This is a genomic window from Micromonospora sp. CA-249363 (assembly GCF_050950185.1).
GTDB lineage: Bacteria > Actinomycetota > Actinomycetes > Mycobacteriales > Micromonosporaceae > Micromonospora.
The window spans coordinates 1,933,609-2,048,951 of record NZ_CP192020.1 but is presented as its reverse complement, the minus strand read 5'-3'; the positions used below and the strand labels follow the sequence as shown (position 1 = coordinate 2,048,951).

Below are 115,343 nucleotides of genomic sequence, written 5' to 3'. Positions count from 1 at the left end.
TTCGGCAGTTCCAACTGCACGTACCGCCACAGGTCCTCGGGGGTGATCCGGCCCCGGCCGGTCAGGTCGGCGGCACCGGTGCTGAGGCCCTCGATGATCGTCTCGGTGAAGGCGGAGCGTTGCCGGGGCGTGGCGGCCGTTGCCGGCTGCCCGTCGACGGCACGCTCGACGGCGTTGGTAGCGGTGATGACGTAACGGCCGTCGCCGGTCTTCAGCTCCCCGTCGAGGTCGAGGTCCGCGGGGGACTTGGCCTGGTCGAAGGCGCCGCTGTAGCAGCAGTCGAGCAGGATGACCGAGCTGGCCGCCTCGGACTCGTCGAGCAACTCGTGCACGAAGGACGCGGAGATCGACGTCGACGACAGGCAGTCGACCTCGGTGTTGGCGACCGCCAGGTAGAGCCGACCCCGCTTGCCGCGGCGGATCCCGTGCCCGGAGAAATAGATCAGGATCAGGTCTTCCGGCCCGGCGCTGCGCAGCATCGTCTCCATCGTGCGCTCCACCGAGCTCTTCGACTCGTTCTCCAGCAGCACGTACCGGTCGAAGGCCCCGATGTTGGGATCCGCGAGAAGACTCTGCAGGTCACGGGCCTCCTCGCGGGGCGCGTAGAGATCGGCCAACGAGTCGTCGATGTAGCGGTCGTTGGCGATCAGCAGAGCGAGGCGCTGTCCCACCGCCTACCCCCGGTCGCCGCCCGGGCGCTCGCCCGGGGCGAGGGCGGCCTGTTGCGGCGCCTGGGCGAGCCGCGTCAGCTCGGCGACGAGACGCGGGTCGTCGATCCGGGTGCTTCCCGTGATCACCACCTCGGTGGCCCCACTGCGTACGGTGATCGACCGCGCCCTGGTCCGTTCGGTGTAGGCGATCGCGATCTGAACGATCGCGCGCATGGTGGTGGCCGAGAAGAGGCCGCCCACCACCAGCATCCCCAGCTCCCACGCCTCGGGTGACTTGGTCCCCGGCCCGGGCGCGGGACCGGACGCCGGGTTGACCCGCAGTCGGGGAACCGCGCGCAGGTCCTCGGCGAACCCCTGGGTGAGGGTGTCGAGGCGTTCGGCGGTCATCGGATGCTCCGGTTCCACGACCATCGTCAGCTCCACCGTCGCCACCCCTTCCGGCACCCGTCCGCTCACCCTCCACATTCAACACCAGGCGGGCACCTCGCTCGCCCCCTGAACAGGGGCGGCGTCGCGGACGACCGACCGACGGCCGCATAGACCACCGACGGCCGTCTATGGACAGGGCCGCCTGTTAACGCTAACGTAACGACGGCCGTCGATAACTGACCGTCACCGGAGCCTTCCAGCTGCTGGCCCCGGCCGCGGTCGACGTCGTTCACGGCGCGGGCGGGTGGAGCGTGGCCGACACGGGACGGCCCGAGCTCACCACCGGGCGACCCGTGCCGAGGGCCGGACGACGGATGCCCGACCACCGGCGCCGCAGGTCGGCATCACCTCGATCGGCCGGAGCCGTGGCCGTCGATCGGCCTCTCCACGACCGCTCCAGACCACAGCCACCGTCACCGCGACCCCGGGCCGGGTCGCGGGCGGCGACCGCACCGCCGCATACCCGTCGCGCGTGGTCCGCCGACCACACCGTCCGCCCGGTCGATCCCGCGCCGGACGGCTCCGGCGACGCCGTACGCGCCCGCGGACCGGGCCCCGTCCCGTCGTCCCCCTGCTCAGAGTCCGGGCCCGAGCAGGGTGAACGGGGCGGGGCCCGCACACCGTCAACTCCCACCCATGAGGAGAGCACGTGCGATCCCAACACCTCCGCCATCGGCGGCCGGCGCTCGTCGCCGCGGCCGCCGCCCTCGTGCTCGTCGGCGCCGCCACCCAGACGGTTGCCTCGGCGGCCGCCGCCGGCTGCCAGGTCACCTACGCGGTCAGTTCCCAGTGGCAGGGCGGCTTCGGCGCGAACGTCACCATCACGAACCTGGGGGACGCCGTCAACGGGTGGCGGCTCACCTGGAACTTCGCCGCCGGCCAGACCGTCACCCAGCTCTGGAACGGCAGCTTCACCCAGGCCGGCGCCCAGGTCACCGTCACCAACGCCGCCTACAACGCCAGCATCGGAACCAACGGCAGCACCAGCTTCGGCTTCAACGGCAGTTGGACCGGCAGCAACCCGACGCCGACCTCCTTCGCCCTCAACGGCACGACCTGCAACGGTGTGGTGGACCCGACGACGCCACCGCCCACCACGCCCCCGCCCACGACCCCGCCGCCCACGACGCCGCCACCCACCACACCACCGCCCACCACTCCCCCACCGAGCACGACGCTGCCCTGCGACATCTACGCGGCCGGCGGCACGCCCTGCGTCGCGGCGCACAGCACGACCCGCGCCCTGTACGCCTCCTACAGCGGCTCGCTCTACCAGGTACGCCGATCCTCGGACAACACCACTCGCGCCATCGGCGTGCTCAGCGCGGGCGGACGGGCCAACTCCGCCAACCAGGACAGCTTCTGCGCGAACACCACGTGTGTCATCACGGTGATCTACGACCAGTCGGGGCGTGGCAATCACCTCGGCTACCAGGGGGCCGGCGGCATCGGTGGCGCCGTCCAACCGGCCGTCGCGACCAGGGAGTCGTTGACCGTCGGCGGAAACAAGGTCTACTCGCTCTACATCAACGGCAACAGCAGCTACTGGCGGGACGGCCACCTGACCGGCATCCCGACCGGCGCCGCGCCCGAGGGCATGTACATGGTGACCAGCGGCACCCACGTCAACAGCGGCTGCTGCTTCGACTACGGCAACAGCGAGACCACCCGCCGCGCCGACGGCCGGGGCACGATGGACGCCATCTACTTCGGCACGAGCTGCTGGTTCGGCGGCTGCTCCGGCAGCGGCCCCTGGGTGCAGGCCGACCTGGAGTGGGGCCTCTACCCGGGCGGCAGCAGCTCGTGGAACCCGAATCAGCGGGCGTTCACCAGCAAGTTCGTCACGGCGACGCTGAAGAACAACGGCACGTCCCGCTTCGCCATCAAGGGCAGCAACGCGCAGTCCGGCAGCCTGTACACGCTGTGGGACGGTTCGCTGCCCTCCGGCTACAGCCCGATGAAGAAGCAGGGCGCGATCATCCTGGGCAGCGGCGGCGACTGCTGCATCGACAACTCCAACCAGAGCGTCGGCACCTTCTACGAGGGCGCGATGGTGGCGGGCTACCCGTCCGACGCGACCGAGAACGCGGTGCAGGCGAACATCGTCGCCGCCGGCTACCGCTGAGAGCGCGTGACCGCCGCCCCGCGACGCGGCGGCGGCGGTCACGAAGGTCGCACACGCGCCGGCCCGGCCCGGGGCATCTCCCGGGCCGGGCCAGACCGTGCCGGAAGACGCCGACAGGGCTCGTACCGCAGAGCTCCGGGCCGGGTCCGAGCCCGCGCGGCGACGTTGATCGGCAGCAGGCATCATGTCGGCGTGAACTCAACCCTGGCCGCTCTGCTCGGCTCCGCGATCACCGCCTGCGCCTCACTCCTCGTCGTGTGGACGCACAGCCGGGTCAAGCGACGCCAGCGCGAGCGGGCCGAGCTTCAGCGGGCGTACGTCCTGGTCCTGTCCGGCGCGCTACGCCTGGCCCACAAGGCCGAGGCGTTGCGACAGACCAGGTACTGGCGGTCGGGGCTGCCGGAGGCGGGCAACGACCTGCTCGGCGGGCACAAGCCGCTGGGGCCGATGGGGCTGCACGACTGGCTGGCCCGGGACATGGTCACGGTGGAGGCCGCCTGGTCGGAGATCTGGACGCGTGCGGACCAGGACGGCATCGCGCTCGCCAACGGGCTCATGACGGCGTACCACGCCGTGCTGGCTGCCGCCCTGCAGGCCAGCGGGAGTGAGCCGTTCGAGGCGTCCGACGAGATGACGGTCGCCAGCCGCCGTCTCGGCGAGGCGCGTCGGCAACTCGCCCTGCACGCCCGCCGGGTCGCCAAGCTGGGTCCGCGGGACGTCGACCTGTTCACCGAGCGGGAGTACGGAGTGCCGGTGGGCTGAGGTCGGGCCCGGCGTCAGCGGGGGACGCCGACGCGGGCAGGGCACGGTGGACGACGCCGAGCATCAGCGCCGCCACCACTCCGTCGAGCCAGTAGTGGTTGCCGGTCGCCACGACGACGAACAGGGTGACCAGCGGGTGGGCCAGCCACAGCCACCGTAGGCGTCCACGGGTCACCGCGACGAGCGCGACGGCGACGGCCAGCGCCCACCCGACGTGCAGGGAGGGCATGGCCGCGTACTGGTTGCTGAGCGCGTCGGTGTCGGGCGGCCCGTAGACCGAGGGCCCGTACCGGCTGCCGGTGTCCACCAGGGCCGTCAGGGCGGTCAGTCGGGGCGGCGCCAGCGGCACCACGACGTGCAGTGCCAACGCCGCCGCGGTGAGTACGGCGAGCGTACGGCGCGTGCGCAGGTAGCGCGCCGGGTGCCGCACGTAGAGCCAGACCAGGGTGAGCGCCGTGGCCGGGAAGTGCACGTACGCGTAGTAGCCGTTGGCCAGGTGCGCCAGCAGGGTGTGCGAGAGCACGGGGTGCTGGACGACGGTCTCGTCGGGCAGGCGCAGCAGCCGCTCCAGACGCCAGACCGACTCGCCGTTGGCCAGCGCGGTCGACACCCGACCGGCCACCACCATCCGCGCCCCCTTGTAGAGGAGGAACAGGGTGACGACGAGCAGCAGCTCCCGCATCGCCCGGCGCACCGGAGCGGCCCGCCGGTCGGGCATGGCCGGTGGCGACGCCGTCAGCTCGGCGATTCCCACGGGCGTCTCGATTCAGTCGTAGGGCCGGTTCCACAAGAGCCGGCCCTCGGGCCAGGGGCCGCCACCGTCCGTGACGATGGCGGCCCCTGGTTCTGTGCTCTGGAGAGGTCAGCGCCGCTCGGGCGCCCCCTTCGCCGTGGCATCGGCGGCAACCTGGTCGAACGCGGGTGCCCCGTCGACCGCGTCGGCGGCCACCGCCGTCGACGTGGCGGCGTCCGGCAGGTCGAGGCTGGTCCGCAGGGTGACCGGCCGGAGCAGGAGCGCGGCGATGACGCCGACCACCCCGATGGCCGCGGAGATGAGGAAGATGTGGCCGGTGGCGTCGCCGTACGCGGCCCGCACGATGTGCTGGACCCCGTCGGGCAGCGCGGTGATGTTGAGGTTGCTGTCGCCACCGCTGCCGGAGGTGGGGATCCCGGCGGCGGTGAGGTCGCGCGTGATCTGGTCGGTGACCCGGTGGGCCAGCACGGCGCCGAGCACCGAGACGCCGACGGCGCCGCCGAGCGACCGGAAGAACGCGACGCTGGAGCTGGCGGCGCCGATGTCCTTCAGAGCCACTGTGTTCTGGACGGCCAGGACGAGGTTCTGCATGGTCATGCCGACGCCGGTGCCGACGATGAACATGCCGACGCCGACGAGCACCAGGGACGTCTCGTGGTCGATGGTGCCGAGCAGGCCGAACCCGGCGACCAGGATGATCGAGCCGGCGACGATGTACGGCTTGATCCGGCCGGTACGGGTGATCAGCCGGCCGGCGACGATCGAGGAGCCGAGGACTCCGGCCATCATCGGGATGGTGAGCAGGCCGGCCTCCGTGGGGCTGTAACCCCGACCGATCTGGAAGTACTGGCCGAGGAACACCGCGCCACCGAACATGGCCATGCCGACCGCGAGGCTGCCCAGGATGGCCAGGGCGGTGGTGTGCTCACGCACGATGGCGAGTGGAACGACCGGCTCGGCAGCCCGCGACTCGACCCAGACCGCCAGGGCGAGCAGGACGAGCGAGCCGGCCACCATGGCCGCGCTCTGCCACGAGACCCACGCGAACGAGCTGTCGACGAAGGAGATCCAGATCAGCAGCACGCTCACGCCCGCGGCGATCAGGCTCGCGCCCAGATAGTCGATCTTGACGTTGTCCCGTCGGAACGTCGGCAGGTGCAGGGTCACCTGGAGCAGGATCAGCGCGAGGACGGCGACCGGCACGCCCACGAAGAAGCACCAGCGCCAGCCGAGCCAGGAAGTGTCGACGATGAGACCGCCGAGCAGCGGGCCACCGACGGTCGCCACCGCCATGACGCCGCCGAGGTAGCCGTTGTAGCGGCCCCGCTCGCGCGGCGGGATCATGGCGGCGATCGCCACCTGGACGAGAGCCTGCAGGCCCCCGACCCCGACGCCCTGGAACGCGCGGGCCGCGATGAGCTGGCCGGCGCTCTGCGAGAAGCCGGCGATGACGGAGCCCAACAGGAACACCACGATGGCGACCTGGATGAGGAGCTTCTTGCTGAACAGGTCGGCGAGCTTGCCCCAGATCGGGGTGGTGGCCGTCGCCGTGAGCAGGGTCGCGGTGACCACCCAGGTGTACTGGGTCTGGGAGCCGTTCAACGAACCAATGATCTTGGGAAGCGCGGTCGAGACGACCGTACTGCTCAGCATCGCGACGAAGAGCACCAGCAGCAGGCCGCTGAGCGCCTCGAGGGTCTGCCGATGGCTCATCGGCTCGGCGCCGGGCGTGGTGGTGGGTGCGCTCATCGCGCGGCCTCCCGCTTGTCGTGGGTTCCAGGACGACAACCAGGCGTACGCGGCGTGTTCCGGGTACGAACGCCCGCCCGCCCGAGTTGGTTGCCTCACGCAAGCATCTACCGATCTTGCCCAGTCGGCAAGTTTGCCCATTGAGAAGCCGGTCACTCGACGTACGCTGACGGCGATGGACGAGATCACCGGCCTGCGCGAGCGCAAGAAGGCGGCCACCCGCCTGGCCCTGCACGAGTCAGCCCTGCGCCTCGCGGCCGAGCAGGGCCCCGACAGCGTGACCGTCGAGGCGATCGCCGACGCCGCCAACGTCTCCCGGCGGACGTTCTCGAACTACTTCTCGAACAAGGAGGAGGCGCTCTTCCACGGCGACACCGTGCGCCTGCGCCGACTGTTGCAGTTGGTGCGCGAACGGCCGGGCGGCGAGCCGCCGTGGACCGTGCTGGGCCGGGCGGCCGAACAGCTCACGGCGGAGTCGTCGCGCGAGCGGGACCACGACTGGCTGACCCGACGCCGGCAGTTGCGCGGACACCCGGGCCTGGCCGCCCACCAGGTCGCGGCGTACACCGCGATCGAGCGCGAGTTGGCGGCCGAGCTCGCGCACCGCCTCACCGGCGCCGAGGTGGCGCTGCGCGCCCGCCTGCTGACCGCGACCTTCCTGGCGGCCCTGCGCGTCGCCATGCAGCACTGGATCGACCACCCGGGCCACGACCTGCTGGAGATCGTACGAACCGCGCTGAACGAGGTCGGTCCCCCGCCGGCCGAGCGGCCGGCGGAGGACTCGACGCCCTGATCGCCGTCAGCGGTAACCGGCGCTCACCACGTTGGCCTGGACCGCGTTCTCCGTCGCGTCGGACGGGTAGCCCGCCACCATCGCGCCCTCGTAGAACGTGCCGGCGCTCAGGTTCGCGCCGCCGTCGGGCTTGCAGCAGTCGCCGCCGCTGCCCAGGATGATCGCGCCCTGCTTCTTCATCGGGCTGTAGCCGGGCGGCAGCGAACCGTCCCACAGCGTGTACAGGCTGCCGGACTGCGCGTCACTGCCCTTGATGGCGAAGCGGGACGTGCCGTTGTTCTTCAGCGTCGCCGTGACGAACTTGCTGGTGAACGCCCGCTGATTCGGGTTCCACGAGCTGCTCCCACCCGGGAACAGACCCCACTCCAGGTCGGCCTGCACCCACGGGCCCGTACCGGAGCAACCGCCGAACCAGCACTGCTTGCCGAAGTTGATGGCGTCCATCGCCCCGGCGGCGTCGGCCTTGCGCGTCGTCTCGCTGTTGCCGTAGTCGAAGCAGCAGCCGCTGTTGACGTGGGTGCCGCTGGTCACCATGTACATGCCCTCGGGCGCGGCGCCGGTCGGCACACCGGTCAGGTGCCCGTCCCGCCAGTAGCTGTTGCCCGGGTTGATGTAGAGCGAGTACGCCTTGGCTCCGCCCACCGTCAGCGACTCCGTCGTCGCGGTGGCCGGCCTGCTCTGCGGCGAACCCGGAACCACGCTGGACCCCTGGTACCAGAGGTCGTTGCCACGCCCGGACTGGTCGAAGATCACCGTGATCACGCATGTGGTGCCGGCGCAGAACGAGTCCTGCGTCGCCGCGTTGGCGGTGCCGCCCGTCCCCGTCAGCCCGATGTTCCGCGTCGTGTTGTCCGACGAGCGCCGGACCTGGTAGAGGTTGCCGGCGTACGTGCCGAAGAGGGCCCGGGTCGTGCTGTGGGCCGCCACGCACGGCGTGCCGCCGGAGGCGTAGATGTCGCACGGGCGGTCGCCACCCGGCGGCGGGGTGGTCGGCGGCGGGCCGGTGGTCGGCGGGGTGGTGGTCGGCGGCGTGCTCGGCGAGGCCCACTGCTGGTTGCCTCCGCCGTTGCAGGCCCAGAGGATGGCCTTGGTGCCGTTCGCGGTGCCGGCCGCGTTGGCGTCGAGACACAGCCCGGACTGCACTCCGGTGATGGTGCCGTTGCTGTTGACGTTCCACTGTTGGTTGGTCTGACCGTTGCAGTCCCAGATGATCGCCTGCGTGCCGTTCGTGGTGCCGCGGCCGGACGCGTCCAGGCACTTGTTGCCGTACACCGTGAGCTGCTTGCTCGACGTCCAGGTCCAGGTCTGACCGGCCGCGCCGTTGCAGTCCCAGAGCTGGGTCTGGGTGCCGTTGGCGGTGCTGGAGTTCGGAACCTCCAGGCACCGACCCGAGGCCGCGCCGACGATGGTGGTGCTCTGCCCCGGGACGATGGCCGCCGCCATCGCCGCGGCCTCCGCGGCGGACGACGAGGCGCCGGCCGTGGCGCCGACGGTGACGAGGACGAGGGCGCCGGCCAACGCGCCGGCCAGCAAGGCCAGGCGTCCGGGGCGACGTCTCGGGATGGGATCGCGGGCCAGGCCGGGCCCGGCGGGGGACGGGGTACGCACGGGGTGGCTCCTGAAGAGTCGTGGCAGCGCACGGGGTGTGCCGACGCGCCGCAGGGATGGTGGCGGGGCGGGCGAATCGATTCGTAGCGATCGTAGGAGCGGATTTTGATCAGTGTCAATGAATGCCCGGTCGGCGGGAATCCGGCGATGGCCACCCGTGCCGGCGGCCATCGCCGGGGTTCACGCGCGTCGCCTACCGGCCCCAGAGACGCCAGGTCTGGTTCAGCGGGCTGCCCTGACCGACCGCGTTGCAGGGCCACTGGATGACCGACGCCCGAGCCGCCGTGGACACGCCGTTGACGTCGACACACTTGCCGCTGTGCCGGGCCACGAGCTGGTAGTCGTGCGAGTCGTTGCCGGAGTAGGTCACCTTCCGGAGAGTGAACTGCTGGTTCTGCCCGTTCTGGCAGGTCCACTGGGTGACCGCGGCGCCGTTGGCGGTGGAAGCGCCGCTGACGTCGAGGCACTTGCCGCTCTGCTGGTTGACCACCGTGTACGTGTTGGCCACACCGGCGACCGGCCGGAAGTTCCAGAGCTGCTGGTCACCGCCCTCGCAGTAGAACTGCTGCTGGGCGTTGCCGTCGGCGGTGCCCAGGCCGGTGTTGTCCAGGCACTGCTGGGAGTGCTGGGCCACCGCCACCGACTGGAAACCCGCCTCGGAGGGCGGCAGGAGGGTCACCGTGTACGTGTCGTTCTGGTTGCCGTACGGCAGGTTGACCGTGGCGTTGTTGTTGGAGACGGTGACCACGGCGTTCGAGACCGTGACCGGCCCCTGCACCGCGCCACCGTTGTTGTACAGAATGCGCTGCGTGAGCACCCGCACCTGGTTGTTCTGCACCAGGCCGCTCGTCGCGTCGAGGCGTTGCAGGTTGACGGCCAGGTTGCCGGTCGTACGACCACCACCGACCAGGACCTTCGCCACCCCGCTCGCCTTCGTGGCGTACGCGTCGTAGGACTGACTGCCGGTCACCGACACGATCTCGCCGGTCTGCGAGGCGTAGTAGCGGTAGACCCACCACTCGCCCTTGGGCTGATGCTGGCCGGCCGAGTTGCGGACCAGCAGGTTGCCGAGGTCGTTGTGCAGGTTGCCGGCGCTGGCCCAGTTGGCCCGCAGACCGTCCGCGCCGGCCCGCTCCAGACGCGAGATGTACCAGGCGCCGTCGGCCGGGTTCTGCTCGTTGGTCGCTCCGTACTCGTTGATCTGGTACGGGCGTGGATGCGGGATGCCGCGCGGGTCGAGGGTGGCGTTGGCGGCCGCGACGTTGGCGACCGGGTCACCCGGCAGGGAGTGCCAGCTGACGATGTCCGGCACCGTGTTGGTCGAGCGTACGAAGTCCAGGTACTGGTTCCAGAACGCGTGGTTGGTCGACGGCACACAGGCGCAGCTCGGCCCGACGATGAGCTGGTTGGGGAACTCGGCGCGCAGCCGCTGGTACGTACGTCGCCAGAGCTCGAGGTACTGGGAGATCGGCCGGTTCCAGAAGATGGTGATGTTGGGTTCGTTCCAGATGTCCCACTGCACCGACAGCCCGGACGCCCGGACGTCGCCGATGAGCCGGGTCAGGAAGTTGTCGTAGTCGGTCCAGTTGCCGTTGTCGCCGGGGAACCGGGAGATGCCGGCGCCGTCGGCGCCCCACAGGTCGTGCGGCAGCAGGATGAACTGCCCGCCGAGGGCGACGGTCCGGCGCGCCTGGGCCAGTGTGGAGTTCCAGCGACGGTCGTAGTTCCCACCGACCCAGCCGCTGCCCGGTAGCTGCGCGCCGCCGGCGCGCATGTAACGGAAGTTGACGTCGCGGTAGAAGTGGTCGGGCGGGCCGCTGGCGTTCTCGGTCATGCCGTAGATCCAGCCGGACGCGCGGTAGGTCGGTGTTCCGGTGGTCGTGGAGAAGTTCACGCTTATCGACTCGTCGGCGGCCTGGGCGGGGGACGCGGCGACGGTGACGGCCGTGGTGGCGGCGAGCAGGCCGACGGCGAGTCGGGCGACGAGCGCGGTCGCTCGGCCGGGCCTGCTGCGGGACGGGGTTTTCACGGGCGGCTCCTTGGTGGGGCGCGGGGGACGCTCTCCGGAGGGCTGCGCTTGCGAATCGATTCGCAGGGATCGTAGGTCGGGGAATCATCCGTGTCAATGAAGTGACAGTTCGGTGAACCGGATGTTTCCCAGCGCTCGTCAGTCGGCCTGCCGCCCGGCTCTTGACCGCCGAACACGGACAGTCCTATCTTCGTGCGAACCGGTTCGTCGAATCGGTTCGCCTCATGGTCGGACGCGGTCCGGCCCGCGACGGTCACCACACGACCCCACCACACGATCGAGTTGAAGTGAGGCAGCACATGACACGACCCCACCGACGGCGGCGACTGGCCGCCGTCGCCGCGATAGCTCTCGCCGCCGCCATGACGACGGGCGCCTGCTCGTCGTCGTCCGGGGACTCCGGTGACGCGGGCGGCGCCTACCTCGTCTGGGACCCGTACCCCCAGTTCGCCGACGACTCCGACTGGGTCGCCCTGCTCAAGAAGTGCGGAACCTCGGCGGGCGTGACGGTCGAACGCACCGGCTACGACACCACCGACCTGACCAACAAGGCGCTGCTCGCCGCCCAGCAGGGCAACTCGCCGGACGTGTTGATCGTCGACAACCCGGTCATCTCGACCCTGGCCGAGGCGGGCGCGCTCACCACGACCGAGGAGAACAAGCTGGACATCTCGAGCATGGAGAAGAACCTGCTCGGTGCCGGCCAGAGCGCGGGCAAGACGTACGGCGTGCCGATCGGCGCGAACACGCTGGCGCTCTACTACAACAAGGACGTGCTCACCGCCGCCGGCGTCGACCCGGCCTCGGTGACCGACTGGGCGTCGCTGACCACGGCGCTCACGAAGGTCAAGGCCAAGGGCAAGAAGGGCATCACCTTCTCCGCGATCGGCACCGAGGAGGGCAGCTTCCAGTTCCTGCCCTGGTTCTGGGGGTCGGGGGCGCAGTTGACCAGCCTGGACTCGCCTCAGGCGGTCTCCGCGCTGACGCTCTGGACCGACTGGCTGAAGCAGGGTCTCGCGCCGAACTCCGTCATCAACAACACCCAGACGACGAGCTGGCAGGAGTTCGCCAGCGGCGACTTCGCGTTCGCCGAGAACGGCACCTGGCAGCTCGCGAACGCCGAGAAGCTGGGCTTCTCGTACGGCACCATCGCGATCCCGGCCAGCGCGGGCGGGCCGGCCCCGGCACCGACCGGTGGCGAGTTCGTCTCCATCCCGGTGCAGCGCAAGACCGACCGGTACGCGACGTCGCAGAAGCTCGTCACCTGTCTGACCAGCGCCGACAACCTCCTGACCACCGACACCACGCTCTCCTACGTCGCGCCGGTGGCCGCCGTGCAGGACCGGCAGGCCGCCGAGAACCCCAAGCTCAAGGTCTGGGTCGAGGCGGTCCGGGCGGCGAAGGGCCGCACCGGCGACAACCTCGGCACGAAGTACCCGAAGATCTCCGAACCCCTGTGGAGCGCCGTACAGGCGGCCCTGAGCGGTGGGAAGTCACCGCAGGAGGCGCTGACCGCCGCACAGGCCACGGCCGCGAACAAGTAAGAGCGCCGACCCGACGACATGACCTTCACGAAAGAGACCTCCACCACCACGCGGGACCACGGTGGGGCGGCCGACGCCGCCCCACCCGGGCCCACCTCGCCTCGTACCCGCCGGCCCGGCCGCTGGCTGGCATGGGGCTTCCTGGCGCCGACGGTCGTCTACCTGCTGGCCTTCTACGCCTACCCGCTCTACCGCAACGTCGAGCTGAGCCTGCGCGAGTACAACGTCCGGTCCTTCGTGCAGGGCGGCGCGCCCTTCGCCGGCCTGGACAACTACCGCACCGTCCTGACCGACCCGACGTTCTGGCCGACGTTGACCCACACCCTGGTGTTCACCGGCGCGTCGCTCGTCTTCCAGTTCGGCATCGGCATGGCCCTGGCGCTCTTCTTCCGCCAGCACTTCCCGCTGTCGGGCACCCTGCGGGCGCTGATCCTCGTACCGTGGCTGCTGCCGTTGATCGTGTCCGCCTCGACCTGGTCGTGGCTGCTCAACAGCGACTCGGGCCTGGTCAACGCCGCGCTCGGCGTCGTGGGGATCGACCCGGTCAACTGGCTCACGTCACCGACCTGGTCGCTCACCTCGGTGATCATCGCCAACATCTGGATCGGCATCCCCTTCAACCTGGTCGTGCTCTACAGCGGCCTGCAGGCCATCCCGGTCGAGGTGTACGAGGCGTCCGCGCTCGACGGCGCAACCGGCTGGCAACGGTTCTGGTCGATCACGTTTCCGCTGCTGCGCCCGGTCTCCGCGATCACGCTGCTGCTCGGGCTGATCTACACGCTGAAGGTCTTCGACATCATCTGGATCATGACCAAGGGCGGCCCGAGCGGCTCCTCCGCCACGCTCGCCACCTGGTCCTACCGTCTCGGCTTCGGCAACCTGCTGCCCGAGTTCGGGCCGGGCGCGGCGGTCGGCAACCTCCTCATCGTGCTGGCGCTGGTCGCCGGGCTCATCTACATCCGGTTCCAACGGAGGCAGCACCTACGATGACCACGTCACCGCCTCGCGTCTGGTGGAAGACCCTCGTCGGCCTGGCGCTGACCGGGCTGATGCTCTTCCCCGTCTACTGGATGATCAACGTGTCGTTCACCCGGGACCAGGACATGCGGGCCAGTCCGCCCCACCTGTTCCCGACGAACGGCACACTGGACGGCTACCGGGCCGTCTTCGACCAGCAACTCCCCTACCTGGGCACCAGTTTCGTGGTCGGGCTCGGGACGGTGGCGCTGACGGTGGCGCTCGCCGCCCCCGCCGGGTACGCGCTCGCGAAGCTGCGCCCACCCGGAGGATCGGTGTTGAGCTTCCTGCTGCTGATCGCCCAGATGATCCCCGGGATCATCATGGCGATGGGCTTCTACGCCATCTACCTCACGCTCGGCGTCCTCAACACGCTGCCCGGCCTGATCCTTGCCGACACCACGCTCGCGGTGCCGTTCGCCGTACTGATCTTCACCGCCTTCATGTCGGGCATCCCCGACGAGCTGCTCCAGGCCGCGGTGGTCGACGGCGCGGGTCGGCTGCGCACCTTCTGGTCGATCGTGCTGCCGGTCAGCCGCAACTCGATCGTCACGGTGTCGCTGTTCGCGTTCCTCTGGTCCTGGTCGGACTTCATCTTCGCCTCGACCCTCGCCGGCGGCGGCGACCACCAACCGATCACCCTCGGCATCTACCACTACATCGGCAACAACAACCAGCAGTGGAACGCCATCATGGCCACCGCTGTGGTCGCCTCCGTGCCCGCAGCCGTCCTGCTGATCCTGGCTCAGCGGTACGTCTCGATGGGCGTGACCGCCGGCGCCGTCAAGGACTGACCATCCGCACCACAGAAAGGCAGCCGCCACCCATGACTGTCGCCCCGTCCGGTCCGGAGTTCGCCATCCAGGACATCCCGTTCAGCTACCGGGGGTCCTGGCTCAACATCTCCCCCGTGGTCGCCGAGAAGACGTACGCCGACGACCTGCACCTGGTGTCGCACCAGACCGGGCTGCACCCGGTGCTCCGCCTCTCCCCCGCGGCCCCGGACGCCACCGTCGTCGCCACGCCCGCGCTGCTGACCTGGCGTGCCGGCTCCGGCCAGATCGAGGCCGTCTTCGACGGACCGGACACCCTGCGGATCCGGGGTCGGCAGCTCGGCCTGCGGATCTGCGCCGCGGCGGGCACGCTCACCCCGTTCAGCGGCAGCTACCTGTACCGCGACCCGGTCGACGGCTCGCACGTGTTCACCTCGTACGAGACCGGGCGTCGCTACCGGGTCACGGTGCTGGCCGGCGTGCTGCACCGTACCGACGGCGTCGAGGCGCTCGGCACCGCCGACCGGTCTCTTGCCCTCGCCGCCGACGAGCCCTGGGAGATCGCCGTCGAGGAGTACGCGACCGCGCGGCGGCCCTACACCACGGCCGTCGCGTTCGACCAGGTGTACGGCGACCGCAGCGCCGAGTTCGCCGCGTTCGTCGACGCGGTCGCGCCGTGGCGCGACGAGGACACTCCGGCCGCCGAGCTGGCCGCGTACGTGCTGTGGTCCGCCACCGTAGACCCGGCGGGCTTCGTCACCCGGCCCGCCGTCCTGATGTCCAAGCACTGGATGGACAAGGTGTGGAGCTGGGACCACTGCTTCAACGCGATCGCCCTGGCCGCCGGCGAGCCGGAGCTGGCCTGGCACCAGTTCCACCTGCCCTTCGACCACCAGGACGCCGCCGGCGCCCTCCCCGACTCGGTCACCCACTCCGAGGTCCTGCACAACTACGTCAAACCCCCCATCCACGGCTGGGCGCTGCGGCACCTGCGCCGACGCCTTCCCCACCCACCGGACCGGACGGCGCTCGCGCAGACGTACGACCGGCTGGCCCGGTGGACCGGATTCTGGCTGGACGCGCGCCGCGCACCCGGTGCGGATCTGCCGCACTACCAGCACGGCAACGACAGCGGCTGGGACAACGCCACCACGTTCGACGAGCACCGGGTCCTGCAGACCGCCGACCTGGCCGCGTTCCTCGTCTCGCAGTTGGACTGCCTGGCCGACCTCGCCGCCGAGCTGGGCGAGCCGTCCGACCGGTGGTCCCGGGAAGCCGACCGGATCCGCACGGCGATGCTCCGGGAGTTGTGGGACGGTGAGCGTTTCGCCGCCCGAAGCCCGCACACCGGGCAGCGGCGGACCAGCCGTAGCCTGCTCGACCTGATGCCCGTCGCGCTCGGCGCCGACCTGCCCACCCCGATCGCCGACGCGCTGGCTCGGGGTATCGAGGCCCACCTCACCACTCACGGGCTGGCGACCGAGCCGACGGACTCGGCCCACTACCTCGCCGACGGCTACTGGCGGGGCCCGATCTGGGCGCCCTCCACCGTGCTGGTCGAGGACGGCCTCCGGCGGGCCGGGCACACCGGGATCGCCGACGACATCAGCCAACGCTTCCTCGCGCTGTGCGAGAAGTCGGGTTTCGCGGAGAACTTCGACGCCGAGACCGGCACGGGGCTGCGTGACCGCGCGTACACCTGGACCGCCAGCAGCTACCTCATCCTCGCCGCCGCCCATCAGGAGCGCCGGGCCGCGCGGCGGTGACCGGACCGGCGTCGTCGCGCGGCCACGCGCGGCCGACGTGGTCGCGCGGTCGGCGTAGTCGCGCGGCCGACGTGGTCGCGCGGTCGCCGTAGTCGCGCGGTCGCCGTAGTCGCGCGGTCGCCGTAGTCGCGCGGTCGCCGTAGTCGCGCGGCCGGCATGGTCGGTCGCTCGGCGTAGTCGCGGGCGCTCGGCGCGGTCGCGGGCGCTCGGCGCGGTCGCGGGCGGCCGGCAGGGTCGCGGGCGGCCGGCGCAGCGGACCGGATCAGCCGGTCCGGACCGGGCCCGTGCTGGACCGCAGCGAGATGGGCGGGCTGTACAGGCGGTGCCGCGGCACGCTGCCGGGCGCCGCGATGATCTCCAGCAGCAGCGACACCGCCTCGGCACCCATCTCCCGCATGGGTACGTCCGCGGCGGTCAGCGGCGGCCGGAAGTCCTCCGCCCAGTGCTGGGCGGCGACGCCGGTGACGGAGAAGTCCGCCGGCACGGCCAGCCCGGCGCCGGTCAGCGCACGCTGCATTCCGGGCAGCGCCGCCTCGTTGATGGTGGCCACCGCCGTGACCTCCGGATGCGTGACGAGCAACTGCTCCACGCAGGCCTCGCCGGAGGCGGTGTCGTCACCGCAGCAGACGTCGATGCCGGTGAGGCCCCGCTCGGCCACCGCCGCCTGAAAACCGGCCAGGGCGCGGTGGCTGGGGCCGTAACCCGCCGCCACCAGCTCGGCGGAGCGGTTCACCAGGGCCACGTGGCGGTGCCCCAGGTCGGCCAGGTGATGCACGCAGCGTGCGATCAACCCGGCGTAGTCGATGTCGACCCAGCTCATGCCGTGCGCCTCGGCCGTGCGACCGATCGTGACGAACGGCAGACCCGTGCGGGCCAGCCGGGTCACCCGGTCGTCCTCCAACCGGATCTCCATCAGCACGACGCCGTCGACGCGACGCCCGCTGACGATCCGCTCGAACGAGCGGTCATGGTCGCCGCCCGACGGGGACAGCAGCACGTCGAGGTCGTGTCGGGCGGCGGCCTCGACGACGCTGGCGACGAAGCCCAACTGCATGTCGGTCAGCCGTTGGCTGGCCGGTGGAATCACCAGCCCGAGGGTGCGCGTACGCCCCTCCTTCAGCGCGCGGGCGCTGGCGTTCGGCCGGTAGTCCAGCTCGTCGATGACCGCCTGGATCCGCTGCCGGGTCGCCTCCGACACCGTCCGCTTGCCGCTGAGCACGTACGAGACCGTGCTGCGGGACACCCCCGCCCGTCGGGCGATCTCCCCGATGTTCATCCGCCGCCCTCGAATCGACTGCTGCCCCGACGGGGACGCGCCCTGCTCCGGTTTCCGAGCATAAGCGCTCGGCGAGCGGACCCGGACGCCCCGCCCCGGCGTATCCGGTCCGAGCCGGTCAGGAATCAAGAAGCTCGCCCGTACCGTCCGGGCCTAGCCTTTTCGCAGGTGGCCGGCACGATGCCGAACCACGACGAGCCAGAGGGAGCCCATAATGTCCGCGAAGTCCTCCACGACCGATTCCGACGGCTTCAGCGCCGAGGAGCGTGCCGCGATGAAGGAGCGCGCGGCCGAGCTGCGCGCCGAGGGCAGGAAGGGTGCCAAGAAGGCCGACGGGTTGCAGGCGGTCCTCGACCGGATCGCGCAGATGGCGCCGGACGACCGCGCGCTCGCCGAGCGGGTGCACGTGGCGGTCACCACCGCCGCGCCCGAGCTGTCGCCGAAGACGTGGTACGGAATGCCCGCGTACGCGAACGCCGCCGACAAGATCGTCGTCTTCTTCCAGGACTCCGGCAAGTTCAACTACCGGTACTCGACGCTGGGCTTCCAGGACCCGGCCAACCTCGACGACGGCGACCTCTGGCCGGTGGCGTACGCCCTGCGCGCGTGGAGCCCCGAGGTGGAGAAGCGGGTCGTCGAGCTGGTGCGCGCGGCGGTCTCCTGAACACGCTCTGGTGGGCCGTGCGCCCACCAGCGATCATCGGGACGTGTCGTTCTGGGAGTTCGTCACGGACGTCGGCGTACCGCTGGTCCTCGTCGGCGGCGCCGCGATCATCGCGGTCGGCGCGTTCACCGACCCGCCCGAGGAGTTCTCTCGGCCCCGCGGCTGGGAGTGGGCGTGGGTGGGCGTGTGGGTCATGGCGAGCGGCGAGGCGGCGTTCGGCACCGACCGACCGTGGTCGGAGCGCGCATGGAAGGGCGCCGCGGCCCTGCTCCTCGCGGTGGCCTTCGTGGTCGCCGTTTGGCGGCGGTGGCGGTGGCGCAGGCGGGCCCGGAGCGCGGACGGCAGCGCGGCGGGGTAGCGGCGGGTGGGCGGCACGCCCCGGCCCGCCGCCGATGCTCAGCCGGCGGCGGGCGGGAACGCGCCGGCTCAGGTGGTCGTGCAGGTGATGTCGGTCGGCGGGTTGTTGGTTCCCGTCGCGGAGGCGAGGAAGCCGAACGTGGTGGAGCCACCGGCCGGCAACGACCCGTTGTAGTCGACGTTCGTCACGCGCACGCTGGCACCGCTCTGGGTGTGCGTACCGCCCCAGATCTGGGTGATCGCCTGCCCGTTGGGGAACGTCCAGGAGACCGTCCAGCCCTGGATCGCCGTCGTGCCGGCGGTTACCGTGACCGACCCCTGGAAACCACCCGACCACGCGTTCGTCACCGTGTACGTGGCCCGCGCGCCGGACGGCGAGGGCGTGCTCGACACGGTCGGCGTCGGGGTCGGGGACGAGGTCGGCGTCGGGCTCAGGGTCGGGGAGACGGTGGGCGACGGCGTCGCGCTCAGCGTCGGTGACGGTGTCACGCCGGGCCGCGCCGCCCGGTACGTGTGACCGGCGCGGACCGCGAGTTGGACGACGTCCGTCTCGGGTCGGGTGGTGCTGGGCGTACTGCCGTCGGTCACGTCGACCAGGGTGAACGATCCGGTGAAGAGGCGGGCGCGCAGGCGTACGGTGCCGTCCCGGTCGGCGCGGACGCTGATCTCGTCGGCCTGCCCACTGGTCCAGGCCACGCCGACGGTGTACCCGCCCCGCCCGCGCAGACCCGCGACCTGGCCGGTGGGCCAGGCGCTCGGCAGGGCGGGGAGCAGGTGCAGCTCGCCGTTGTGGCTGTGCAGCACCATCTCGGCGATGCCGGACGTCGCGCCGAAGTTGCCGTCGATCTGGAACGGTGGGTGCAGGTCGAACATGTTCGGCGCGAGCCGGTCGGTGCGTACCAGGTCCTTCAGGAGCTTGTGGGCGCGGGCGCCGTCCTCCAGACGGGCCCAGTAATTGATCTTCCAAGCGAGGGACCAGCCGGTCCCGTCGTCGCCGCGCAGTTCCAGCGTCCGGCGGGCGGCCTCGTAGAGCTGCGGCGTGCCGCGCTTGGTGATCTGGTTGCTGGGATGCAGGCCGTACAGGTGGGAGACGTGCCGGTGGTACCGCTCGGTCTCGACCCAGTCGGCGAGCCACTCCTGCACGTTGCCACGGGAGCCGACGCGGTTCGGGGCCAGTCGGTCCCGCGCCGTCCGCACCTGGGAGCGGAACGTGGTGTCGACACCCAGTACCTCGCTCGCCCGGGCCACGGCGTCGAACAGGTCCCGCAGGATCTGGTTGTCCATCGTGGGGCCCGCGCAGACGCTGGCGTTCGAGTGGTGCGGCAGCTCCGGCGAGTTCGACGGGTTGGTGACCAGGTAACCGAGCGTCGGGTGGGCGACCAGGGTGTCGAGGAAGAACTGGGCGGCGCCCTTGAGCGCCGAATAGTTGGCCTGGAGGAAACCGGTGTCGCCGGTGAACAGGTAGTGCTCCCAGATCAGCGTGGCCAGCCAGGCGCCGCCGGTCTGCCACATTCCCCACAGTGCCCCGTCGACGACCGAGGCGCCCCGCCACGCGTCGGTGTTGTGGTGGGTGACCCAGCCGCCCGCGCCGTACTGCGCCTGGGCGACGCGCGCGCCGGTCGCCGTCAGATCCTTGATCATGTCGAAGACGGGCAGGAAACACTCGGCCAGGTTCGTGGTGTCGGCGGGCCAGTAGTTCATCGGCAGGTTGGCGTTGATCGTGTACTTCGAGTCCCACGGCGGCGTCATCGAGTCGTTCCAGATGCCCTGGAGGTTCGCCGGTTGGGTGCCCGGGCGCGAGGAGGAGATCAGCAGGTACCGGCCGAACTGGAACAGCAGAGCCGAGAACTGCGGATCGTTGGTGCTCGCATGCTGGGCGATCCGCACGTCCGTCGGCTGGTCGGCCGCTGCCGTCCGCCCGAGGTCGATGCTCACCCGGTTGAACAGGGCCTGGTAGTCGGCGAGATGGCGGCTGCGCAGCTGGTCGAAGCTCACCCCCCGCGCCGCGCTGAGGCGGGTGCGCGCGATGCCCTGGTAGTCGCCGTTGACCGTTCGGTAGTTGAGGTAACTGGACCCGATCGAGATCAGCACGGTCACGCTCGTGGCCCCGGAGACGCGCAGGGTGCCACCCGAGCTGCTGACCGTGCCGCCCGTCGCCACGGCGTTGGCCAGCGCGAGGAAACGCACCGAGCCGTTGACGCCCTCCATGGCCCCGGAGATGCCGTCGGCCGCGATCGTGGCGGCGTCGGGGCTCGACATCGTCGTCCGTTGTGGGCTGTCGAAGGTGGCGTTGAACGTGATCGAGTTGGCCCGGTCGGCGGTCAGTCGCAGCACGATCACCCCGTCGGGCGCGCTGGCGAACACCTCACGCTGGTACCGGACACCGTTGAGCACGTACGTGGTCGTGACGGTGGCGGTGGTCAGGTCGAGCGTCCGGTTGTACTGTGCCGCGCCGCTGGCCGAGCCGAAGGCGAGACGGAGGTTGCCCACCGGCTGGTACGCGAGTTGGCCGCCCGGGTTCCCCATCATCGTCTGGTTGATCAGGTCCTGCGCCGACGTCCACTGGTCGGCGAAGACGCGTCGCCGGATCTCGGCGAGGTTGGACGCGCCACGGGTGTTGGCGGAGTCGTACGGACCGCCCGCCCAGACGGTGTCCTCGTTGAGTTGGAGCCGTTCGGTGTCGACGTTGCCGAACACCATGGCGCCGAGACGCCCGTTGCCGATCGGCAGCGCGCGGAGCCAGTCGGTGCCCGCCGGCTCGTCGTACCAGAGAGCCATGTCGTTGGCGGCGAGCACCTGCGGTGGCGCGACCGAGCCGGCGCGGGCGACGGCGGACCACGCGACCGGTAGCAGCGCGGCGCCGGCGCCGGCGGCACCGGCGCGCAGCACGTTTCTTCGTGTCACTTCAGACATGGTTTCTCCAATCTGCGCAGGCCAGATGCCTCGCGCAGGTGGGGACGGCGCCGCTGGAGGCGCCGCCGAAATTTGGTGCGATGGCGGGACGTGCCCACGGCCGTACTGCCGATCGAGTCCTGGCGGGGACGGTCGGCGGCGGCCGGGGACGCGTGGTGGGCGCTCGCTGTTAGCGTTAACAGGCGCGGCCCGCGCGCACCCTCTGGCAACGTTCACAGTCGAGACCCGGCGCACCGGGCTCCCGGCGGCGCGCCATGCATCCTCCATAGACCTTCGTAGATGAAGACGCTGCTCGTCAATAGGTGTCGGTCATGTTTCGGATCGGTACGCAGAGGCATGCCCACGGCGCGCCCCCGGACACCTTGCCATCGACGCGGCTCGTTCGTAGCATCCAGGGGCACGAGATGTTATCGCAAACAAACCACGACATCTTGGCGCCGACCGCCCGGAGGTGGCAGCCCGTGTCCCCAGGGTCGTCGGCCGAGACGGGCTACCGCAACCCGGTCGTACCCGGCTTCTACCCCGACCCGAGCGTCTGCCGGGTCGGCGAGGACTACTACCTCGTCTGCTCAAGCTTCGAGTACTTCCCCGGGGTGCCGCTCCTGCACAGCCGGGACCTGGTCCACTGGCGACAGATCGGTAACGTCCTCGACCGTGCCAGCCAGTTGGAGATCCCGCCCGACGCCGACGCGTCCGGCGGCATCTTCGCGCCGACCATCCGCCACCACGACGGCCGCTTCTGGGTGATCACCACAAACGTCAGCCTCGGCCGGCATCTCATCGTCACCGCGGCGGATCCCACCGGTCCATGGTCGGAGCCGGTCTACCTCGACCTGCCGCACGTCGACCCGTCCCTGGCCTGGGACGATGACGGCACCTGCTGGCTGACGACCTCGGGAGTGGACGGCTACCGGATCGACCCGGACACGGGCCGGGTGCGGGAGGGTCCGATCGCGCTGTGGTCCGGCACCGGAGGGCAGTACCCGGAGGCTCCGCACCTGTACCGGATCGGCGAATGGTGGTACCTGCTGCTCTCCGAGGGTGGGACGCACACCGGTCACGCCGTCTCGATCGCCCGGTCCCGCAGCCCTCGGGGACCGTTCGAGCCCGCGCCGACCAACCCGATCCTCACCCACCGGGGCACCGACCTCCCCGTCCAGGCGGCCGGGCACGCCGACCTGGTGCAGGCCCCGGACGGCAGTTGGTGGATGGTCCTGCTGGGGATCCGGCCGAAGGGCCAGTGGCCGCCCTTCCACGTGCTCGGACGCGAGACGTTCCTCGTGCCGGTCCGCTGGGTCGACGGTTGGCCCGTTGTCGACCCCGTCCGAGAGGTCACCGCCGCGCCCGCCGGCACCCCACCGGCCCTGGCCGAGCCACCCGATCCGGGCGCGCACCGCGACGACTTCGACACGACCAGCCTCGCACCCGGGTGGGTCTCGCCCCGCTCCCGTCCCGACGCGGCATGGTCGTTGACCGAGCGGCCCGGATGGCTCACGCTGCACGCCAGCGGTACGACGCTGGACCGCGCCGGCGCGACGATCGTGGCGGCCCGTCAACGCCACCATGACTGCCGCGCCAGCGTGCGGGTCGATCCGGGCGCCGGCACGGGCGGACTCACCCTGCGCATCGACGAGGCGCACCACTACGACCTCGAGGTCCAGGACGCCGTCGTCCGCGTGCTCGGCCGGGTGGGACCGTTCCGGCAGGTCTTCGCGACGCTCGACGTACCCCGTGGTCCGCTCATCCTGACGATCGCCACCCGGACCCACGACCTCTACCCGCCGACGGTGACGTCCACCGCCGGTCTCGCCGCCACCGACGAACCCTTCGGGGTACGCGCCGCCACCAGCGACATGATCACGTTCGAGGTGGAGAGCACGGACGGCCAGGTGCTGCTGGCCGAACTCGACGGACGGTACCTCTCCACCGAGGTCGCCGGCGGCTTCACCGGTCGGGTCATCGGCATGTACGTGACCGACGGCGTGGCGGCCTTCGACTGGTTCGACTACCGCCCAATGGCGCGTCCGCCCACCTGAACGACCGGTACCGCGACCGTAGACTCGCCGTGTGAGCGACGAGAGCCGGCGGCGCCCCCGCAGACCGCTGAGGGGTGACCTGCCCGTCGCCACGATCGCCGAGCTCGCCGGAGTGTCGCCTCCCACGGTGTCCAAGGTCCTCAACGGCCGCGCCGGGGTGGGTGAGCAGACCCGGCAGCGGGTGGAGGCGCTGTTGCGCGACCACGGCTACCGCCGGCCGGAGGACGCGGCGCGAACCCGCTGCGTCGAGGTTCTCTTCCACCACATGCTGCCCTCGATCGCACTGGAGATCCTGCGTGGCATCCAGGAGGTCGCGGACGCGCGCGACTGCACCGTCGGGTTCGTCGACCTCCGGCACCGCGTGACGGCGGGGCTGCCCTGGATGGAGCCCCTGCTGCTGCGGCATCCGACGGCTGTCATCGCGGTCTGTTCTCTCGTCACCGCCGAGCACGGCCGACAGTTGGCCGCCATGGGCATACCGCTGGTCGCCATCGACCCGGGTGGAGAACTCTTCCCCACCCCCGCCGTCGGATCGAACAACTGGAGTGGCGCTCTCGCCGCCACCCGGCACCTTCTCGATCTCGGCCACCGGCGGATCGGGGTGCTCACCGGGCCGGTGCAGGATCTGGCGGCGCGGGCTCGCCTGGACGGCTTCCGGGCCGCGCTGGATCATGCCGGCATCGGATTCGACGACAGCCTCGAACGGCAGGGGGTGTTCAGCTTCGTGGCCGGCCGGGACCTCGGCCGCGAGCTGCTGACCCTGCCCGAACCACCCACCGCTGTCGTCTGCGGCAACGACCTCCAGGCGCTCGGCGTCTACGCGGCGGCCCACGACGTCGGCCGGCGGATCCCCGAAGACCTGAGCGTCGTCGGGTTCGACGACGTGGACCAGGCGGCCTGGACGTCACCACCACTGACCACGGTGCGACAACCGTTCACCGAGATCGGGGCCACCGCCGCCCGCCTCGCGCTGACGCTGGCGGACGGCCACACTCTGCCCCAGGAGCGGTACGAGCTCAGTACGGCGCTCGTCGTCCGGGGCAGCACCGCGCCACCCGCCCACCGCTAGCCGCGCCCGGACGGCGCGCCCCGAGCCCGCAGAAGTTTTTTCGGCGACCATGTCGAGAACGCACACGCCGCACCGTCCCCGGTGTGAACGTGACCAGAACGGGTCGCGCCAGCGAGAGGAACACGACGATGAAGTACCTGCTGCTGAAGCACTACCGCGGCGGTCCGGTCGGCGTGAACGACGTGCCGATGGACCGGTGGACGCCGGAGGAGATCTCGGCGCACATGCAGTACATGCACGACTTCGCCGCCCGGCTGGAAAAGAGTGGTGAGTTCATCGAAGGTCAGGCGCTCGCACCGGAGGGGGCCTGGGTCCGCTACGACGGAGAGGGACGCCCGCCGATCACCGACGGTCCGTTCGCCGAGACCAAGGACCTCATCGCCGGCTGGATGGTGATCGACGTCGACAGTTACGAGCGCGCCGTCGAACTGGCGGGCGAGCTGTCGGCCGCGCCGGGAGCGGGCGGGAAGCCGATCCACGAGTGGCTCGAGCTGCGCCCGTTCCTCACCGAGCCGCCCACCATCACGGAGTGACGTCCGCGATGGACCCGGCACTGCTCCGGAGCCTCACGCCGAGCGTGCTCGCCGTTCTCGTCCGCCGCGGAGCTGACTTCGCGGCGGGCGAGGACGCCGTGCAGGACGCGCTGGTGGAGGCCGTCCGCGTCTGGCCGGCCGATCCGCCGCGCGACCCGAAGGGTTGGCTGATCACCGTGGCGTGGCGTCGGTTCCTCGACACCGCCCGCGCGGACGCTGCCCGTCGCCGTCGTGAAGACGTCGTCGACACCGAGCCGACGCCCGGGCCCACGAGCGGGGTGGACGACACCCTCGCGCTCTACTTCCTCTGCGCCCACCCGTCGCTGACGCCGTCGTCGGCCGTCGCGCTCACGCTGCGGGCCGTCGGCGGGCTGACCACCCGGCAGATCGCCCAGGCCTACCTGGTGCCCGAGGCGACCATGGCGCAGCGCATCAGCCGGGCCAAACGGACCGTCTCCACCGTACGGTTCGACCAGCCCGGTGACGTGACCACCGTGCTGCGCGTGCTCTACCTGGTCTTCAACGAGGGCTACACCGGCGACGTCGACCTCGCCGCCGAGGCCATCCGGCTCACCCGGCAGCTCGCAGTCGTCATCGACCATCCCGAGGTGGCGGGACTGCTCGCCCTCATGCTGCTGCACCACGCCCGTCGGGCCAGCCGGACCGCGCCCGACGGCAGCCTGGTGCCGCTCGCGGAGCAGGACCGCAGCCGTTGGGACACGGCCGCCATCGCCGAGGGCGTCGGTGTCCTCCAGGCGGCCCTCGCTCAGGACCGGCTCGGCGAGTTCCAGGCCCAGGCCGCCATCGCGGCGCTGCACGCCGACGCTCCCACCGCCGAGGAGACCGACTGGGTGCAGATCGTCGAGTGGTACGACGAGCTCGCCCGGCTGACCGACAACCCGGTCGTCCGGCTCAACCGCGCCGTGGCGGTCGGCGCGGCCGACGGCGCCCGGGCCGGGTTGGCGGCCCTCGCGGGGCTCGACGACTCGCTGCCCCGGTACACGGCGGTGGCCGCGTACCTGCACGAGCGCGACGGTGACCTGGCGACGGCGGCGCGGCTCTACGCCGAGGCGGCCCGTAAGGCGGCCAACCTCGCCGAACGGGACCACCTGACCCGCCAGGCCGCCCGTCTCAACGACCGGCGGTGACGGCTCGCGCCCTGCCTCAGACGCTCGGCAACGGCGCGTACCACTGCGCGCCGGTCACCCGGACCCGCTGCGACTGCTTGCGGTTCCACTCCACCCGCATGCCGTGCCGGCGGAGCACCGGGAAGGCGACCTCGTCGAGTAGGCGTTCCAGGTCGGCCTGGTAGCGGGCCTGCTGCTCGGCCTCCGGCAGGGCCGAGTAGGCGGCCTCGTCGAAATCCGCAGTCGGGTAGACGCCGTAGCCGAGGTAGACCTCGCCGTCCTCGCTGGCGAGCAGCGACTCCGTGTCCTGCTGGTGGTACCACAGGTAGCCCTGCCAGTGCCGGGAGTCGTCGCGCTCGTCGTGGATCTCGGCGGACGCGCAGGTGCCGCAGCAGCTGAAGTTCTCCCTGGCCACCACGCCGAGCTCGGTGAGCTCGGCGAACGCGCGGGTCAGGTTGCCGCGCACCGCGCCCCACCGCTGCTGCTGCTCGCGCCGGGCGTTCAGCGCTCGCTCGTACGCCGACCTCAGGTCGTCGTCGGTGGCGCCGTGTCGGTCGTCGTCCTCGTCCAGGTAGTCCAGGAAGTCGTCGGGGTCGTCGTAGCCACGCACGACCCAGTCCCAGATCTCGGCCTCGATCTCGGCGCGACCCGGCTCGGCGACCCGGTCGGTCAGGAAGCGAACGCCCTCGGGTCGATCGTTGTACATCCATCCGTCCACGGCGAGGATCCTGACACGGGCCTCCGACAGTCTCCGGCGGTGGCCGTACGGACGGTCCGGCCCCGCCGTCGTACGGCGGGGCCGGCCTGAAGCGATCGCCCGGTCAGCTCAGGATGGTGAGCAGCGCGGTGGCCATGCCCTGCTCACCACGCGCGTTCGGGTGGAAGGGCGCGGCGGAGTTCTGCGGCACCAGGCCCTCGACCCAACGGGTGCCGCTGCTCTTGCACGCGTCCCGGCCGATCGACGGCGTGTAGACGTCGGCGTAGGTGGCGCCGTTCGCGCCCGCAGCGCTGGCCAGCATGGCGTTGAGCGACTTCTCGATGCCGCGCAGGTACGGCACGTCCTGGTAGGCGATCGGGACCACCGGCCAGCAGCCGTACCCGCTGTCGGGCAGGATCGCCGGGTAGCCGAGGACGACGACCCGCGCGTTGGGCGCGGCCCGACGGATCCCCTGGAGCACGGTGGTCACCTTCGGCACCGTCGCCGCGATCCGGGCCTGCAACTGGTCGGTGCCACCGGCCGTGTACCGGTTCTTGCAGGGCGAGCCGAGGGGACTGCTGAGGCTCGCCTCCGCGCACTCGCTGATGATGCCGGAGAAGCCGATGTCGTTGCCGCCGATCTGCACCGTCACCAGCGACGTGCTCGACGTGACCGCGTTGAGCTGCGGTGGCAGGTTGATGCCCAGTTGCCCACTGCCGCCGTAGAGGATGTCGTCGGTCGTGGCCCCGGAGCAGCTCACGTCGGCGAACGACGTCGAGCCGGCGGCCGCGGCCACCAGGGAGGGATAGTTGCGGTTCGACCGCAGACAGTTGAGGTCCACCTGGGTCGGGATCAGGGGACCTGCGGTGTACGAGTCCCCCAGCGCGACGTAGCGGCCGGAGGGGACCGCGGCGCTGGCGGGTGTGGTGACGGCGAGCAGGAGTCCGACGGTGGCCGTGGCGAGTGCGGCCAGTCGGGCGGTTGCCCGCAGGAGCGGCAGGCGGGGACGGGGCATGACGCCTCCCAAGGGAGATCGCGGCGATGGTGGTGGTGGTGGTGGTGGTGGTGCCGAGATCCTGTCCCTGAACGATGGCTAACGTCAATATAGATGGCCCTCACTAAATGACACCCTGGAATGTGGATCCCGCCGTTACCGCACACCCCTGCGACACGCGATGATCCCCCGGCGCATAGCATGGCGACAGTTCGGGACGGCTCTGCTGAAACGAGGCGACATGCGTTGGCTCCAGCGGCTGCTGGGCGGCGGGCGGATCCAGCTCGACCCGGAGCGGCAGCAGGCGCTGCTGCGAGACCTCCAGCACGGTTACGGCCCTCGTGCGCGAGCCCCGTTCCCCGCGCAGGTCGAGGCGGCGACCGGGATGCTGAGCGGGGACGACGGCCTGGTGGTCGCGGCCCGGGTCCTGCACCAGGTCGCCGACGAGGCACACCTGGATCTTCGGGCGCAGGCTCAGGACATCCACCGTCGGACGGGCCGACGACTCCTCGTGCACCGGCGCAACTACCGGCAGCTGTGGTCGGAGGCCGGCCCCGGACTGCGCTGGCCGCTGTTCGCGCTGCCCTGCGGCTTCCACCCGTACGCCCAGGTGGCCGCCGCCGTCGCGGTGGTCGGCGACCGGGCGTCCCGGCTCGATCGGGTCACCGATCCGGCACCGCTGGTGACTCACATGTTCGAGGTGCTCGACCTCACCACCGCCGGTTGGGAGTACGGCCGGGTGCGGGTGGACACCGACGCGGCGGCCCTTGTCGATCGGCTGATCGCGAGCGCCGCGCAGATCCTCGCGGCCATGGACGACCCACCGCGACTGCCGCCGCCGGTCCGCGCGTTGATGCGCCGCAACAACAGCCTCGACGTCCACGATCCGCAGGCCGGGTACCCGGTGGGACGGATCAACCTGGGCGCGCGGATGCGGGAGCAACTGCTGGCCTGAGCGCCGGTCAGGCCCGGGCGTGCGTGCGCAGGAAGTCGAGCAGCAGGGTCACCACCTCGTCGGGGTACTGCGCGTGCGGGTAGTGACCCGCGCCCTCGACCATCTCGAGCCGACCCAGCCCGGCCGGTAGCGCGGCCACGATCGCTTCCCCCTCGGCGCGCGGGTCGGCCCAGTCCGGGTCGAGCGTGCCCTCGACGATCAGGACCGGGCAGCGGACGTTGCCCAGTTGCGCTCCGGCGTCGGTCGGCGCCGACCGGCCCATCCCACGCATCGCCGCCATCCGGCCGGGCTCGCGCATCATGGCGTCGATCCGGGCGGTACGGGCGGACCAGTCGGCCGGCTTCCGGCCCGGGTAGGCGACGTCGAGATAGCTGCGCCAGAGCCGAACGCTGCCGAACAGGCCGGTGCCGAGCAGCCGGGTGATGCCCCTGCGGTAACGGGAGACCCGTAGGTCACCCAGCTTGATCGACTGCTTGCGCGTGAAGGGGGCCAGCTCGACCACTCCGCTGACCGACTCGGGCGCCCGGGCGGCGGCGATGGTGGCGGCCCCGCCGGAGATCGAGTGGCCGACCAGCACGGCCGGGCCGCCGAGGTGGCGGATGATCGCGAGCAGGTCGCCCGCGATGTCGGTGCGACTGTAGGAGCGCCACCGGGCACTCGACTCGCCGCAACCGCGCAGGTCGACCGCGGCCACCCGGTAGCCGGCGGCGGCCAGGCGCGGCACGACGAAACGGTACGCCTCGCGGCTGTCGCCCATGCCGTGGGCGAGTACGACGAGCGGGCCGGACTGGCCGGTCACCTCGTACGCCAGGGTGCCGTCGTCGACCTTCAGGTACTCGGTCATCGAACCCTCCAAGCTAATTGTGTTAGCCCAAGGCTAATACTATTAGCCTACGCCGTCAAAGTGACGTCCGACGCAGCCCTGACGACCGCGCCTGGCGTGGTGCGGTCAGCGCGGGGGCGCGACGTTTCGGGTGATCACCTGCGCCACCTCGACGAGGTCGTCGTCGAGTTGGTGGTCGCGCCCGGGGAGCAGGTACCGGAGCGCCTGCGGCAGCACCTGCGCGTACCGGTCGGCGTGCGACGGTGGCACCGTTTCGTCCCCGAGACCGTGGAACACCCGTACCGGCACGCCGCGCGGCAGCCTGGCACCGAGGTCGCCGGGCAGCTCGAACTCGTCGCCGGGCCAGCCACCCGCTCCGACGAAGGGGGCGGCGACCAGGACGATCAGCGCCAGCTCACGTTCCGGTGGCTGCTCGGCGAGCGCGTGGACGAGGACCGCCCCGCCGACCGAATGGCCGACCACGACAGCGCCGTCGTCCAGGGCCGCGATCTCCCGGTGAATGGCGGCGCTCCACGCGACGGAGCTCGGATCGCTCTCGTCGGGCAGGCGCGGATAGCGGACGTCGAACGAGTCACCGAGTTCGCGTCGCAGGCTGTCGACCATCCGGCTGTCCCACTCGTCGTACGTGCCGGGCCCGGCGCCCTGGACGAAGAGAACCTGCGTGGCCGCTGTCACGGCAGCTCCCTCTCGCGCTCGGTCAGCGGGGATCGCGCCGCGTTTCGCGATTGTCATTCGTGGCCGGAAAACGCCACCGGTAACCGCTCCCACTTTAACGTATATCGCGACCGGGGCCTTGCCGCAAGACCCCGGTCGGGGCGCAGAATCGTCGGCCGGAGACGGGAACCAACGAAGAATCGGGGAACCACGTGCGGGTGTTGTTCAAGGCGCTGGTGTTCACGCGCGCCGTCGGGGTCGAGGTGACACGATGAGCGACCGGTACGTACGGGATCTCGATGAGGTGGACGAGACACAGGTCGCGATCGTCGGCGGCAAGGGCGCCCGGCTGGGGGCGCTGATGCGGCTCGACGGCGTCCGCGTACCGCCCGGCTTCTGTGTGACGACCGACGCCTTCCGACGGGTGGTGGCCGAGGGGCCGGCGATGGCGGACCACCTCGACCACCTGTCGCGCCTCGCGGCGGACGACCGGGAGACGATCCGCGACCGCAGCTCGGAGATCCGCCGACTGATCGAGGGGATCGTCCTGCCCGACGACCTGGTGACGGCGATCGGCGCGGCCCTGCGCCGGCACGGCGTGGACGCGGCCTACGCCGTCCGGTCCAGCGCCACCGCGGAGGACCTGGCGACGGCCTCCTTCGCGGGCCAGCAGGACACCTACCTGAACGTCCGCGGCGCGGCGGCCGTCCTCGCGCATGTCAGCCGGTGCTGGGCCTCCCTCTTCACCGAGCGGGCCGTCACCTACCGGCAGCGCAACGGCATCGACCACCGGACGGTCCACCTCGCCGTCGTCGTGCAGAAGATGGTGTTCCCGCAGGCGGCCGGCGTGCTGTTCACGGCCGATCCCGTCACGTCCAACCGGAAGGTCGCCTCCGTGGAGGCCAGCTTCGGCCTCGGCGAGGCGCTGGTCTCCGGGCTCGTGAACCCGGACGCCTGGCGGGTGCGCGACGACGCGATCATCGACAGGTCGATCGCGGTCAAGCGCCTCGCCGTCGACGCCCTCCCGGGCGGTGGCACCGCCCGGCAGGCGATCAGCGCCGAGCGGCAGGACCGGCCGGCGCTGACGGACGACCAGGTCCTGCGACTGGTACGGGTGGGGCGGCACATCGAAGCGGCCTTCGGCTGTCCGCAGGACATCGAGTGGTGCCTGGCCGACGACGACGTGCAGATCGTCCAGAGCCGGCCGATCACCACGCTGTTCCCCGTCCCCGCCTCCGCCCGGGACGGGGAGAACCACGTCTACCTGTCGGTGGGGCATCAGCAGATGATGACCGACGCCATGAAGCCGCTGGGTCTGTCCATGTGGCAGCTCACGGCGATGGCGCCGATGCAGGAAGCCGGTGGGCGACTCTTCGTCGACGCCACCCGCATCCTGGCGTCGCCCGCGAGCCGCGTCGGCTTCCTCGACATGGTGGAGAAGTCCGATCCGTTGACCCGGGACGCGCTGGAGACAGTTCTCAACCGCCCCGACTTCGTACCGACGCTCACCGACGACGCTCCCCGGGTTCCGCGGCTCGGCGGCACGCCGACCACGATCGAGAACGACCCGGCCATCGTCACCGAGCTGGTCGAGCGCAGCCGGACGTCCCTCGCCGCGCTGCGGCGCGACATCGCGACGGTGAGCGGACCGGCGCTGTTCGACTTCCTGCTCGCGGCCTTCGAGGAGCACAAGCGGCTGCTCGCCGATCCGTTGAGCATGCAGGCGATCATGGCCGGGATGGAGGCCACCTGGTGGCTCAACGAGCAGTTGGCCGAATGGCTGGGTGAGAAGAACGCGGCCGACAGCCTCACCCTGTCGGCCCCCGGCAACGTCACGTCGGAGATGGGGCTGGCGCTGCTCGACGTCGCGGACGCGATCCGCCCGTACCCCGAGGTGGTGACCTTCCTGCGGGACGTCGACGACGACGGCTTCCTCGACGAGCTGCCGAGGCTGGCGGGCGGCGCCCAGGCGCGCGATGCCATCCGGGGCTATCTCGACCGGTACGGGATGCGCTGCGTCGGCGAGATCGACATCACGAGGCCGCGCTGGGCCGAGCGCCCCACCACGCTCGTACCCCTGATCCTCGACAACATCGGGCTCCACGAGGCCGGGGCCGCCGGCCGGCGCTTCGCGCAGGGCCACGCCCAGGCGCAGCGCAAACGCGAGGAGCTGCTGGAACGCCTACGCGCCCGGCCGGACGGGGAGCGTAAGGCCGAGGAGACGGCACGGATGATCGACCGGGTTCGCACCTTCATCGGCTACCGGGAGTACCCGAAGTACGCGATCATCAGCCGCTACCTCGTCTACAAGCAGGCCCTGCTGGGGGAGGCGGATCGCCTCGTGCAGGCCGGCGTGCTGCGCGAGCGGGACGACATCTTTCACCTCACCTTCGCCGAGCTGCACGACGTCGTACGCACGCACCGGATCGACGATCGCCTCGTCGAGCGGCGCAGGGAGGCGTTCCGGACGTACCAGACGCTCACCCCGCCCCGGGTGCTGACCTCGGAGGGAGAGGGCATCTCCGGCGCGTACCGACGCGACGACGTGCCGGCCGACGCGCTTGTCGGTCTCGGCGTCTCCGCCGGGATCGTCGAGGGTCGCGCCCGTGTCCTTCTCGACCTGGCCGAGGCGGACCTGGAACCGGGCGACATCCTGGTGACCGCCTACACCGATCCGAGCTGGTCGCCGCTGTTCGTGGCGGTCGCCGGGCTGGTCACCGAGGTTGGTGGACTCATGACCCACGGGGCGGTCATCGCCCGGGAGTACGGCCTGCCCGCCGTCGTCGGCGTGCCGGACGCGACCAGGATCATCCGCGACGGGCAGCGGATCCGCGTGCACGGCGCCGACGGGTACGTCGAGATCCTGTCGGACGAGGGCACTCAGGTGTAGGGGACGCCGTAGCCCGATTCGCCGCCAAATCGAGGAATGAACTTCTCGGAACGGCTGTCGATCTACCGCCCGCGCGAGCCGTCGTACGGTAGGGGCCTACCACCGAGGGGGCCGGCACACGGACAGGATTCGAGCCATGGTTAAGTACATGATTCTGATCTACGGCGACGCCCAGCAGTGGGACGCGATGACCGACGAGCAGTGGAAGGCGCACGACGCCGCGCACGAGGCGTTCGCCGAGAGGGCCGGGAAGCAGATCCTCGACGGGCAGCAGTTGGAGCTGGCGCCCACGGCCACCTCGCTGCGAACGGACTCGACGGGCCAGATCACCACGACCGATGGCCCGTTCCTGGAGACCAAGGAGGCGCTCGGCGGCTACTACCTCGTCGAGGCGACCGACCTGGACGAGGTGCTGTCGTTGGCGAAACTGCTCCCCGAGGTGCGCGCGTCGCACAGCGGCGTGGAGATCCGCCCGGTGGTCGACCACGGTTGACGTGACCGACCCACGTACGAAGGACGAGGTTGTCGCGGCGGTCGCCCAGGCGCACCGCCGCGACTGGGCCCAGGTGTTCAGCACCACGGCCCACCTGACCCGCGACCTCGACCTGGCCGAGGAGTGCACACAGGACGCGTTCGCGCAGGCCCTGGAGACCTGGACGCAGGCCGGCATCCCGGATCGACCGGGCGCCTGGTTGACCACCACTGCGCGCAACCGGGCCCGCGACATCATGCGCCGCGAGTCGGTGTTCCGTCGCAAGATGCCCCTGCTCGTGGCCGACGAGACCACGCCAGGGCCGGAGGACGGCCTCGTCGACGACCGGCTGCGTCTCATCTTCACCTGCTCGCACCCGGCTCTGGCCCGGGAAGCCCAGGTCGCCCTGACGCTGCGCCTGGTGTGCGGGCTGTCCACGCCGGAGGTGGCCCGCGCGTTCCTGGTGCAGCCGGCCACCATGGCAGCCCGCATCACCAGGGCCAAGAAGAAGATCGCGGCGGCCCGCATCCCGTACCGGGTGCCGGACCCGGACCAGCTCGAGGAGCGGGTGAGCGCCGTCCTGGAGGTCGTCCACCTGATCTTCACCACCGGCCACACGGCGCCGCTCGGCGCCCACCTGGTCCGCCAGGATCTGGTGGACAGCGCGATCGGGCTGGCCCGCATGCTGCACCTACTGATGCCGACCAACGCCGAGATCAGCGCACTGCTCGCGTTGTTGCTGCTCAACGTCGCGCGCCAGGACACCCGCAGATCCGCCGACGGGCGTCTGGTGCTGCTGTCCGAGCAGGACCGCTCGCGCTGGGACCGGCAGCTCATCGCCGAGGGCCAGGCTCTGGTCGCCGACGCGCTGCGTCGTCGGCCCCCGACACGGTACGCGCTGGAGGCGGCGATAGCCGCCCTGCACGCCGAGGCGCCGAGCTGGATGGACACCGACTGGGCCCAGATCGTCGCGCTCTACGACACCCTGTTCCGGATCTGGCCCTCCCCCGTGGTCGATCTCAACCGGGCCGTCGCGATCGGATTGCGCGACGGCCCCGCAGCCGGCCTCGACGCGCTGAACCCTCTGCTCGACGATCCGGCCCTCGCCACGTACGGATACCTCAGTGCCGCCCGGGCCGACTTCCTGCGCCAGTTGGGGCGGTGGCGACAGGCGCGGACGGCCTACGAGGAGGCGTTGACCCTCACCGACAACGACGTCGAACGGGCTTTCCTCAGCGAGCGCTTGACCGAAGTGGAGCGGAACCTGTGAGCGTCAGCGCCACGGGAACGGCGGCCGGTCAGACGTCGGCCTCGATGGCGAACGTGTTGCCGTCCGGGTCCTGGAACCAGGCGATCCGCCCTCCGCCGGCCCGCGCGGTGATCCCCTTAGGGTCGTGCTCGAACTGCTCGTACCGCACGAGGTCGACGCCGGCGGCGGTGAGTTCGTCGACGATCTCGTCGAGGTCGTCGACGTACCACGTCGCCAGCGTCGCCTCGGTCGTCCCGGCGGTGACCGACTGGTACACGTTCAGGGCCGGTCCGCCGCCGGAGGCGTAGATGCGACTGCCGTCGGGGATGTGGGCGCTGGGCGCGGACCGCAGCGCCGGCAGGCCCAGCTTGCCTTCGTAGAAGGCGACCGCCCGCGCGATGTCGGACACGGCGACGGATGTTCTGAGGTGGTGTGCGCTCAAGGGCATGACCCAGCCTGGCAGAGGCGGCGGCCTGTGGACGTGACGTGGGGCGGGCTCGGCGTGGTGCCGGGCCCGCCCCGTGGTCGTGCGTCAGGTCAGCGTTGCAGGGTGAGCAGGCCGGGTCGGTAGGGCAGGAGGCCGTAGTCGACGCCGTTGGAGGAGGGGGATCGGCCTTGGTAGAGCAGTTGGAGGTTGCAGGGGTCGACGGTGAAGGTCTGGTCGGCGCTGGTGCGGATCAACTCGCCGTGGCTGATGTCGTTGGTCCAGGTGGCGCCGCTGTTGGCTTTGCCGGCGAAGGGGTTGCTCTCGGTGGCGGCCTGGGGGGTCCAGGTGCCGTTGAGGCTGGTGGCGGTGAAGGAGCGGAAGTAGCGGCCCTGGCTGCCGATGGCTTCGACGATCATGAGGTAGCGGTTCTGGCCGCGGAGTTTGTACACCTGGGGTGCTTCGAAGAGGTTGTTGGTGGTGTCGCTCATGATGGTGGTGTAGCTGGAGCCGAAGCTGGCGGGGAAGTTCCCGATGGGCATGCTGGCGCGGTAGATCTTGCCGTTGTCGCCGGCGAAGAAGAGGTACATGTTCTGGTCGTCGGCGATGAGGGTCTGGTCGATGGGGCCGGTGCCGGAGCCGGTGATGCTGCCGGTGAACAGGGTTTGGGCGGCGGACCAGCCGTTGGGGTTGGTGGGGTTGGTGGAGGTGCGGTAGGAGAAGGCGGGGCCGCCCCACTGGTAGGCCAGGACCCAGATGTTCTTGGGCGCGAAGTAGAACAGGGTGGGTGCGACGGTGCCGCTGTTCATGGTGTTCTGGCTGGCCGAGGCCATCTGGGACCAGTTGGTGAACAGGCCGAAGTTCATCGAGCCCCACGACGAACCGAAGTCGTGGGTCGTGGCGTAGACCAGTTGCTGGCCGTTGTAGGGGGCGACGGTGAAGTCCTTGAGTGACACCCAGCCCGACTTCGGCTGCGCCAGCGCGCCGGTGGACGACCACCGGTACGACGACGGCAGGTCACAGGTGCCACCCGGGGGCGGCGTGGTGGGTGGCGGCGTCGTCGGGTTGCCCCCGCCGTCGACGCGGACGAGCTGCCACTGCTGGTTGGCGCCGTTCCAGTCGTCGTACTGCACGATGTTGCCACCGTCGGCGGTCGAGGCGCCCTGCACCTCCATGACCCGGTTGCTGTTGCGGTTGATCAACCGCACATAGCCACTGTCCGAGTCGGCGAGGCGGAACTGCTGGTTGGTCCCGTTGTTGTCCGACCACTGCACGATCGCCGCACCGTTCGCGGTCGACCGGTTGTACACATCCAGCACCTTGCCCGACAACCGCGACTTGAGCCGGTAGTAGCCGCTGCCGGAGTCCACGAACTGCCACTGCTGCTGGTTACCGTTGTTACGCGTCCACTGGGTGATCCGCGCGCCGTCGTTCGTGGCCAGGTTGTAGACGTCCAACGCCTTGCCACTGTTGCGGTTCACCAGGACGTACCACGCGCTCGTGTCGACGGTCGCCGCGGCCGCGGGCGACGACACCGCCATCGCGGCGGCGCCAGCGACCACCACCGCCGCCACACTGGCGGCTGCCGCTCGTAGGAACCACCCTCGTCGACGCGAGGGCGGCGCTATCGCCGGGGACGTACCAATGGCGGACATGTTCCTCCTCAATCACAGGGAGCCGAGCGGCTACCCGAAGCGGGGCGCACCACGACACGCGACCGGACGCGCACGGCGGGATGTTCGCGTTAACACGATCCCGGCGTGCTGCGGACACCTGTCGGATTCACGGTCGACGAAGTCGGCCGGCGGAACATCGCATCCGACGTCGTCCTTGACCATCGACTGTGAGCGATAACATGCTGTTCGTCAAGACGTAACATCCGCGTAAAGCAGGGCCGTCGCGGTGGGCCGAACCATTGACGCCGGTCGCACGGCTGCTGCCTGGCCACGCTTTTGTGCCGCGGGCCGGCCCGGCGCGGTCGGCACGGTGGAATGACTGACGCTAACATCGACATTCGCGCATAAAGCACCCCCGCGATGCCGCGGACCCGCCCGCGACGATCCGTCGACGGACCGCCGGCCGGGGCGAGGCCGCACCGGCCCCGACACCCGGACCCGGAGTCGACGCCTCCGGGCCCGGGCATCCGTGCTCAGGGGCTGGTGCAGGTGACGTTGCTGGGCGGCGTGGCGCCGTCTCCGGTGGCGGTGAAGCCGAAGGTCGTCGAGGCGTTCGGCGCGAGCGTGCCGTTGTAGGCGGCATTTCGAACGGTGACGTTGCCGGTGGTACCCGAATTGGTGCCGCTCCAGAGGCTGCTGATGGCCTGGCCGCTGGCCAGGGTCAGACCCACCGTCCAGCCGTTGATCGTGCCAGCCGTCCCGTTGGTGACGGTGACCTCGCCCTGGAAGCCGCCCGGCCAACTGTTGACCGCCCGGTAGGTGGCTGCGCAGGTGCCCGGCTCACCGGTCGGCGGCGGGGTGGTCGGCGGAGGCGTCGTCGGCGGGGGCGTGGTGGGCGGGGGCGTCGTCGGCGGGGGCGTCGTCGGCGGCGGCGTGGTGGGCGGAGTGGTGGACTGGAACTGGCTGAAGAACCGCCAGATCTCACCCGAGGTCCAGGTCCGCGAGTCGTTGGGGCTGCCCGACCCGTCGACCGGGCTCGGGGTGTGGTCGCCGTCGAACGCGGCCCACTGCACCGGGTACCCGGCGCGGCAGCCGGAGTAGGTGGTGGTGATGTGGGTCAGGCTGCCCCGGCTGGGCTCGCGCGGGCTCTGCGCCGTACAGCCGTTGTTCCTGACGAACGTGTCGCGTATCGCCCGACCCTGGGAGATGTTCAGCACGCTGTCGTAGATGCCGTGGATGCCGAAGTACGGGACCGGTTGGGTGCCACCGCTACAGCCGCTGAGATTCGCGCCGGACAGCACCGCGACCGCGCGGATGACGTTCGGTCGGGCACAGGCCACCGCGTAACTCATGGCCCCGCCGTAGCTCCAGCCCAGGGCGAAGCGCTGCGTCGTGTCGACGCAGAGGTCGTTCTCGACCTGGCGGGAGATGTCGTCGAACAGGGTCAGGTCCCGACCGTTGGTGTTGGCCCAACCGGCGTTGATGCCCTGCGGCGCGACGAAGATGGTGCTGTTGTTCGACAGCGGCGCGAGCCCGTAGTAGCCGGCCGAGGCGACGTTGTTGGCCGACCCGTTCAGCCAGTGGAAGCCGAAGACCAGCCGGTACTGACGGTTCCGGTCGTACCCGCTCGGGATCTGGAGGATGTAGGTGCGGCTCTGGCCGCTGCTGGTGATCGTGCGTGTCCCGCTGGTGAGGGTGGGCGCCTTACCGCAGCCCGCGGTCGCCGCCAGGGTGCCGTTCGTGGCGGCCACCGCCTCGCCGCGGAACCCGGCGCTCAACGCGCCGCCGGTCGCCACGACGAGAGCCGCCGCAGCCGCGACGACCGTGAGTAGTTGTCTCCGTCTGACCATTGCTCGACTCCTTGCCGTTGATCGTGCGTACGACATGCACCTCGAGCCGGTTCGTGCCAGTGGGGGGTGCTCGCCCGCGCGGGCGGGACGAGGGCCGACCGACGAGGTGCCGTGACAGGACGTCCTTCCGTTGCGGGCCGGCGTGCTTGTGCGGCCGGTGCGGCGTACACGGGTGGTGTACGGGCCGTACCGTCGCTGCCGGGGTTTTCCGCGACGGGGCATGGGATGCGGGGAATGCGGCCGGACCGGGGAGCGTCCGACGACCGCGCGGTCGCCTGGCAGTGGCGGAGCGGCCCGGACTGGTCACCGACCGGTGAGGCGGCGGGAGGGCGAACCCTCGGCATACCTACGCCGGCTGACTGCGGTGACTGGGAGCGTGCCCTTCGCTCCCCTGGCCGGAACATAGCATGTTATCGATAACATGCTCAACCGACCGAATGCCCCGCGACCGACCAACATGGCCGGTCACACCCGGTTGGCGCGCTGGTCAGGCGGCCGGTCGCAGCGCGGCGCGCCCACCGGCGCGAACCCGTGTCACCGCTGTGTGTCCTCGGATCGCGAAGCGAGAGGAGTGACCTCGAGCAGCCTGTCCCCCAGGTCGCAGACCGTGTCCCGCATGCGCCGGGTCCCGCCGTTCTGCATGGCGTGCATGGCGTCACAGGCCGCCCGCCAGGCCTGACAGGCGCCGGGCACGTCGTCGAGGTCGAGGAGTGTCGCGCAGAGCTGGGCGGACGCTTCGAAGACGCCGATCCGGCTGCGCGCCTCGACGGCCGCTCGGAGCCCCTGCTCAAGCTGGTCCCGAGCGTGGCTCTGACGCCCCAACAAGGCCAGACACTCGGCGATCAGGATGCGGATCGCAGGCTCGTCCGTCCCCGGTCCGAACTTCTCGCTCTGCGTCAGCGCCTCGTCGAGACACGCCATGGCCTCGCCCGGAGCACCGAGTCGGACCAGTGAGCGGCCCCGGGCCACGGACGCCCAGATCTCGCCCTGCTCGAAGCCGGCGGCCCGGTAGAGGGACAGTGCTCGCTCGTTCTCCGCGAGCGCCCGATCGTGCCCGCCGAGCTGACTGTGGATCCGTTCCAGGGCACTGTGGACCCCGCCCAGCTCCGCGACCATGCCGCGCTCGCTGAAGATCTCCCGGGCGCGGGTGAGCAGGTCGAGCGCCTCGTCGTAGGTGGCGAAGTGGTAGCAGGAATCGGCCAGACTCCACATGGCGTGGGCCGCACCCACCTCATCGCCGCTGTCACCGGCGGCCCGCAGAGCCACCTGCATCACGTCCTGCCAGTCGTGGAAACGCCCGGTGAGCTGCAACCACGGCCAGATCGTGAGGGCCAGCCGCCAGGGCGGGACACCGAAGTCGCCCTCCGCCGCGCGACGCACCGCCTCGAACAGGATCTCCCGGTGATCCTCGAACCACCGCATCGCGGCGTCGTACGAATCGGGTCGCTCGGCGACGACGCCGGCCGGGGCCGGGCCGGGCGCGGCCGCCGGGCTCGTCGGCACGAGCCGCAGCGCCGCCTGGTGGCTGCTGTGCAGGTAGTGGTGCAGGAGCCGGCCGACCGCCGCTTCCCGGTCGCGGACCGACTCCTCGGCCAGGAACAGCTCCTGCGCGTACGCCCTGACGAGGACATGCGAGGTGAGCTGTCCCCTGCCGTCCTCGTCGAGCATGGCGGCGTCGGTGATCTCCCGCACCAGTTGCCGCGTCTGGTTCGGCGGAGCCAGCGACATACTGGCGAGCGCCTCCGCCGAGATGCCGGCCGCCATGGCGGCGGAGGACAGCCGGAAGAGCCGTGCGGCGTCCGGGCTGAGCTGCCGGTACGACCAGGCGAAGGCGGCCCGCGGATCGCATACGCCGTGGCCGCCGGAGAAGGCGGTGAGTCGCCGCGCGCCGTCGCGGAGTTCCGCGGCGACGTCCTCCAGGGCGAGTCGCGGACGGGCGCTCAGCCGGCCGGCCAGGATCGCCAACGCAAGGGGCAGGCGGCCGCACATCTCGATGATCTCGTCGAGTGTGTCGGACGGCGGAGCGCCACCCGCCAGGGAACGGTTCGGCGCGTCGGCCAGCCGGCGCTGCACCAGCCGACGGGCGGTCGGCATGTCCGGGGGGTCGAGGTGCAGCAGGTGGGCCCCGTCGCGGGCGGCGAGATCGACGAGCGGACTGCGGCTGGTCACCAGGACCAGGCACGCCGGGGAGTTGGGCAGCAGCGGACGCACCTGAGCGGCGTCGAGCGCGTTGTCGAGGAGCACGAGCATCTTCCGACCGGCCGTGAGGCTCCGGTAGAGGCCGACCCGCGCGGCGAGCGCCTCCGGGACACTCGACATGTGGAAGCCCTGCGACGACAGCAGGGATCCGAGCGCGTCCCGGGCGGACAGGCTGTCGGTCTCGGGCTGCTCCGCGCGCAGGTCGAGATACAGCTGGCCGTCGGCGAAATCCCCGGCGACCAGGTGGGCGAAGTGGGCGGCCAGAGTGGACTTCCCGACCCCGCCCATCCCGTCGAAAGCGACGACCAGGGGACCAGTCCCGCGCGCCTCGGCCGCGCCGTCGCGCAGACCGGTGAGCGTCGCGAGTTCGGCGGCACGTCCGACGAAGGCGGGCAGGTCGGGTGGAAGCTGCGCCGGACGCACCAGCGGCACCGGCCACGACCGGGCGCCCCGCCGTGCCTCTGGGCCGGTCGGGACGTTCTGCACCGAGGTCGTCGTCCCCACCAGGACGCGCCGGTGCGCGGCCTGGAGCGCCTCGCCCGGATCGATGCCCAACTCCTCGGCGAGGCGGATGCGAACGGTCCGGAACAGCTCCAGCGCCTCGGCCTGGTGGCCACCCGCCCCGAGCGTGGCGATGAGGCTCGCCTGCACCGGCTCGTGAAACGGCGCCATCGAGGCGGCCAGCCGCAGGGGCCGCAGCACCCGCGTCGGGCGGTCCAGGGACAGGGCGAGTGCGGCCGCCGGCACGCACACGTCGAGGAATTCCTGATCGAGCGCCGCGAAGATCGACATCGTGGTGGTGCCGTGGGCGTACGTGTCACCGGCGGGCCCGCGCCACAGCCCCAGGGCCTGGGCGTAGCGGTCCAGCGCCACGTGCCGGTCGCCGGCCGTGAGCTTCGCCCGGGCGGCCCCGACGAGCTCACGGAAGCGGAACAGGTCCAGCGAGCCGGGCGCCGGCGCGAAGAGGTAGCCGCCACCGTGCCGCAGCAGGTACGAGCCGGGCGCGCGCAGCGGAAGCGAGGGTTCCATCAGCCGTCGCAGCGCGCCGACGTACTTGTGGATGACGTTCGAGGCGCTGGCCGGGGCGTCCTCGCCCCAGACGAGCTCGATGAGGTCGCCCGCGCTGACCGGCCGTCCGGCCCGCGCGAGGAGCAGGGCCAGAAGGCGGCCCTGCTGTCGGGGGCCGACGTCCAGCTCGACGCCGTTCCGCCACAGTCGCAGGGGACCCAGGATCTCGAGACGCAGTGTGCCGTCGGTCGGCCGGGGCCTGTCTTCGCCGTGGCGGGCATCGGCCGAACTCGACAATTCAATCTCCCGTTTCGCCGGACCCGGCGACGCCATTGGCTGCCACCCGCGCTCCCAGTCTACGTGCGGGCCGCGAGCGGGACTCCTCGCCGAGGGCGGAACCGGACGAAAACGCCGGAGTACGGCGTCCGACAACAGATATGTCACTGCGGGAATACGACGGGGAATGCGCTCCGGTCCCGTTCGTCGCCTTTTCGACGAGGGCGGGAATCCGATGCGATATGGCAGCGGGGCCGTCCTTTCCAGTCCTAGACTGCGAAGCGTGCACGGCGGGGCCGCCCCTGCCGACGGAGGTGTGGGTGCCATGAATGCTCAGCCGACGAAACAGCAGGATCGCCCTCACGGCGGAGCCAACCGCGACATGCCCCCGGAACTCGGCTCGGATTCCATCGGCATATTCGAGGGCCGGGCCTTCATGTTGTCCAATTCTGTCGGTGACGTTCCCAACGATTCCATCGCCGGACTCGTGCACGACGACACGCGCTATGTCAGCCGGTGGGAGCTGACCATCGACGGACACGCTCCGCTGGTGCTCAGCGCCGGCACGGTCGACGCCTACTCCGCCGCGTTCTTCCTCGCCAACCCGGAGCTGCCGGACCTGCGGGCGAACGGCATCGGCGTACGACGGGAACGGTTCATCGGTGACGGTCTGTCCGAGCGGATCGTGTTGCAGTACTTCGGCGCCGAACCGGTCTCCGTACGGCTGCGGCTGGAGGTCGGCGCGGACTTCGCCGACCTCTTCGAGATCAAGAGGGCGGGACGCAGCAGGCTGGCCGACATCCGGCGGAGCCATCGGTCGGACGGTTCGGCCCTGCGCTTCTCCTACCAGAGCTCGCGCTGGTCGGTGAGCACCACGGTCGAGGCCGATCCTCCCGCCGACCGGGTCGAGGGCGACTCGCTGACCTGGGACGTACGCCTCGAACGAGGCGGCACCTGGAGTTGCGAGCTGCGCGTGCTGCTGAACTGCCAGGGCGAAACGTTCACGCCGACCAACCGTGCCTTCGGCGAACCGCACGTCGTCGACGTCGACGACCCGGCAACGCGCTGGACGGCGGACAAACCAGACCTCAGCGCGGAATCGGAACTGCTGCGCAACGTCTATCACAAGTCAGCCCTCGATCTGGTGTCGATGCGCATCACCAAGGAGATCAACGGCCAGAAGATCGTCCTGCTGGCTGCCGGCATGCCCTGGTTCCTGACCGTGTTCGGTCGGGACACGTTGATCACGGCTTACCAGAGCATCACCTGCGGTCCGGGAGTCGCGCGCGGAGCGCTGGTGACTCTCGCCGCGCACCAGGGCACCGTCGTCGACGACTTCAGCGACCAGGACCCCGGGAAGATCCTGCACGAGTTCCGGTCGGGCGAGCTGACGAAGCTCGGCATCGAGCCCTACGGCCCCTGTTTCGGCGCGGCCGACACCACCCAGCTGTGGCTGATCCTGCTCTCCGAGTACTGGCGGTGGACCGGAGACGACGCGCTGGTGCGGCAGTTGCGGCCCAACGCCGACGCGGCGCTGCGCTGGATCGACGAGTTCGGGGACCGCGACGGCGACGGGTACGTCGAGTACGGCACGCGCTCTCCGAACGGCATGCGCAACCAGTGCTGGCGCGACTCACCGGACGGCGTCCAGTTCGCCGACAGCAGGCTCCCCGACCTCCCGGTCGCCACCTGCGAGATCCAGGGCTACACCTACGACGCGAAGCTACGCGCCGCGGAGCTCGCCGACGGGCCGTGGGCCGACGCCCCGTTGGCGCGGCGGCTGCGGAACGAGGCCGCCGACCTGCGCGAGCGGTTCAACCGTGACTACTGGTTGCCGGAACGCGGCGGCTACTACGCGATCGGCCTCGACGCGGAGAAACGTCCCATCGACTCGATGACCTCGAACATGGGCCACCTGCTGTGGAGCGGGATCGTGCCGCCCGAACGGGCCGCTGCGGTGGCGCGGCACCTGATGTCCGACGAGATGTTCTCCGGCTGGGGCGTACGGACGCTGTCGACCGCTGATGTGGGGTACAACCCCATCGGCTACCACCTCGGCACCGTGTGGCCGCACGACAACTCGATCATCGCCGCCGGGCTCGCCCGGTACGGCCACCGGGACGAGGCCAACCGCATCGCGATGGCGATGTTCGAGGCGGCGGCCCACTTCGACTACCGCCTGCCCGAGGCGTTCTCCGGGTACGACCGTTCGCTCGGACGACGACCCGTGCCCTACCCCACCGCCTGCAACCCCCAGGCGTGGGCCAGCGGGGCGCCCCTGCTCTTCCTGCGGACGATGCTGGGGCTCGACGTCAACGACGGCGTCCTCGGCGTCGACCCGCACATTCCCGAGTCGTTGGGGGACATTCGGCTGACCGGGGTCAGCGTGCATGGCGCGAAACGGATCGTCGACGCCTCCGGTTCGCGGCTTCGCTCCCTGGCCTGACCTGCCCGGCGACTCGACCCGGTCAGGCTGCCCGGCAGCTCGTCCGCAGGGTGTAGAGCGCGTCGTGATGCCGGGACCGGACCGTACGGACCGGAACTCCGAGTACGCGGGCCGTCTGGTACTCGGTCCGACCCGCCAGGTAGGTGTGCAGCAGCACCGCGCGATGCTCGACGGACAGCCGCCGCAGCATCGAGACCGCCTCGGCGGCGGCGACGGCGGCGTCCGCGTGGTCCGGTTGGGCGACGTCGACCTCCGGCTCGGTCCTCTCCCGCCCGACCGCGACCTGCCGCAGCGACGCGACGGCCAGGTCACGCGCCACCGTCATCAACCAGTCGCGGATCGGGACCTCGACGAGGCGGAGGCGGTTGCCGTGCTGCCAGGCGTGGATGAACGTCTCCTGCACGATGTCCTCGGCGAGGTGGTGGTCCACCACGAGCTTTTCGACGAAGCTGAGCAGCGGCTCGGTGTGGTCCGCCATCAACTCGTCAAGCGCGGGAGTCCGGCCGGACGCCGCACACCGAGGGGAAGCCGTTGTCATCGCTGGTGCCTGGTCCTTCGCGAGCGGGTCTACGAGCGGGCCCGCCACCGGCACGTCCAGCAGCCGGCGGTCGGCCCGAGTGCCGACGCTACGGTCGGCCAGTTACCAGCCTCGTGACGAACTCTTACCGGCCCGGTCGACTACTTCGGGCGCGCGACCTCCAGTTGCCCGGTGGAACGGACCGTGACCCAGGTCGTGACCGTGGTGCCGTCGACCTCGGCCGTGCAGGTGAACCGGTGTCCCTCGACGACCGGCTGGTCGACCGGGCAGGCGACGGTGTCCGCGTTCAGCCGGTAGTCGGTCCGGAGCACGGTCAGCACCTGACGTTGCAGTGCGGCCGTGTCGAGAACCTTCTGTCGCGGCAGGTCGGGCCGGGTCACGGCCACGACCGTGCCCGCGACAGCCAGCAGGACGACCGGGACCGCGACGGCCACCACGACCTTCGGGGAGAGGCGCCGGCGTCGCCCCGGCACGGTCGCCGCCGGCCCCCACTCCGGCGGGGGCGCCGGCTTCCAGCGGGGCACCAGCAGGACGGCCCCCGCGCCGGTGACCGCGGGGCTGTCGGACGCGCCGTCCGGGTTCATCGTCGGCTCCACGGTCTCAGCGGGCGGTGGGGGTGGGCACGGCGACGACCTCCGGTAGCGGCCTGGTCTTCTCGCCGGTCGGGGCGACCGCGAACCAGGTGCCGCCGACTCCCTGGCCCCGGATCTCGCCGGGCGCGGTGTCCCTGGCGAACAGGTAGACCGGCCAGCCGCCGATGGTGACCTGGCAGGTGCCGTCGGCCCGCTCGACGTACCCGACGAGTTGGGGGTCGACGCCCTCGGGGTAGATCCGGCCGGGTGACGAGATGAGCAGCGGGGGCCAGGTCTTGGCGCAGTCGCCCGCGCAGGTCGCCTTCGGCGGCCTCGCCGAGTCCTTGTCGAACCGGTAGAGCGTCCTGCCCTGGCCGTCCGCGACGTACGTGCCGATGTCGGCCTGATCCATGGCCCGCAACCGCACCACGTTGCTGCCCTGACCACGGTCCGGACCACCCGCGACGGGAACGTCGGACGGCCCGCTGAAGATCTGGACACGACGCTGCGTCTTCGCCACGGTCGGCGGCGGCACCGGGCTGACCTCGACCACCTGCGGCGTCGGTTCCGCGCTCGCGGTGACCGTAGCGGCCGGGGAGGTCCCCTGGGTCGGCGCGCTCGCGACGCCGCCCGCCCCCGTGGCGTCCCCGCACGCGGTCAGCGCCGCCAGGCCGATCGCCGCGATCGCGATCCGCGCTCTCTGCACCATGTTCGCTCCACCTCGTACTCGCTGTGGACCGGGCTCGTGCACAGGTCCGGCACCCACACGGACGCCGTTCCGGAACGGTTCACCGTCGTACCGCGAGGGACTCGAACCTGCTGTGAACCGGATGGCGTGAGCATCCGTGTGGGTGGCGGCGTCGGCGCAAGACGGACCACGAGGGGACCGGCTCGCCGATCCGCAGGAACCGAGACAAGGGGAGGGCGACATGGCCACCTACCACATCGTCAGCGAGGACATCCAGGAGTCCGCGAGCTGGCTGCAGCAGAACATGCAGACCCTGCTGGACGGGATGACCCAGGCCAAGACCAAGATCGACACGCTGATCCAGGGTGGCTACAACACCCCGGGCGCGCAGCAGCAGTTCGGTCCGTACTTCGAGGAGTACAAGGGCAGCGTCGACCAGACCCTGCACGGCATGGAGGGCATCAGCCAGTACCTCACGCAGGTCAGCGACGCCTTCTCGGAGACCGACACGCAGACCGCCGCCAGCCTCAGCCGCTGACGCGACGAACGGTCGGGGCCGCGTGGTGAGCGATCACCACGCGGCCCCGACCGTGTTCCCGACGGATCCCCCGACCAGGAGATACCCGTGCGCCTGTTGCTCACCGTCACGGATCAGTCCACCCCCGCAACCGACTACCAGGTCGAGGCCGCCCTCGATTCCACCGTCGCGGAACTCGCTGAGGTGCTGGCACGGCGACGTCCGGAACCCGGCACCCGAGCGCCGACGATCTTCGTCGCCGGCGCTCCCCTGGACCCCGGGCTGACGCTCGCCGACGCCCCGCTGTGGCAGGGCAGCGTGATCGAGCTGGACCGTCCGGCGTCCGTGTCACCGCCACCGGCGGCGGGGCCACTGGAGATCCGGGTGGTGAGCGGTCTAGGCGCCGGCAACCGGTTTCCGCTCGACATCGGCGAGCACGCCATCGGCATCGCCGACGACAACCACCTCCGCGTCCACGACGACCCGCTCGCCCCCGCGCTCGCCCGACTGCGGGTCACCGAGGACGGAGAGTGCTGGCTCCGCCCGACGGAGCCCGGGTTGTTGCTCGACCGGGCGGAGGTCGACGAGCAGGAGCGGATCTGGACGCCGGGGGCGCAGCTCGCCGCCGGTTCGTCCCTGCTGGAGCTTCGCCGCCCCCTCCGGGACGAGGCCGCGCTCCAGATCTCGGAGGACCGTACCGGGCTCGACTACAACCGTCCGCCCCGCCTGCTGCCCGCGGCGCGGACCACCCAGTTCACGCTTCCCGGGCCGCCGGCGCCTCCGGAGCGACGGCCGCTCACGCTGATCACCGTGCTGGCGCCGGTCGTGCTCTCCGGTGCCGCGTTCGTCATCACCCGCAACCCGCTCACGCTGCTCTTCGCCATCCTGTCGCCGCTGGTGCTGATCGCCGGTCAGATCGGCGCGCGGCGTCAGGGTCGGGCCACCTACCGCTCCCGGCTCGCCGAATACGAGACGAAGAGGGCGCGCATCAGCGGCGAGGCCGAAGAGGCGCTGGCCGCCGAACGGTCGGTCCGCCGGGACGACTTTCCCGACCCGGCGGCGACGGGGCTGATCGCCACCGGCCCGCAGCGTCGCCTCTGGGAGCGACGCCGCACCGACCCTGACTTCCTGGAACTGCGGGTCGGCAGCGCGGACCTGCCGTCGGAGGTGGTGCTCCGCGACCTGAGCCAGGACGAGAACCGGCGTGAGGTCCGGTGGAGCGCCCTCGACGTGCCGGCGACCGTGCCCGTGCGCAAGCACGGTGTCGTGGGGGTGGCCGGCGACGCCGTCGCACGCACGACGGCCCGGTGGATGATGGCCCAGGCCAGCGCGCTGCACAGTCCGGAGGACCTGCAGATCTACCTGCTCTGCGGCGCCGCCGACGAAGCCGGTTGGGCCTGGGCGGGGTGGCTGCCGCACCTGCGGCCCCGTGACGGCCAGGACACTCTCGCGACGGTCGGCACCGACACCCAGACGCTCGCCCGCCGGGTCGGCGAACTGGTGACCATCATCGCGTCCCGCTCCGGCGAGCGGGGCAACGGCGCCTTCCGGGACGTCCTCGTGGTGCTCGACGGCGCCCGCAAACTGCGGTCCCTCCCCGGCGTAACCCAGATCCTGCGCGAAGGACCGGCGGTCGGGGTGTACGCCATCTGTCTGGACGCCGAGGAACGGCTGCTGCCCGAGGAGTGCCAGGCGGTCATCGCCCAGCAGGAGGACGGGTCGCTGCTGGTGACCCAGACCCTCGCCGCCCCGATCGCCGACGTCCACCCGGACGTCGTCCCACCCGAGTGGCTGTACCGGGTGGCGCGGGCGCTCGCGCCACTGCGGGACATCGGTGGCGCCGACGAGGAGAGCGCCCTGCCCGGGTCGAGCCGGCTGCTCGACGTACTCGGGATGGAGCCGCCGGAGCCGGACGCGGTGACGGCCCGGTGGACCTCGGGTGGTCGGACCACCGAGGCGGTGCTCGGGGTGTCCCTCGACGGACCGTTCGCTCTCGACCTGAAGCGGGACGGACCGCACGGCCTGGTGGCCGGCACCACCGGCTCCGGCAAGTCGGAGCTGCTGCAGACCCTCGTCGCCTCGCTCGCCGTGGCCAACCGTCCGGACGCGATGACGTTCGTGCTCGTCGACTACAAGGGCGGCAGCGCGTTCAAGGACTGCGTCCTCCTGCCGCACACCGTCGGCATGGTGACCGACCTGGACACCCACCTGGTGGGCCGAGCGCTGACGTCGCTCTCGGCAGAGCTGCGCCGACGCGAGCACATCCTCGCCGAGGCCGGTGCCAAGGACATCGACGACTACGTGGAGCTGCTGCGCCGCGAGCCGTCCCGGGTACCGATGCCGCGGCTGCTCATCGTGATCGACGAGTTCGCCTCGATGGTGCGTGACCTGCCCGACTTCGTGACCGGTCTGGTCAACATCGCCCAGCGCGGCCGCTCGCTCGGCATCCACCTGGTGCTGGCGACCCAGCGGCCGGGCGGCGTGGTCTCCCCCGAGATCCGGGCCAACACCAACCTGCGTATCGCCCTGCGGGTCACCGACAGCAGTGAGAGCCAGGACGTGCTGAACGCCCCGGACGCGGCCGCGATCTCGAAGTCGACGCCGGGTCGCGCCTTCGTCCGTCTCGCCCAGTCGTCGCTGGTGCCGTTCCAGGCGGGTCGGGTCGGCGGGTTCCGCCCCGGCGCGCGCAGCACCGACCGCCCGGCCCCCTGGTTGGCGCCACTCTCCTTTCCCGACCTCGGTCGCCCCGCGCCGCGTCGCCGCTCCGGCGAGGCGGCACCGTCGGCCGAACTGACCGACCTCGCGGTGCTCGTGACGGCGATCCGGGACGCCAGCGAAGGACTCGGCATCCCGCCGCAGCACAGCCCCTGGCTGCCGGCGCTGCCCACGTCGCTGACCGTGGACGCGCTGCCTCCGGCCCGTGCCACCGACTACCACCTGCCGGCGGTCGCCTACGGACTGGTGGACCTTCCCGCCCAGCAGGACCAGGTGCCGTTGACGCTGGACCTCGCCACGCTGGGGCACCTGCACGTCATCGGCTCCTCGCGCAGCGGCCGATCGCAGACGCTCCGGACGATCGCCGGGACGGTCGCCCGCGTCCACTCCGCGGCCGACGTCCACCTCTACGGCGTCGACTGCGGCAACGGGGCGTTGCTGGCCCTCAACGGTCTGCCGCACTGCGGGGCGGTGGTGCAGCGTACCGAGGCGGAGCGGCTCGGCCGGCTGTTCGCCCGTCTCGTCGCGGAACTGGGCCGGCGGCAGCAACTGCTCGCCAGCCGGGGCTCGGCGAGCATGGTGGAGTACCGGACCGGCGCTGCCTCCGGTGAGCGACCGCCACACATCCTGGTGCTCCTGGACCGGTTCGAGGTCTTCGACAAGACCTTCGCCGACTACGACAACGGCACGATCATGGCCGGTCTGCTGACGCTGCTGCGCGAGGGCGCCGGGGCGGGCATCCACGTGGTGCTCGCCGGTGACCGGGCGATGTTCTCCAGCCGGATCTCGTCCACCACGGACGACAAGCTGGTGCTGCGCCTGACCGAACGCGGCGACTACAGCATGGTCGGTATCAACCACCGACAGTTGCCGGACGAGATCGAGGCGGGTCGCTCGATCCGCGCCGCCGACGGCGCGGAGGCGCAGATCGCACTGCTCGGCGAGGACACCTCGGGTCAGGGGCAGGCGCGCGTACTCGCCGACATCGCCGAGACGGCCCGGCGGCGGGACGCGGACCTCGCGGCCGGCGACCGCCCGTTCCGGATCGACGTGCTGCCCGACGAGCTGACTCTCGCGGACACGGAGGTGCTCGCTCGACCCGACGGCCCGCTGTGGACGATGCTGGGTGTGGGTGGCGACGAGCTCACCGCGATCGGGCCGGACCTGACGATCGTGCCGACGCTGGTCCTGGCCGGACCGCCGCGCTCGGGTCGGAGCACCGCGCTGCTGACGATGGTCGCCGGCCTGCTGCGCAAGGGCACCCAGGTGGTCGTGGCGGCGCCTCGCAGGTCGCCGCTGCGCGAGCTGGCCGACCTCCCGGGTGTGCTCGACCTCGTCGCGAGCGAGAACCTCACCTCCGCCGGCCTGGCGGCCGCGCTGGAACGCAGGAGCGGACCGGCCGTGGTCGTGCTTGACGACGCCGAGTTGCTGCTCAAGTGCGACGCGGGGAGCGATCTCGGAGAGATCGCCCGGGCCGGCACGGAACGCGGGCTCGGATTGATCATGGCCGGGACCATCGACGGCCTGGCCGGCGGATTCGGCGGTTGGCACGTCGACGCCCGGCGCAACCGGCAGGGCGCGCTGCTCAGCCCGCAGGGCCTCGGCGACGGTGAGCTGATCGGCGCGAAGCTGAGCCGGGGTCAGCTCGGCGGGGGACGCCTGGGCCGGGCGCTGCTGCACCTGGGCGACGGCACCGTCCGTCTGGTGCAGGTGCCCCGGACCGACCCGGCGGCGCTGCGGTCACTGCTGACGCCGGGGCAGGCGCAGGCGGCGACCGAGGACTGACCCGGCCGCAACGACAGGGGGACACCGCGTCGCGGTGTCCCCCTGTCGCGTACCGCTCTCAAGCGTCGGTCGTACCTGTCGACGCCGGCCGCGCGGTCAGCTCCGGCTGGTCGTCGTCCCACGTGAACGTCAGCGTCTCGGTGACCGCGCCGAAGAGTTCGAAGATCTCCTCCGCCTCGGCGAGGTTCGGACTCGACCCGGTGACGACCACGACGTCCGCCGATCCCGGCATCGGCACAACGGTGTGCATCACCGCACAGCGGATCGTGACGCCGTCCTGCACGACGTTCTGAATGCCGTACACCCGGCCGACCGTGCCGATCCCGGGGATCGCCGCGGTGGTCACCCGCCGCCAGGTCCCGTCGGCCCGGTTCGGCTGCGCCACGGCGGTCAGCGCGCCGAGGATGTCGCCGTTGGCCGGTGGCGTGACCACCGCGACCACCACGGTGGCGGTGAGCGGACCGTCCTCGTACATCTCGAAGACGCCCGCGGCGTGGACCGCGCCGCCACGCCGGGCCTGGCGGATCGACCGGCGTACCTGCTCGGCGAAGCGGCCCGCCTGATCGGCGGTGAACCCGCCGGTCAGGGCGTGCCCCCGCGCCTCCTCGCCCAGCCGGTTCTCACTCGCCTCGTCGGCCACCGAGAAGTCGACCCATGCCTCGGGAGTACGCAGCTGAAAGCCCGTCGGGGTCGGCGTGGCCGCATGCGTCCCGGTCGGGGCGCTCACTGTGCCGCCTGCTGGTCGGGCGCGGTCAACGCGTTGACCGTCTGGGTGTCGGTCTCCCGGAACGCGTCGGCGACGGCCTTGGCCGCGTCGCGTACGCCACCGAGGTCCTTGCCCACGACGTGCCGACCGTCGCCCCACCGCTTCTCGAAGTGCCGGGCGGCGTCCTCCAGGCTGCGCTGCCCGAGCGTGTCGACCACCGCGCCCATCGACCGGACCGATGCGCTGTCCATCAACTCCTTGGTACGCCGCAGCAGCTCGTGCACGCGTTCCAGCTCCGCGCCCGGAACGAGGATCTCGCTCATCGGGCGCGCTCCCCCGCCGGCCTGCCCATCGCATCGCTCATCTCCGCACCCTCCAGACCGTCACGGCAACTGCGCCGTACACGGATCGGCGGCCAGCCCGGTTCAGCTGCTGAACCGATCTCCCTCCGGCTACGTGTGCGACTCGACTCCCGGCGGACGGTCCGGGCGTCGGCTTGACGATGCGATGGGGGGGCTTGTCATGACGCGTCCGGGTGACGCCGAGTGGTCCGTGTTGCAGCTCGACTCAGATCCCGTGCCGGGTGATCCCGAGTCCTTCGAGGAGATCACCCGGGCATACCAGGAGCTGGCCAGTACCACCCAGGAAGCGCACGACCTGCTCGCCTCGGGCAGCCAGATCGACGTCGGCCAGGGCAGAGCCATGGACGCCTTCCGCGACCTGATCGGCAAACTACCCGGCCGACTCGACCGGATGGCCAACTCCTACGCCAGCGCCGCCGACGCCTACCTGCGCTACCTGCCCTCACTGGAAGAGGCGCAGACCATGTCACTACGCGCCCTGGACCAGGCCCGACAAGCCGCCGGCGACCAGAACGCCGCCCAGGCCGCCGCCGTCACCGCAGCCGCCGCGCTTCTCGTCATGAACACCGACACCGAGGCCACCACGGAGGCCAAGGAACAAGCCACCGACGACGCCACCGCCGCCAAGAACCGCGCCGCCGACGCCCAACAAGCACTCGACGCGGCGAAATCACTGCTCGGCCAGGCCACCGCCCTGCGCGACCAGGCCGCCCGCACCGCCGCCGACACCCTGCGCCAACTCGCCAAGGACGCACCCCAACGATCCCTCTGGGACAAAATCGTCGAGGCGTTCAACGCGTTCATCGACTTCCTCCAGAGCACCGTCATCGAATGGATCACCACCATCCTCGACGTGCTCTCCGTCGTCGCCTCGTTCATCTTCCCACCCCTGGGCTCCGCGATCGGCTTCCTCTCCGGCGCCATCGACCTCGCCGCCGCAGCCCTCGGCGGCGACCCCGCCGAAATCGCCCTCGCCGCCGGCGGACTCGCCCTCGGCCTCGTCCCCGGCGGACGAATCGTCAGCCGAGTCATCAAGTTCGCCAACAAGTTCGCCGGCAAAATCAAACCCGGCAGCATCGCCGACGGCATCAAGAACAGCACCAAGGAAGTCACCGGCGGCAGCGCCACCACGGTGGGACGTGGGATCAACGAGAACGTCACCCGTATCGGCGTTGGCAAGACCATCAAGGGATTGTTCGGAGGAATCCGGCAGAAGCTCACCGATATTCGCTTCGATCGTGATCTGAAGAACGCCAGGAAGCAGACCGAGCTGGATCCGACCCTCATCATCGGGCAGAACAGCAAGGGACGCCTCAAGACGTTCCACGCCTCGGACGTCCGGTCGGTGCCGCTCGAAGACAGCAATGGCAAGCAGATCGGTGTCCTCTTTCCCAGTGCGTCCGGGGACGTCGACACGTTCACCGACTGGGCGAGGTTGGAGGCGAACGTCCCGCTCGGCCGGAACCTCGGCGGCTCTCTGAACGTGGGCGGCGCCAAGCTGGTCCGCTCGATCCCCGGCAGGGACGCGCCGATGAGCACGGATCAGTTCGATCTGGCGCCCTGGGCCCGACTGAAGAGTCCACCCATCTTCGTCATCGCGCACGGTGATCCACACTCCGTGGACATCACGCTCAACAACGGCAAGGTCATGTCGGTGCCCGGCACGCAGTTCGCCAAGGTCGTGCACTTCGACAACGTCTTCCGGGCTGCCGCGGAGAACAACCCGAAGGGATCGATAGCTCTGCTCTCCTGCAACTTCGCCAACTCTGCGGGAAGCGCTGGGCAGGACTTTGCCAACGTGATGCGGGATCTCGGCGAGAATCGGAAGGTCTTCGCCTCGACGGAGGTCGTACAGGCGAGCCGCGGCGTGGACGTCGACGGCCTGTTCACCAGCCCCGGAAACAGCATTGCCAATGTGACGGTGGAGAATATGGGCGTTTTCAAGGAAATGAAGCCGGGCGTGACGCGGGACGTGACCAAGTGACGGATGAACGCGTGGACGACACGGACAACGAGCGGAACTGGATGCTGCTGCTGGACGAGGAGTGGACGGACTCCGACGGCGAAGCGACCGGGGCGGCGGCCATGCCGCCGGCGGAGGCCATCGTCGGTGGCTGGTTGGTGGAGCCCGACGGCACCGTCGCCCGCTTCACCGCCAATCCCCTGTACCGGCCCAAGGATCCAACGGCGCCCACAAGCCCCGTGGACGCCACGGCGGCCCTGGTCGCCACCGGTCGCGCGAACGTCGACGCGGTGCTCCTGGCGCTGCGCGACAGCCTTGTCGAGGTGGCACTGGACGGTGCGGGTGGCGTCATCGTGGCACCGGCGCCGGACGACGTTCCGTGTGTGCTCGTCGCGACCGGGGCCGTGGACCAGGCCCGGGTCGACGCGGCCGACTGGCGGCAGGTCGACCTGGACGAGTTGCTGACGCTCCTGCCGGACGGCGTCGACGTGCTGCTGAACCCGGGCGGCCCACGTGCCATGCGGTTGTTCGCCGACGCGTTGCGCGACCTCGCCGCCGAGGACGTCCCGGAGAGCGACGAGCCGTGGCCGTTCGCCCCGTAGGCCGAGCGGCGGAAGCTCGACCGCGCCGGGCTCGGACCTGCCGTCCGAGCCCGGTTCGGACGGGCCGCCGCACATGCATCGGCGACCGCTGACATCTCGTTTCGGCCTCGACGTGGGTCAGTAGACAAATCTTCTACTGGTCAACTATCCGTACGAACGGGACGTGCATCCTGAGGACCCGTAGGCATCCGGCGGGAACGCCGGCGACGTGAGGGTCAGCAAAAGGGTGGTAGCAATGGGGGGATCGGGATCTGTTCGTCGTCGCGAAGTGGCCGGCGAGGCACTGGTCCGGTCCATATTCGAGGAGCACGGACGCGCGATGCTCGCTTACGCGACACAGTTGACCCGCGACCGCGCGGCCGCGGAGGACGTCGTCCAGGAGGCGCTGGTACGGGCGTGGCGTCACCCCGACACCCTCGTCAACGGCAAGGGCTCGGTACGGGGCTGGCTGTTGACGGTCGTCCGCAACATCGTGACCGACACCATCCGCGCCCGGAACGCGCGGCCACCGGAGGTGCCGGAGGGCCCGACGGACGCCGCGATCGAGCGTGACCACGCCGACCAGGTGGTGAACTCGATCGTCGTGACGGACGCCCTCAACCGCCTCTCCACCGAACACCGACAGGTGCTTGAGCAGGTATATCTGCGCGGGAGTACAGTCGCGGAAGCCGCCCAGGTCCTCGGGATCCCGCCGGGCACCGTGAAGTCCCGCTCCTACTACGCACTCCGAGCCCTCCGCGATCTCGCCGAGCGTCGCGCCGGGGTGGAACGGCCTGCCTCATGACTACCGACAGCTCATCGCCACACGCCGACCACTTCGACATCGGCGGCTATCTGCTGGGGGAACTCGACGAGGAGTCGACCCGCCGAGCCGAGGAGCACCTGGCCGGTTGTGCGCAGTGCCGGGCCGAGGTGGAGTCGCTGCGAGGGTGGGTTGGCGCGCTCGGGGACGTACCCGATGTGATGCTGCTCGACGGCCCGCCGGAGGACGGCGACCTGTTGTTGCAGCGCACCCTGCGTCAGATCCGCGGCGAGGCCGCCGACGAGCGCCGCCGTCGCCACGCCGTGACCGGAGTCGCGGCGGCGGTCGTCGCCTCCGCCGTCCTCGGTGGCACCCTCCTCGTTCCCCGGGGCGACGCGACGACGGACGCGACCGCCCCGCCGCCGAGCCCGAGCGTCACGGCCGACCCGACGGTCCGCCGCACCAGCGCCGTCGACCCGCGTACGGGGGCCCGTCTCGCCGTGGCCGTCACACCGGCCCCCGGCTGGGTACGCGTCAACGCCACGGTCTCCGGCATCCCGCAGGGCCAGCGTTGTCGCCTCCTGGTCGTCGGCACGGACGGCAGCACGGTGTTGGCCGGCAGTTGGCTGGTGTCCGAGCGTGGAGCCGCCGAAGGCGTCACCCTGGACGGCAGTGCCCTGATCGACCAGGCCGAGATCGACAGTGTCCGGGTGGAGACGACCGACGGCAGGGCGTACGTCAGCGCGACGCTGTAGCCAGGCGGTCCACGTTCGACCTCGACAGACAGCAGAGCGCCGGCCCGGCCAGTGGCCGGGCCGGCGCGAGCCGTACCGTGGTCAGCCCAGGCGTACCGAGACGACCGCGTTGTCGAACTCGACGGTCGCCAGGTCCGCGACGTCACCGTTGATCACCTTTGAACGGCCGGTGCAGTCCGGGCCCGTCCAGAGCTTGAGCGAGCCGGGCGCCGCCACCGAGGAGGAGACACCCGGACGGCTCAGGTTCCGGCAGCCGGTGCCGGCGACGCCCTGGGAGCCGGCGCCGTCGCCGAAGTTGGTGTCGTCGAAGAGGACGGCGCTGGTGGCCGGTGGGGCCGGCGACTCCGCGGCGGGCTGCTCGCCACCGGACACGCCGGCCTTGCCGCCGGTCGGGGTCACGCCGAACCAGGTGCCCCCGACACCCTGGCCCTTGGTGTCACCGGGCTTGGTGTCCTTGGCGAAGCGGTAGACCGGCCAGCCGCCGATGGTGACCTGCCGGCTGCCGTCCGAGCGTCGGACCGTACCGACGGCCTCCGCCTTGACTCCCGCGACGAAGATCTTGCCGCCCGGCGTCACCGTGACCGGCGGCCAGGTGACGGCGCAGTCGCCGTTGCAGGTCGACATCGGCGGGTTGTTGCTGTCCTTGTCGAACCGGTACAGGGTCAGTCCCGCGCCGTTGACGACGACGGGGTCGACCTTGCCCGCCCTGCCCAGGGTCATCTGCACCCAGCGCTGCGCCGACTCGCGGGCGGCCCCGGTCGCCACCCCGCCGTCGGGTACCGCCCAGTCACCGGTGCCCTCCGCCGCGTTGTTGGACTTCGCGGTGCCGGACGTGAGGGCGAGGTCGGCGACGCCGGCTCCGCCCTGCGGCGACGCGGCCGAGCTGCCGCTCAGGTCGGCGGCCCGCGCCGGGCCGGGTGGCACCTGGCTCGGGCCGCACGCCGTGAGCGTCACCGCGCCGACGGCCAGCGCGGCGATGAGGGGTGTCACGTGGTTGCGCATCATCGGGAATCTCCAGCAGTCACCCGGCTTCCAGGAGGTCCGGAAACCGCTCGCCCCTCACACGGCGCAGGTCCGGAATCGGTTCAGGGCGGGTGCTGCCGCAGTCAGTCCCGGGAAGCTCAGGTGGCGCGCAGGGCCACCTTCAGCCAGCCGGGGCTGCGCAGGTCGAACTCCCGGTACGCGGCTACCGCGTCGGTCAGCGGTTCGTGCTCCGTCACGACGTCCTCCGGACGGACCTGGCCGGAGGCGACCATGGCCGCCAGCTTGGGGATGTACCGCGGGTGATTGCCGTTGCCGGCGCGGATGGTCAGGTTGCGCCCCATGGTCATACCGATGGGGAAGTACCGGTCCCCGGGCGGATAGACACCCACGATGCCCAGCGTGCCGACCTTGGCGAGGCTGTCGACTGCCCAGGTCTGCGCCTGGCTCGGCGCGTCACCCGGCTTCCAGTGCCCGTTCTGGCCCTGGCTGTCGAGGTTCGGGGAGATCGCGCGTTGTTCCTCGGCGTTGCGCTCGGCGTCCTTACCGGCCGCGGGACCCGACTTGGCGCTCTCGCCGTCCACTCCGACGGCGTCGATGGCGCAGTCGGCCCCGATTCCGTTCGTCAACTCCATGATGGAGTCGACCGGGTCGACCTCGTTGAAGTTGATCACTTCGGCGCCACGGCTGCGGGCGTGCTCGAGCCGGTCGGCGTGCCCGTCGATCGCGATCACCCGGGACGCGCCGAGCTGGTACGCGGAGAGAATGGCGAACTGGCCCACCGGGCCGCAGCCCCAGACCGTGACGATCCTGCCGTCGCCGGCGTCGGCGAGGACCGCTCCGAAGTAGCCGGTCGGGTAGATGTCGGACAGCGTGATGGCCTGCGACTCGGTGACGTTCTCGCCAAGGGAGATCAGGTTGGTGTGCGCGAAGGGCACGCGCGCGTACTCCGCCTGCAGGCCGTTGAACGGCCCCTGCATCTCGGGTGAGCCGAACGAGGCGGTGCCGGTCCGCGGCCCGAGCGGGTTGGCGTTGTCGCACTGCGCGAAGAGGCCACGGCGGCAGTACCAGCAGGACCCGCAGCCCAGCACGGCCGAGATCACCACCCGGTCACCCGGCCGGAAGTTGTGGATCTGCGAGCCCACCTCCTCGACCACCCCGACGCCCTCGTGGCCGAGAACCCTGCCCGGCTGCATCCCGGGCATCGTGCCGCGGACGAAGTGCAGGTCGGTGCCGCAGATCGCCGCCGTGGTGACCCGGACGATCGCGTCCGTGGGTTGTTCGATGCGCGGCTCGGGCACGTCGTCGACCCGAATGTCGCCGATGCCGTGGAAAACGACAGCCTTCATGCGTACTCCCATCCGTACTGGCTGCCTTCGTCACGCCAGCACTCATCAGCGGGACACCTCGTGCCCGGGACGAAATCCGGCTTCCCCGGACGGGCTACGGCAAACCGCGCGCTCAGTTGAGTCGCGCCGCGAGTTGGGAGACCGAGGCACGCATGTCGTCGGTGCCGCCGTCGGGCAACTCCCGCAGCAGCGTGCGCGCCTGTTCGAACACCCGACGCGAGCCGGGCACGTCGCCGGCGGCGATGAGAACGTCGGCCATCTGTCGCAGCGCGGCGAACTGCGACGGCCGGTTCCCCACCCGCCGCGCCGTGCTCGCCGCGAGCTCCAGCTCAGTCACCGCCTCCGCGATGCGACCGGTCTCGGCCAGGTTGTCCGCGACGGCGGCTCGGATCGCGCTCTCCTCGTGCGCGCGCCCCACCCGCTGGTTGAGGTCGAGGGCCTCCCGGAGCACCAGGATCGATTCCGCGACCTTGCCCTGAGCGGTCAGCGACCGTCCGATCCGCAGGAGGCTGGAGATCTCGCCTCGCCGGTGGTCGAGCAGCCGGAACAACGACAGCGCCTCCGTGCTGTGCTCGAGGGCACGCTCGTGCCGGCCCAGCACGCTGAGCACCTGGTGGCAGTTGTTGTGCACCAACGCCTGTTCCAGACGCATGCCCCGGTCCTGGTACGTCTGTGCGGCCTCGTCGAGCAGGCGGAGCGACTCCTCGTGGGCGCCGAGGAAATACTGTGCGCCCGCCAGGCTGCGCAGAGCGTGCGCCTCGCCGAGGACGTCACCGCGCTCCCGCGCGTCGCGCAGCGCGATCCGCATGACGTCCTCCCAGTCCTGGAAGCGCCCGGCCCACTGCAGGTACTGCTGCATCGAGATGGCGAGCTGCCACGGCACGATGCCGTGACCGACGTCGGCAGCGAGGCGCACCACCTCGGTGAGCACCTCCCGCTGGCGGTCGAACCAGGCGATGGCCTCGTCGTGGGTGCCCGGCCGCTCGGCGACGACACCGGGCAGCGGCGGTGGTGGCTCGATCGGCGGACGGTTCGGGTCCAGCGCGATCTGCGCCTGGTAACTGCTGTGCAGGTAGTGCTGCAACAGGCGGATGAGCGCCGCCTGTCGATCCGCCGCCGACTCGTCGGCCTCCAACAGCTCCTCGGCGTACGCCTTCAGCAGCACGTGCGACGTGAGCCTGCCGTCCTCGTGCTCGCTCACCAGCGCCGCGTCGATCAGCTCGGCGAGCTGGGCACGCGTGCTGTCCGGGTCACCCTCGGCGAGGCTCACGCAGGCCTCGGCGGTGATACCCGGCAGCGGGGCGACCGACAGCAGCCGGAACAGCCGGGCGGCCCCGGGGCTGAGCTGGCGGTAGGACCACGAGAAGGCCGTCCGAGGATCGGTCAGCCCTCGACCACCTGCGAACGCCTCGAGCCGGCGGGCGCTGTCGCGCAGCTCGGCGGCGATGGTGGTGAGCGACAGACCCGGACGAGCGGCGATCCGGGCCGCCAGGATCGCCAACGCCAGGGGAAGCCGGCCGCACAGCTCGATGATCTCGTCGGCGGTGCCGGCGCAGTCCTTGCCGTCGGTCGACCGGGGTAGGCCCGCGAGACGACGTTTGAGCAGTCGACGGGCCGTCGGCAGGTCGGGCGGGTCGACCCGCAGCAGGTGCGCGCCGTCGAACGCCGCGAGGCCGACGAGGGCCCGCCGGCTGGTGACGATCACGAGACTTCGTGCCGAGTTCGGCAGCAGCGGGCGCACCTGGGCGGCGTCGTGGGCGTTGTCCAGCAGGAAGAGCATCTGCTTACCGGCCGTCATGCTGCGGTACGTGCCGATCCGCGCGTCGAACGTGTCGGGTACGGCGGAGGCGGGCACGCCCACCAGGTGCAGCAGCGAACGCACCGCGTCGTCGGCCGACGGGCGCTCGTCCGCGCACAGGTGCCCCCGCAGATCGAGGTAGAGCTGCCCGTCGGCGAACTCGTCGGCCACCCGGTGGGCGAAGTGCGTGGCGAGCGTGGAGGTGCCCACTCCGCCCATGCCGTCCATCGCGATCACGAGTGGACTGGTCCGTTCGGCGGTCCGCATCCCCGTGGCCAGGTCGTGCAGGATCAGCAGTTCGGATTCGCGGCCCACGAAGAGGGGCGGGTCCGGCGGAAGCTGCGTCGGGCGGACCAGCGGTACCGGCCGGGCCACCACCGTGTCCGGCTCCTCGGCGGGCGTCAGCGCCGTCTGGGTGAGGGCCCGCCGGTGGGCATCCTGCAGGTGGTAGCCGGGGTCGATACCCAACTCGTCGTCGAGGCGCGTCCGGATGACTCCGTACACGGTCAACGCCTCCGCCTGCTGGCCCGCCGCGGCGAGGGTCGTCACGAGGCTCGCGTGAACCGGTTCGTTGAGCTGACCCATCGTCGCCGCGAGCCGCAGCGGCGTCAGGACCCGGGCGGGCTGACGCAGTCGTACGGCCACCGCGGCGGCGGCAATCGCGGCGTCGAAGAATTCGCCGTCGAGGCCCGCGAAGACCGCCCCGGCGGCGGCGCTGTCGACCAGCCCGTCGCCGGACGAACCGTGGCAGCGTCGCAGCGCGTCGAGATAGTGCTCCAACGCCTCCTCCGGGCGGTCCTGCGCCAGGCTGGACTTCGCCGCCGAGACGTCGCGGCGGAACGCGACGAGGTCGAGCGTCTCCGGTCCGGCCACGAAGAGGTACCCGTTGCCGTGCCGCAGCAGATACGCGCCGACGGCCCGCGCGGGGAGGTCGGGTTCGAGCAGACGGCGCAGGGCCGCGACGTACTTGTGGATCACGTTCACGGCACTGGCCGGGGAATCGGGGCCCCAGACGAGATCCATCAGATCGGTGGTGGTGGTGGGACGCCCCTGGCGGGCCAGCAGGACCGCGAGGAGACGGCGTTGTTGGCGCGGGCCCGCGTCGATCTCCGCCGCACCGCGCCAGACCCGCAGCGGACCCATGATCTGCAGGCGCGGTCCCCCCTGCGACGCCGATTCCGCTGTCCGACCGGAGTCGAGGTCGTCCCTCACGTTGATCACGCTGCGTCCACCGTGTGGAGGTTTACTTGACGATGACTGGATCGGACAGTTCCCCGCAGGATCCGACAATCCCGGGCGTCGCGAAACCGACACCGAGGTCGAAGGCGACACGCATCGACCGGTTCGACGCCACCCGAACGCGGTCCTGTCTCGTAACCCATGTCCAGCAGACGTCGCCGCCGAGACGAAAGTTCGATCCGCTCGACGGGTTTTTCCCACCGGCGCGCTAGCGTTCCCGGATGCTTCTTCCGACCTCGGCGCACGTGTCGGCCGGCGACACGGTCGAGCTGGTCCGGAGCGCCCAGCAGGGCGACCCGGCCAGCTTCGCGCTGCTTCTCGGCCGGCACTACGCCGGCATGCTCGCTGTGGCGTACCGCCTGTTGGGCTCCCGGCCCGATGCCGAGGACGCCTGCCAGGATGCAGCGATCACGGCGTTCAGCCGCATCGGTGAACTGCGCGACCCCGGCGCCGCGCGGTCCTGGCTACACGCCATCGTGCGCAACAACTGCCGGACGATGCTGCGCGCCCGCGTGCCCGTTCCGGTCGGGGTGGCCGGCGAGAACCTGCTCGCCTCGGAGCTGGACGACCCGGTCGCCCGCATCGAACGCAGCGCCATGCGGGACTGGGTCTGGCACGCGATGCAGCAGTTGTCTCCCGCCGCGCAGACCGTGGCGTTGCTGCGGTACTTCACCGCCAACAACTCCTACGAGCAGATCGCGGACCTGTGCGGGACGCCGGTCGGCACCGTGCGTAGTCGTCTGAGTGAGGCACGGCGGCAGTTGGCCGAGGTCCTCCCCCGTGTGCACGACGATCGGCACGGCGAAACCACGGCGCTGCGCGCCGAGCGCCAACAGGAGGCGGCGACCATCCTGTCGGCGGTGCCGGACGGTGCCAGGCTGGACAAGGTGGCCGCCCGCTGGGCCGAGGACATGACCTTCTGGTGGCCGAGCGGAAAGCGGACGGTTGGCCGGGAACCGGTCTTCGCCGTCATGCGGCAGGACTACGAGTCCGGCGTCAACGCCACGATCACCCGAGTGCTCCCCGGGTCCGGCGTCACGATCTGGGAGAACGCGTTCATCAACCCGCCGGAGGATCCGTACCACTGCCCGCCCGGGGGGACCTGGTTGTTGAAGGAGAAAGAGGGCCTGGTGCGCGAGGTGCGCCTTCTGCACACCCCACGGCCGCCCCGGTTCTAGAGAATCCACCGCGGAACCGAACTTTCCCCCGCCGAACCTTGTCCTGAGGGTATGACGACGTACTCCATCCACGACCTGGAACCGCAGCTCGCCGCCAACCGCACGTACTGGTGCGGTTGGGCCGGCGCCCAGCCCGACACCGACCTGCCGATCTATCGCGCCGACATCCCCCACCCGCTGTTCAACGGGGTGATGCGCGTACGCGGGCGGCAGCTCGACGACGCGATCACGGAGGCGAGGAAGCACCTGACCGGCTCGGTCTGGGGCTGGTGGGTGGGCGCGGACAGCGACGAGGGCACGGCCGAGGGCCTGCTCGCGCGTGGCGCGACGCAGATCTCCGACATGCCCGTCATGGCGGTGGACGTGACCACGCTGCCCGCGACCGAGGCACCGAGCGACCTGCGGATCCAGGTCGCCGCCACACCGGCCGAGATGCGCGAGTACGTCGAGGCGTACGCCGGGCCGCTCGGCGTCCCCGGCGACCTCGGGCTCGTCGTCGACCGGGAACTGTCCTTCGCCTACCCGGACGTGGTCCGCCTCGCCGGCATCGTGGACGGCCGCATGGTGGGCACGTGCACCCTGTCGCTCGGCACCGACGTCGGCGCTCTGTACTGCATCGCCACCCACCCCGACCACCGCCGCAAGGGCATCGCGAGCGCCCTCACCCGCGAGGCGCTGCGCATCACCCGCGAGACCGGGCTGCGGATCGCCACCCTTCAGGCCAGCAGCGAGGGCGAGCCGGTGTACCGGAAGATCGGCTTCGACACGGTCACCCGCTACCGCCTCTACCAGCTTCCGGAATGAGTCCGACGGCGCTGCCGCCGGACCCGCGCATCCGTCGGGCGGCAGCGCCGGGACGTGCGACACCGGGCCAGGCAAGCACTTGCCGGTACGGAAAGTGAGTGTTAACTTTCCGTACGAGCAAGTACTTTCCCTAGCTCAAGGAGTTGCGCGATGGGCACCACCCCGACCCCCGAAGAGGCACGACGGGCTCTACAGGACGTCGACCGGCGTCGTGACCAGACGGCGGCGGCCGCCGGCTGGCCGTGGTGGGCCTGGCTGGTCACCGGTGTCGCCGCCGTGGCGTACGGGTTCGCCGCCGACCAGTACTCGGACTTCGTGCGCACCTACGGCACCACCATCGTCATCCTGCTGCTGCTCGCCGCGATGCTCCCCAACAACAGGTGGGGATCCGCGCTGCTGAAGCGGCCAGTGCGTCCGCGCACCACCCCCGACACGTCGGTCCTGCTGTGGTCGGTCCTGGTGGTGGTGCTGCTGATCGGCGGTACGGCAGTCGCCGGAGCCCTGGACGTCCCACACGTCTGGGTGTGGAGCGGCCTGATCGTCGGTGTGCTGCTGGCCGCCGCGGGTCCGTGGTGGCAGCGCCGCGTCCTCACCCGTCCGGCCTGACCGTGGCGGCCGACCCGAAGCTGGACCCGGCCCTGCTCGATCCCACCCGGCTGGGCATCCTGGCGCTGCTGGCCGGGACCGAGTGGGCCGAGTTCGCGTTCGTCCGCGACGCCATGGACCTCAGCGATTCGGCCCTGTCCAAGCGGATCTCGAACCTGAGCGAGGGCGGTTACGTCGAGGTGCGCAAGGGCTACGTGGGCAAACGCCCGCGGACGTGGATCAACCTCTCCACAGCAGGCCGTGCGGCCCTGAGCGGCCACATCGCCGCCCTGCGGGCCATCGCCGCCCGGGTGGACGACGCCGACTAGCGATCGTCGTTGTCCCGACGCTGGGTCATGTGGACCTGTTCGAGGTCGAGTCCGTCCTGCACCCGACGAAGCACCTCGTCGTCGATCTCACCGGCGTCGCGCATGCGCACGACGGTCTCGTGGCGGTGGTCGATGACCGCGAGGTGCAGGTCCGCGTACTCCTTCTCGTAGTCGGCCGCGGCCTCGTCGGGGCCGGAGGTGGAGTCGCCGTCGCGCAGCACCCGCAGGCGACGGTCGTACTCCGTGCGCAACTGTTCGTGCACGTCGTGGCTCGTGCCCAGCGCGGCTGCCATCGCGGGCAGGAATTCCAGCGCCCGGTCCATGGAGGTGATCTCGGCCTGCCGACGTTCCCGCTCGGCCTCGGAGTCGGCGCCCAGTCCGGCCCAGCGCGTCACCCGGGGCATCAGCGGCGCCTGCACCAGCAGGGTAACGGCGATCACGACGGCCGTGACGAAGACGATGAGGTCGCGGTCCGGGAACTCCGCCCCGGACGGAAGCGTGTGGGGTACGGCCAGTGCCGCGGCCATCGACACCGCGCCCCGGAACCCGGCCGCCGACATGAGCGCCCGGGGTCGCCAGCCCAGCCGTCGTTCCCGCTGCTGCGGTCGGCGGTCGATCGCCCGGATCACGTACGGGCTGGTGAACAGCCAGCCGAACCGCACCGCGACGATCACCGCGCAGACCACGAGCGCGACCAGCAGGCCGTGTGCCAGACCGCTGTTGTCGAGCCCTCGCACCGCCGACTGCGCCTCCAGCCCGACCAGGACGAACAGCGCCGCGTTCGCCAGCATGGTCACGAACTCCATGACGGTGTGGACCTGCCTGCGGGCGTTACCGGGGAACAGCCGCGGAGAGGCGCGGCCCACCCACAGTCCGCTGACCACGGCCGCGAGGACACCGGACACCTCGGCCGCCTCGGCGATCAGGTAGGCGGTCAGGGGCGTCAGCAGCGCGAGGAGATTGTGCTGGAAGGGGTCGGTCAGCCGGCGACGGATCTGCAGGACGAGGAACGTCACGATCGCGCCGGACGCGATGCCGCCGAGGTACGAGAAGGCGAACAGCCCGGCGACGCGACCGACGCTCAGGTGCTCCTCGCCGAGGGTGATGCCGACCGCGAGGGTGTAGATCACCAGGGCCGTACCATCGTTGACCAGGCTCTCCGCGCGCAACGTGGTCGCGATACGACGCGGCAGCATCCGACCCAGGACGCCGACCGCCGTGGCGTCGGTCGGCGCGACGGCGGCGCCCAGCACCCAGGCCGCTCCCCAGCTGAGCCCGAGCGTGTGCCCGGCGACCGCCACACCGGCCGCCGTCGCCACCACGAGCAGGGTGCTCAGCAGCACGATGACCCGCAGGTTCCGGCGCATCTCGCGCAGCGATGAGGAGAACGCCTCCCAGTAGAGCAGCACCGGAAGGAACACCAACAGGACAGCCTCGGGGGGCAGGTGCACGTCGCGCAGCGCGGGCGCGAAGCCGACGAGGACACCGGCGATCAGGAGCAGCACCGGTGGGGCGATCCGGAGCCGGCGGGCCGCGCCCGCACCGACCAGGATCGCGACACCGACCGCGACGACCAGGGCGAGGCTGGACACCAGGTTCCTCTGTCCTTCGTTCGGGGTGACTCGGGTCCGGCAAGGATGGCCGAGCCCAGTGGACAGCTACTTGACGCTCCCCCGTGTCACGACGACGGAGGGCTCGACGGCCTGGCCTTCTGCGGGTACGGGGTCTCGTGGCGGGCCAGCATGGCGACGAACTCGCCGATCTTGCGCGCACGGGTCTCGGCCCGCTTGACCGCGTTGACGCGGTGGATGAGGGAGAACCGGTTGGTCTTGGTGAGGACGTCGAACATGGCCTGGGCCGCGGGATCGGCAGCGATGGCGGCGAGCAGGTCGGCCGGTACCTCGGCTTCCGACGGCGGGGCGTACGCCGCCGCCCACCGGCCGTCGGCCTTGGCGGCCTCCACCGCGGCACGGCCCGCGGGCGTCATCCGCCCCTGCGCCTCCAGCCGCGCCACGTGGGCGACGTTCCGTTGTGACCAGATACTGCGCGGACGGCGGGGGGTAAACCGGATCCAGGACGACTCCTCGTCCCGCTTGCGGGCCTGCCCGTCGATCCAGCCGTGACAGAGCGCCTCGTCGACCGCCTGCTGCCAGGTCAGCGTCGTGACCGTGCCGCCCTTCTTGGTCAGGGCCAGCCAGACGCCCGGCGACGTGACGTGGTTGGCCGACAACCACGCGCGCAGCTCCTCAGCGTCCGCCACGATCAACTCCTGGAGTTCCGCGCTCGCCATGACAGCAGGCTATCGCCGCGCCGCCCGGCCAGCCTCCACCAGGCGGGCCGTTCCGGCGCCGGCCGCCGGCGGACGCGGGGACGGGCCGAGGGTGCGGCACGTCGACCGTGCCACACCCTCGGGTTCCACCTCCGGGTCAGCAGCCGATCCGGCTGGCCCCGATTGCGACGTCGTCGTACCAGAGGGTGTCGGACCCGTTGCCGTAGCTCTCCCAGCCCAGCTTCAGGTCGGTGAGCTGTGGTCGCCAGGTGCGGTTGTACCACTGCCCGTCGATGTCGTGCGTGGGCACGCCGTCCGCGGTCAGCCCCACGACAGCCGTGCCGTCCAGCCAGGTACGGAGCTGACCGGAGGAGCCGTCCACCATGAACTCCAGGCAGGTCCACCGGTTGGTGGGCAGCGGCACGCTCTGTGCCACCCCGGCCGGGCTCTGCTCCGGCAGGGTCGCGTCGTCGGAGGCGCGATTCCACTGCAGGGCGCCGTTCTGGCCGCCCATCCGCAGGTCCCGGTTACCGTCGGCGGCGTCGGTCATCGCCATCATCGTGGTGTGGTCGGTGGGCTGGGCGGTGGTGTGCCGGACCCAGATCCGGCCGTACCGGACGCTGCCCACGCTGCCGAGGTTCCTGGTGGACCTGATGAAGACGTGGTTGCAGTACCCGGCCGCGCCGTTGATCCGCACGGCTCGGCTGCCGCTGTGTGTGGTGGTCGTGTCGATGGTGGCGGTTCCGGCGCCGGAACAGTCCGGGCTCACCACGGCCCAGTCGCCGGACGGTGTCGAACCGGTCTGGTTCTCGAAGCCGTCGCAGAGCACCGCGCCCGCACAGCCGGTCGGCGGTGGCGTCGTGGGTGGAGGTGTCGTCGGCGGGGGCGTCGTGGGTGGCGGCGTGGTGGGCGGCGGCGTCGTCGGCGGAGGTGTCGTCGGTGGTGCGCTGGTCGGCGGGGGCGTGGTCGGCGCGACGCCGTTGCACGGTACGCCGTTGAGGCTGAAGCCGGTCGGTGCTCCGCCGCTGGTGCTGTACGTGCCCTGCACGCCGAACTCGGTGGCGCCGCCGGCCGGGATGCTCCCGTTGTACGACAGGTTGCGGGCGGTCACCGTCGAGCCGGACTGGGTGACCGTGGCGTTCCAGCCGTTCGTGACGCGCTCGTTCCCGGCGTACGTCCAGGTGACGGTCCAGGTGGAGACGGCGGTGTCCCCGGGGCTGACCTTGACGCTGGCGGTGAAGCCGCCGGGCCACTGGTTGGGTGTGTAGTCGACCCGGCAGCCCTGGGCGGCCGCGGCCGGGGCGACGAGCAGGGCCGTGCCGGTCGCGGTCACGGCGGCGGCCAGCGCGGCGACGACCGCGAGGGCCGGGGCGGGGCGGGCGCGGAGAATGGTCATGGGAAGTCCTTCTGCCATCGAGCGGGAGATGCCGGCGCGCCAGCGCGTCCGGTGCGGACGCGGCGACACGCCGGGTACGGCGCGGCGATGCGCCACAGCGAGTGGTCGATGCGTACGACCGACGTGCCCGGCTCGAGGTGAAGCTGTCAGTCACCGCTTCGGGTGGTTGCCCGAAGCCCGGTGACGCCCGCCCTCAATCTATTGACAGATCACTATCTAATCAAGCGCACGTAAATGGGTGGCCCCGACGCCACCGGCCGTGCCAGCCTGGCCGGGAAGGACCGGGTGCCAACGGCCCGGCACCGCCCGCAGACGGGAGTACGGCGATGCGAGGCCTCGAAAACTCCGCCCATCCGGATGCGAGCCTTCGAGGACCCGACAGCCTGTGCAGACCGTCAACCTCGGCATCGTCGCCCACGTCGACGCCGGTAAGACCAGCCTGACCGAACGCCTGCTCCACGCCACCGGGGTCATCGACCGGCTCGGCAGCGTCGACGCGGGCACCACCCAGACCGACACCGGTGCGATCGAGCGTCGGCGGGGCATCACCATCCGCTCGGCCGTCACCTCGTTCACCGTGCACGACCGCCAGGTGAACCTGCTGGACACCCCCGGGCACAGCGACTTCGTGGCCGAGGTCGAACGCGCGCTCGGGGTGCTCGACGCGGCAGTCCTGGTGCTGTCGGCCGTCGAGGGCGTCCAGCCACACAGCCGCCGGATCATGCGCATCCTGCGGTCACTCCGGCTGCCCACCCTGATCTTCGTCAACAAGATCGACCGGGCCGGCGCCCGCGTCGACGAGCTGATCGGGGACACCCGCCGGCTTCTCACGCCGGGCGTCGTCCCGCTGGGCACGGTCCGCGCGCCCGGCACCCCCGAGGCCACCTATCGACCGCACCACCGGGGGTACGACCACCGCGTCGCCGAGGTTCTCGCCGAACACGACGACGAACTGCTGGCCGCCCTCGTGGACGACCTGCCCCCCGACGCCGACCGCATCGACGAGGCCCTGCGGACGCAGGTCGCGGCCGGGCAGGCGCATCCGCTGCTGTTCGGCTCGGCGCTGTCCGGGGCCGGCGTACCGGAGCTGCTGGACGCCATCGCGGCCTTTCTTCCGCCCGCACCCCCGGCGGAGCCCGAGCCGCGAGCGCAGGTGTTCGCCATCGAGCGCGACCCCGGCGGGGACCGCGTGGCCTACGTGCGCTCGTACGGCGGGCAGTTCCGGGCGCGGGAGCGGGTCACCGCGTACCGCCGGGAGCCGGACGGCCGGACCACCGCGACGCGCGGACGGATCACGCGGCTCGACGTGGTCGGCGCGGCCACCGACCGGTCCGCGCTGACCGCCGGCCACATCGCCCGGGTCGGCGGCCTGACCGGGGTACGCCTCGGCGACCAGTTGGGCAGTCCGACCGGCCTCGACGGGCGGTCGTACTTTCCCGCGCCGACCCTGGAGGCGGTGGTGCGACCCCGCGACGCGTCCCGGACGCCGGCGCTGCACGCCGCGCTGCTGGACATCGCGGACACCGACCCGTTCCTGCGGACCCGGGTAGCCCCCGAGGGTGGGACGAGCGTGCTCCTCTACGGCGAGGTGCAGCGCGAGGTGCTGAGCGCCACACTGGCCGAGACGTACGGGATCGAGGCGGAGTTCGGGCCGGGACGGCTCATGCACGTCGAGCGGCCGACCGGCACGGGTGCCGCCGTGGAGATCATCGGGCACGGCTTCTTCGGGACGGTCGGGTTCCGGGTCGAGCCCGGCGTCGGCGTGGACTACCGACGGGAGGTCGAGCTGGGCTCGCTGCCGCTGTCGTTCCACGCGGCGATCGAGGAGGCGGCCCGCGCCGCCCTCGACCAGGGTTGTCACGGCTGGCCGGTCACCGACATCCGGGTCACCCTCACCCACAGCGGCTACTGGTCGCCGATCACGACCGCCGGGCACTTCCGGGACCTCGCGCCGTACGTCCTCATGCAGGCGCTCGCCGAGGCCGGCACCCGGGTCTTCGAGCCGTGCCGCCGCTTCGAGGTGGAGGTGCCGGCCGACCGGCTCGGCCCGGTCACGTCGTACCTGGGCCGGCTCGGCGCCCGGGTCGACGGCACCCACGACGTCGCCGCCGGCTGGCGGATCAGTGGCGTGCTGCCGGCGCGGCTCGAACCCGAGGCGCAGCGGCGTCTGCCCGACCTGTCCAGCGGGGAGGGGCTGTGGTCGTCGACGCCCGGCGGCGACCGACCGGTGTCCGGCGAGCCGCCGCGCCGAGCCCGGACCGACGGCAACCCGTTCGACCGGGCGGCGTATCTGCGCTTCCTCGCCCAGCCGAAGAACCGGTCCGTAGCCGTCAGGGACGCGGACCCAGGAGGCCCCGGTCGGTCATGAAGGAGCGCAACGTCTCGGCGTCCTCAGCGGACATCAGCCACCGGGGGATCACGGTCGCCGGCATGCGGCCGACGTACACGATCCAGAACTCCGGGTTGTCCTGCACCTGGGCGACCCCGTCCCAGGCGATACCGCCGGACTCCGAGCCGCTGCGCATCATGATGTTGTCGTCGGTGATCTCGTAGGCGCCTTCGACGGCGTAGTCACCCGAGCGACGACGGGCCCGCGACCGCACCCACGGCAGGTACAGCATCGACAGCACGCCGGCGACCACCAACGTCAGCCACAGCGGGGACGCGCGCTCACCCCAGCCCAGCCCGCGCGAGAGCACCAGGCCGACCGCCCCGACCGCCACCAGCACGGCGCCGATGTAGCTGAACCGACGTAGCCGGACACCCGCGAGGGTGGCCGCCACTCGAGCGGGGTAGGCGGGATCGGCGGGTACGTCGAAGCGGATGTGCACCCCAGAACGATAGTGCCTGCACCGGCCCGGGACGCGGGGGTCGCGGACGTTTCGGCCGGAGTGGCTTTCGGGTAGCGATGGCGCATGAACCGCGATCTCCTGAAGGCGCTCCAGGTGGCGTGGGGGCTGCCGGAGTTCCGCGACGGACTGCGACACCTCATCGATCTCGACGAGGTGTCCGTGCTGCTGGCCACGCTGGCCGTGCCGGATCACGACGGCGAGGTCGAACGCAGCCTGGTCAACCTGCTGCGGTCCGGCCTGGAGACGGTCGAGATCCGGGAGGCGGTGTTGCTGCTGCTGGAACGGGACGAGGTGCGCCGGCCGCTCGTGGCGGCGGCGGTGGAACCGCTCGCCGACCGACCGGGCCTCGCCGCCGCCGTCGCCTCGGCCGCCGAGGACCCCGGGGTACGGCGTGAGGTGCGGGCGGCGCTGGACAGCGCCAACGTGCGCGAGCTGATCTGGCAGGCGCTGGAGAACCAGGCCAGCGACAACCGGTTCGGTTTGTTCCGCCGCGCGGCGGCCCTGTTCGTACGGCATCCGAGCGTCCGGCGTCTGGTGTGGGCCGCGCGCCGGCACGGTGTGCTGCGCGAACTACGACGCCGGCCGCTTGCCGACTAACGTGATCGGGTGGCAGCCCTTCCGGAGCTGAGCCGCCCGCTGACGTTCCTGTTCGCGTTGGCGGCCGGCGCGGCCGTCGCCAACCTGTACTGGGCGCAGCCGTTGCTCGGCGTCATCGCCGACGACCTGGACGCGCCGACGTCCACGGCCGGCTGGCTCGTCACCGCGACGCAGATCGGGTACGCCGTCGGCGTCCTGCTGCTCGTACCGCTCGGCGACGTCCTGGACCGCCGCCGCTTCGTCCCGGTGATGTTCCTGGCCTCGGCCGCCGCGCTCCTGCTATGCGCGCTGGCGCCGTCGATCGGCCTGCTCATCGTCGCGCTCGCCGTGCTGGGCGTCACGACGATCTCCGGGCAGATCCTCACCCCGCTCGCCGGGGACCTGGCCGGCGACGCCGACCGTGGTCGGATCGTCGGTGTCGTCGGATCGGGGACCCTCACGGGCATCCTGGCCGCCCGGACGATCAGCGGGTTCGTCGCCAGCGCCGCCGGTTGGCGTACGACCTTCGCCCTCGCCGCAATCGCCGCCGTCCTGCTCGCGGTCCTGATTCACCGCGCGACGCCGCCGCTGCCACCGCGGGCGCGCATCCCGTACCCACGGCTCCTGTTCTCGGTCGCCGCGATGGTCCGGCGGGAGCGGGCGGCCCGGTGGACGCTGGTCCTGGCCGCCACCGGCTTCGCCGCCTTCTCGCTCTTCTGGACGGCGCTGACGTTCCTGCTCAGCGGTCCACCGTTCCACTATCCGCCGGCGGTGATCGGGATGTTCGGGCTGGTCGGACTCGCCGGTGTCCTCTCCGGCCTGCGCGGTGGCCGCCTGCACGATCGCGGCTGGTCGCTCCCGGCCACCGGGGCGGCCTGGGCGCTGGCCCTGGGGGCGTTCGTCGTCGCGGCGTTCGGCGGTCGGTCCCTCGTACTCCTCATCGGCGTGACCGTGGTGGTCGACGTCGCCTTCCAGACGCAGGCCCTGCTCAACCGGGCGCGGTTGTTCGCCCTCGGGCACGAGGCGCGCAGCCGGCTCAACACGGCTCTGGCGACCAGCAACTTCATCGGCGCCGCCGCCGGCTCCGCCGCCGCGAGCACACTCTGGTCCGCGGGCGGCTGGTCGGCGGTGACGATCGCGGGAGCGGGCCTGTGCTGTTCGGCGCTGACGGTGTGGGCCCTCGGACGTCGCGGCCCACTCGTCGTCGGCCGCGCCGAGCCGGAGCCCCGCACCTGAGGACGAGCGGGTTACCCCACGTCCGTCTGGTCGACGATCGGGAAGGCCCGCCGTACGGCCGCCAGGAACTCGTCGCGCCGGGAGGCGTAGGTGCTGACCGCCGCCCACAGCGCCTCCAGCGCAGCCTGCAACGGATCCGACTCCCCGGCGGCCACGAGGGCCGGCAGGGCCATCGCGACCGGGTCCACCGGGCCGTCGAGCGCCGCGCGCAGCAGGTCGGTCGGCGCGGCACCCCTGCGGCGCAGCGACGCGACGACGACCGTGACGGTCGGCCCGCCCTGGATGCGCGTCCTGAGCGCCGTCAGGTCGGTGAATTCGTCGGGTAGCGGTCCACCCCGTTCCAGCGCCGTCCAGGCGGGCGTCATCCAGTCGACGTCCGCGATACCGGCGAGGGCGCACGCCTGCCGTGCGGCCCAGACCGCGATCTTGCGCTGGGTGGCGACGTCGGCGGCAGCCACCCCGTCGACCAGGTCCCGGTCCAGCAGCAGCATGCCGTGGATGTTGCCGCGTACCCGTCGGAGTTGCTCGCTCGGCAGACGCCCGCCCCAGCGCCGCAGCTCTTCGCGCCGCCGGTACTCCTCGTTGCGGCGAGCCTCCTCGGCCCGCCTGCGCACCTCGGCCTCCACCCGCTCCCACAGCGTGAGCGGGGTCGGCAACCCGTGCGCCCAGGTGTGCCAGTACGCGGCGTTGCGGCTGCTCTGGCGCAGCACCGCGTCGGCACGGACAACGCCGCCACTCGGGTCGCCGCCCGTGCTGCCCTCCGGCCAGAAGCAGAGCAGGTAGCGGTCCGGTCGCCGGTCCAGGTAGGTGTGATCATCCTCGTCGATCTCGTCGGGGTCGAGCCCCCCGAACGGATCGCTCCCCTCGTCCATGCCGGCCGCGCAGTACCGCACGCGGTAGACCGGCAGCCGGCCACCGTCGCGCCCGTCGGGGGTCAGCGGCAGCCGGGCCAGCGCCCCGTCGCCCCACGGGACCAGGTCGACAGCCGCGGCCATCGGCACGAACGACACCTCCACCACGTCCTCCCACTCGGCGGCTGCGGTCGGCGGCTCGTCGTCGTGCAGCTCGATCCGGAATCGGACACGGCCGGAGTGGGTGCCGGTCATCAGGAACAGCACGCCCGGGTCGCCGGCCCCGCACAGGCCGTTCGCCTGCCCGGCGAACGCCTGCTGCATGTCGGGCAGCTCGCGGCTCGTCACGTAGATCTGCCCATAGTCGACCGGCGCCGGGCCGTCGAAGAGAACACGCATCGACCGATCCTGCCATCGACCGATCGACGTCCGCTGCCCCGCAACGAGGCGGAACGGTGGCCCCACCAGCGAGCAACGTCGATGCCTTGACACTCCATATGCGATCGCTAACACTTGGCTGCAACACGCGCTTAACAAGCCGAACACACGTTGTCTGCATCAGCGTGGGGTGCCGGATGTGCCGCGCGGCAAGCCAAACGCGCTGCGGCTCGACCACTCGCGTCCGAGCGTCGTGTTAGCGCTAACACATTCACGACCGCCTCGGAGGCATCATGCTCACACCACCCGCTGGCCGCGCCCCTGTTCCGACGCGCGATCCCCGTCGGTTACGAAGGACGCTCATCGCCCTGGTGGCCGCGTTGACGGCGATCGTCGGCGGCGTCGCGGTCCGGCCCGAGTCTGCCGCTGCCGCCACCAGTCAGTTCCGGGGCATGAACTGGGCCGTGCTGGGCGACAACTTCAGCACCAGCCCGCTCGTCGTACAGGGCCTGAGCATGTCCGACAGCAACGCGACCGTGCGGGCCAAGGCCAACGCCCTCTACGACGACATGGCGTCCACCCTGGGCGTCAACACCGTCCGGCTGCCGATCAACACCCACACCGTCGGGACGGCCTGGTGGGAGGCGTACCGGGGCGCCATCGACGCCGCCACCGCGCGCGGGTTCAAGGTGATCCTCGCCTACTGGGAGGACGGGGCCGCCTCCGGCGGCAGGATCACGAATCTCGCCGCGTGGAACGCGATGTGGTCCACGGTGACCAACACGTACGGTTCGAACACCAACGTCTACTTCGAGCCGATGAACGAGCCGCACGGCTACAGCTCGGCGGAGTGGCGCAACGTGGCGGCCAACTGGCTCAGCTACCACTACTCGGCCCCGCCCAGCCGAGTGCTCATCGGTGGCACCGGCTTCAGCCAGGACCTGCGCGACATCTGCACGGACAGCCGCTTCAACGCGACGCTGCTCTCCTTCCACTACTACGCCTTCTTCTACGGCGCGATGACCTACGACGCCTTCCGCGGCCACATCCAGACGCGCCTCGGCAACTGCGCCTCCCGGGCGGTCGCCACCGAGTTCGGCGCGCCCATGAACGACGGCCGCAACTACGCCGACCCGAACAGCACCGACAACTTCGTGCGGTACATCCGCGCCATGGCCCAGGTGATGCGCGACAACCAGATGGGCGGCACCTACTGGCCCGCCCTCGGTGGCAAGCCCGGCAGCATCGGCTACGACTGGTACTCGATGTACGCGCTGAGCGGTGGCGGCACCGATCTCAACCTCACCGTCCGCAACACCTCCGGCGCGGACCGGATCCGGTACGGCTGGGGCGACACCATCGGCGGCGGCGACCCCACGACGCCTCCCCCGACGACGGGGACGTTCTACCGGGTCGACGTGCGGCACAGCGGCAAGGCCATGGACGTCCAGTCACCGAACACGAGCAACGGCGCGCGCGTCGGCCAGTACACGTACGGCGGCAACGCGTGGCAGCAGTGGCAGTTCCAGGACGCCGGCAGCGGCTACTGGCGCATCGTCAGCCGGAACAGCGGGAAGTGCCTCGACGTGACGAGCGCGTCGACCGCCGACGGCGCGGAGCTGATCCAGTACACCTGCGGCAGCGGCGCCAACCAGCAGTTCCAGATGGTCACCAACGGCGGCTACTTCCAGCTCCGTGCTCGGCACAGCGGCAAGTGCGTGGACGTGCCGGCCGCGTCGACGGCGGACGGTGTGGTCCTGAAGCAGTACACGTGCAACAGCGGCGCCAACCAGCAGTGGTCGCGTACGGCCGTGTGACGGTCACGTCCCCCGCTCACCGTCGTCCCACGGTGGGCGGGGGCGCGTCGCCCGTACCGCCGACGGTCAGGGCGTCCAGCGTACGTTCGGGTTCACCCGCCCGGACCAGTCGAAGACGGCCATGTTGTCCCACTGGTTTCCGGTGCCGCTGATGTTGGCCGGGTCCCAGCCGTTGCCGCTCACGGCGTACCAGGTCGGTTCCCAGTAGAAGACACCGATGGCCCCGGCGTTGCGGGCCGTGTTCTGCACCCAGTCGAACTCCTGGGCCTGACCCGACCAGGTCGCGCTGATGCCGTCGCACGTCGCGTCGCCGATGGCGTTCGGCTCGCTGTCCGCGTTGTTCCGCGTGAACGGGTACGCGGTCTCCGCGATCACCACCGGCCTGCCGTAGCGACCACGCAGGTCGACGATGTTGTTGTAGAGGTTCGCCAGGCTGCCGTGCCACATGCAGTAGTAGGACAGGGCCGTGACGTCCCACTGCACACCCTGGGCGCGGATGCCGTCGTAGAACCAGCGGGCATTGGCGTTGCTGTCGGCGTTGGCGGTGTGGATCATCACGGGGATTCCACCGCCGCACGCCTTGGTCGCGTTGTAGCCCTGCTTCAGCAGAACGGCCAGCGGAGCGAAGTCGTTGTTGACGACCTTGCCCTCGTTCCACAACATCCCGACGTTGATCTCGTTGCCGATCTGCACGCTGTCCGGCAGGGTGCCCTGCCCCCGCAGGCCGGCGCAGACGTCGTAGGTGAAGCTGTAGACGTCGACGCCCAGTTGACTCAGGCTGTGGCCGGCCCACGCGGCCGGCTTGTACTGCTTACCGGGGTCGGCCCAGGTGTCGGAGTAGTGGAAGTCGATGAGCACCTTGAGGCCCTTCGCCTTCGCCGCCCGGGCCTGCGCCAACACCTTGCTCTTGTTGTTGTAGCCGCTGCCCGGGTTGTTCCAGACCCGCAGTCGGACGTAGTTCACGCCGATGGACTTCAGGATGTCCAGCGGGTCACGGGCCACACCGCCGGCGTCGTAGTACCGGGCGCCCAGGTCGAGGCTGCGCTGCAACGACGAGACGTCGGCGCCCCGCATGGTGAGCGTGTTCGCGGCGGAGGCGGGCGCAGTCGGCCCGCCGAGCGCGGTGGAGGCGACGAGGACGCCGGCCAGGACAGCCCCGGCCAGGGCCCGGCGACGGTGGGTTGTGCTCACGAGACTCCTTGGCGGGGACACGCTCAGCCCGTGGCGCACGGCGCGCCGTTCAGCGTGAAGGTGGTGGGCGGGGCGTCGCTGGCGCTCCACCGCCCCTGCACACCGAAGGTCGCAGAGCCGTTCGGCGTCAGGACGCGGTTCCAGTCGACGTTACGGGCGGTCACGGTCGTACCGGTCTGGCCGGCGGTGGCGTTCCACGCCGACGTCACCTGCTGGTCCCCCGGGAACCCGAACGTGACGAGCCAGCCGTCGACCGGCGCGGAACCGAGATTCTGCACCGTCACCGTGGCCACGAACCCGCCCTGCCACTCGGACTGGTTCCGGTAGGTCACCCGGCAGGTCGAGGGCGGCGGGGGCGACGGCGTGGACGTCGTGGGCAGGGTCACCGTGTTGGACGCGATCGACACGTTGCCCACCGCGTCCCGGGCCCGCACGTAGTAGAGGTTCCGCAGCGGCGTGGACGCGGGCAGCGACGTCGTGTACGTCGTCCCCGGCACGGTGGCGATCAGCGTCGAGCTGAACCAGCCGTCGAAGCGGTAGACGTTGTAACCGAGCACGCCGACGTTGTCGGTCGACGGCGACCAGGACAGGGTGCCGTCCGAGGCGGTCACCTCGGTGACCGTCAGGTTCTGCGGGGCGCTCGGCGGGGTGGTGTCCCCACCGGCGTCCGTCACCGGCGTCACCACGGTCAGCGTGTCCGTCGAGGCCGACCGGTGCCCGAGGGTGTCCCGGGCGGCCACCCGGAACGAGTACTGCTTGCCCGGCCCGATGTACGAGGTGATCGTGGTGCTGGTGACGGCGCCGACGCTGGCGCTGTAGATGACGTCGTCGAAGGCCTGGTAGTACGTGATGTCGTACCCGACGATGGCGCAGCAGCCGGGCTTGGCGGCTGTCCAGGTGAGGGTGACCGACCCGGTGCGTACCTCGCTGGCGGAGAGGTTGGTGGGCGGGCTCGGCGGGAACGGCGAGGTGCCCGGTGTGCCGGGCGGCGTGGTGGGCGCCGACGGCGCGGTCCCGGTCGGCTCGGCGGCGGGCATCGCGCCCCGCTGCGGCGCCGGGGCGACCCCGGGATACCCGGCGGGGGCGGCGGTGCCGGCGTCGACCGCCGGCGCGACGCCCGCGACGGTCACGACCACCGCCGTCGAGAGCAGGGCGGCGACCAGCAGACCCGGCCCCAGACGGCGGAACAGCGAGGACGACGAGACGCCTGTCATACGTCGACAATGCGGCCGTGATATTGATGATCGCCAACGTATCTCACTACTCGGTCGCCCTTCCCTGGGCGCGCCCCCCGACGAGCGCCCTGGTAGGAGACGATTCACTGGGAGCGATACCAGCCGGGGCGGAATTCCGGCGGCCCGATCGCTACACTCGCCGCAACGCCGGCACCGTCCACAGTCCTCAGCCTGCGCTGATCGAATCGAATGGAGACGCCTGTGACCCGCGACAAGGCGGCACCCCCGGGCATCGACCCCCGCATTCCCAGCGTGGCCCGGGTCTACGACTTCTTCCTGGGCGGCAAGGACAACTTCGAGGCGGACCGGCAGGTCGCCGAGCACGCCCTGCGGATCACCCCGGACGGGCCGGCAGCCGGCCAGGCGAACCGGGCGTTTCTGCGTCGCGTGATTCGCTTCCTCGTCTCCGAGGTGGGCATCGACCAGTTCCTCGACATCGGATCCGGGCTGCCCACCCAGGGCAACGTGCACGAGGTCGCCACCGAGCAGAACCCCAAGGCTCAGGTGGTCTACGTCGACAACGACCCGATCGTCCTGACGCACGGCCGGGCACTGCTCGCCGCGGACGGCACCGCGACGGTGATCCAGGCGGACGTCCGGGCGCCGCAGGAGATCCTGCACCACCCGGACGTGCGGCGTTTCCTCGACTTCGACCGACCGGTCGGGCTGCTCCTCTTCGCGATCCTGCACCACCTGGGCGACGACGAGGATCCGCGCGCGGTGGCGGCGGAGCTGATCGACGCGCTGCCCTCGGGGAGCTACGTGGCGATCTCACACTTCCGCGACCCGGGCGAGCGGGACCCGGAGGGCTCCCGCAAGGCGCGCGAGGTCGAGCGGGTCTTCAACGAGTCGCTGGGCACCGGCCGCTGGCGTACGGACGAGGAGATCCTCTCGTTCGTCGACGGGCTGGAGGTCCTGGAGCCGGGCCTGGTGCCGCTGGCCGAGTGGCGGCCGGAGCCCGGGGCGTCCGCGCCACAGCAGACCGACACCTATCACACCTTCGTCGGGCTTCTCGCCCGCAAACCGTAGGTTCCACCGCGCGTCCGCCGGCGAGAGAGCATTCCGCCGACGGACGCGTCACGGTCCGCGAATCGGTTCCGGCAGGGGCAGCGGCGAACGGGCGTCCCTGCCAGGATCGTGCCGTGGGAATCCTCTGTGACTACTTTCCGGCCGCGTCCGACCAAGCCGCCGCTGCGGTGATCGACGTTCTCGGCGGCCCGCGCGCCGTCACCGACCCTGAACTCGACGTGCTCGAACTGAAGGGTCTTGAACCCTCCGTGCTGATCGGCCAGCTGGAAGGGCTCCTGAGGGGCCTCGACTACGACTCGGTGACCGAGAATCCGAGGTGGAGTCACATCGTCGCCGGCCACGACGACGGCGACCAGCTCGTCATCGCGTTGACCGACGAGGTGCAGGCCGCGTTGGCCACCTCGTCGGAGGCCGACCTGCGCCGGGTGGCGGTGCCGTGGTCGCAGGTCGAGGAGATCTCGGGGCGGTGCGACCCTTCCGACCTGGCGGAGATCCTGATCGAGTTGGCAGCGCTGGCACGGTCCGCGACAGCGCGCCGTGAACGCCTGTACTGCTGGGTCTCCGTCTGACACCGGCGCGGCGACGCTCCTCGCCGCCAGCGGAACGAACACCTCCACGCGCGGTCGAAGCCTCGGCGTTTGCACCGTCGCCGCGACCAGCTTGGCACCCGGAGCCCGGCGCCGGACAGCGCCGCCGGCTGAAGCACCGACCTCCCGCGAGTTATCTGTAAACAACCCTTGATATTAAACGTCACGAACGTCAATATGTGGAGGTCGCGGGTCGTCGAAGCCTGGGGAGTGAGTTATGAGAAGCCGTCGCATCGTCGCAGCGCTGGCCGGGGCGGCGATGTCCGTCGCGGCCGCCGTCGCCTTCGTCCCCAGCAGCATGGCCGCCGTCTCCTCGGCCAACGCCGTCGCGCTGGTCGCCTGCACCGCACCGGCCTGGGCCGAGGGCACCACCTACCAGGTGGGCGCCCAGGTCACCTACGGCGGCCGGCTCTACCAGGCTCTGGTCACCCACACCGCCTACCCCGGCGCCGGCTGGAACCCGGCCTCGACGCCGTCGCTCTGGCGTGACCTCGGGGCCTGCTCGGGAAGCACTCCCCCACCCACCACACCACCACCGACGACCGCGCCGCCCACCACGCCGCCACCGACCACCGCTCCCCCGACCACCGCTCCCCCCACCACCCCGCCGCCGACCGGTGGAACCTGCGCGGTGAAGTCACGGCCGACCGGCAAGGTGTTGCAGGGCTACTGGGAGAACTGGGACGGCGCGTCCAACGGCGTACACCCCGGGCTGGGCTGGATCCCGATCACTGACAGCCGGATCCCGCAGCACGGCTACAACGTGATCAACGCGGCGTTCCCGGTGATCCGCGCGGACGGCACGGTCCTCTGGGAGAACGGCATGGACGCCGGCGTGAAGGTGGCGACCCCGGCCGAGATGTGCCAGGCCAAGGCTGCCGGCGCCACCATCCTGATGTCGATCGGCGGGGCCGCCGCGGGCATCGACCTGAGCTCCACGGCCGTTGCCGACCGGTTCATCGCGACGATCGTGCCGATCCTGACGACGTACCACTTCGACGGGATCGACATCGACATCGAGACCGGCCTCACCGGCAGCGGCAACATCAACACCCTGTCGACGTCGCAGGCCAACCTGATCCGGATCATCGACGGCGTGCTGGCCCGGATGCCGTCGAACTTCGGCCTCACCATGGCGCCGGAGACCGCGTACGTCACCGGCGGCAGCGTGGTCTACGGCTCGATCTGGGGCTCGTACCTGCCGATCATCAAGAAGTACGTCGACAACGGCCGGCTCTGGTGGCTCAACATGCAGTACTACAACGGCTCGATGTACGGCTGCTCCGGCGACTCGTACCCGGCGGGCACCGTGCAGGGCTTCACCGTGCAGACGCAGTGCCTGAACAACGGCCTGACCATCCAGGGCACCACCATCCGGGTGCCGTATGACAAGCAGGTTCCCGGCCTGCCCGCCCAGCCCGGCGCCGGTGGCGGCTACATGACCCCGTCGCTGGTCACCCAGGCCTACAACGCGGTCCCGAACATCAAGGGCCTGATGACCTGGTCGATCAACTGGGACGGCTCCCGCGGCTGGACCTTCGGCGACAACGTGAAGGCTCGCCAGGGCCGCTGACCCGACGCACTGACGATCACCGGCCCGGACCGTCCCCGGGCCGGTGATCATGTCAGGGGCGGTCCTACTGTCGGGTGGCCAGCTCGGAGCGGACGAGTTCCAGCAATCGCCCCAGCCAGTTGGCGCCGCTCGAGCTCCAGAACCTCGAAGCCCAGTCGTTGTAGAGCAGCCGGGCGTCACCGGTATCCAGCAACGTCGCCGCCATCGCCGGGTGGCGCTCGAACTTGTCCCGCAGCAGCTCGGCCATCGCGCCCAGCCGGGCCGCCGGCCAGCCCGGCCGCCGGGGTGCATCCTCCCCGAGTGTCCGGGCGTCGAGACCACGGCTGGCGGCGGCGATGCGATCGCGCCAATCGGCGTCGTCGGTGGACAGCGCCCAGTAGGCGTGCATGACGCTCGCATACTCCCGGCCGCCGTGTGTCACCGCCGCCGGATAGTCGATCTGCAGGACCTCCAAGCCCGCCGGGTCCGGCCAGCCGTTCGGGTAGACGTGCCCGCCGACGACCAGCGGGACGGTGGTCTCCGGCCCGTCCGCCACCCGCTGCGCCTGGGCTCGGGCGACACCGGCCTCACTGCGGCGGAAATAGTCGAGCGCCCGCTCCCGGGCTTCCGGGGTCACCGTGAGCGTGTGGCCCGGGCGCCGGGCCGGGATCGTCTCGCCCACCTCGGCGAGCAGGATCCTTACCGGAACGTCGTTCTGGTCCATGTCGCCGAGCATGTAGATTCGCCGGTGCTCCGGCACCGCGTGATACAACTCGCGGACGATTTCCAGGTTGGCCCCGGTCGGATTCGCGGCATAGGCCAGAAGCGCGTTCCAGCAGCGCCGGGAGGAGTCCGGCCGATCGTTGAGATCGTCCACCTCGTCGGCGAGTTCGCCGATCACTAGTTCCGGAGTCAGCCACGACTCCAGCGCCGGCACGGTCCCGCGTGCTGTGCCGGTGATGACCAGCGATGCGCCCTCGGGCGGTGTCAATGTCAGCGTGCCGTCATCGAACGCGGCGCGGAGGCCGTCGAGATCCGTCGATCCGAATCGCCAGAGGACGACGCCGTCCGCGAAGACGCCGAGTGTGCTGAGCGTGTAATGATCACCCTTGTTGACAAAGACGAGGCGTTGCCGCCCCTCGATGACGTCGTCGCCGACCGTGCGCGACGTTGAGGTGCTGTCCGGCATGTGGGCGAGCCTAACGACACGTGCTGCCGGATCCGAGTTGTCGCGATGCTGTGGTGGCTCAACATGCGGTACTACAACGGCAGCATGTACGGCTGCTCGGGGGACTCGTACCCGGCCGGCACAGTCCCCGGCCGGCCCGCGCAGATCGGGGCGAGCGGTGGCTTCCTGTCGACGTCGTTGGTCACGCAGGGCTGGCATACCGTGCCCGGCCTCATGGGCCTGATGACCTGGTCGGCGAATTGGGACGGCCACAAGGCCCGTGACCGGGCCGGGTTCAGGGCGGGCCGTGCGCGGCCTGGGCCCGGGTACGTCTGATGCTGTCGATCTCACCGTTGATCGGTAGCCAGTAGAAGGGAATGAACGCCGCGACCGCGATCAGGCCGGCGATCGGGTGGACGACGCACAGGGCGGTTCCGACGGCGATCCAGACGGGGGCCACCCGGAAGCGCCTGCTGATCGCTCGGGCGGTGGCCTCGTCGGTGGTGGACGTCAACAGGCGGTGACCACGCCTGGCGTACCCCCAGATGACGTTGAAGAGGATGGAGGCGGCCCCGTAGACGATGCCGTAGAAGACGAGCGCGGTCCGCGTGCCGGGCCCCTCCTCGAAGGCGCGGGCCAGCACCGACGAGACGAACGGCAGGAACGCGATCACCATCAGGAGCAGGGTGTTCAGGAGTAACAGGAGGCGGTCGGCGGAGCGGATGTGATCGAACATGACGTGGTGGTTCACCCAGATCTGGCCGAGCAGCAGAAAGGTGACGCCGTAGGCCAGGTAGGAAGGCCACAGGTCGAGCAACCCGCGCATGAGGTGTTCGGTGTCCCCGGGCGGCCGGATCTCCAGGACGAGAAGGGTGATGGCGATCGCCGTGACGGCGTCGCTGAAGGCCACCACCCGGCTCGGGTCACGTTCCGCTCCGAACGGCCTTCGGGATCTGGTCGCCCCGTTCGGGGTGGCACCGCGGGACGTCCGGATCCTGCGCATCAGCCTCCCCCACCCGTACCCGACTGCCGACGGAGCGCTGCCGGGAATCCCCGCCGCGCAAGGAGCTAAACCGGCACCCGCACCTCTTCCGGGATCCGACCTCGGTGCCCTGACCGCGCGACCGCATCGGTTGCCAGTCCATTTCCGCGCCGTTACGGTGAGATGCCATCGACGTTTGTCTACAAACGGGGGGCCGTATGTCCACGCCTGTCACTCGCCGTACCGTGCTGGCCGGAGGCGCCGGCGCCGCTCTCGGTCTCACCCTGCCGGGGGCGGCCGCCCAGGCCGACGACCGTCACCACGAGAGCGGCGTGGGCTTCACCCTCGACGCGCGGACGCTCGACGGCGGTGAGCAGGTCACCTCGGTCACCCTCGACACCCGTCGGCTCGGCCCGATCGACCCGGCGGGGCTCACCCCCGGCACCTTCACCGTGCACGCCAGGGCCACCAGCCCACTCCCGATCGCCCCCGGCGATCTGATCTTCAGCGAGTACGACCTGGACCGCACGGTGACCGCGACCCGACTCGACCGGCACGGCAACATCGTGCTGGAACTGAGCCACGCCGAGGGCCAACCCGGCGGCGGCACTCTCGGCTACATCCTGAGCAAGGGCCGCAACGTCCGGCTGAACCTCGTGTACACCATCACGCAGAACGCACCGCTCGCGCGCCGCCACGGCGCCCCGCTCACCATCACGCGCTTCGTACAGGGCCGGCTGTCGAACCCCGAGGTGGACGCCTTCACCCACCATGTCTCGGGGTCGGGCCTCAAGTACCGGCTGTACTCCCCGCAGCGGGCCCGCCACCACGGTCGACGGCCCCTGATCCTCTGGCTGCACGGTGCCGGCGAGGGCGCCTCCCTCCCCGACGGCTACTACGACAACGAGACCACGCTGCGCGCCAACCGCGGCGCGCTGGGTTTCGCCACCCCGGAGGCACAGCGGGTCTTCTCCGGCGCGTACGTCGTGGCTCCGCAGAGCACCTCCTACTGGATGGAGGACGGTCCCCGGTTCGCACCGCTGATCCGCGAGATCGTCCAGGATCTCGTCCGTCGCGAACGCGTCGACCCCGACCGGATCCACGTGGTCGGTTGCAGCAACGGCGGCTACATGTCCCTGAAGATGACCGTCACGTATCCCGACCTGTTCGCCGCATCGGTGCCGATCTGCGGCGTCGTCGAGCCGCTGCGCGGGGAGGGCCCGCCGCTCGTCACGGATGCGGAGCTGGCGGCGATCCGGACGCCGACCTGGCTGGTCACCTCGCTCGACGACGACACCGTGCCGCCCGAGACCAACACCATCCACGCCCACGATCTCATCCGCGGCTCACTGGTCACCCTGTACGACCACGTCGTCTGGAACGGCTACCAGTTCCCCGGTCACTGGTCCTGGATCTACGTGGCCCGCAACGACCCCAGCCACCACGGCACCCACATCTGGCAGTGGATGGCCCGCCAACGCCGATGACCTGCCAATGAAGGTGGGCGGTCAGCCCACCTGAACACCTGCGCGGTACACGGCGAGCGGATGGCGCAGCAACCTGATGTCGCTCGTCGGATCGCCGTCGACGATCAACAGGTCGGCCTCGAAGCCGGGCCGAACCCGGCCCCTGGAGCCGCCCACGCCACACACCTGCGCTCCGACCACGGTGGCCGCGGTGAGGGCGGCGGTGGCCGGAATGCCGCAGGCCACGTACTCGACGAGTGTCTCCGGCAGGATCCCGTGCGGTTTCGCGGGACCGAGGCCGGCGTCCGAACCGGCCACCAGACGGACGCCGGCCCCGTACAGGGTGGCAGCGCCGGCACGGAGCGCGGCGGCGCTCAGCCCGGCCCGCTCCGCCATCGCCACCACCTCCGGCGGCGTGACCACGGCCGGATCGGTGCCGAGCGTGGCGCACACCGCTGGTCCGGACGCGGCCAGGCGGTCCGCGAGTTCGTCGGGTACGCGGGCCCCGGCCGCGGTCACGCAGGTGCAGTGCTCGATGCCGTCCGCGCCGACGCGCAGCGCCTGCTCGACCGCGCGGAGAGCGTGCGCGTGCGCGGTCACCGGCAGGTCCAGGTCGTGCGCCTGCTCGACGGCGGCGGTCATCTCCTGGTCGGTGAACTGCAGCGCTCCGGTGTCCGTGCCGGGGGTGAAGACCCCGCCGCTGGCCATTATCTTGATCAGGTCCGCGCCGGCTGCCGCCCGCAGCCGCACGGCCTCCCGCACACCGTCCACACCGCTCGCCTCGCCCCCCAGCGCCCAGCAGTGTCCGCCGATGCTGGTGATGGGCGTGCCCGACCCCACCACCGTCGGCAGGTCGTCGCGTACTCCCCGAGCCCGCCATCGGAGCACCGCGTCGCGTCGGTCGCCCAGGTCCCGTACCGTCGTGACGCCCGCCGCCGCGTGCGCGCGCAACGACGCCTCGATGACCGGGTCGAGATCTGCCTCGGCGCGTTCGGCGAGTCGGCCGAGCGCGTCAGGCCCGGCGTCGGCGCACAGGTGTACGTGCGCGTCGACCAGACCGGGCAGCAGTGTGCCGTCCGGCGCCTCACGCACCGGCCAGCCCTCCGGCGCGTCGAGCCGCCCCCGGCGCACGTCGGCGATGCGCCCGCCCTCGATGAGGACCAGCACGCCACCATCCACGAGCCGCTCGCCGTCGAACATCCGCGCCGCCCGGACAGCCTGCTTCGTCATCGTCACCCCGTCCCCGCCACGCCTCGTCTCCTCCGGCGAACCGCCGGCCGTGACCCGACCATCGCATCCGGGGCGGGTGTCCAGCCTCCCTCGGCAGGGTGATCCCTCCTCCCTCCGTCGAGGTGGTCACGGATCGGCGCGGGTCGTTGTCCACACAGGACGCGCGGTCCGGCCTGCCGAATCACCGCAGCGCTTCCCCGGGCGCTCAAATTCTGCGACCCGCTGCTCCCAGTAACGGCGATATCACCTGTAAGGTCATCGCGTCCCGTCCCTGACCTATCGCCTTAAACCTGGGGAGGTTCAGTTATGGTCACGCCTTCGGTGACCCCCCTGACGGTGTCCGCCGAGCGGGGACTGGCACGTAAAACTCTGCGGACGAGCTCTCTGGTGACGTTCGGCGCGACCGCGTCGTCTCCCATGGCCGTTCTCGTCGGCGGTATCGTCGCCACCTACGCGGCGACCGGCAATACCGGTGTGGCCTCCAGTTTCCTGCTCCTGACGGTCGTGATGCTCCTGTGGGCACCGGGGTACATCGCGATCGCCCGGTACGTGCAGCCGAGTGGAATCTTCTACACCGCCCTCGCCGCCGGCCTTTCCCGGCTCGTCGGGGTCGCGGGCGCGCCGGTCGTGCTACTGGCCTACAACACCATTCAGATATCGCTGTACGGGCTGCTCGGTTCGGTGATCAGCGGTCTGGTCGGCGGACCGTGGTGGGTCGGCGCGCTCCTGGCGTGGGCCATCGTCGCGGCCTTCGGTCTGCAACGCACCGGCGTCAGCACCGCCATGTTCGGGACCATCCTGATCGTCGAGGTCACGTTGCTGCTGGTGTTCGTGCTGGTCGGCCTGGCCCACCCGGCGGGCGGTCAGCTGACGTTCGCGGCGTTGAACCCGACGCAGCTGTTCGACGCCGGTGTGGTGGCCGGACTCGCGGTGCTTCCCCTCGGCTTCGCCGCGTTCTTCGGCACCGAGACCATCGCCGCGTACGGCGCGGAGGCGCGGTCCGCCCGGGCGGTGTCGCGCAGCATCATCTACGTGATCGTGGGCCTGGGCCTGCTCTACGCGCTGTGCGCCTGGGCGATGGTGGCGACGGTGGGCGCCGACCGGGTCGTCGACCTGGCCCGCGACCCGGCGGCGCCGCTGCCGTTCGAGGTCTTCTCGGGCTCCCGCGCCGGTAGCGCCGGCGTGCTGTTGGTGGCGCTGGGCGGCCTGCTGCTGGTCAGCAGCGTCCTCGCGGCGATGATCAGCTTCCACAACAGCGTGGCGAGATACCTGTTCGCCCTCGGCAAGGACCGGCTGTTGCCCGCTCGTCTGGCCACCATCCGCGAGGGCGGGTCCGGTGCGCCGCTGGGTGGCTCGATCACCCAGTCGATCACCGCACTGGCCGTCATCCTGCTGTTCGTGGTGAGCGGCGCCGAGGCGCTGACCATGTTCACCTGGCTGAGCAACATCGCGGCAGTCAGTCTGATGCTGTTGATGACGGTGAGTTCACTCGCCACCGTCCGCTACTTCGCCCGTGGCGGCGGACGCAGCGAGTCGCTGTGGGCGCGGGCGATCGCTCCCACGCTCGGTGGTATCGCGATCGCGGTGATCCTGCTGGTCACGCTCGTCAACATCAGCGCCGCGCTGGGCACGCCGCCCGGTTCCCACACCGCCTGGCTGGTGCCCGGGACGGTCGGTGTCTTCGTCCTCATCGGCGTGCTGTGGGCGATCAGCGTCAAGGCCCGCCGGCCGGACCTGCTCACCGGCATCGGCGAGCGGGAGACGAACCCGACGCGGCAGGTCGACGAGGACCTGGGTCACCTCACGCTCTGAGCCGCAACCGCGGATCGAGGCAGGCGGCGCCGCCGAAGCGGTGCCGCCTGCCTCTCGCGTTCGCTACTTCGTCGCGCCCCTGGTCGGGCTGATCCGCTGCGCGCCAAGGTGCACCAGCGTCGCCAACTGGGCGATCCCCGTCCAGATCGGAGCGTCGCCCGAGTAGCTCTGCAACGGTCGCCACGACTCGTAGAGCGGCGTCGTGGACTGGATCAGCGGCCTCTCCCACGGATCGGTGGGCCGGTCGACGACGATCCGCGTCTCTTCGGGATCCATCAACTGGATGTAGTAGCGGCCGGGAATACGGTCCTCGCCCTCCACCCGGCGCATCGTCTGCTCCCAGTTGCCCAGCGGACCGTCGAGCGAGCTGACCGCGAGCCCGATGAACGTCGACTCGGCGGTGATGCGCTCGTCGACACGGTTGCACATCTGCGGGGGCTGACGCGGATCCAGGCCCCCGTTGTCGAGGTAGTGCCGCGCCGTCTGCGCGAGGTCGTACAGCAGCCGGGGCAGGTGTGACACGTCCTCGCCGGCCTTGTCGAGGCGCGTCGCCGCGCCCACCTCGAAGACCGAGCGATCCGGTGTGGAGCCGATGACCGGAACCGCGTAGAGGAAGGCGAACCCGTAGGGGCACAACGGGTTGCGTCGACGCTGCGCCCACGCGTGCCGGCCGTGCATGGTGTTCATCAACCCGACCCGGCTCAACGCGGAGGATCGCAGCGACGCCCAGATCCGCCGGGTCTCCGGATCGCTGATCGGGGGTGCGGCCGGCGACTCCCGGGTGGTCGGCGACGGGTCGACCGGCGGCGGCGCGTACGCGGACGGCGCGGGCTGCCAGGGAACCGGTGGCTGCTGCTCGACCGCGGGCGACGGCATCGCGGTCGTGGGCGCCACCCAACCGTGGCGTCCGACCGCCGGCGCCGGCTCTGGAGGGAGGGCCGACTGGCTGCCCGAGTGCTGGTCCCAGGGGACCGCCGTCGTCCTCCCGGCACTCGCCGCCGCTCTCCAATCGTCGGCGTTCCTCTCAAAAGGACCCGAGCGGGTTCCTGGCCTGTCGTACGCCACGGTGTTAGTCCCTCCAAAGACGTCGCCACAGCCTCTCATCGCACACACACCGCGATCAACCATGCACCGCCAGTCGGCTTGATCGCGATTCGGAGACGGTTGCCTGGACGTCGGCGTCATGGTCCACTCTTCGCTGAGTCGCCTATCAACGGAGAGCCCGTGACCTCCCCCACCAGCGTTCCCGACGACCTTTCCCTCACCGCTGAGATCGAGCAGTTACGAGCCGCTCTGTCAGCCCGCAGGTCGATCGGCTTCCCGGCCGCAGTGGATATCGACTATGGACCCGTGACCTCGCTGTTCGGACTATTGATCAATAATGTCGGGGACCCGGAGACCGACCCCGACACCGGTCACACGAAGGCCTACGAGCGCAAGGTCATCGACTGGCACGCCACCCTTTTCGGCGCCCCCGCCGACGATCGGTGGGGATATCTGACCAGTGGTGGCACGGAGGCCAACCAGGCGGCCATCCTGTTGGCCCGTGACCGGTTCGCGGGCGCGAAACCCGTGCTCTACTACAGCCAGGCGACCCATGACTGGGTTCGCAAGACCGCAAGCATGCTGAACCTCCCCGAGGTCGTCATCCGGACCGACGTCACCGGTGAGATCGACTACGACGATCTGGGCGGCGAGTTGGCCCGGCGCAGGGACCGACCCGCCATCGTCGTCGCCAACGCCGGCACGACCGTGACCGAGGCGGTGGACGACCCGGCCCGAGTGCGCCGCGCCCTGTCCGAGCTGGCGATCCGCAACGCTCACCTGCACGTCGACGGAGCGCTCGCCGGTGTGCCGTTGGCCCTGCTGCCGGACCGGCCGGTGGCCATCGACCTCGGCGGCGTGGTCGACTCCGTGGCGATCTCCTGCCACAAGTTCTACGGCACCACCGTTCCCGGCGGCCTGGTGGTGACCCGCCGGTCGCTGCAACGGGCGGCGCGGCGGATCTCCTACACCGCCACGACCGACAGCACCATCAGCGGCTCCCGCTGCGGCCAGCTCGCCGTCCAGATGTGGTACGCGCTACGACTGCTCGGCGAGGACGGGCACCGTGAACGCGCCGAGCGCGCCCGCGAGACGGCCCGCTTCGCCCACTCCCTGCTGGCCAGCGTCGGTTGGCCCGCCTGGCGCAACGTCCACGCCTTCACGGTGTACTTCACCACGCCACCACCGCCGATCTCCCGCCGCTACGGCTTGTCCAACGCCGACGGCGGCATCAGTCACCTGATCTGCATGCCGGGCGTCACCCGCCAACAGATCGAGGCGCTCGCGGCCGACATCGCGACCGTCCGAGGCACCGAGCAGCCCAGCCCGAGCCGCGGCGTACGGCGACTCGTGCCGGTCGCGCACCTGCCCCTGGCCGCGGACCGGCCCTGACCAGCCGCCACTGCCCACATCGGACGCTGGATATCGCGTGTGGAGCGTCGAGACGTCCGGGGCGACGGCCTACCCCTGAGTGGGGCCGTCGCCCACGGTGGCGGCGCGCATCTCCTTGAGGACGAACCTGGCGGCCTTCTCCACCACGTCGACGCCGGCCTCCTGGCTGGCGTGATGGTCGGAGAGCACGGCGATCAGCCAGTCGTGACGGGCCTCGACGATCCGTCCGATGCTGTTGACGAGCCAACGACCGCCGTCGACGTCCGCGGTGTCCCAGCCGTTCTTGACGTACACCGAGGTATTGCCCGGCTCCCGCGCGGCGGTGACGCCCCATCGCTGCTCGGGGATCACCTTCTTCATCAGGCCCATGACGAAGGTCCGGTCCTGCGGCGTCAGCGGTCCCTTCGACGACGTCAGCGCCGTCAGCAGACGGAGCTGGTCGGCGGCGGTGGTCGTGGTCGTCCCCCAGTGCTTGCTCGGTCTGGTCTCGCGCAGACCGAGCGTGCGGTTCGCGGCGGTGAGGCCACGGGAGCCGTCGATCTTCTGCCAGAGGGCAACCGCCGCGTCGTTGTCACTGGAGACGATCATGGCTTCGGCCAACCGTCTGGTCTCCGGCCCCAGGGCCTTGCCGGGCGGTGTCTGACGCAACAGAAGCGCCGCGAGGATGTTCACCTTGACGATGCTGGCGGTCTCGAAGCGTGTGGTGCCCGCCGTCACCGCGGCCGTACCCTGTCGATCCAGAGCCGCGACCGCGAGATGGCCGTCGTACTTGTCGACGTAGGCCTCGATACGGGCCCTCGCCGGTTTCATCCGGTCGACGGCCGGCGTCGTCGGCGCCGGACTGGCAGGCGAACGACCGGGTGACGCGTCAGCACCGTGACCGTCGTGAGCGCGCGTCGTGCCGTAGGCGGCCGTCGCGACGCCGGCGAGAGACACGGTGACCGCGGAGACGACCCAGCGGCGTGGCAGCTTCCGACCTCCCCGCTCAGCCAAGACGGGCCACCGCCTTCGCCGCGATCGAATCCACCGCAGCCTGGTTGCCCAGGTCGGGCAGGCTGATCGTCGAGACCGTCTCGTCCCGTTTCACCATCACGAAGTACCTAGCGGTAGTTGGGGTGTCGGCATGTGCGATGCGACCTCGGACGAGCAGACCGGCACCGCCCAGGTAGTGCGGGTCGACGATGTCGAACGAGACCCGCGATCCGTTGACCAGGTAGCTCGCGCATCGCTGGAGGACCTGCCGGACGTCGTCGACGTTCCGCTCGGCCCATCCGGGTTCGTACGTCTCCACGATGTGGTGGGCCGGCGACGAGCCGTCCGGCAGCCGGTAGTAGCGCTCCACGGCAGCCCGCCGGTGGGACTTCGCGGTGTAGTCGCTGCTCCGGTAGTCGGGGCAGTCGTCCTGCTCCCACGGCCAGGGCGGCAGACCGGTCCGCGCGTCGTCCGCACGCCAACCCGCACCCAGGTCGCCCGCTCCCAACAGCATGCTCAGGCCACTCCGTTCGACGTTCACGGTCGGTGGCTCCTCGGGGCCGTCACCCGGCCCCCACCGCTGACACCCCGCGACCTGCACCACCAACGCCGACAGGACCAGCGGCACGACCAGGGCGGGCGCTCGGCCCCTGCCGCGAACCGGGCCCCGGCGGGTCCTGCTGCTCGACACGGACACCGAACCTCCCACAATCAGATGACTGCCACCGCCGCAGATCGCACTGTCGCCGGGCCTTCGCGGTGGCACCCTCGGCACCGCCACCGGACAGGCACGGCCGATCAATGCCGCTCCTCGGCGAACAGCTCGGAACGGGTGTCGCCGAGCAGATCGCGCAGCCGGCTGAGCGAGCGCATGCTCTGGCTCTTCACGACGGCCGTGGAGACGCCCACGACCTCGGCGGTCGTCTCCACGCTCAGGTCGTCCCAGTAGCGCAGGACGATGATCGCCCGATCGCGCAGTGGCAGGGTGGCGACCGCGTCGAGCAACGTCATGCGCAGCTCGGCCGGATGCTCCTCGCCCTGGTCCGGCGGCGTCGACATCGCCAACTCGGTGCTGGAGCGCCGCCGCTGCTGATCGATCACGCAGCGCAGCAGCACCTTGCGGGCGTACGCGTAGGGGTCGTCGGCCCGTCGGACCCGCCCCCAGTTCGCGTACATCTTCGCCAGCGCGGTCTGGGTGAGGTCCTGGGCGAGATGCCAGTCGCGGCACATCAGGAACGCGGCGTCGCGCAGGCGGCCCACGGACGCCTGCGCGAATTCCACGAATTCTTCGTCAGCCATTCGACCTGACCAGGGTCGGGAACCTCTTGGCGCCCATCTTGACGACATCGGCCGGCAGTCTCGTCCCCCAGGTCGGGTTCGCGGCGATCGCGATCGCCTCGTCCACGGAGAGAACGGCCGGCGCGGGCGACATTTCCTTTCCTGACCAGGCCAGACAGGTGGAGATCAGGATGTCGATCTGGAGGCCGTCCCGGTGGTAAACCGTGATCATCTTGTCCTGCACGCAGTTGCCGGGCACCTCGGTCAGCTCCACCGTCCCCGGGATCGGATCGCCGCCGAGGCGGTCCCGGTAGATGGAGAGCCGCACCATGCCGGGCCCGTCGCCCCGATCCAGATAGATCTGGACGTACGGCATGCCGGGGCCCGCCCCGCTGCTCTCCAAGCTCGCCTGACCGCTCGTCTCCCCCTTGGGCAGCAGCCGCGTCAACAGCTCCAGGGCGCCCTGCGGTGTGGTCGTCATGAGATCACCGTCCGGCCCGGCCCCGATCCGCACGTTGTCGATCACCGTGGTGGTGGGAGTCGGCGACGTGGCCACCCCCGGCGCCTCGGCCGCGCCCCCCTCGGATCTGCCGCCCGGGGTGCTGTCGGGGGTCACCGCCGGGGACGGCGTCGGGCTGCCGACCGAACCACCCGGTGAACCGATGTCCCACGTCTCGGACTGACCGGCCCGATCGGCGCCGTCGATGCGAGGCGTTATGACCAGGCCGATCACGAGCAGTACCGCCAACGCTGATCCGCCCGCGCCGAACTGCGCCAGCCGACGCCGACGGCGGAGTCGTCGACCCTGCACCATCGACTGCTGAACCAGGTCACCCAGCGGCGGGGCGACGTGTCGGGCCAGTTCGTCCCTGAAGCGCCCACGTACGTCCCCCACGTCCCTTACCCCTCCTTGGCCGACCGCCGGCCGTGACCATCCGTCACCTAACAGACGGGCCGACGGGCCATTTGGGTCGCGTTTTTCCGGCACCAATTTCGATTGCGAGCAGTGAGTTCGGTCGCACTTCCAGCACGTGGTCAGACAATTCCGGAGAGTTATGTTGTGTTGCGAATCCCCGAGGAATGACCGAGCGCCCGGGAAGACCGACGACGAATTCCTCGCCGAAAAGTCCCGCGACGATTACCGAGCGCAACGACGCTACTTCCGAGCCGGCCGACGCCACGAGCGCGGGGGTTGACATTGCCGCATGCCATGTCTCATCGTATTGAGACAAGGCTTGCGACGTATGGGGGTGTGTCATGCGCGAGGCGGATCACGCGGAAGCCGGACGGTGGCTGAGCCGGCACGGCCTGACCGACGTCGAGCCCACGCCCCTGCTCGCGACGCGACTGGCGGTACGACGGCACGCGAAGCTCGCCGACAGCGTCCTGCTGGCCGCGTTCCTGATCGGCGCCGCACTGACACACGTCCTGGGCCGACTCGGCGACGACACGTTCTCCTGGCCGCCGCTGCTGGTGCTCGCGGCGCTGGTGGTCGGTCTGCTGACCGGGCAGTGGCTGCTCGGCTGGTGGGTACGGCGCGTCGACCGGACGGCCGGCGCGCGCCTGTCCCGGCGGGTGGCCCATCCGGTCGAGCTCGGCTGGCCGCTGGTCCTCGGTCGGCCGCACGCCGCCTTCGCGGTCGCCACGTTCAGCGGCGCGGTGCTCCTCGCCGTGAGCGTGCTGCCCGTGCCGGACCCGGGGCTGCGGTACGGAGCGGCCGTCGTGCTGATCGGCCTCACCGGCGTCGGCGCCGGCATCGTCATGCAGCTACGCCAGATCCTGACGACCCCGGCCGTGGCCGAGGACGAGGCGTCGCTCACCGCCGATGTCGTCATGCGTGTTGAGGACGCCCGCCACCTCGTCACACCGAGCCTCGTGTGGTCGCTGCCGGCCATCTTCCTGTACGGGGAATCGGTCGGCTGGTGGAACGCCGTCTCGATAGCGCTCGTGCTGGCTGGCGTCTGCGCGCTCGGGCTCATCGAGGGCCGAACCACGGACGTCGGGACGACGGCGCGGCGCGCCCTGGCGGTCCGATGATCGTCATCGACGCGGCCTCGCCGACGCCGCCGTACGAGCAGCTCCGGGCGCAACTCGCGAGGCAGATCCAGGACCGCACGCTCGCCGTGGGCACGAGGCTGCCGACGATCCGCCGGCTCGCGGCCGACCTGGGCCTCGCCGTGAACACGGTCTTGCGGGCGTACCGGGAGCTGGAGGAGGCCGGGCTCATCGAGACCCGCGGGCGGGCCGGTTCGTTCGTCTCGACCGGCGGTGAGCAGTCCCTTGAACAGGCCCGCCGGGCGGCCCACGACTACGCGGCCGTCATCGCCCGCGTCGGCATCGACGCCACCGAGGCGATCCGGATCGTCAAGGCGGCGCTGGGCCAGGTCTCGACGCCCTGACCGTCCCCGGCTCCGACCGGGCGCGCCGGCGCCGACGGGCGGCGGTGCGCCGGGCCGCTGCCGACGGTCAGCCCTCGACAGGCGGCCTGCTGTGCACCACCAGCTCGCCGATCTCCAACCGGCCGACGCGCAGCTCCCGCACCACCGCCCGGCGGACTGCCAGCCGCCCGATCACCAATGCTCCGACGGCCACGGCGCCGACAGCCAGCGCCCCCAGCGCCAGGGCACCGAGCGACGCCGCCCCCGCGGCCCGTGCGCCGGTGGCCACCGCGCCCGTCGCCACCGCGCCGTCGACGCGCGTCCCGGTCAACCGCCTCAACCGAACCTCTCGCTTCATGGCGCCATTGTCCGCGTACCTCCGCCGTCGGTTACCCGGCACCCCTGCGTAGGCCCCGGAGGGGTCGGCGGGCGATCCACCGCCCCCTCCGGGTCGGGTCACCGCCCGTACAGCTCGAACTCGTGGAGCGAGAATCCGTACGAGGTGGCCCGCTTGACGCCGTACACCCGCACGTAGCGGGCCGTGACCGGGGCGAAGGTGGCGTTGTCGACGCCGCCGTTGCCGGTCGTGGTGGCGAACACCGGCGTCCAGGAGCTGCCGTCGCCGGAGACCTCGATCCGGTACGAGGTGCCGTAGGCCGACTCCCAGCGCAGCACCGCCCGGCTGACGGTGCGGGCCGCGCCGAGATCGACGCGGAGCCACTGGTTGTCGTTGTAGCTGCTGGCCCACCGGCTGCTCAGGTTGCCGTCGACGGCCTTGTCCGGGGTGTAGCTGGTCAGGAACTGGGTGCTCGACGCGGTCGCCGGGCGACCCTGGGCCAGGTTGGTGACGTCGTCACCCCGGCGCGCCGGGAACGAGACGACCTGCTGGTAGGTGGGACGGTTCTGCCAGGCGATCGCCGGGTGGGTGATGCCGCCGAGCCCGGAGTGGACGATCGAGTCCGCGCACCACTGGTCACCCGCTCCGCAGGACTTGTCGCCCGGATAGACCGTGGTGGCCGGCAGCGAGGCGGCCTGGCCGAGCGTGTCGAGCAGGGACTGCCGGCACGCGCCGAGGTTGCCGTTGCCGCAGTACGCGCGGCCCAGCCCGCCGGCGACGGAGTCGCCGAGCACGGTACGCAGGTCCTTGTCGACGTAGCCCCACCAGCCGTGCTGGAACGACGAGCCCTTGTGCGCCTGACCCTGCGGGGCCCAGCTCGCCGTACCGTCACGCCCGCCGTTCTGGCCGCCCGACGGCGCCTCGTTGACCTCGATGGCGTCCACCAGCGCGGCGTAGAGGTCCGGCCCGAGGCCCGGACGGAACTCGGCCGAGGCCAGCAGCGGCCACCAGGCGTCGAAGATCCGGATGGCGTCGGCGTGCTGGTAGACCTTGGAGCCGGGGGCCGTCTCCACCCGGCGGGCGCCGGCCTGCTGCCAGGCGCGCAGCTTGCCCACCGCGTCGGCCAGCGCCGGGTCGGTGACCGGCGAGCTGTCCAGCACCCGCAACAGCTCGCCGAGGACCTGCTGGCCGCGCAGGTCGGTCACCGCCGCGTCCGCCATGATCTTGACGACGTCGGCGCGGCCGAGCTTGCGCTGGGCGATCGCCGCCCGCACCGGGCCGTCGAGCAACTGACCCCGGTGTACGGAGCCGAAGCTGAAGTTGCCGTCCGCCGCCCCGAAGTCCCGCGCCTGCTTGTTGTTCCAGCTCACGTAGTAGTCCTGGTTGACCGACTGCGGGTGGGCCGAGGCTGGCGTGTACGTGGCGTCGTTGGTGTCGGGGTTCCAGCCGGCCCACTCGTACGCCGGCTCGGCCTTCGCCGGAAGGTTCGGGTCGGTGACGGACGACCGGACCGGGTTCGAGCCGGAGTTGAAGTACGCCGCCTCGGTCGAGTTGACGTAGAACCAGTTGAACGCGTACCCGACACTGGCGGCGGAGCCCTGGAAGGCCGCCGCGCTGCCCATCGCCGCCGGGTCGTTGAAGGCCTGGAAACCGATCGCCGAGTCGGCCTCGTGCCGATAGGTGGAGCGCAGCTTGGTGAACGCGGTCGGCTGCCCGTTCACCAGTCCCCGGTAGGAGACCAACCCATACTTGGTACGCAGCGCGCGCAGCGTGTACGAGCCGGCGGGGGTGGAGTCGGCCAGCGTGGGCGACCAGGAGTTGCGCTGCTCCAGGGCCTCCATGGCGAGGCACTGCCCGTGGTAGAGGTAGCGGTTGGACCGCAGCGTCGGCGCGGTGCCGTCGGTGGTGCACAGCGGCACCGCGTACGTGTCGGTGAGGTCCTGCGAGGCGGAGGTGGCGCTCCAGGCGTAGTCCTGGCCGCGACCGAGCAGCACGTAGAGGTTCAGCCCGGCGAAGGCGGCCCCTCGCGCGCTGATGCCCGGCCCCTGCAACTCCTGGAGCATGAGCAGTTGCGGCGCGAAGTAGCCGGTCTGCGGCCCGAACACGGCGACCGGATTACCGGTGGTGGTGTGCCGCCCGGAGACCACGACCGCGTTGGACATGCCGTGTGCGCGCAGGTTCGCCAGCCCGCCGATCAACTCCTTGGTGGCGGTGCTCGCGCCGGTACGGGAGGCGGCTCCGCCGCTGGCGTCGTGGGCGAGCGGCTCGGCGACCACGGTCCCGGCGTCGGGGAGCACCGCGCTGGTCGCGCCCGGAGGCGTTCCCCCGTACGGGAAGCTCTGCCCGTCGTGCAGGGTGAGCACGGTCTCCGGGTCGTTCTGCGATCGGAACGCCGCCCACACCTTGTCGCCCTCGGTCGCGCCGTACCTGGCCCGGGCGGCCACCCGGACCAGGGCCGACTGGATCTCGCTGCCACCGCCCCCGCCGAAGAGGCCACCGATCACGCCGGCGGTGGCGATCAGGTCGGTCATGGTGAAGTGCTTCGGCTTACCGGCGCCGGCGAGCACGTACTCGCCCGGGTAGTTGTCGTCGGCGATCGACTTGTCGATGTAGGCGTTGATGCCGGCGATGTAGTCGACCACGTCGGTGTAGAGCTGCTGACCTCTCGTGCCCTTGGTGCGCAGCGCGTCGACCTGGGCCTGGAGGTCCGCCTCGGTGTAGGGCGAGTTGGCCCAGACGCTCTGCTCCAGCTCCCGGTTGCCGGGCGCACCGCCGGCGAACGAGCTGACGTTGCCCCGGCCGACGTGCCGCAGCAGGTCCATCACCCAGAGCCGGTCCTGCGCCCCGGCGTAGCCGGCGCCGAACATCGTGCCGCCGCGGGTGGTGCCGGTGACGTGCGGGACGCCGGTGGCCTTGTCCCGCACGATGGTGACGTCCGAGCGCGGCGAGACGGTGCTCTCGACCTGCGCGGCCGGTACGCCGAACGAGGCGTCGTTGTAGAAGTGGGCGATCTGCTCGTCGGTCAGCCCGGCGTAGTTGTAGACCAGGTTCGCGTACTCGTCGAGCTGGTCGCTGGAGTGCGCGGGGCGGGTGCCGAGCGCCTGGTGCGCCAGGATGGCGACGAGCGTCGCGTTGCCGTTCTGTCCGGGGGGCAGGATGTCGGAGCACTGGCCGAGGCAGTAGTCGTTGGCGGCGAACGTGGTGGCGGCCAGCGCCGGTGACGGCGGGGTCACCGTCAGGACGCTCGCGGTGAGGGTGGCGGCGGTGAACGCCGCGAGCCGGGTGCGGAGTGCGGGACGGGGCATGGCGATCCTCCGGGGACGCGGAGTCGGGCCGAACGGTGCGCCCGGCTTCCGGTGCCGACGTCTCGCCCTCCGTGCCCGGGCGCTCCACCCGGAGGTGAGAATGACTCACATCGATACCGGGCAATGATCGACGCTGAACCGTCGTTAGGGACACCCGTCGTTCACCAGGTGCCAATGCCGACTTTTCGCCTCGACGCGTCGCCGGCTCCGCCGGCCGCGCCGAACAGGCCCTGATCGAGGCGGGGGCCAGTCGCGCGCTCTGCGGGCTAGGCGCGGGCGATGAGCGCTTCGATCCCGTCGAGGAGCAGATTGAGCCCGAAGGTGAAGTCGGCGTCGTCGATCCACTGCTCGGCGGCCCCGAAGGCGTTGGCGCGTACGGCTGCGGTCAGTGCCGGGTAGCCGTCCGGGTCGAGAACCTGGCCGAGGATCTCGCCGTATTCGGCCAGCCCGGCGATGGAGTCGTCATCGGTTGCGGGGTTCGCGTTCATCGCGTGGGCCAGGGCCGCCTGCTGCGCGGCGTAGCCGGTGAGGACGGTCGCGATGGTGATCCGCTCGCCATGGCTGAGCCCGGTGCCGGCCAGCGTGGCGAGCGCGCGGTCCAGCCAGCGCAGCGAGCGCGGCCCGGCGGGCGGGGTGCGCTGGTCGAGCGCCAGCAGCCAGGGACGGGCGAGCAGGAAGTCCCGGTTGGCCCTGGTCCAGTCGGTCAGGTAGTCGCGCCAGGCACGCCCACCGAGCGGGGGCGGCTCGGGGGTGGCGGCGTCGGCCATCATGACCAGCAGCTCGTCCTTGCTGCCGACGTAGCGGTACAGGGACATCGTCGCCACCCCGAGCTGAGTCGCGACGCTGCTCATCGTCACCCCCACCAGGCCCTCACGGTCGGCGATCCGAATTGCGGCGTCGACGATCCCGCCCAGTTCGAGGCTGGGCCGGGGACCGTGCCGGGAGTTGGTCTCCCGCCCCCACATCCGGGCCACCACCGCCGGAAGCCGCCGTTCCGCCACGTTCGATTCCCCTCGCTCTCCACCCCTGGGTCTTGCCTGCACTCTAGATCTAGGTAACTCTGTACCTAGTACTCTGTATGACGTACACAGATGGGAGTGTCATGACCCCACCGACTCCGGACGGACGTCTCCACGACGTCGACGCGGTACGAGGGTTCGCCCTGCTCGGGATATTCGTCGTCAACGTCACCTTCATGGCCTCGGGCTATCCGGGGAACCTGGTGACGGACCCCGACTTCGGCGCGGGGCTCGACGACGCCGTCCGCGCGTTCTCCTCGGTCTTCGTCGACATGAAGTTCTACGTGCTGTTCTCGTTCCTCTTCGGATACAGCTTCACCCTCCAGATGGCGGCGGCGAGCCGGGCCGGCGCCGCGTTCCCGGCGCGCATGGTGCGCCGGATCGGTGGCCTCTTCGTCCTCGGCGCCCTGCACACCGTCTTCCTGTACGGCGGCGACGTGCTCACCACGTACGCGGTGGCGTGCCTCGCGCTGCTCCTGCTGCGCAAGGTGGCCGACCGTACGGCCCTGCGGATCGCGGCGGCGTTGTACACGCTCGTGCTGGCCAGCCTGGTCGCCAGCGCGCTCCTCGTGGACCGCTCGACGTTCCTGCCCAGCGAGGCCGATGCGCTCGCCAACGGCGAAGAGGCGACCCAGGCCCTGCTCGGCGGCTGGACGGCGAACATCGGCGAGCACCTCGCCGGCCTACCCCTGCTGGTGCTCCAGGCCGTCACCCTGCAGGGCCCGACCGCGCTCGGCCTGTTCCTGCTCGGCATGGTCGCCGGCCGCCGGCAGTGGCTGAACCGGGTCCGCGGCAACGAGCCGGTGCTGCGCCGGATCCAGTGGATCGGGTTCCCGGTCGGACTGCTCGGCGCGGCGGTCTACGCGGCCAGCGGCGGAAACGGCAACACGCTCGGAGTCGCGGCCAGCGTCGCGACGGCGCCGCTGCTGGCCGCCGCCTACGTGGCGACGCTGCTGCGGGTCATGCACCACCCGCGTACGTCGGCGGTCCGGGCGGCACTCGCCCCGGCCGGCCGGATGGCCCTCACCAACTACCTCGCCCAGTCGGCGGTCGGCCTGGTGGCCTTCACCGGCATCGGTCTCGGCCTCGCCGGCACGTTCTCCCCGCTGGCCCTCCTCGCCTTCGCCCTTGCGGTGTTCGCGGCCCAGGTGGGGGCGAGCGCACTCTGGCTCCGACGGTTCCGCTACGGGCCGGTCGAGTGGGCACTGCGCTGGCTCACCAACGCCCGCCGCCCAGCCTTCGTCGACCGAGCCGATCCCGTACACGTTGCCGAGAACGACGCACGGCGGCCCGATCACGCGTCCTCGGCGTAGCGGACGGCGTACCTGTGCAGCGTGACGCCCTCGGCGAAGGCCTTCTGTTCGAGCAGGTCCAGTTCCACCGACCGCTCATGGTCGTCGAACAGCGGCCGGCCCGCGCCGAGGATGACCGGGTGGGTGAAGAGCAGAAGCTCGTCCAGTAGCCCCGCGCGGAGCAGGTGGGTGGCCAGCGTCGCCCCGCCGACGCCGATGTCGCCGTCCTGCTCCTCGCGGTACCGAGCGAGCAGCTCGACGGCGTCACCGTCCGAGCCGATGGTCCGGGTGTCGTACCCGGCCTCGGTGCGCGTGCGGGACACCAGCACCTTCGGCTTCGTCGTCCAGATCTCGCCGTACTCACGCAGGAAGTCGGGCAGCTTCTCGTCGTCCCGCGCGGCCGGCCAGAACCCCTCCATCGTCTCGTAGATCGTGCGTCCCTGGACCATCGACGTCAGCGCCCGTGCCCGGGCGTTGAACTCCCGGTGCAGCGGCTCGCCGATGCGCAGCCAGTTCCCGGCGCCCTCCTCGCCCGGGGCGTGCTCGATCCGGAGATCGAGAGAGACGTTCATCCAGTACACGAAACGGCCCGACACGTACCCTCCCGGTGATCGCGGTCTGCACCCACCTAACCCGACGCCGGCGACTCCTCGGCAGATCCCGCCAGGCGTTTCGCGAAAGCGCGGTACACCGGGGTGCCCGGCAGGCCGTCGCGGATGGCGAACACCACGTGGTCGAACCGGTCGACCACGTGCAGAGCCTCGGCGAACGCGCCGGCGACGGCAGCGGGATCGTTGCGGAACACCCCGCATCCCCAGGCGCCCAGCACGATCGACCGGTGGCCGTGCGCGGCGGCGACCTCCAACACCCGCCGCGCACGCCGGGCAAGCACGGCCGGCACGTCCGAGGCGTGCGCCGGCTGGTTGCGCACGATCGCGCCGAGGTTCGGCGCCGCAGCGGTCAGGAACGACGTCAGGTACGGCTGCGCGAGCAGGCTCCCCCGGTCGTCCCGGAACACCGGCACGAGCGGGGAGTAGATGATGCGGTCGCTGTAGCGCAGATCCTGCTGCTCACGGTGGAACGCGTAGAAATCCGGCACGGCACGGAGACACGGGTAGAGCGCCGACGAGCGAGCGATGCTCTCCTCCTGCGCCTGCGCCCCGTTCAGGAAGCCACCGCCGGGGTTCTTCGCCGACGCGAAAACCAGGCACGCCGCACCGGGCCCGAGCCGGTACGCCGCCTGCAACGTCGACTCGTGTGTCACTTCCACCGTCGCGACGCCGGACGCGGCGTCCCGCACCGCGAGCGCCTCGTCGGGCAGGTGCTGACGAGTGCCGGCGACTGCGGCGCGTACCGCCTCACCGACGAGGACCTCCGCACCGCTGCCGTCGCGGTAGCGTCCCGACTCGGCGATCTCGACGGTCTGCCGGGCGATCTCACGAAGCCGGCCGCTCACCGGTCCACCCGCTGAATCGGAAGATGAAGGGCGCCCACAGCCAGCACGTTAGGCAGGCACAGCAGTCGTCGACAAGCGGATTTCGAGATCATGCTCGACACCCGTGGGACCGGTTCACAGGGGTGACCGGTCGTCGCGCAGCCGGCTGTAGAGCCACCCGTCCCGCCAGGCGCCGGCGCGGAACTCGCAGGCCCGTACGACTCCCTCCAACTGGAAGCCGGCCTTCTCCAGCGACCGCTGCTCGGCGACATTCTCGGCATGGGTGCCGGCCTGGATGCGCTGCGCCGGGGTGTGGCTGAACAGGTAGTCGCAGAGCAACGCCTGTGCCCGCCAACCGATGCCCTGGCCACGCCACTCGGGCAGCAGCACGATGCCGATCTCCCAGTAGGGCGCCCGACCTCCGTACTGACCCTGGAGGTAGCTGACGTAACCCGCCCGCGCGTCGGCCGCCGGCTCGACCTGCACGATCAGGCCACCGGTCCGCTCGCCGAGATAGCCGTCCTCGGCGAAACGACGGGCCGGCGCGGCGGCGTCCCGGAAACCGGCCCAGTCCAGCCCGATCAGCCCGGGTTCGACCGCGAACCGGCGCAACATCTCCAGGTCGTCCTCGGTGACCGGGCGCAGCCGTACGGTCGAGCCGGACGCCTGGTGCACGACGCCGGCCACCGGCGGCTCACCACTGCTCACCCTGACGACCGTAGCGACCGGTCGGCCGGCCCGCTGTCCCGGTAGGGCCGGCCGACCACGTCGCGCGCAGACCCGCCGTCAGCTCGCGAGGTGGCCGGTCGCCTCCAGCAGTGCCCGGGTGAACCGGTTGAGGGCCACATCCCGTAGCTGCGCCGGGGTGAACCAGTCCAGCTCGCAGATCTCGTCCTGGTCCTCAGCGGGTGTCCCGTCGACGATCGCCGCCTCGTAGACGGCGGTGACGTACGCGACCTGGTCCCCGTTGGAGTAGGTCACCTCGTAGTCCGCACCGCCCAGCACGTCCAGCAGGCGAAGCCCGCCGATCTGGACGCCGATCTCCTCCCGGACCTCGCGCACGGCCGCCTGGGCCGGCGATTCACCGATCTCGACCGCGCCGCCCGGCATACCCCACCGGTCCGGACTTCCGGTGTGGCGGACCAGCAGCAGCCGTGCCTGATCGTCGACGAGGATGACCGACACCGACGGCAACTGGATCAGCTGCGGGCCGATCACGGCCCGCAGCCGGGCCAGGTGGGCGGAGATGGCCATCAGGGCGGCCCGAACGGATCTGCCGGCAGGTCGGGCAGGGGCGGAGGGTCGCTCGCCTTGTCCACGACGGTGATCTGCCAGTTCACGAGTACGGGAGCCGCCAGCCGGCTGACCCGCTCAGCGAGAACACCGACGGCGATGACGAGCGACACCGCCAGGGCAACGAGCAGCCACTGCAGCGGTGACACCCGGGGGCCGGAACGCGGAGGCGGCTGCAGGTTCCAACGGAGTGCCCAGCTCGGAGGCCCGATCATAGCCATGACAGCACCTCCTGGGCGACGGTGGCGGCCGACTCGACAACCGCCGGGTCGGCGATGCCGGTCGCCTCGTAGTTGACAAGCACCCCGTAGGTGCCGAGACACACCGAGAAGTGGATGCGCCGGCCGGTCTCGCGGTCACCCGAGAGGTAGTAGAGGGCGCCGTCACCGAGCGCGAACGGCTGGTTCCTTCTGTTCATGGCCGGCTGCAGCCCGCCACGGTCCAGGCAACGCGGACCGCGGCCCTCGTACCGGCCGTATCGGCCGAGGGACACCCACAGGTAGGCGCTCTGGGCCTTCGTCCCGGCCATGCTCTTGACCCGGCAGTAGTTCGAGCGCATGGCCGACTCGTTCTGCTCGGCCGCCTCCGGGGTACCGTGCCCGGGAACGAGACGGTCGTACACCTCCGACCGGATGAGCGGGCAGACCGCCGGAGGCGCAGGCGGATCCACCGTCGCACTCCGCCAGCCCTGCCAACCGCCGACGACCACCGAGAGCAGGACGCAGAGGGCCAGGATGCCTACCCATCGCCACCGTCTCATGTCGGCAGTGTGACCGGACGCCGCAAATGGACCAACGACACGCCGCGAGCGCGGGACTCCGCCGCGCCGCCGCCCTATCGACAACTGACCAAGGATGAGCGCTGTGCCAGCCACTCCCCCGTCGCCAGACGTGCCGATGCACGATGGCCAGCTCACGGTCTCACTCGACGTCGTACGTGAGCTGGTGGACGCGCAGTTCCCCCAGTGGCGGGCCCTGGCTCTCCGGCGCGTCGCCTCGCAGGGAACCGTCAACGCCATCGTCCGTGTCGGGGAGCGTCTGACGGCCCGATTCCCCCTCCAGCCGCTGGAGTTCGACACGGCTCGGGCCTGGCTGGAACGCGAAGCGGAAGCGGCCCGAGAGCTGGTCAGCCGTACCCGATTTCCCACTCCCGAACCCGTCGCGATCGGTCAGCCGGGCGCAGGCTACCCGCTTCCCTGGTCGGTCCAGACATGGATACCCGGAGTCGTCGCCACCGACCAGGACCCCGGAGACTCGATCGCCTTCGCGCACGATCTCGCCGAGTTCGTCGACGGCGTGCGAGCCATCGACACACGCGGCCGCACGTTCAGCGGCCGGGGGCGCGGTGGCGAACTACCAGCACACGACGAGTACCTGGAGGACTGCTTCCGGCGCAGTGCGACGTTGCTGGACGTCCCCCTGCTCCGCCGGTTCTGGGAGGTGATGCGGGAACTGCCGCGGGGCGCGGCCCCGGACACGATGAACCATGGTGATCTCATCCCGGGAAACGTCCTGGTCTCCGACGGGCGGCTGGCCGGGGTCCTCGACGTGGGCGGGCTGGGCGCTGCCGACCCTGCCCTCGACCTCGTCGGCGCCTGGCACCTGCTGGAGCGTGAGCCACGCCAGGCGTTCCGGAAGCGACTCGACTGCGACGATCTCGAGTGGGAGCGCGGTAGGGCGTGGGCCTTCCAGCAGGCAATGGGACTGGTGTGGTACTACCACCGGACCAACCCGACGATGAGTCGGATCGGCCGACGCACTCTCGCGCGTATCAGCGCCGACCCGCCGTCGGCCTGAGCGGGGCGTGTAGCAGGGGCAGGCCCCTTCGTCCCCACGGCGCCCTGCGCCATGTCGCTGCCCTCGGGGACGAATCCCAGATCGAATTCGCCGGGGAAGGGATGCACGCCGATGGGGATGAACACCGATCATATTGCCGACGAGGGCCAGCGGCCGGGGCCGCCGGTGGCGGCCCCGGCCCCGGATCAGCTCCCGCAGATGCCGTACCCGATGAGGCTCCACGAGCCGGCGAAGCCGTCGGCGTCCTCGTCCGCCCGCACCCGGACCGTGTTCCCCCCGGTGATGTTGATCGCGGTCAGCAGCACCTGGCCGTTGCCGGCATTGATGTCGGCGCCCGCGCTGTAGAGACCCTTGCCGGCCGGGCACGTCTCGAAGCCGCTGTCGGACGAATCGCTCGAACTCGCCGCCGTCCGCACGATCCGCTCCAGCCCTGCGGGCGCGTTGGCGCAGACGGCGATCGAGGTGGCGCTCCAGCCGGCCGGCGAGGTGCCCTGCACGGTGACCGCCCGGACGGTCACCGACGTCAGGTCGAACGACGGCACCACCTGGTCGAGCACGACGTCACCCAGGCCGCTGTTGATCCGCCCGCCCATGCCGATGACCTTCTTCGTCCCACAGCTCGCCGTGACGAACTCCGTGCCGACCGCTCCGGTCGTGGCCACGACCTGGTAGCCGGCCGGAGTGGTGGCGCACTGGGCGAGGGTCTGCAACCCCCATTCCCCGGCGAAGTTGACCGGGCCCACCTCGCGCATGGTCGCGAGGAACCCGGTGCCGTTGGCCAGCGGCTCCAACCGGTCCAGCCCGACCCGCCCGGCGGCCGACGAACCGGCGGGGAGGAAGCCTCCGCCCCCGGTGACCACCTTGCCGGCGGGGCAGGACGCCAACGCCGACTTGTCCGCGCTGCTCTCGGCAGCCGAATGGGTGACCGTCTCCAACCCGGCCGGTACCGCCCAGGCCGGTGCCGCCCAGCCCATGCCCGCCACCACGGCAGCCGTCGACACGACTGCCGTCAGCACACCCCGTCCCCTGGTTACCCGCATGTCGCTTCTCCTGTCCACAATGGCCGGACGAGCCGGCCCGCCTCCCCCCGGACCTGCGGATCCGGTGGCTGAGGAGAGCCTGGGCGAGGCCGCTTGGCGTCCGCTATCCGACCGCTTGGCGCCGGTCGCACCGGTCCCGCCGTCCATAGACTGTGGTCGTCCCATCACGACTGACGAGGAAAGCCATGCGGTGGTCAGTCCTCGGCCCCGTCCAGGTGACCGCCGGCGGGCGCGTCCTTCCCATCGACCGCCCCCAGCAACGCGCGGTGCTCGCGCTGCTGCTCCTCAACGCCGACCGCCTCGTGCCACTCGGGCAGCTCGTGTCGGCGCTCTGGGCCGACGACCCACCGGTCAGCGCCCGGACCCAGGTCCAGGTCTGCGTCTCCCGGATCCGCGCGGCGCTGCGCGAGGCGGGCGCGGCCGCCCTGCTGACGACGCAGACCGGCGGTTACCGGCTCACTCTCGGCGGGACCGAGCTCGACCTCGCCGAGTTCACCGTGGCGGTCGAGCGGGCCCGCGCCGAGGAGGCGGCCGGCCGGCAGGCCGAGGCGGCGCGGCTGCTGCGTGACGGTCTGGCGCTGTGGCGGGGTCCGGCGCTGGCCGGCGCGGCCGGCGCGTTCGTCGACGCTGCCGCCGCCGGACTGGACGAGCAGCGGCTGCTCGGGTACGAGCGGCTCGCCGCCGTGGAACTCGAGCTCGGCTGGTTCGCCGCGACCGCGCGTACCCTGCGCCCCCTGGTCGCCGAGCATCCGCTCCGGGAGCCGCTGGTCGCCGCGTACCTGCTCGCCCTGGCCGGCTGTGGCCAGCAGGCCGCCGCGCTGCGGCTCTACGCCGAGACCCGCCGCCGGCTCGTCGACGAGTTGGGCATCGACCCCGGCCCGGAGCTGAGCGGCGCACACCTGCGGATGCTGCGGGGACGGCCGGCGGCCGAGCCCGCGTCGGCGGGGCCGGCCGGTCCGCCCCCGGCACAGCTTCCCGGCGACCCCGCCTGGTTCTCCGGCCGCACGGCGGCGCTGCGGCAACTGGACGCGCTGCTGCCCGCCGAACCGGCGCGTGCCGACCGGGACGGCGGCCAGGACGATCCGGCCCGGGCGGTGGTCATCTCCGCCATCGCCGGCACCGCCGGGGTCGGCAAGACCACCCTCGCGGTGCACTGGGCCCACCGGGTCGCGCACCGCTACCCGGACGGGCAGCTCTACGTCAACCTGCGCGGATTCGACCTCGACGGCCGGGCCGTGTCGCCCGGGGAGGCGCTCCGCGGGTTCCTGGAGGCGCTGCACGTGCCGCCCCAGCGCGTACCCACCGATCTGCCCGGGCAGGCCGCCCTCTTCCGGACGCAGCTCGCCCACCGCCGGGTCCTGGTGCTGCTCGACAACGCCCGCGACGCCGAGCAGGTACGACCCCTGCTGCCGGGATCCCCGGGCAGCCTGGTCGTGGTGACCAGCCGCGATCGGCTCACCGGCCTGGTGGTCAACGCCGGCGCCCACCCGGTGACGCTGGACCTGCTTGCGCCGGTCGAGGCCCGGGAGCTGCTGACCGCTCGGCTCGGTCGCGGGCGGGCCAGGCGCGAGGCGGCGGCATTGGACGAGATCGTCCGATGCTGTGCCGGGCTGCCGTTGGCCCTGGCCGTCGTCGCGGCCCGCGCCGTCGGGCAACCGGACGTGTCGCTGGAGCTGCTCGCCGGCGAACTGCGGGACGGTGACCCGGACCGGCTCAGTCCACTGGCCACCGGCGATCCCATGACCGATGTGCGGGCGGTCTTCTCCTGGTCGTACCGCGCTCTGGACGCCGACTCGGCCCGGTTGTTCCGACTGCTCGGGCTGCACCCGGGCCCCGACGCCGGACGGACGGCGGTTGCCAGCCTCGCCGGCCTGCCGCCGGCTCGGGTCGGCCCCCTGCTGGCCGACCTCACCCGGGCGAGCCTGCTCACCGAGCGCACCGCCGGCCGGTACGCGATGCACGACCTGCTTCGGGCGTACGCCTCGGAGCTGTGTCACGACACCGAACCCGAGGCCGAACGGGAAGCCGGCCGACGCCGCCTGTTCGACCACTACCTGCACGCCTCGCACGCGGCGGACCACCTGCTCGACCCGTACCGGTTGGCGCGACCGGCCGCGCTGCCGCCGCCGGCGACGGGAGTGACCGTGGGCGACCGCCCGGAGCACGCCTGGGCGACGGCGTGGTTCGCCGCCGAGCACCACGTCCTGCTGGCCTGTGTGGAACGGGCGGCGGCCACCGGCCTGGACCGGCACGCGTGGACGCTGGCGGCGGCTCTCACCACGTACCTCGATCGCAGCGGGCACTGGCCGGAGCTTGCCGCCGCGCAGCGGACCGCCCTGGCGGCGGCGCGGCGCCGGGGTGACCTGGCCGGTCAGGCCCTGGCGCACCGCGGCCTCGCCATCGCCTGTACCTGGTCGGGCGATCATGAGGCGGCGCACCGGCACTACCGACGCGACCTGGAGCTGTACCGCGAACTGGGCGACGTCACCGGACAGGCCCACACGCACCTCGGGGTGAGCTGGGTGCTCGCCCGGCAGGGCCGGCTGCGGTCGGCCCTGGACGAGACCCGGCTGGCCCTCGACCTCTACCGGACCGCCGACTACCGGGTCGGGCAGGCCAAGGCGCTCAACAATCTGGGCTGGATGCACTCCCGCCTCGGCGAGCCGGGGCCGGCACTACACTGCTGCCAGGCGGCCCTGCGGCTGCACGAGGAGACCGGCGACCGGCACGGCGCGGCACTGACCTGGGACAGCCTCGGGTACGTCCGGCACGGCCTCGGCGACCACGACGAGGCCGCGGACTGCTACCGGCGGGCGTTGGCGCTGCACCGGGAACTCGGCGACCGCTACGACGAGGCGGAGGTGCTGGACAACCTGGGCGACAGCCTGCGGGCCGCCGGTGACCTCGACGCTGCGCGCCGGGCATGGCGGGAGGCGCTGACGATCTTCGACGAGCTGCGCCATCCGGACGCCGACCGACCCCGGGCCAAGCTGGCCGTCCCGGCCGTACCGGTGGCGCCCACCGGCGGTGGCGAACCCTGACGACATCGGTAGAGGCCCGTCAGTTTGTGTCGGTCGGCCGTGGCACACTCCCGCGCCATGGACGGTGACGAGTTCTGGGCGCTGGTGGAGTCGGCCGGGGCGGATGTCGGCAGTCGGACCGACGACGACGGTGAGGCCCTCGCCGCCGCGCTGGTGAGGCGTCTGGCGGCGACATCGCCGGAGAGCATCCTCGAGTTCGAGGAGTTGTTCGACCAGCTCCAAGGCGCGCTCTACCGGTGGGACGTCTGGGCAGCCGCGTACCTGATCGGCGGGGGATGCTCGGACGACAGCTTCATGGACTTCCGGGCGGGAGTGATCGCGCAGGGGCGCGGGTGGTACGAGCGGGTCCTGGCCTCCCCCGACGGACTGGCCGATCACCCCCTGGTGCGTCGAGCGGCGGCCGAGGACGACGACGGCGCTCTGTTCGCCGAGTCGGTGAACTACGTGGCCGGCGAGGCCTACGAGCAGGTCACGGGTGACGACGATGCCTTCGACGCGGCGATGGAGGCCCGTCAACAGGTTGCCGACGGTGTCGACGCGGCCCGCGAGGCCGACATGGGCGAGGACTTCGACTTCGACGACGATGACGAGATGCGGCGTCGGCTGCCCCGGCTGGCCGCGCTGTTCCTCGACGCCGACGACTGAGCCCGGGCCGCCGTCGACCGACGGTAACTCGACGAGCATCAACCCCTCCTGACCAGGCATTCTTGGCGTATGGACCATTCCACGAACCTGGCTCTGGAGGTACGCACATGTTCACCACGAAGTTCTGGAAGGCCACCGCCGAGCGGGCGGTGAAGAGCGCCGCGCAGGGTCTGCTCCTCTACTGGGGTGCCGACGTGGTGTTCAACGCGTGGCAGGCGGACTGGGCGGCCGCGGGTGGCATCGCGTCCGGTGCCGCGGTGCTGTCGGTGCTCACCTCGCTCGTGAGCGCGAGGGTGTCGGGCGAGGGTGACTCGCCCAGCCTCGTGGGCGGCGAGCAGTAGCACCGGCCCAGCCGGGAGCCCTTCGGCGTCGAAGGCGCTCCCGGCCGTCGAATTGACTCGGAGGCACGGAGGCGCGACGCTGTGGCAGCGCTCCCATCGACGGGCTCCTATCCGAGAGGAATGCTCGTGCGTCCCCACAGAGTTCTACTACCGGTCGTGCTCGCCACGGCCCTCGGCGGTCTGGCCCTGCCGGTGCCCGCCCTGGCCGCGGCCGGCCCGGCGCTGGCCGTGGACACCACCGCCGCCCGGCACCAGATCAGCCCGTACATCTACGGCATGAACTTCGCGGACGAGACCCTCGCCCGCGACCTGCGGCTGCCGGTGAACCGCTACGGCGGCAACGCCACCACCCGCTACAACTTCCGTGCCGACACCACCAACCGCGCGGCGGACTGGTACTTCGAGAACATCCCCAACGACAATTCGAGTCCGGAGGACCTCCCGAAGGGCTCGGAGAGCGACCGGTTCGTGCAGCGCAACAGGGCCACCGGCACCGGCACGGTCATGACGGTGCCGATGCTCGGTTGGATCGCCAAGGACCGGTCGCGGGCCTGCGGCTTCAGCGTCACGAAGTACGGTCCGCAGGAGTCCACCGACCCCTGGGCGCCGGACTGCGGCAACGGCAAGAAGCCGGACGGGTCGCTGATCACCGGCAACGACCCGGAGGACACCAGCATCGCCGTCGGTCCGGAGTACGTCGCCGACTTCGTCGACCACCTCAAGGGGCAGTTCGGGGCCGCCGCCGACGGCGGCGTCCAGTTCTACAACCTGGACAACGAGCCGGACCTCTGGCAGTCCACCCACCGCGACGTCCGCCCGACCGGCATGGGCTACGACGAGCTGCGCGACCGCACCTACGAGTACGCCGCCGCGATCAAGGCGGCCGACCCCGGCGCGAAGACACTCGGTCCCGTCGGCTGGGGCCTGAACTCGATCATCTACTCGGGCCTCGACCAGGACACCTGCTCGCGCACCGGCTGCTGGTCGAATCCGCCGGACAAGGCCGCGCACGGCGGCCAGGACCTCGGCCCGTGGTACCTGGACCGGATGCGCGAGTACGAGCAGCAGCACGGCACCCGCATCCTCGACTACTTCGACGTCCACCTGTATCCGCAGCAGTCCGGCGTGTTCGGGGACGCGGCCGGCGACGCCAACACCCAGGCGCTGCGGCTGCGCTCGACCCGCCAGCTCTGGGACCCGACCTACGTGGACGAGAGCTGGATCAACAGTCCGGTCCGGTTCATCCCGCGCCTGCACGACCTGGTCGACCAGCACTACCCGGGCACGAAGATCGCCATGACCGAGTACAACTGGGGCGCCCACGGCTCGCTCAACGGCGCGCTCGCCCAGGCCGACGTCCTCGGCATCTTCGGCCGCGAAGGGCTCGACATGGCCGCCCTCTGGACCGCGCCCGCCGCCGACCAGCCGGTCGCCAACGCCTTCCGCGTCTACCGCAACTACGACGGCAACGGCGGCGCGTTCGGCGAGACGTCCGTCCAGGCGACCAGCGCCGACCAGGGCAAACTGGCCGTGTACGCCGCCGAGCGCAGCGCCGACAAGGCGCTCACCGTGGTCGTCGTCAACAAGACCGGCGACGACCTGACCAGCCCGGTCACCCTCACCGGCGTCTCCGCGAGCACCGCCCAGGTCTACCGGTACAGCGGGGCGAACCTGGCCGGTGTCGTCCGGGAGGCCGACCAGCCGGTGACCGCCGGCGGTCTCACGACCACCTTCCCGGCGAACTCGATCACCCACCTGGTGCTGCCGCGCGCCACCACGCCCGGCGACACCCAGCCGCCGACCGCCCCGGGCAAGCCGACCGCCGGCACGATCACCAGCGACAGCATCGCGCTGGCCTGGACGCCGTCCACCGACGACACCGCCGTCACCGGCTACGACGTGCACCGGGTCGACACCACCGGCACCGTGAAGATCGGCAGCGCCACCGGCACCACGTACACCGTGACCGGCCTGACGCCGGACACTCCGTACACCTTCGTGGTGACCGCCCGCGACGCGGCGGGCAACGTCTCGGCGGCCTCGCCCGGCCTGACCGTCAGGACCGCTCCCACCGCGCCCACCGGCCGGTGCACGGTCGGCTACACGGCGAACAGTTGGCCGGGTGGCTTCACCGCGACCGTGACCATCAAGAACACCGGCACCACCGCGATCGACGGCTGGAAGCTCGCCTTCGACTTCCCCACCGCCGGCCAGAAGGTCAGTCAGGGCTGGTCGGCCACCTGGAAGCAGAACGGCACGAGCGTCACTGCGGACAGCATGAGCTGGAACGGCAAGCTCGGCCCCGGCGCGGCCACCAGCATCGGCTTCAACGGCACGTGGAGCGGCACCAATCCGACGCCGACCGCCTTCACCCTCAACGGTCAACGCTGCGGATGACCTGAGAGCCCCACGCCGGGAGCGAGCCGCAGGGGTCCGGGGCAGCGACGCCCCGGACCCCTCGCCCACGAACGACGGGGCACTGATCCGCCTGGTGCAGGTGTCGAGACTCCGACCCACGTCGGCCTATGCTCTCGCGCGTGGGCTATTGGGGGACGGTCGTTGTGGCGCGGCCACAGGGGTTGCTGGTCGACCAGGAGGGCATCAGCGGGTTCGGCCACCAGCATTACTGGTTACGTGAGCTGGGCGACGGCTGGCAGCTCGTGGAGACCAGCGGATGGAAGGATCCGCCGGACCTCCGCGCACCAGCGGCGGCGCTGGTGGCATCGACCGGACATCCGGTATTCGCCGGATATGTCAGTGACGGCGACTGCGCGGTGATGTGCGCGGCGACGCCGGCTGTCGTCGGGCCGCTGACGCACCTCTGGGACATCAGTGGACCTTGCGGGGTGTACCGGCATCAGCCGGCCGACAGACCGGAGCCGATCGGCCGCACCGTCGACGATGTGGTGGTGGAGCTGACCGGTTGGTCGGCCGCGGCTGGTCTGCGGGCGAACGCTTCCGCACTGCGGGCGGCGCTCGCTCACGACGGGAGCACAGATGGGAAGTCAGCGGATGATCTGCTGTTCGACCTGATCCAAGGGCTGGGGGTGGCCCGGATCGGCCGGACGCTGCCGTGGGCGTTCCCGATAAACCGTCGACCCTTCGTACTGATCACGGACTTCATGGGCCTTGCGAGCAGAGCCCGGGAGCGGGCGGTGTACCGGCAGGCCGGGGTGAAAAAGGGAAAATCGCCGGAGCCTGCGCAGCCGTGGGAGAGCGCCGCGTTGGAGCTTGAGGAAGAGCTGTGGGCGTCGCTGTACCGCCCCGACGTGGACGTGATGGCGTTGGCCCGCCGGGTTGTCGAGGTTCAGGCGGCCTACAACGCGACCAGCGACGATCGGGCGCAGCAAGCAGCGGTGGGCCTGGATCGGTTGTACGAATCGCTCGTCGCCGGTCTCATGGACGGCACCCTGCAACCGGACGACCCGGAGGAGTCCGGCCGCAGATGGGCGGACAAGCGGGCGGTCAACTCTTCATAAGAGGTGACCGGTCAGCGCATGGAGGCTGTGACATCGGCGGCGACGGTCAGTGGATCCGTGAGCGGTCGGCCCAGCAGGTGCACGAGGTCCGGACCGGTGTGGTGGAGGAACCCGTGGCGGACACCGGTGGCGATCGAGGCGAGCATCGGCGGCTGGAACGGCAGCAGGTCAGCGTCGCCGAGCAGGCGGGCGCGGTACTCGCCCAGTTCGATCGTGCGGTGCGCGACGCCGAGACGGTCGGCGATGTCGCCAGCGGTGATCGGGGTTCCGACCAGGTCGTACACCTTTCCGGCGTGGGCGCTGGGCTCGCTTGCGACGACGGCTGCGGCAGCGGCCAGGTCGGCCCGCGCCACCGCGGCGAGTGCGCCGGTCCCGAACGCCGATTCCAGGCCGTCGGGAGTCCACGCGAGCAGGGCACCGAAGAGTTCGGCGTACAGCCCGTTCCGCAGGATCGTCCACGCGAGCCCGCTGTTCGTGATCATGTGCTCGGTGGCTCGGTGGGCCAACGCGAACCCGAGGTGGTCGCCGGCGCTGGTCAGGCTGGTGTACGCCACGTGGGCCACGCCGTCGCGCCTGGCGGCGTCGAGGAGAGCCCGGTGACGCGCGATGACCGTGTCGTCCTCGGCATACCCGGCCGAGACCAGGACCAGGGTCGACACACCCGCCAGATCGAGGGTCGCGGGATCGTCGAAGTCGAGGTGGCGCTGCGCGCCGGTGGGAGTGCGACTCCCTGCCAGGGCGGGTACCCCTCGCTCGGCGAGCTCTGCGAGCGTGAGTGAGGCGAGCTGTCCGTTGGCGCCGGTCACCATGATCATTGCGGTTCGGTCTCCTGCCGTGGTTCTCTTCGGTAAC

At 71.1% G+C, this 115,343-nt stretch carries 98 protein-coding genes (1 of these 98 running past the window's edge); 48 read left to right on the top strand and 50 right to left on the bottom strand.

What is annotated here, in order from left to right; genetic code table 11:
* Positions 1–671, bottom strand: partial view of a type VII secretion protein EccCb gene (gene eccCb / locus ACQPZK_RS09475; protein WP_433537924.1) — the start only. It extends 3,676 nt beyond the left edge of the window; 671 of the gene's 4,347 nt are visible here — the first part of the coding sequence; its start codon is at positions 669–671; its stop codon lies beyond the left edge, outside the window.
* A 3-nt stretch (positions 672–674) separates the two neighbouring features.
* Positions 675–1,127 (bottom strand): hypothetical protein, encoded by a 453-nt coding sequence (locus ACQPZK_RS09470; RefSeq protein ID WP_433537923.1) that lies wholly within the window; start codon positions 1,125–1,127, stop codon positions 675–677.
* A 622-nt stretch (positions 1,128–1,749) separates the two neighbouring features.
* Here ACQPZK_RS09470 and ACQPZK_RS09465 point away from each other — a divergent pair.
* Together ACQPZK_RS09465 and ACQPZK_RS09460 are read left to right on the top strand one after the other, a co-directional pair.
* Entirely contained in the window at positions 1,750–3,225 is a 1,476-nt protein-coding gene (locus ACQPZK_RS09465) for an arabinofuranosidase catalytic domain-containing protein (RefSeq protein ID WP_433537922.1), read from the top strand.
* 192 nt (positions 3,226–3,417) lie between these two features.
* Positions 3,418–3,987: a hypothetical protein gene (locus ACQPZK_RS09460; RefSeq protein WP_433537921.1), complete on the top strand. Its 570-nt coding sequence runs from the start codon at positions 3,418–3,420 to the stop codon at positions 3,985–3,987.
* On the opposite strand, the gene ACQPZK_RS09455 is transcribed toward ACQPZK_RS09460, so the two are convergent.
* On the bottom strand, positions 3,953–4,741 hold the full coding sequence (locus ACQPZK_RS09455; RefSeq protein ID WP_433537920.1) for a phosphatase PAP2 family protein: 789 nt from the start codon (positions 4,739–4,741) through the stop codon (positions 3,953–3,955). The two genes, ACQPZK_RS09460 and ACQPZK_RS09455, sit on opposite strands and share 35 nt — an antisense overlap.
* Before the next feature lie 108 nt (positions 4,742–4,849).
* On the bottom strand, positions 4,850–6,490 hold the full coding sequence (locus ACQPZK_RS09450) for an MDR family MFS transporter (RefSeq protein ID WP_433537919.1): 1,641 nt from the start codon (positions 6,488–6,490) through the stop codon (positions 4,850–4,852).
* 175 nt (positions 6,491–6,665) lie between these two features.
* On the opposite strand from ACQPZK_RS09450, the gene ACQPZK_RS09445 reads away from it, so the two are divergent.
* Positions 6,666–7,283: a TetR/AcrR family transcriptional regulator gene (locus ACQPZK_RS09445; RefSeq protein ID WP_433537918.1), complete on the top strand. Its 618-nt coding sequence runs from the start codon at positions 6,666–6,668 to the stop codon at positions 7,281–7,283.
* A 6-nt stretch (positions 7,284–7,289) separates the two neighbouring features.
* Here ACQPZK_RS09445 and ACQPZK_RS09440 read toward each other — a convergent pair whose 3' ends face one another.
* Positions 7,290–8,891 carry an arabinofuranosidase catalytic domain-containing protein gene (locus tag ACQPZK_RS09440; RefSeq protein ID WP_433537917.1) on the bottom strand — a complete coding sequence of 534 codons (1,602 nt, stop codon included), beginning with the start codon at positions 8,889–8,891 and terminating at the stop codon, positions 7,290–7,292.
* A gap of 193 nt (positions 8,892–9,084) precedes the next feature.
* Complete coding sequence (locus tag ACQPZK_RS09435; protein ID WP_433537916.1) at positions 9,085–10,920, bottom strand: RICIN domain-containing protein; 1,836 nt, start codon at positions 10,918–10,920, stop codon at positions 9,085–9,087.
* Between the two features lie 299 nt (positions 10,921–11,219).
* Between ACQPZK_RS09435 and ACQPZK_RS09430 the strand changes: the two genes are divergently transcribed.
* From ACQPZK_RS09430 to ACQPZK_RS09415, 4 genes are read left to right on the top strand one after another with little or no spacing between them, the layout of a single operon-like run.
* On the top strand, positions 11,220–12,464 hold the full coding sequence (locus tag ACQPZK_RS09430) for a sugar ABC transporter substrate-binding protein (protein WP_433537915.1): 1,245 nt from the start codon (positions 11,220–11,222) through the stop codon (positions 12,462–12,464).
* An 18-nt stretch (positions 12,465–12,482) separates the two neighbouring features.
* Positions 12,483–13,454: a carbohydrate ABC transporter permease gene (locus tag ACQPZK_RS09425; protein WP_433537914.1), complete on the top strand. Its 972-nt coding sequence runs from the start codon at positions 12,483–12,485 to the stop codon at positions 13,452–13,454.
* On the top strand, positions 13,451–14,275 hold the full coding sequence (locus ACQPZK_RS09420; protein ID WP_433537913.1) for a carbohydrate ABC transporter permease: 825 nt from the start codon (positions 13,451–13,453) through the stop codon (positions 14,273–14,275). The genes ACQPZK_RS09425 and ACQPZK_RS09420 overlap by 4 nt, the downstream gene beginning before the upstream one ends.
* Before the next feature lie 32 nt (positions 14,276–14,307).
* A complete protein-coding gene (locus ACQPZK_RS09415) occupies positions 14,308–16,020 on the top strand; it encodes an amylo-alpha-1,6-glucosidase (protein WP_433537912.1) in 1,713 nt (570 codons plus the stop codon).
* Between the two features lie 262 nt (positions 16,021–16,282).
* Here the strand turns inward: ACQPZK_RS09415 and ACQPZK_RS09410 are convergent, their stop codons facing one another.
* Positions 16,283–17,296, bottom strand: coding sequence for a LacI family DNA-binding transcriptional regulator (locus ACQPZK_RS09410; protein WP_433537911.1), 1,014 nt, complete (start codon positions 17,294–17,296; stop codon positions 16,283–16,285).
* A gap of 214 nt (positions 17,297–17,510) precedes the next feature.
* Between ACQPZK_RS09410 and ACQPZK_RS09405 the strand changes: the two genes are divergently transcribed.
* Positions 17,511–17,960: an iron chaperone gene (locus ACQPZK_RS09405; protein ID WP_433537910.1), complete on the top strand. Its 450-nt coding sequence runs from the start codon at positions 17,511–17,513 to the stop codon at positions 17,958–17,960.
* A gap of 43 nt (positions 17,961–18,003) precedes the next feature.
* Entirely contained in the window at positions 18,004–18,318 is a 315-nt protein-coding gene (locus ACQPZK_RS09400; protein WP_433537909.1) for a hypothetical protein, read from the top strand.
* Positions 18,319–18,386: 68 nt separating this feature from the next.
* On the opposite strand, the gene ACQPZK_RS09395 is transcribed toward ACQPZK_RS09400, so the two are convergent.
* The gene (locus ACQPZK_RS09395; protein WP_433537908.1) at positions 18,387–21,230 is read right to left on the bottom strand and encodes a glycosyl hydrolase family 95 catalytic domain-containing protein; all 2,844 of its coding nucleotides are present in this window, start codon (positions 21,228–21,230) and stop codon (positions 18,387–18,389) included.
* 461 nt (positions 21,231–21,691) lie between these two features.
* Between ACQPZK_RS09395 and ACQPZK_RS09390 the strand changes: the two genes are divergently transcribed.
* From ACQPZK_RS09390 to ACQPZK_RS09375, 4 genes are all read left to right on the top strand, one after another.
* Complete coding sequence (locus ACQPZK_RS09390; RefSeq protein ID WP_433537907.1) at positions 21,692–23,266, top strand: glycoside hydrolase family 43 protein; 1,575 nt, start codon at positions 21,692–21,694, stop codon at positions 23,264–23,266.
* 31 nt (positions 23,267–23,297) lie between these two features.
* On the top strand, positions 23,298–24,335 hold the full coding sequence (locus ACQPZK_RS09385; RefSeq protein WP_433537906.1) for a LacI family DNA-binding transcriptional regulator: 1,038 nt from the start codon (positions 23,298–23,300) through the stop codon (positions 24,333–24,335).
* A gap of 128 nt (positions 24,336–24,463) precedes the next feature.
* On the top strand, positions 24,464–24,868 hold the full coding sequence (locus tag ACQPZK_RS09380) for a YciI family protein (RefSeq protein ID WP_433539159.1): 405 nt from the start codon (positions 24,464–24,466) through the stop codon (positions 24,866–24,868).
* Positions 24,869–24,876: 8 nt separating this feature from the next.
* Entirely contained in the window at positions 24,877–26,016 is a 1,140-nt protein-coding gene (locus ACQPZK_RS09375) for an RNA polymerase sigma factor (protein ID WP_433539158.1), read from the top strand.
* 16 nt (positions 26,017–26,032) lie between these two features.
* Here ACQPZK_RS09375 and ACQPZK_RS09370 read toward each other — a convergent pair whose 3' ends face one another.
* Both ACQPZK_RS09370 and ACQPZK_RS09365 read right to left on the bottom strand, forming a co-directional pair.
* Positions 26,033–26,713 carry a DUF6891 domain-containing protein gene (locus tag ACQPZK_RS09370; RefSeq protein ID WP_433537905.1) on the bottom strand — a complete coding sequence of 227 codons (681 nt, stop codon included), beginning with the start codon at positions 26,711–26,713 and terminating at the stop codon, positions 26,033–26,035.
* Between the two features lie 103 nt (positions 26,714–26,816).
* A complete protein-coding gene (locus ACQPZK_RS09365) occupies positions 26,817–27,707 on the bottom strand; it encodes an SGNH/GDSL hydrolase family protein (RefSeq protein WP_433537904.1) in 891 nt (296 codons plus the stop codon).
* Positions 27,708–27,927: 220 nt separating this feature from the next.
* Between ACQPZK_RS09365 and ACQPZK_RS09360 the strand changes: the two genes are divergently transcribed.
* Positions 27,928–28,641, top strand: a complete 714-nt coding sequence (locus tag ACQPZK_RS09360; RefSeq protein WP_433537903.1) for a hypothetical protein — start codon at positions 27,928–27,930, stop codon at positions 28,639–28,641.
* Between the two features lie 7 nt (positions 28,642–28,648).
* Here the strand turns inward: ACQPZK_RS09360 and ACQPZK_RS09355 are convergent, their stop codons facing one another.
* Positions 28,649–29,485 (bottom strand): alpha/beta fold hydrolase, encoded by an 837-nt coding sequence (locus ACQPZK_RS09355; RefSeq protein ID WP_433537902.1) that lies wholly within the window; start codon positions 29,483–29,485, stop codon positions 28,649–28,651.
* 105 nt (positions 29,486–29,590) lie between these two features.
* Positions 29,591–30,160 carry an alpha/beta fold hydrolase gene (locus ACQPZK_RS09350; RefSeq protein WP_433537901.1) on the bottom strand — a complete coding sequence of 190 codons (570 nt, stop codon included), beginning with the start codon at positions 30,158–30,160 and terminating at the stop codon, positions 29,591–29,593.
* Positions 30,161–30,410: 250 nt separating this feature from the next.
* Between ACQPZK_RS09350 and rph the strand changes: the two genes are divergently transcribed.
* The 3 genes from rph to ACQPZK_RS09335 all read left to right on the top strand — a co-directional run bounded on the left by rph (position 30,411) and on the right by ACQPZK_RS09335 (position 34,771).
* The gene (rph, locus tag ACQPZK_RS09345; RefSeq protein WP_433537900.1) at positions 30,411–33,029 is read left to right on the top strand and encodes a rifamycin-inactivating phosphotransferase; all 2,619 of its coding nucleotides are present in this window, start codon (positions 30,411–30,413) and stop codon (positions 33,027–33,029) included.
* A 136-nt stretch (positions 33,030–33,165) separates the two neighbouring features.
* A complete protein-coding gene (locus ACQPZK_RS09340) occupies positions 33,166–33,522 on the top strand; it encodes a YciI family protein (protein ID WP_433537899.1) in 357 nt (118 codons plus the stop codon).
* Between the two features lie 73 nt (positions 33,523–33,595).
* Positions 33,596–34,771, top strand: coding sequence for an RNA polymerase sigma factor (locus tag ACQPZK_RS09335; RefSeq protein ID WP_433539157.1), 1,176 nt, complete (start codon positions 33,596–33,598; stop codon positions 34,769–34,771).
* 28 nt (positions 34,772–34,799) lie between these two features.
* On the opposite strand, the gene ACQPZK_RS09330 is transcribed toward ACQPZK_RS09335, so the two are convergent.
* The 4 genes from ACQPZK_RS09330 to ACQPZK_RS09315 all read right to left on the bottom strand — a co-directional run bounded on the left by ACQPZK_RS09330 (position 34,800) and on the right by ACQPZK_RS09315 (position 42,144).
* The gene (locus ACQPZK_RS09330; protein WP_433537898.1) at positions 34,800–35,159 is read right to left on the bottom strand and encodes a VOC family protein; all 360 of its coding nucleotides are present in this window, start codon (positions 35,157–35,159) and stop codon (positions 34,800–34,802) included.
* 128 nt (positions 35,160–35,287) lie between these two features.
* Positions 35,288–36,829, bottom strand: coding sequence for a non-reducing end alpha-L-arabinofuranosidase family hydrolase (locus tag ACQPZK_RS09325; protein WP_433537897.1), 1,542 nt, complete (start codon positions 36,827–36,829; stop codon positions 35,288–35,290).
* 494 nt (positions 36,830–37,323) lie between these two features.
* The gene (locus ACQPZK_RS09320; protein ID WP_433537896.1) at positions 37,324–38,640 is read right to left on the bottom strand and encodes a cellulose binding domain-containing protein; all 1,317 of its coding nucleotides are present in this window, start codon (positions 38,638–38,640) and stop codon (positions 37,324–37,326) included.
* A 534-nt stretch (positions 38,641–39,174) separates the two neighbouring features.
* Entirely contained in the window at positions 39,175–42,144 is a 2,970-nt protein-coding gene (locus ACQPZK_RS09315) for a BTAD domain-containing putative transcriptional regulator (RefSeq protein WP_433537895.1), read from the bottom strand.
* Between the two features lie 214 nt (positions 42,145–42,358).
* Between ACQPZK_RS09315 and ACQPZK_RS09310 the strand changes: the two genes are divergently transcribed.
* Positions 42,359–44,569 carry an amylo-alpha-1,6-glucosidase gene (locus ACQPZK_RS09310; protein ID WP_433537894.1) on the top strand — a complete coding sequence of 737 codons (2,211 nt, stop codon included), beginning with the start codon at positions 42,359–42,361 and terminating at the stop codon, positions 44,567–44,569.
* 22 nt (positions 44,570–44,591) lie between these two features.
* Here ACQPZK_RS09310 and ACQPZK_RS09305 read toward each other — a convergent pair whose 3' ends face one another.
* The 3 genes from ACQPZK_RS09305 to ACQPZK_RS09295 all read right to left on the bottom strand — a co-directional run bounded on the left by ACQPZK_RS09305 (position 44,592) and on the right by ACQPZK_RS09295 (position 46,388).
* Positions 44,592–45,047, bottom strand: a complete 456-nt coding sequence (locus ACQPZK_RS09305; RefSeq protein WP_433537893.1) for a sigma-70 family RNA polymerase sigma factor — start codon at positions 45,045–45,047, stop codon at positions 44,592–44,594.
* Positions 45,048–45,247: 200 nt separating this feature from the next.
* On the bottom strand, positions 45,248–45,703 hold the full coding sequence (locus ACQPZK_RS09300; RefSeq protein ID WP_433537892.1) for a DUF4333 domain-containing protein: 456 nt from the start codon (positions 45,701–45,703) through the stop codon (positions 45,248–45,250).
* Positions 45,704–45,707: 4 nt separating this feature from the next.
* Positions 45,708–46,388: a hypothetical protein gene (locus ACQPZK_RS09295; protein WP_433537891.1), complete on the bottom strand. Its 681-nt coding sequence runs from the start codon at positions 46,386–46,388 to the stop codon at positions 45,708–45,710.
* A 220-nt stretch (positions 46,389–46,608) separates the two neighbouring features.
* Between ACQPZK_RS09295 and ACQPZK_RS09290 the strand changes: the two genes are divergently transcribed.
* Complete coding sequence (locus ACQPZK_RS09290) at positions 46,609–46,905, top strand: WXG100 family type VII secretion target (RefSeq protein ID WP_433537890.1); 297 nt, start codon at positions 46,609–46,611, stop codon at positions 46,903–46,905.
* A gap of 87 nt (positions 46,906–46,992) precedes the next feature.
* On the top strand, positions 46,993–51,384 hold the full coding sequence (locus ACQPZK_RS09285; RefSeq protein WP_433537889.1) for an FtsK/SpoIIIE domain-containing protein: 4,392 nt from the start codon (positions 46,993–46,995) through the stop codon (positions 51,382–51,384).
* Between the two features lie 58 nt (positions 51,385–51,442).
* Here ACQPZK_RS09285 and ACQPZK_RS09280 read toward each other — a convergent pair whose 3' ends face one another.
* Together ACQPZK_RS09280 and ACQPZK_RS09275 are read right to left on the bottom strand one after the other, a co-directional pair.
* Positions 51,443–52,111, bottom strand: coding sequence for a hypothetical protein (locus ACQPZK_RS09280; RefSeq protein WP_433537888.1), 669 nt, complete (start codon positions 52,109–52,111; stop codon positions 51,443–51,445).
* A complete protein-coding gene (locus tag ACQPZK_RS09275; protein ID WP_433537887.1) occupies positions 52,108–52,413 on the bottom strand; it encodes a hypothetical protein in 306 nt (101 codons plus the stop codon). The genes ACQPZK_RS09280 and ACQPZK_RS09275 overlap by 4 nt, the downstream gene beginning before the upstream one ends.
* Positions 52,414–52,612: 199 nt before the next feature.
* On the opposite strand from ACQPZK_RS09275, the gene ACQPZK_RS09270 reads away from it, so the two are divergent.
* The 4 genes from ACQPZK_RS09270 to ACQPZK_RS09255 all read left to right on the top strand — a co-directional run bounded on the left by ACQPZK_RS09270 (position 52,613) and on the right by ACQPZK_RS09255 (position 56,514).
* Entirely contained in the window at positions 52,613–54,436 is a 1,824-nt protein-coding gene (locus ACQPZK_RS09270) for a putative T7SS-secreted protein (RefSeq protein ID WP_433537886.1), read from the top strand.
* Between the two features lie 11 nt (positions 54,437–54,447).
* Entirely contained in the window at positions 54,448–55,017 is a 570-nt protein-coding gene (locus ACQPZK_RS09265; protein WP_433537885.1) for a type VII secretion system-associated protein, read from the top strand.
* Between the two features lie 319 nt (positions 55,018–55,336).
* On the top strand, positions 55,337–55,801 hold the full coding sequence (locus tag ACQPZK_RS09260) for a sigma-70 family RNA polymerase sigma factor (protein WP_433537884.1): 465 nt from the start codon (positions 55,337–55,339) through the stop codon (positions 55,799–55,801).
* Entirely contained in the window at positions 55,798–56,514 is a 717-nt protein-coding gene (locus tag ACQPZK_RS09255) for an anti-sigma factor family protein (RefSeq protein WP_433537883.1), read from the top strand. The genes ACQPZK_RS09260 and ACQPZK_RS09255 overlap by 4 nt, the downstream gene beginning before the upstream one ends.
* Before the next feature lie 81 nt (positions 56,515–56,595).
* On the opposite strand, the gene ACQPZK_RS09250 is transcribed toward ACQPZK_RS09255, so the two are convergent.
* The 3 genes from ACQPZK_RS09250 to ACQPZK_RS09240 form a co-directional block, all read right to left on the bottom strand.
* The gene (locus ACQPZK_RS09250; RefSeq protein ID WP_433537882.1) at positions 56,596–57,519 is read right to left on the bottom strand and encodes a hypothetical protein; all 924 of its coding nucleotides are present in this window, start codon (positions 57,517–57,519) and stop codon (positions 56,596–56,598) included.
* A 116-nt stretch (positions 57,520–57,635) separates the two neighbouring features.
* Entirely contained in the window at positions 57,636–58,844 is a 1,209-nt protein-coding gene (locus ACQPZK_RS09245; RefSeq protein ID WP_433537881.1) for an alcohol dehydrogenase catalytic domain-containing protein, read from the bottom strand.
* A gap of 112 nt (positions 58,845–58,956) precedes the next feature.
* Positions 58,957–61,854: a BTAD domain-containing putative transcriptional regulator gene (locus ACQPZK_RS09240; RefSeq protein ID WP_433537880.1), complete on the bottom strand. Its 2,898-nt coding sequence runs from the start codon at positions 61,852–61,854 to the stop codon at positions 58,957–58,959.
* A gap of 248 nt (positions 61,855–62,102) precedes the next feature.
* Between ACQPZK_RS09240 and ACQPZK_RS09235 the strand changes: the two genes are divergently transcribed.
* The 4 genes from ACQPZK_RS09235 (at position 62,103) to ACQPZK_RS09220 (ending at position 64,777) form a co-directional block, all read left to right on the top strand.
* Positions 62,103–63,059, top strand: coding sequence for an RNA polymerase sigma factor (locus tag ACQPZK_RS09235; RefSeq protein WP_433537879.1), 957 nt, complete (start codon positions 62,103–62,105; stop codon positions 63,057–63,059).
* 51 nt (positions 63,060–63,110) lie between these two features.
* Positions 63,111–63,863, top strand: a complete 753-nt coding sequence (locus tag ACQPZK_RS09230; RefSeq protein ID WP_433537878.1) for a GNAT family N-acetyltransferase — start codon at positions 63,111–63,113, stop codon at positions 63,861–63,863.
* A gap of 150 nt (positions 63,864–64,013) precedes the next feature.
* Positions 64,014–64,469, top strand: a complete 456-nt coding sequence (locus ACQPZK_RS09225) for a hypothetical protein (RefSeq protein ID WP_433537877.1) — start codon at positions 64,014–64,016, stop codon at positions 64,467–64,469.
* Positions 64,436–64,777 (top strand): transcriptional regulator, encoded by a 342-nt coding sequence (locus ACQPZK_RS09220; RefSeq protein WP_433537876.1) that lies wholly within the window; start codon positions 64,436–64,438, stop codon positions 64,775–64,777. The genes ACQPZK_RS09225 and ACQPZK_RS09220 overlap by 34 nt, the downstream gene beginning before the upstream one ends.
* On the opposite strand, the gene ACQPZK_RS09215 is transcribed toward ACQPZK_RS09220, so the two are convergent.
* The 3 genes from ACQPZK_RS09215 to ACQPZK_RS09205 all read right to left on the bottom strand — a co-directional run bounded on the left by ACQPZK_RS09215 (position 64,774) and on the right by ACQPZK_RS09205 (position 68,442).
* Positions 64,774–66,369: a Na+/H+ antiporter gene (locus ACQPZK_RS09215; protein ID WP_433537875.1), complete on the bottom strand. Its 1,596-nt coding sequence runs from the start codon at positions 66,367–66,369 to the stop codon at positions 64,774–64,776. The genes ACQPZK_RS09220 and ACQPZK_RS09215 overlap by 4 nt on opposite strands.
* Positions 66,370–66,455: 86 nt before the next feature.
* Positions 66,456–67,067 carry a YdeI/OmpD-associated family protein gene (locus tag ACQPZK_RS09210; protein ID WP_433537874.1) on the bottom strand — a complete coding sequence of 204 codons (612 nt, stop codon included), beginning with the start codon at positions 67,065–67,067 and terminating at the stop codon, positions 66,456–66,458.
* A gap of 136 nt (positions 67,068–67,203) precedes the next feature.
* The gene (locus ACQPZK_RS09205; protein WP_433537873.1) at positions 67,204–68,442 is read right to left on the bottom strand and encodes a cellulose-binding domain-containing protein; all 1,239 of its coding nucleotides are present in this window, start codon (positions 68,440–68,442) and stop codon (positions 67,204–67,206) included.
* A 385-nt stretch (positions 68,443–68,827) separates the two neighbouring features.
* Here ACQPZK_RS09205 and ACQPZK_RS09200 point away from each other — a divergent pair, with 385 nt between their 5' ends.
* Positions 68,828–70,810, top strand: a complete 1,983-nt coding sequence (locus ACQPZK_RS09200) for a GTP-binding protein (RefSeq protein ID WP_433537872.1) — start codon at positions 68,828–68,830, stop codon at positions 70,808–70,810.
* Here the strand turns inward: ACQPZK_RS09200 and ACQPZK_RS09195 are convergent.
* On the bottom strand, positions 70,773–71,273 hold the full coding sequence (locus ACQPZK_RS09195) for a YcxB family protein (protein ID WP_433537871.1): 501 nt from the start codon (positions 71,271–71,273) through the stop codon (positions 70,773–70,775). The two genes, ACQPZK_RS09200 and ACQPZK_RS09195, sit on opposite strands and share 38 nt — an antisense overlap.
* An 84-nt stretch (positions 71,274–71,357) precedes the next feature.
* Here ACQPZK_RS09195 and ACQPZK_RS09190 point away from each other — a divergent pair, with 84 nt between their 5' ends.
* Positions 71,358–71,891 (top strand): hypothetical protein, encoded by a 534-nt coding sequence (locus ACQPZK_RS09190; RefSeq protein WP_433537870.1) that lies wholly within the window; start codon positions 71,358–71,360, stop codon positions 71,889–71,891.
* Positions 71,892–71,900: 9 nt separating this feature from the next.
* Positions 71,901–73,106: an MFS transporter gene (locus ACQPZK_RS09185; protein WP_433537869.1), complete on the top strand. Its 1,206-nt coding sequence runs from the start codon at positions 71,901–71,903 to the stop codon at positions 73,104–73,106.
* An 11-nt stretch (positions 73,107–73,117) separates the two neighbouring features.
* Here the strand turns inward: ACQPZK_RS09185 and ACQPZK_RS09180 are convergent, their stop codons facing one another.
* Complete coding sequence (locus tag ACQPZK_RS09180) at positions 73,118–74,356, bottom strand: hypothetical protein (RefSeq protein ID WP_433537868.1); 1,239 nt, start codon at positions 74,354–74,356, stop codon at positions 73,118–73,120.
* Between the two features lie 350 nt (positions 74,357–74,706).
* Here ACQPZK_RS09180 and ACQPZK_RS09175 point away from each other — a divergent pair, with 350 nt between their 5' ends.
* Positions 74,707–76,152 (top strand): RICIN domain-containing protein, encoded by a 1,446-nt coding sequence (locus tag ACQPZK_RS09175; protein WP_433537867.1) that lies wholly within the window; start codon positions 74,707–74,709, stop codon positions 76,150–76,152.
* A 66-nt stretch (positions 76,153–76,218) separates the two neighbouring features.
* On the opposite strand, the gene ACQPZK_RS09170 is transcribed toward ACQPZK_RS09175, so the two are convergent.
* Positions 76,219–77,343: a glycoside hydrolase family 53 protein gene (locus tag ACQPZK_RS09170; RefSeq protein WP_433537866.1), complete on the bottom strand. Its 1,125-nt coding sequence runs from the start codon at positions 77,341–77,343 to the stop codon at positions 76,219–76,221.
* 23 nt (positions 77,344–77,366) lie between these two features.
* Positions 77,367–78,557 carry a cellulose binding domain-containing protein gene (locus ACQPZK_RS09165; protein ID WP_433537865.1) on the bottom strand — a complete coding sequence of 397 codons (1,191 nt, stop codon included), beginning with the start codon at positions 78,555–78,557 and terminating at the stop codon, positions 77,367–77,369.
* Positions 78,558–78,779: 222 nt separating this feature from the next.
* Between ACQPZK_RS09165 and ACQPZK_RS09160 the strand changes: the two genes are divergently transcribed.
* The 3 genes from ACQPZK_RS09160 (at position 78,780) to ACQPZK_RS09150 (ending at position 81,767) form a co-directional block, all read left to right on the top strand.
* A complete protein-coding gene (locus tag ACQPZK_RS09160; RefSeq protein ID WP_433537864.1) occupies positions 78,780–79,607 on the top strand; it encodes an SAM-dependent methyltransferase in 828 nt (275 codons plus the stop codon).
* Positions 79,608–79,720: 113 nt separating this feature from the next.
* Entirely contained in the window at positions 79,721–80,176 is a 456-nt protein-coding gene (locus ACQPZK_RS09155) for a hypothetical protein (protein ID WP_433537863.1), read from the top strand.
* A gap of 235 nt (positions 80,177–80,411) precedes the next feature.
* Positions 80,412–81,767: a carbohydrate-binding protein gene (locus ACQPZK_RS09150; protein WP_433537862.1), complete on the top strand. Its 1,356-nt coding sequence runs from the start codon at positions 80,412–80,414 to the stop codon at positions 81,765–81,767.
* A 64-nt stretch (positions 81,768–81,831) separates the two neighbouring features.
* Here the strand turns inward: ACQPZK_RS09150 and ACQPZK_RS09145 are convergent, their stop codons facing one another.
* Positions 81,832–82,935, bottom strand: a complete 1,104-nt coding sequence (locus tag ACQPZK_RS09145) for an NADAR family protein (RefSeq protein ID WP_433537861.1) — start codon at positions 82,933–82,935, stop codon at positions 81,832–81,834.
* Positions 82,936–82,980: 45 nt separating this feature from the next.
* Here ACQPZK_RS09145 and ACQPZK_RS09140 point away from each other — a divergent pair, with 45 nt between their 5' ends.
* Positions 82,981–83,250 carry a hypothetical protein gene (locus ACQPZK_RS09140; protein WP_433537860.1) on the top strand — a complete coding sequence of 90 codons (270 nt, stop codon included), beginning with the start codon at positions 82,981–82,983 and terminating at the stop codon, positions 83,248–83,250.
* On the opposite strand, the gene ACQPZK_RS09135 is transcribed toward ACQPZK_RS09140, so the two are convergent.
* Positions 83,210–83,827 (bottom strand): TMEM175 family protein, encoded by a 618-nt coding sequence (locus ACQPZK_RS09135; protein WP_433537859.1) that lies wholly within the window; start codon positions 83,825–83,827, stop codon positions 83,210–83,212. The two genes, ACQPZK_RS09140 and ACQPZK_RS09135, sit on opposite strands and share 41 nt — an antisense overlap.
* Before the next feature lie 287 nt (positions 83,828–84,114).
* Between ACQPZK_RS09135 and ACQPZK_RS09130 the strand changes: the two genes are divergently transcribed.
* On the top strand, positions 84,115–85,383 hold the full coding sequence (locus ACQPZK_RS09130) for a prolyl oligopeptidase family serine peptidase (RefSeq protein WP_433537858.1): 1,269 nt from the start codon (positions 84,115–84,117) through the stop codon (positions 85,381–85,383).
* Positions 85,384–85,404: 21 nt separating this feature from the next.
* Here the strand turns inward: ACQPZK_RS09130 and ACQPZK_RS09125 are convergent, their stop codons facing one another.
* Positions 85,405–86,592, bottom strand: a complete 1,188-nt coding sequence (locus tag ACQPZK_RS09125) for an amidohydrolase family protein (protein ID WP_433537857.1) — start codon at positions 86,590–86,592, stop codon at positions 85,405–85,407.
* Between the two features lie 387 nt (positions 86,593–86,979).
* Here ACQPZK_RS09125 and ACQPZK_RS09120 point away from each other — a divergent pair, with 387 nt between their 5' ends.
* Positions 86,980–88,404, top strand: coding sequence for an APC family permease (locus ACQPZK_RS09120; RefSeq protein ID WP_433537856.1), 1,425 nt, complete (start codon positions 86,980–86,982; stop codon positions 88,402–88,404).
* A gap of 63 nt (positions 88,405–88,467) precedes the next feature.
* Here the strand turns inward: ACQPZK_RS09120 and ACQPZK_RS09115 are convergent, their stop codons facing one another.
* Positions 88,468–89,298: a hypothetical protein gene (locus tag ACQPZK_RS09115; protein WP_433537855.1), complete on the bottom strand. Its 831-nt coding sequence runs from the start codon at positions 89,296–89,298 to the stop codon at positions 88,468–88,470.
* Positions 89,299–89,304: 6 nt separating this feature from the next.
* On the opposite strand from ACQPZK_RS09115, the gene ACQPZK_RS09110 reads away from it, so the two are divergent.
* A complete protein-coding gene (locus ACQPZK_RS09110; RefSeq protein WP_433537854.1) occupies positions 89,305–90,840 on the top strand; it encodes a histidine decarboxylase in 1,536 nt (511 codons plus the stop codon).
* 69 nt (positions 90,841–90,909) lie between these two features.
* Here the strand turns inward: ACQPZK_RS09110 and ACQPZK_RS09105 are convergent, their stop codons facing one another.
* From ACQPZK_RS09105 to ACQPZK_RS09090, 4 genes are all read right to left on the bottom strand, one after another.
* A complete protein-coding gene (locus ACQPZK_RS09105) occupies positions 90,910–91,650 on the bottom strand; it encodes a serine hydrolase (RefSeq protein ID WP_433537853.1) in 741 nt (246 codons plus the stop codon).
* Between the two features lie 175 nt (positions 91,651–91,825).
* Complete coding sequence (locus tag ACQPZK_RS09100; protein WP_433537852.1) at positions 91,826–92,503, bottom strand: hypothetical protein; 678 nt, start codon at positions 92,501–92,503, stop codon at positions 91,826–91,828.
* 107 nt (positions 92,504–92,610) lie between these two features.
* Positions 92,611–93,111, bottom strand: a complete 501-nt coding sequence (locus ACQPZK_RS09095; protein WP_433537851.1) for a SigE family RNA polymerase sigma factor — start codon at positions 93,109–93,111, stop codon at positions 92,611–92,613.
* The gene (locus tag ACQPZK_RS09090; protein ID WP_433537850.1) at positions 93,104–93,985 is read right to left on the bottom strand and encodes a hypothetical protein; all 882 of its coding nucleotides are present in this window, start codon (positions 93,983–93,985) and stop codon (positions 93,104–93,106) included. The genes ACQPZK_RS09095 and ACQPZK_RS09090 overlap by 8 nt, the downstream gene beginning before the upstream one ends.
* Positions 93,986–94,347: 362 nt before the next feature.
* Here ACQPZK_RS09090 and ACQPZK_RS09085 point away from each other — a divergent pair, with 362 nt between their 5' ends.
* Positions 94,348–95,127 carry a hypothetical protein gene (locus ACQPZK_RS09085; RefSeq protein ID WP_433537849.1) on the top strand — a complete coding sequence of 260 codons (780 nt, stop codon included), beginning with the start codon at positions 94,348–94,350 and terminating at the stop codon, positions 95,125–95,127.
* On the top strand, positions 95,124–95,489 hold the full coding sequence (locus ACQPZK_RS09080) for a GntR family transcriptional regulator (protein ID WP_433537848.1): 366 nt from the start codon (positions 95,124–95,126) through the stop codon (positions 95,487–95,489). Before ACQPZK_RS09085 ends, ACQPZK_RS09080 begins: the two co-directional genes overlap by 4 nt.
* A 67-nt stretch (positions 95,490–95,556) precedes the next feature.
* On the opposite strand, the gene ACQPZK_RS09075 is transcribed toward ACQPZK_RS09080, so the two are convergent.
* The 3 genes from ACQPZK_RS09075 to ACQPZK_RS09065 form a co-directional block, all read right to left on the bottom strand.
* Positions 95,557–95,826 carry a hypothetical protein gene (locus ACQPZK_RS09075; protein ID WP_433537847.1) on the bottom strand — a complete coding sequence of 90 codons (270 nt, stop codon included), beginning with the start codon at positions 95,824–95,826 and terminating at the stop codon, positions 95,557–95,559.
* A 98-nt stretch (positions 95,827–95,924) separates the two neighbouring features.
* Positions 95,925–99,110 carry a penicillin acylase family protein gene (locus tag ACQPZK_RS09070; RefSeq protein WP_433537846.1) on the bottom strand — a complete coding sequence of 1,062 codons (3,186 nt, stop codon included), beginning with the start codon at positions 99,108–99,110 and terminating at the stop codon, positions 95,925–95,927.
* Between the two features lie 266 nt (positions 99,111–99,376).
* Positions 99,377–100,111, bottom strand: a complete 735-nt coding sequence (locus ACQPZK_RS09065; RefSeq protein ID WP_433537845.1) for a TetR/AcrR family transcriptional regulator — start codon at positions 100,109–100,111, stop codon at positions 99,377–99,379.
* A 101-nt stretch (positions 100,112–100,212) separates the two neighbouring features.
* On the opposite strand from ACQPZK_RS09065, the gene ACQPZK_RS09060 reads away from it, so the two are divergent.
* Positions 100,213–101,442 carry a DUF418 domain-containing protein gene (locus ACQPZK_RS09060; RefSeq protein WP_433537844.1) on the top strand — a complete coding sequence of 410 codons (1,230 nt, stop codon included), beginning with the start codon at positions 100,213–100,215 and terminating at the stop codon, positions 101,440–101,442.
* On the opposite strand, the gene ACQPZK_RS09055 is transcribed toward ACQPZK_RS09060, so the two are convergent.
* From ACQPZK_RS09055 to ACQPZK_RS09030, 6 genes are all read right to left on the bottom strand, one after another.
* Entirely contained in the window at positions 101,424–101,993 is a 570-nt protein-coding gene (locus ACQPZK_RS09055; protein WP_433537843.1) for a dihydrofolate reductase family protein, read from the bottom strand. The two genes, ACQPZK_RS09060 and ACQPZK_RS09055, sit on opposite strands and share 19 nt — an antisense overlap.
* Positions 101,994–102,049: 56 nt before the next feature.
* Positions 102,050–102,877, bottom strand: coding sequence for a TIGR02452 family protein (locus ACQPZK_RS09050; protein ID WP_433537842.1), 828 nt, complete (start codon positions 102,875–102,877; stop codon positions 102,050–102,052).
* A 114-nt stretch (positions 102,878–102,991) separates the two neighbouring features.
* Positions 102,992–103,564, bottom strand: coding sequence for a GNAT family N-acetyltransferase (locus tag ACQPZK_RS09045; RefSeq protein ID WP_433537841.1), 573 nt, complete (start codon positions 103,562–103,564; stop codon positions 102,992–102,994).
* A gap of 78 nt (positions 103,565–103,642) precedes the next feature.
* Positions 103,643–104,110, bottom strand: coding sequence for an NUDIX domain-containing protein (locus ACQPZK_RS09040; protein WP_433537840.1), 468 nt, complete (start codon positions 104,108–104,110; stop codon positions 103,643–103,645).
* Positions 104,110–104,370, bottom strand: a complete 261-nt coding sequence (locus tag ACQPZK_RS09035; protein WP_433537839.1) for a hypothetical protein — start codon at positions 104,368–104,370, stop codon at positions 104,110–104,112. The genes ACQPZK_RS09040 and ACQPZK_RS09035 overlap by 1 nt, the downstream gene beginning before the upstream one ends.
* Positions 104,361–104,909 (bottom strand): hypothetical protein, encoded by a 549-nt coding sequence (locus tag ACQPZK_RS09030; RefSeq protein ID WP_433537838.1) that lies wholly within the window; start codon positions 104,907–104,909, stop codon positions 104,361–104,363. The genes ACQPZK_RS09035 and ACQPZK_RS09030 overlap by 10 nt, the downstream gene beginning before the upstream one ends.
* A gap of 136 nt (positions 104,910–105,045) precedes the next feature.
* On the opposite strand from ACQPZK_RS09030, the gene ACQPZK_RS09025 reads away from it, so the two are divergent.
* Entirely contained in the window at positions 105,046–105,945 is a 900-nt protein-coding gene (locus ACQPZK_RS09025) for an aminoglycoside phosphotransferase family protein (protein ID WP_433539156.1), read from the top strand.
* A 185-nt stretch (positions 105,946–106,130) separates the two neighbouring features.
* Here ACQPZK_RS09025 and ACQPZK_RS09020 read toward each other — a convergent pair whose 3' ends face one another.
* Complete coding sequence (locus ACQPZK_RS09020; RefSeq protein ID WP_433537837.1) at positions 106,131–106,985, bottom strand: hypothetical protein; 855 nt, start codon at positions 106,983–106,985, stop codon at positions 106,131–106,133.
* A gap of 185 nt (positions 106,986–107,170) precedes the next feature.
* Between ACQPZK_RS09020 and ACQPZK_RS09015 the strand changes: the two genes are divergently transcribed.
* From ACQPZK_RS09015 to ACQPZK_RS08995, 5 genes are all read left to right on the top strand, one after another.
* Positions 107,171–110,026, top strand: coding sequence for an ATP-binding protein (locus ACQPZK_RS09015; protein WP_433537836.1), 2,856 nt, complete (start codon positions 107,171–107,173; stop codon positions 110,024–110,026).
* Positions 110,027–110,083: 57 nt separating this feature from the next.
* Positions 110,084–110,671, top strand: coding sequence for a DUF4240 domain-containing protein (locus tag ACQPZK_RS09010; RefSeq protein ID WP_433537835.1), 588 nt, complete (start codon positions 110,084–110,086; stop codon positions 110,669–110,671).
* A 107-nt stretch (positions 110,672–110,778) separates the two neighbouring features.
* Positions 110,779–111,012 (top strand): holin, encoded by a 234-nt coding sequence (locus ACQPZK_RS09005; RefSeq protein WP_355052950.1) that lies wholly within the window; start codon positions 110,779–110,781, stop codon positions 111,010–111,012.
* Between the two features lie 126 nt (positions 111,013–111,138).
* The gene (locus tag ACQPZK_RS09000; protein WP_433537834.1) at positions 111,139–113,409 is read left to right on the top strand and encodes a glycoside hydrolase family 44 protein; all 2,271 of its coding nucleotides are present in this window, start codon (positions 111,139–111,141) and stop codon (positions 113,407–113,409) included.
* A 140-nt stretch (positions 113,410–113,549) separates the two neighbouring features.
* The gene (locus ACQPZK_RS08995) at positions 113,550–114,491 is read left to right on the top strand and encodes a hypothetical protein (protein ID WP_433537833.1); all 942 of its coding nucleotides are present in this window, start codon (positions 113,550–113,552) and stop codon (positions 114,489–114,491) included.
* An 11-nt stretch (positions 114,492–114,502) separates the two neighbouring features.
* Here the strand turns inward: ACQPZK_RS08995 and ACQPZK_RS08990 are convergent, their stop codons facing one another.
* The gene (locus ACQPZK_RS08990) at positions 114,503–115,306 is read right to left on the bottom strand and encodes an NAD(P)H-binding protein (protein ID WP_433537832.1); all 804 of its coding nucleotides are present in this window, start codon (positions 115,304–115,306) and stop codon (positions 114,503–114,505) included.
* Between the last annotated feature and the right edge of the window lie 37 nt (positions 115,307–115,343).

Coding starts and splice junctions, on each gene's coding strand:
- ACQPZK_RS09085 (WP_433537849.1), top strand. CDS start 94,348: ATGCGCGAGGCGGATCACGCGGAAGCCGGACGGTGGCTGAGCCGGCAC.
- ACQPZK_RS09060 (WP_433537844.1), top strand. CDS start 100,213: ATGACCCCACCGACTCCGGACGGACGTCTCCACGACGTCGACGCGGTA.
- ACQPZK_RS09230 (WP_433537878.1), top strand. CDS start 63,111: ATGACGACGTACTCCATCCACGACCTGGAACCGCAGCTCGCCGCCAAC.
- ACQPZK_RS09210 (WP_433537874.1), bottom strand. CDS start 67,067: ATGGCGAGCGCGGAACTCCAGGAGTTGATCGTGGCGGACGCTGAGGAG.
- ACQPZK_RS09380 (WP_433539159.1), top strand. CDS start 24,464: ATGAAGTACCTGCTGCTGAAGCACTACCGCGGCGGTCCGGTCGGCGTG.
- ACQPZK_RS09145 (WP_433537861.1), bottom strand. CDS start 82,935: ATGCCGGACAGCACCTCAACGTCGCGCACGGTCGGCGACGACGTCATC.
- ACQPZK_RS09290 (WP_433537890.1), top strand. CDS start 46,609: ATGGCCACCTACCACATCGTCAGCGAGGACATCCAGGAGTCCGCGAGC.
- ACQPZK_RS09325 (WP_433537897.1), bottom strand. CDS start 36,829: ATGTCCGCCATTGGTACGTCCCCGGCGATAGCGCCGCCCTCGCGTCGA.
- ACQPZK_RS09445 (WP_433537918.1), top strand. CDS start 6,666: ATGGACGAGATCACCGGCCTGCGCGAGCGCAAGAAGGCGGCCACCCGC.
- ACQPZK_RS09075 (WP_433537847.1), bottom strand. CDS start 95,826: ATGAAGCGAGAGGTTCGGTTGAGGCGGTTGACCGGGACGCGCGTCGAC.
- ACQPZK_RS09270 (WP_433537886.1), top strand. CDS start 52,613: ATGACGCGTCCGGGTGACGCCGAGTGGTCCGTGTTGCAGCTCGACTCA.
- ACQPZK_RS09010 (WP_433537835.1), top strand. CDS start 110,084: ATGGACGGTGACGAGTTCTGGGCGCTGGTGGAGTCGGCCGGGGCGGAT.
- ACQPZK_RS09035 (WP_433537839.1), bottom strand. CDS start 104,370: ATGGCTATGATCGGGCCTCCGAGCTGGGCACTCCGTTGGAACCTGCAG.
- ACQPZK_RS09255 (WP_433537883.1), top strand. CDS start 55,798: ATGACTACCGACAGCTCATCGCCACACGCCGACCACTTCGACATCGGC.
- ACQPZK_RS09025 (WP_433539156.1), top strand. CDS start 105,046: ATGCACGATGGCCAGCTCACGGTCTCACTCGACGTCGTACGTGAGCTG.
- ACQPZK_RS09150 (WP_433537862.1), top strand. CDS start 80,412: ATGAGAAGCCGTCGCATCGTCGCAGCGCTGGCCGGGGCGGCGATGTCC.
- ACQPZK_RS09395 (WP_433537908.1), bottom strand. CDS start 21,230: ATGTCTGAAGTGACACGAAGAAACGTGCTGCGCGCCGGTGCCGCCGGC.
- ACQPZK_RS09365 (WP_433537904.1), bottom strand. CDS start 27,707: ATGCCCCGTCCCCGCCTGCCGCTCCTGCGGGCAACCGCCCGACTGGCC.
- ACQPZK_RS09245 (WP_433537881.1), bottom strand. CDS start 58,844: ATGAAGGCTGTCGTTTTCCACGGCATCGGCGACATTCGGGTCGACGAC.
- ACQPZK_RS09250 (WP_433537882.1), bottom strand. CDS start 57,519: ATGATGCGCAACCACGTGACACCCCTCATCGCCGCGCTGGCCGTCGGC.
- ACQPZK_RS09235 (WP_433537879.1), top strand. CDS start 62,103: ATGCTTCTTCCGACCTCGGCGCACGTGTCGGCCGGCGACACGGTCGAG.
- ACQPZK_RS09015 (WP_433537836.1), top strand. CDS start 107,171: ATGCGGTGGTCAGTCCTCGGCCCCGTCCAGGTGACCGCCGGCGGGCGC.
- ACQPZK_RS09450 (WP_433537919.1), bottom strand. CDS start 6,490: ATGAGCGCACCCACCACCACGCCCGGCGCCGAGCCGATGAGCCATCGG.
- ACQPZK_RS09260 (WP_433537884.1), top strand. CDS start 55,337: ATGCTCGCTTACGCGACACAGTTGACCCGCGACCGCGCGGCCGCGGAG.
- ACQPZK_RS09295 (WP_433537891.1), bottom strand. CDS start 46,388: ATGGTGCAGAGAGCGCGGATCGCGATCGCGGCGATCGGCCTGGCGGCG.
- ACQPZK_RS09040 (WP_433537840.1), bottom strand. CDS start 104,110: ATGGCCATCTCCGCCCACCTGGCCCGGCTGCGGGCCGTGATCGGCCCG.
- ACQPZK_RS09375 (WP_433539158.1), top strand. CDS start 24,877: ATGGACCCGGCACTGCTCCGGAGCCTCACGCCGAGCGTGCTCGCCGTT.
- ACQPZK_RS09190 (WP_433537870.1), top strand. CDS start 71,358: ATGAACCGCGATCTCCTGAAGGCGCTCCAGGTGGCGTGGGGGCTGCCG.
- ACQPZK_RS09425 (WP_433537914.1), top strand. CDS start 12,483: ATGACCTTCACGAAAGAGACCTCCACCACCACGCGGGACCACGGTGGG.
- ACQPZK_RS09225 (WP_433537877.1), top strand. CDS start 64,014: ATGGGCACCACCCCGACCCCCGAAGAGGCACGACGGGCTCTACAGGAC.
- ACQPZK_RS09405 (WP_433537910.1), top strand. CDS start 17,511: ATGTCCGCGAAGTCCTCCACGACCGATTCCGACGGCTTCAGCGCCGAG.
- ACQPZK_RS09130 (WP_433537858.1), top strand. CDS start 84,115: ATGTCCACGCCTGTCACTCGCCGTACCGTGCTGGCCGGAGGCGCCGGC.
- ACQPZK_RS09320 (WP_433537896.1), bottom strand. CDS start 38,640: ATGGTCAGACGGAGACAACTACTCACGGTCGTCGCGGCTGCGGCGGCT.
- ACQPZK_RS09005 (WP_355052950.1), top strand. CDS start 110,779: ATGTTCACCACGAAGTTCTGGAAGGCCACCGCCGAGCGGGCGGTGAAG.
- ACQPZK_RS09275 (WP_433537887.1), bottom strand. CDS start 52,413: ATGAGCGAGATCCTCGTTCCGGGCGCGGAGCTGGAACGCGTGCACGAG.
- ACQPZK_RS09070 (WP_433537846.1), bottom strand. CDS start 99,110: ATGCCCCGTCCCGCACTCCGCACCCGGCTCGCGGCGTTCACCGCCGCC.
- ACQPZK_RS09415 (WP_433537912.1), top strand. CDS start 14,308: ATGACTGTCGCCCCGTCCGGTCCGGAGTTCGCCATCCAGGACATCCCG.
- ACQPZK_RS09360 (WP_433537903.1), top strand. CDS start 27,928: ATGCGTTGGCTCCAGCGGCTGCTGGGCGGCGGGCGGATCCAGCTCGAC.
- ACQPZK_RS09420 (WP_433537913.1), top strand. CDS start 13,451: ATGACCACGTCACCGCCTCGCGTCTGGTGGAAGACCCTCGTCGGCCTG.
- ACQPZK_RS09340 (WP_433537899.1), top strand. CDS start 33,166: ATGGTTAAGTACATGATTCTGATCTACGGCGACGCCCAGCAGTGGGAC.
- ACQPZK_RS09105 (WP_433537853.1), bottom strand. CDS start 91,650: ATGAAACCGGCGAGGGCCCGTATCGAGGCCTACGTCGACAAGTACGAC.
- rph (WP_433537900.1), top strand. CDS start 30,411: ATGAGCGACCGGTACGTACGGGATCTCGATGAGGTGGACGAGACACAG.
- ACQPZK_RS09055 (WP_433537843.1), bottom strand. CDS start 101,993: ATGAACGTCTCTCTCGATCTCCGGATCGAGCACGCCCCGGGCGAGGAG.
- ACQPZK_RS09355 (WP_433537902.1), bottom strand. CDS start 29,485: ATGACCGAGTACCTGAAGGTCGACGACGGCACCCTGGCGTACGAGGTG.
- ACQPZK_RS09205 (WP_433537873.1), bottom strand. CDS start 68,442: ATGACCATTCTCCGCGCCCGCCCCGCCCCGGCCCTCGCGGTCGTCGCC.
- ACQPZK_RS08990 (WP_433537832.1), bottom strand. CDS start 115,306: ATGATCATGGTGACCGGCGCCAACGGACAGCTCGCCTCACTCACGCTC.
- ACQPZK_RS09430 (WP_433537915.1), top strand. CDS start 11,220: ATGACACGACCCCACCGACGGCGGCGACTGGCCGCCGTCGCCGCGATA.
- ACQPZK_RS09180 (WP_433537868.1), bottom strand. CDS start 74,356: ATGCGTGTTCTCTTCGACGGCCCGGCGCCGGTCGACTATGGGCAGATC.
- ACQPZK_RS09165 (WP_433537865.1), bottom strand. CDS start 78,557: ATGACAGGCGTCTCGTCGTCCTCGCTGTTCCGCCGTCTGGGGCCGGGT.
- ACQPZK_RS09125 (WP_433537857.1), bottom strand. CDS start 86,592: ATGACGAAGCAGGCTGTCCGGGCGGCGCGGATGTTCGACGGCGAGCGG.
- ACQPZK_RS09410 (WP_433537911.1), bottom strand. CDS start 17,296: ATGAACATCGGGGAGATCGCCCGACGGGCGGGGGTGTCCCGCAGCACG.
- ACQPZK_RS09310 (WP_433537894.1), top strand. CDS start 42,359: ATGCGATATGGCAGCGGGGCCGTCCTTTCCAGTCCTAGACTGCGAAGC.
- ACQPZK_RS09020 (WP_433537837.1), bottom strand. CDS start 106,985: ATGCGGGTAACCAGGGGACGGGGTGTGCTGACGGCAGTCGTGTCGACG.
- ACQPZK_RS09080 (WP_433537848.1), top strand. CDS start 95,124: ATGATCGTCATCGACGCGGCCTCGCCGACGCCGCCGTACGAGCAGCTC.
- ACQPZK_RS09030 (WP_433537838.1), bottom strand. CDS start 104,909: ATGAGACGGTGGCGATGGGTAGGCATCCTGGCCCTCTGCGTCCTGCTC.
- ACQPZK_RS09095 (WP_433537851.1), bottom strand. CDS start 93,111: ATGGCTGACGAAGAATTCGTGGAATTCGCGCAGGCGTCCGTGGGCCGC.
- ACQPZK_RS09305 (WP_433537893.1), bottom strand. CDS start 45,047: ATGGCGGACCACACCGAGCCGCTGCTCAGCTTCGTCGAAAAGCTCGTG.
- ACQPZK_RS09140 (WP_433537860.1), top strand. CDS start 82,981: ATGCTGTGGTGGCTCAACATGCGGTACTACAACGGCAGCATGTACGGC.